Source organism: Parahoeflea halophila, from assembly GCF_900220985.1.
GTDB classification, from domain to species: domain Bacteria; phylum Pseudomonadota; class Alphaproteobacteria; order Rhizobiales; family Rhizobiaceae; genus Hoeflea; species Hoeflea halophila.
The window spans coordinates 1316114-1430606 of record NZ_OCPC01000001.1 but is presented as its reverse complement, the minus strand read 5'-3'; the positions used below and the strand labels follow the sequence as shown (position 1 = coordinate 1430606).

At 60.5% G+C, this 114493-nt stretch carries 102 protein-coding genes (2 of these 102 cut by a window edge); 52 read left to right on the top strand and 50 right to left on the bottom strand.

Features of this window, described 5'->3' with window-relative positions:
• The 5 genes in view from CRO46_RS06710 to CRO46_RS06690 are tightly spaced (at most 39 nt apart) and all read left to right on the top strand, a layout consistent with a single transcriptional unit that may run on beyond the window.
• Positions 1–704, top strand: the 3' portion of a protein-coding gene (locus CRO46_RS06710; protein ID WP_097106159.1) for an ABC transporter ATP-binding protein. It extends 421 nt beyond the left edge of the window; 704 of the gene's 1125 nt are visible here — the last part of the coding sequence; the start codon falls outside the window, past its left edge; the stop codon is at positions 702–704.
• 13 nt (positions 705–717) lie between these two features.
• Complete coding sequence (locus CRO46_RS06705; protein WP_097106577.1) at positions 718–1584, top strand: ABC transporter permease; 867 nt, start codon at positions 718–720, stop codon at positions 1582–1584.
• Positions 1584–2441 carry an ABC transporter permease gene (locus CRO46_RS06700; protein WP_097106158.1) on the top strand — a complete coding sequence of 286 codons (858 nt, stop codon included), beginning with the start codon at positions 1584–1586 and terminating at the stop codon, positions 2439–2441. The genes CRO46_RS06705 and CRO46_RS06700 overlap by 1 nt, the downstream gene beginning before the upstream one ends.
• Positions 2442–2480: 39 nt before the next feature.
• Positions 2481–4103: a GMC family oxidoreductase gene (locus tag CRO46_RS06695; protein WP_097106155.1), complete on the top strand. Its 1623-nt coding sequence runs from the start codon at positions 2481–2483 to the stop codon at positions 4101–4103.
• A 1-nt stretch (position 4104) separates the two neighbouring features.
• Entirely contained in the window at positions 4105–5409 is a 1305-nt protein-coding gene (locus CRO46_RS06690) for an NAD(P)/FAD-dependent oxidoreductase (protein ID WP_097106153.1), read from the top strand.
• 3 nt (positions 5410–5412) lie between these two features.
• Here CRO46_RS06690 and CRO46_RS06685 read toward each other — a convergent pair whose 3' ends face one another.
• The 5 genes from CRO46_RS06685 to CRO46_RS06665 are packed head-to-tail and all read right to left on the bottom strand — an operon-like array spanning position 5413 to position 10272.
• Positions 5413–6885 (bottom strand): aldo/keto reductase, encoded by a 1473-nt coding sequence (locus tag CRO46_RS06685; RefSeq protein ID WP_097106151.1) that lies wholly within the window; start codon positions 6883–6885, stop codon positions 5413–5415.
• A gap of 3 nt (positions 6886–6888) precedes the next feature.
• A complete protein-coding gene (locus tag CRO46_RS06680; protein WP_097106575.1) occupies positions 6889–7854 on the bottom strand; it encodes a branched-chain amino acid ABC transporter permease in 966 nt (321 codons plus the stop codon).
• A complete protein-coding gene (locus CRO46_RS06675) occupies positions 7851–8765 on the bottom strand; it encodes a branched-chain amino acid ABC transporter permease (RefSeq protein WP_097106149.1) in 915 nt (304 codons plus the stop codon). Before CRO46_RS06675 ends, CRO46_RS06680 begins: the two co-directional genes overlap by 4 nt.
• Positions 8762–9493: an ABC transporter ATP-binding protein gene (locus CRO46_RS06670; protein WP_097106148.1), complete on the bottom strand. Its 732-nt coding sequence runs from the start codon at positions 9491–9493 to the stop codon at positions 8762–8764. Before CRO46_RS06670 ends, CRO46_RS06675 begins: the two co-directional genes overlap by 4 nt.
• Entirely contained in the window at positions 9490–10272 is a 783-nt protein-coding gene (locus tag CRO46_RS06665; protein ID WP_097106146.1) for an ABC transporter ATP-binding protein, read from the bottom strand. The genes CRO46_RS06670 and CRO46_RS06665 overlap by 4 nt, the downstream gene beginning before the upstream one ends.
• 97 nt (positions 10273–10369) lie before the next feature.
• Between CRO46_RS06665 and CRO46_RS06660 the strand changes: the two genes are divergently transcribed.
• The 5 genes from CRO46_RS06660 (at position 10370) to CRO46_RS06640 (ending at position 14190) form a co-directional block, all read left to right on the top strand.
• On the top strand, positions 10370–11095 hold the full coding sequence (locus CRO46_RS06660) for a GntR family transcriptional regulator (protein WP_097106145.1): 726 nt from the start codon (positions 10370–10372) through the stop codon (positions 11093–11095).
• The gene (locus CRO46_RS06655; RefSeq protein WP_097106143.1) at positions 11092–11448 is read left to right on the top strand and encodes a TIGR04076 family protein; all 357 of its coding nucleotides are present in this window, start codon (positions 11092–11094) and stop codon (positions 11446–11448) included. Before CRO46_RS06660 ends, CRO46_RS06655 begins: the two co-directional genes overlap by 4 nt.
• A complete protein-coding gene (locus tag CRO46_RS06650) occupies positions 11435–12484 on the top strand; it encodes an aldo/keto reductase (RefSeq protein WP_097106141.1) in 1050 nt (349 codons plus the stop codon). The genes CRO46_RS06655 and CRO46_RS06650 overlap by 14 nt, the downstream gene beginning before the upstream one ends.
• A 4-nt stretch (positions 12485–12488) precedes the next feature.
• The gene (locus tag CRO46_RS06645; RefSeq protein WP_097106139.1) at positions 12489–12893 is read left to right on the top strand and encodes a hypothetical protein; all 405 of its coding nucleotides are present in this window, start codon (positions 12489–12491) and stop codon (positions 12891–12893) included.
• 70 nt (positions 12894–12963) lie between these two features.
• Entirely contained in the window at positions 12964–14190 is a 1227-nt protein-coding gene (locus tag CRO46_RS06640) for an ABC transporter substrate-binding protein (RefSeq protein WP_425479237.1), read from the top strand.
• An 86-nt stretch (positions 14191–14276) separates the two neighbouring features.
• Here CRO46_RS06640 and CRO46_RS06635 read toward each other — a convergent pair whose 3' ends face one another.
• Both CRO46_RS06635 and CRO46_RS06630 read right to left on the bottom strand, forming a co-directional pair.
• Positions 14277–14888, bottom strand: coding sequence for a hypothetical protein (locus CRO46_RS06635; protein ID WP_143438966.1), 612 nt, complete (start codon positions 14886–14888; stop codon positions 14277–14279).
• Between the two features lie 215 nt (positions 14889–15103).
• On the bottom strand, positions 15104–16015 hold the full coding sequence (locus tag CRO46_RS06630; protein WP_244577784.1) for a phosphotransferase family protein: 912 nt from the start codon (positions 16013–16015) through the stop codon (positions 15104–15106).
• Between the two features lie 100 nt (positions 16016–16115).
• Between CRO46_RS06630 and CRO46_RS06625 the strand changes: the two genes are divergently transcribed.
• On the top strand, positions 16116–16748 hold the full coding sequence (locus CRO46_RS06625; RefSeq protein ID WP_097106131.1) for a class I SAM-dependent DNA methyltransferase: 633 nt from the start codon (positions 16116–16118) through the stop codon (positions 16746–16748).
• 6 nt (positions 16749–16754) lie between these two features.
• Here the strand turns inward: CRO46_RS06625 and CRO46_RS06620 are convergent, their stop codons facing one another.
• From CRO46_RS06620 to CRO46_RS06600, 5 genes are all read right to left on the bottom strand, one after another.
• On the bottom strand, positions 16755–19196 hold the full coding sequence (locus CRO46_RS06620; protein ID WP_097106128.1) for a GcvT family protein: 2442 nt from the start codon (positions 19194–19196) through the stop codon (positions 16755–16757).
• Positions 19193–20089, bottom strand: coding sequence for a phosphotransferase (locus tag CRO46_RS06615; protein ID WP_097106126.1), 897 nt, complete (start codon positions 20087–20089; stop codon positions 19193–19195). The genes CRO46_RS06620 and CRO46_RS06615 overlap by 4 nt, the downstream gene beginning before the upstream one ends.
• 3 nt (positions 20090–20092) lie before the next feature.
• Positions 20093–22111 carry an ABC transporter permease gene (locus tag CRO46_RS06610; protein ID WP_097106573.1) on the bottom strand — a complete coding sequence of 673 codons (2019 nt, stop codon included), beginning with the start codon at positions 22109–22111 and terminating at the stop codon, positions 20093–20095.
• A gap of 8 nt (positions 22112–22119) precedes the next feature.
• Entirely contained in the window at positions 22120–23142 is a 1023-nt protein-coding gene (locus CRO46_RS06605; RefSeq protein WP_097106124.1) for a quaternary amine ABC transporter ATP-binding protein, read from the bottom strand.
• Positions 23143–23283: 141 nt separating this feature from the next.
• Positions 23284–24270, bottom strand: a complete 987-nt coding sequence (locus tag CRO46_RS06600) for an ABC transporter substrate-binding protein (protein WP_210421484.1) — start codon at positions 24268–24270, stop codon at positions 23284–23286.
• A 239-nt stretch (positions 24271–24509) separates the two neighbouring features.
• On the opposite strand from CRO46_RS06600, the gene CRO46_RS06595 reads away from it, so the two are divergent.
• Positions 24510–25304 carry a DeoR/GlpR family DNA-binding transcription regulator gene (locus CRO46_RS06595; protein WP_097106122.1) on the top strand — a complete coding sequence of 265 codons (795 nt, stop codon included), beginning with the start codon at positions 24510–24512 and terminating at the stop codon, positions 25302–25304.
• 38 nt (positions 25305–25342) lie between these two features.
• On the opposite strand, the gene CRO46_RS06590 is transcribed toward CRO46_RS06595, so the two are convergent.
• The 14 genes from CRO46_RS06590 to CRO46_RS06525 all read right to left on the bottom strand — a co-directional run bounded on the left by CRO46_RS06590 (position 25343) and on the right by CRO46_RS06525 (position 41782).
• Positions 25343–26575: a M24 family metallopeptidase gene (locus CRO46_RS06590; RefSeq protein WP_097106120.1), complete on the bottom strand. Its 1233-nt coding sequence runs from the start codon at positions 26573–26575 to the stop codon at positions 25343–25345.
• A 168-nt stretch (positions 26576–26743) separates the two neighbouring features.
• Complete coding sequence (locus tag CRO46_RS06585) at positions 26744–27598, bottom strand: ABC transporter permease (protein ID WP_097106118.1); 855 nt, start codon at positions 27596–27598, stop codon at positions 26744–26746.
• Positions 27599–27608: 10 nt separating this feature from the next.
• The gene (locus tag CRO46_RS06580; RefSeq protein ID WP_244577782.1) at positions 27609–28901 is read right to left on the bottom strand and encodes an ABC transporter permease; all 1293 of its coding nucleotides are present in this window, start codon (positions 28899–28901) and stop codon (positions 27609–27611) included.
• 72 nt (positions 28902–28973) lie between these two features.
• A complete protein-coding gene (locus CRO46_RS06575; protein WP_425479236.1) occupies positions 28974–29999 on the bottom strand; it encodes an extracellular solute-binding protein in 1026 nt (341 codons plus the stop codon).
• A gap of 190 nt (positions 30000–30189) precedes the next feature.
• Positions 30190–31284 carry an ABC transporter ATP-binding protein gene (locus CRO46_RS06570; protein ID WP_097106115.1) on the bottom strand — a complete coding sequence of 365 codons (1095 nt, stop codon included), beginning with the start codon at positions 31282–31284 and terminating at the stop codon, positions 30190–30192.
• A 358-nt stretch (positions 31285–31642) separates the two neighbouring features.
• On the bottom strand, positions 31643–32950 hold the full coding sequence (locus CRO46_RS06565; RefSeq protein ID WP_210421483.1) for an ABC transporter substrate-binding protein: 1308 nt from the start codon (positions 32948–32950) through the stop codon (positions 31643–31645).
• A gap of 345 nt (positions 32951–33295) precedes the next feature.
• Complete coding sequence (locus tag CRO46_RS06560; protein WP_097106113.1) at positions 33296–34468, bottom strand: carboxylate-amine ligase; 1173 nt, start codon at positions 34466–34468, stop codon at positions 33296–33298.
• Positions 34469–34575: 107 nt separating this feature from the next.
• Entirely contained in the window at positions 34576–35535 is a 960-nt protein-coding gene (locus CRO46_RS06555; protein ID WP_097106111.1) for a 2-hydroxyacid dehydrogenase, read from the bottom strand.
• Positions 35532–35732, bottom strand: coding sequence for a hypothetical protein (locus CRO46_RS06550; protein WP_097106109.1), 201 nt, complete (start codon positions 35730–35732; stop codon positions 35532–35534). Before CRO46_RS06550 ends, CRO46_RS06555 begins: the two co-directional genes overlap by 4 nt.
• Positions 35733–35753: 21 nt before the next feature.
• A complete protein-coding gene (locus tag CRO46_RS06545; protein WP_097106108.1) occupies positions 35754–37094 on the bottom strand; it encodes an amidase in 1341 nt (446 codons plus the stop codon).
• Positions 37091–38458: a TRAP transporter large permease gene (locus CRO46_RS06540; RefSeq protein WP_097106106.1), complete on the bottom strand. Its 1368-nt coding sequence runs from the start codon at positions 38456–38458 to the stop codon at positions 37091–37093. The genes CRO46_RS06545 and CRO46_RS06540 overlap by 4 nt, the downstream gene beginning before the upstream one ends.
• A 34-nt stretch (positions 38459–38492) precedes the next feature.
• Positions 38493–39080, bottom strand: a complete 588-nt coding sequence (locus tag CRO46_RS06535; RefSeq protein WP_244577781.1) for a TRAP transporter small permease subunit — start codon at positions 39078–39080, stop codon at positions 38493–38495.
• A 105-nt stretch (positions 39081–39185) separates the two neighbouring features.
• On the bottom strand, positions 39186–40277 hold the full coding sequence (locus tag CRO46_RS06530; RefSeq protein ID WP_097106102.1) for a TRAP transporter substrate-binding protein: 1092 nt from the start codon (positions 40275–40277) through the stop codon (positions 39186–39188).
• A 344-nt stretch (positions 40278–40621) separates the two neighbouring features.
• On the bottom strand, positions 40622–41782 hold the full coding sequence (locus tag CRO46_RS06525; RefSeq protein ID WP_097106100.1) for an acetate/propionate family kinase: 1161 nt from the start codon (positions 41780–41782) through the stop codon (positions 40622–40624).
• Positions 41783–42054: 272 nt separating this feature from the next.
• On the opposite strand from CRO46_RS06525, the gene CRO46_RS06520 reads away from it, so the two are divergent.
• The 6 genes from CRO46_RS06520 to CRO46_RS06495 all read left to right on the top strand — a co-directional run bounded on the left by CRO46_RS06520 (position 42055) and on the right by CRO46_RS06495 (position 48671).
• Positions 42055–43092, top strand: coding sequence for a BMP family protein (locus tag CRO46_RS06520; RefSeq protein ID WP_097106098.1), 1038 nt, complete (start codon positions 42055–42057; stop codon positions 43090–43092).
• Positions 43092–44642, top strand: coding sequence for an ABC transporter ATP-binding protein (locus CRO46_RS06515; protein WP_097106092.1), 1551 nt, complete (start codon positions 43092–43094; stop codon positions 44640–44642). Before CRO46_RS06520 ends, CRO46_RS06515 begins: the two co-directional genes overlap by 1 nt.
• Entirely contained in the window at positions 44632–45681 is a 1050-nt protein-coding gene (locus CRO46_RS06510; RefSeq protein ID WP_097106090.1) for an ABC transporter permease, read from the top strand. Before CRO46_RS06515 ends, CRO46_RS06510 begins: the two co-directional genes overlap by 11 nt.
• A 1-nt stretch (position 45682) precedes the next feature.
• On the top strand, positions 45683–46627 hold the full coding sequence (locus CRO46_RS06505) for an ABC transporter permease (RefSeq protein ID WP_097106087.1): 945 nt from the start codon (positions 45683–45685) through the stop codon (positions 46625–46627).
• Positions 46624–47913 (top strand): amidohydrolase family protein, encoded by a 1290-nt coding sequence (locus CRO46_RS06500; protein WP_097106084.1) that lies wholly within the window; start codon positions 46624–46626, stop codon positions 47911–47913. The genes CRO46_RS06505 and CRO46_RS06500 overlap by 4 nt, the downstream gene beginning before the upstream one ends.
• Before the next feature lie 116 nt (positions 47914–48029).
• Complete coding sequence (locus CRO46_RS06495) at positions 48030–48671, top strand: hypothetical protein (protein WP_097106082.1); 642 nt, start codon at positions 48030–48032, stop codon at positions 48669–48671.
• A 20-nt stretch (positions 48672–48691) separates the two neighbouring features.
• Here the strand turns inward: CRO46_RS06495 and lysS are convergent, their stop codons facing one another.
• Positions 48692–50188 carry a lysine--tRNA ligase gene (gene lysS, locus CRO46_RS06490; RefSeq protein ID WP_097106080.1) on the bottom strand — a complete coding sequence of 499 codons (1497 nt, stop codon included), beginning with the start codon at positions 50186–50188 and terminating at the stop codon, positions 48692–48694.
• A 4-nt stretch (positions 50189–50192) separates the two neighbouring features.
• Positions 50193–51665, bottom strand: a complete 1473-nt coding sequence (gltX, locus tag CRO46_RS06485) for a glutamate--tRNA ligase (RefSeq protein ID WP_097106567.1) — start codon at positions 51663–51665, stop codon at positions 50193–50195.
• 275 nt (positions 51666–51940) lie between these two features.
• On the opposite strand from gltX, the gene CRO46_RS06480 reads away from it, so the two are divergent.
• The 5 genes from CRO46_RS06480 (at position 51941) to CRO46_RS06460 (ending at position 58123) form a co-directional block, all read left to right on the top strand.
• On the top strand, positions 51941–52963 hold the full coding sequence (locus CRO46_RS06480; protein ID WP_097106077.1) for a LacI family DNA-binding transcriptional regulator: 1023 nt from the start codon (positions 51941–51943) through the stop codon (positions 52961–52963).
• A gap of 48 nt (positions 52964–53011) precedes the next feature.
• The gene (gene xylB, locus CRO46_RS06475; RefSeq protein ID WP_097106075.1) at positions 53012–54466 is read left to right on the top strand and encodes a xylulokinase; all 1455 of its coding nucleotides are present in this window, start codon (positions 53012–53014) and stop codon (positions 54464–54466) included.
• A complete protein-coding gene (gene xylA / locus CRO46_RS06470) occupies positions 54463–55776 on the top strand; it encodes a xylose isomerase (protein ID WP_097106074.1) in 1314 nt (437 codons plus the stop codon). The genes xylB and xylA overlap by 4 nt, the downstream gene beginning before the upstream one ends.
• 147 nt (positions 55777–55923) lie before the next feature.
• Complete coding sequence (pcaD, locus tag CRO46_RS06465; RefSeq protein WP_097106071.1) at positions 55924–56721, top strand: 3-oxoadipate enol-lactonase; 798 nt, start codon at positions 55924–55926, stop codon at positions 56719–56721.
• Positions 56722–56761: 40 nt separating this feature from the next.
• Positions 56762–58123, top strand: coding sequence for a GH1 family beta-glucosidase (locus tag CRO46_RS06460; protein ID WP_097106069.1), 1362 nt, complete (start codon positions 56762–56764; stop codon positions 58121–58123).
• A gap of 10 nt (positions 58124–58133) precedes the next feature.
• Here the strand turns inward: CRO46_RS06460 and CRO46_RS06455 are convergent, their stop codons facing one another.
• From CRO46_RS06455 to trhO, 3 genes are read right to left on the bottom strand one after another with little or no spacing between them, the layout of a single operon-like run.
• Complete coding sequence (locus CRO46_RS06455) at positions 58134–59138, bottom strand: 4-hydroxyproline epimerase (RefSeq protein WP_097106067.1); 1005 nt, start codon at positions 59136–59138, stop codon at positions 58134–58136.
• Between the two features lie 21 nt (positions 59139–59159).
• Entirely contained in the window at positions 59160–60404 is a 1245-nt protein-coding gene (locus CRO46_RS06450; protein WP_097106065.1) for an NAD(P)/FAD-dependent oxidoreductase, read from the bottom strand.
• Entirely contained in the window at positions 60401–61336 is a 936-nt protein-coding gene (gene trhO, locus CRO46_RS06445) for an oxygen-dependent tRNA uridine(34) hydroxylase TrhO (protein ID WP_210421482.1), read from the bottom strand. Before trhO ends, CRO46_RS06450 begins: the two co-directional genes overlap by 4 nt.
• 133 nt (positions 61337–61469) lie before the next feature.
• Here trhO and CRO46_RS06440 point away from each other — a divergent pair, with 133 nt between their 5' ends.
• The 7 genes from CRO46_RS06440 to CRO46_RS06410 all read left to right on the top strand — a co-directional run bounded on the left by CRO46_RS06440 (position 61470) and on the right by CRO46_RS06410 (position 69967).
• A complete protein-coding gene (locus tag CRO46_RS06440) occupies positions 61470–62108 on the top strand; it encodes a 2-dehydro-3-deoxy-phosphogluconate aldolase (RefSeq protein ID WP_097106060.1) in 639 nt (212 codons plus the stop codon).
• 193 nt (positions 62109–62301) lie between these two features.
• Positions 62302–63000: a tellurite resistance TerB family protein gene (locus CRO46_RS06435; protein ID WP_097106057.1), complete on the top strand. Its 699-nt coding sequence runs from the start codon at positions 62302–62304 to the stop codon at positions 62998–63000.
• Positions 63001–63062: 62 nt separating this feature from the next.
• Positions 63063–64859 (top strand): sensor histidine kinase, encoded by a 1797-nt coding sequence (locus tag CRO46_RS06430; protein WP_097106055.1) that lies wholly within the window; start codon positions 63063–63065, stop codon positions 64857–64859.
• A 66-nt stretch (positions 64860–64925) separates the two neighbouring features.
• Positions 64926–66284, top strand: coding sequence for a sigma-54-dependent transcriptional regulator (locus CRO46_RS06425; protein ID WP_244577780.1), 1359 nt, complete (start codon positions 64926–64928; stop codon positions 66282–66284).
• A gap of 296 nt (positions 66285–66580) precedes the next feature.
• Positions 66581–67576 carry a DctP family TRAP transporter solute-binding subunit gene (locus CRO46_RS06420; RefSeq protein ID WP_097106053.1) on the top strand — a complete coding sequence of 332 codons (996 nt, stop codon included), beginning with the start codon at positions 66581–66583 and terminating at the stop codon, positions 67574–67576.
• 87 nt (positions 67577–67663) lie between these two features.
• Entirely contained in the window at positions 67664–68344 is a 681-nt protein-coding gene (locus CRO46_RS06415) for a TRAP transporter small permease (protein WP_097106050.1), read from the top strand.
• 6 nt (positions 68345–68350) lie between these two features.
• Positions 68351–69967 carry a TRAP transporter large permease gene (locus CRO46_RS06410; RefSeq protein ID WP_097106049.1) on the top strand — a complete coding sequence of 539 codons (1617 nt, stop codon included), beginning with the start codon at positions 68351–68353 and terminating at the stop codon, positions 69965–69967.
• Between the two features lie 421 nt (positions 69968–70388).
• Here the strand turns inward: CRO46_RS06410 and CRO46_RS06405 are convergent, their stop codons facing one another.
• Positions 70389–71567 carry a pyridoxal phosphate-dependent aminotransferase gene (locus CRO46_RS06405; RefSeq protein WP_097106047.1) on the bottom strand — a complete coding sequence of 393 codons (1179 nt, stop codon included), beginning with the start codon at positions 71565–71567 and terminating at the stop codon, positions 70389–70391.
• A gap of 82 nt (positions 71568–71649) precedes the next feature.
• On the opposite strand from CRO46_RS06405, the gene CRO46_RS06400 reads away from it, so the two are divergent.
• The 3 genes from CRO46_RS06400 to CRO46_RS06390 all read left to right on the top strand — a co-directional run bounded on the left by CRO46_RS06400 (position 71650) and on the right by CRO46_RS06390 (position 73121).
• Positions 71650–72330, top strand: a complete 681-nt coding sequence (locus CRO46_RS06400) for a GNAT family N-acetyltransferase (protein WP_097106564.1) — start codon at positions 71650–71652, stop codon at positions 72328–72330.
• The gene (locus CRO46_RS06395) at positions 72327–72779 is read left to right on the top strand and encodes a GNAT family N-acetyltransferase (protein WP_179758969.1); all 453 of its coding nucleotides are present in this window, start codon (positions 72327–72329) and stop codon (positions 72777–72779) included. Before CRO46_RS06400 ends, CRO46_RS06395 begins: the two co-directional genes overlap by 4 nt.
• Before the next feature lie 117 nt (positions 72780–72896).
• Positions 72897–73121 (top strand): hypothetical protein, encoded by a 225-nt coding sequence (locus CRO46_RS06390; protein ID WP_097106043.1) that lies wholly within the window; start codon positions 72897–72899, stop codon positions 73119–73121.
• 4 nt (positions 73122–73125) lie between these two features.
• Here the strand turns inward: CRO46_RS06390 and CRO46_RS06385 are convergent, their stop codons facing one another.
• From CRO46_RS06385 to CRO46_RS06375, 3 genes are all read right to left on the bottom strand, one after another.
• Positions 73126–74166, bottom strand: coding sequence for a nickel/cobalt transporter (locus CRO46_RS06385; RefSeq protein WP_097106041.1), 1041 nt, complete (start codon positions 74164–74166; stop codon positions 73126–73128).
• Complete coding sequence (locus CRO46_RS06380; protein ID WP_425479220.1) at positions 74163–74822, bottom strand: DUF1007 family protein; 660 nt, start codon at positions 74820–74822, stop codon at positions 74163–74165. Before CRO46_RS06380 ends, CRO46_RS06385 begins: the two co-directional genes overlap by 4 nt.
• Before the next feature lie 93 nt (positions 74823–74915).
• The gene (locus CRO46_RS06375; protein WP_097106037.1) at positions 74916–75809 is read right to left on the bottom strand and encodes a LysR family transcriptional regulator; all 894 of its coding nucleotides are present in this window, start codon (positions 75807–75809) and stop codon (positions 74916–74918) included.
• A 551-nt stretch (positions 75810–76360) separates the two neighbouring features.
• Here CRO46_RS06375 and odc2 point away from each other — a divergent pair.
• Positions 76361–77494: an ornithine/lysine decarboxylase gene (gene odc2 / locus CRO46_RS06370; protein ID WP_097106034.1), complete on the top strand. Its 1134-nt coding sequence runs from the start codon at positions 76361–76363 to the stop codon at positions 77492–77494.
• Between the two features lie 168 nt (positions 77495–77662).
• On the opposite strand, the gene CRO46_RS06365 is transcribed toward odc2, so the two are convergent.
• From CRO46_RS06365 to CRO46_RS06355, 3 genes are all read right to left on the bottom strand, one after another.
• Positions 77663–77935 carry a hypothetical protein gene (locus CRO46_RS06365; protein ID WP_097106032.1) on the bottom strand — a complete coding sequence of 91 codons (273 nt, stop codon included), beginning with the start codon at positions 77933–77935 and terminating at the stop codon, positions 77663–77665.
• A gap of 269 nt (positions 77936–78204) precedes the next feature.
• Positions 78205–79821 (bottom strand): GMC family oxidoreductase, encoded by a 1617-nt coding sequence (locus CRO46_RS06360; RefSeq protein ID WP_097106031.1) that lies wholly within the window; start codon positions 79819–79821, stop codon positions 78205–78207.
• 43 nt (positions 79822–79864) lie between these two features.
• Positions 79865–80308: a sugar dehydrogenase complex small subunit gene (locus CRO46_RS06355; RefSeq protein ID WP_097106029.1), complete on the bottom strand. Its 444-nt coding sequence runs from the start codon at positions 80306–80308 to the stop codon at positions 79865–79867.
• A gap of 284 nt (positions 80309–80592) precedes the next feature.
• Here CRO46_RS06355 and CRO46_RS06350 point away from each other — a divergent pair, with 284 nt between their 5' ends.
• Positions 80593–81039 carry a glyoxalase superfamily protein gene (locus CRO46_RS06350; protein WP_097106027.1) on the top strand — a complete coding sequence of 149 codons (447 nt, stop codon included), beginning with the start codon at positions 80593–80595 and terminating at the stop codon, positions 81037–81039.
• A 12-nt stretch (positions 81040–81051) separates the two neighbouring features.
• On the opposite strand, the gene CRO46_RS06345 is transcribed toward CRO46_RS06350, so the two are convergent.
• From CRO46_RS06345 to CRO46_RS06330, 4 genes are all read right to left on the bottom strand, one after another.
• Entirely contained in the window at positions 81052–82041 is a 990-nt protein-coding gene (locus tag CRO46_RS06345; protein WP_097106025.1) for a WD40 repeat domain-containing protein, read from the bottom strand.
• 13 nt (positions 82042–82054) lie between these two features.
• On the bottom strand, positions 82055–83161 hold the full coding sequence (locus CRO46_RS06340; RefSeq protein ID WP_097106023.1) for a CobW family GTP-binding protein: 1107 nt from the start codon (positions 83159–83161) through the stop codon (positions 82055–82057).
• A gap of 55 nt (positions 83162–83216) precedes the next feature.
• Positions 83217–84191, bottom strand: a complete 975-nt coding sequence (locus tag CRO46_RS06335; protein ID WP_097106021.1) for an NAD(P)/FAD-dependent oxidoreductase — start codon at positions 84189–84191, stop codon at positions 83217–83219.
• A 123-nt stretch (positions 84192–84314) separates the two neighbouring features.
• Positions 84315–85058: a creatininase family protein gene (locus CRO46_RS06330; RefSeq protein WP_097106018.1), complete on the bottom strand. Its 744-nt coding sequence runs from the start codon at positions 85056–85058 to the stop codon at positions 84315–84317.
• A gap of 79 nt (positions 85059–85137) precedes the next feature.
• On the opposite strand from CRO46_RS06330, the gene CRO46_RS06325 reads away from it, so the two are divergent.
• From CRO46_RS06325 to CRO46_RS06315, 3 genes are all read left to right on the top strand, one after another.
• Positions 85138–85710 (top strand): MarR family winged helix-turn-helix transcriptional regulator, encoded by a 573-nt coding sequence (locus tag CRO46_RS06325; RefSeq protein WP_097106016.1) that lies wholly within the window; start codon positions 85138–85140, stop codon positions 85708–85710.
• A gap of 79 nt (positions 85711–85789) precedes the next feature.
• Positions 85790–86818: a LacI family DNA-binding transcriptional regulator gene (locus CRO46_RS06320; RefSeq protein ID WP_097106014.1), complete on the top strand. Its 1029-nt coding sequence runs from the start codon at positions 85790–85792 to the stop codon at positions 86816–86818.
• Positions 86815–87789, top strand: coding sequence for a 2-hydroxyacid dehydrogenase (locus CRO46_RS06315; RefSeq protein ID WP_097106012.1), 975 nt, complete (start codon positions 86815–86817; stop codon positions 87787–87789). Before CRO46_RS06320 ends, CRO46_RS06315 begins: the two co-directional genes overlap by 4 nt.
• A gap of 111 nt (positions 87790–87900) precedes the next feature.
• On the opposite strand, the gene CRO46_RS06310 is transcribed toward CRO46_RS06315, so the two are convergent.
• Positions 87901–88662 carry a gamma-glutamyl-gamma-aminobutyrate hydrolase family protein gene (locus CRO46_RS06310; protein WP_097106011.1) on the bottom strand — a complete coding sequence of 254 codons (762 nt, stop codon included), beginning with the start codon at positions 88660–88662 and terminating at the stop codon, positions 87901–87903.
• A 297-nt stretch (positions 88663–88959) separates the two neighbouring features.
• On the opposite strand from CRO46_RS06310, the gene CRO46_RS06305 reads away from it, so the two are divergent.
• Entirely contained in the window at positions 88960–90066 is a 1107-nt protein-coding gene (locus CRO46_RS06305; protein ID WP_097106009.1) for a TRAP transporter substrate-binding protein, read from the top strand.
• Positions 90067–90386: 320 nt separating this feature from the next.
• On the opposite strand, the gene CRO46_RS06300 is transcribed toward CRO46_RS06305, so the two are convergent.
• Together CRO46_RS06300 and CRO46_RS06295 are read right to left on the bottom strand one after the other, a co-directional pair.
• Positions 90387–92213 carry a TRAP transporter large permease gene (locus CRO46_RS06300; protein WP_097106008.1) on the bottom strand — a complete coding sequence of 609 codons (1827 nt, stop codon included), beginning with the start codon at positions 92211–92213 and terminating at the stop codon, positions 90387–90389.
• Positions 92206–92790 (bottom strand): TRAP transporter small permease subunit, encoded by a 585-nt coding sequence (locus tag CRO46_RS06295; protein ID WP_097106006.1) that lies wholly within the window; start codon positions 92788–92790, stop codon positions 92206–92208. Before CRO46_RS06295 ends, CRO46_RS06300 begins: the two co-directional genes overlap by 8 nt.
• Positions 92791–93019: 229 nt before the next feature.
• Here CRO46_RS06295 and CRO46_RS06290 point away from each other — a divergent pair, with 229 nt between their 5' ends.
• From CRO46_RS06290 to CRO46_RS06255, 8 genes are all read left to right on the top strand, one after another.
• Positions 93020–93790, top strand: a complete 771-nt coding sequence (locus CRO46_RS06290; protein ID WP_097106563.1) for an SDR family oxidoreductase — start codon at positions 93020–93022, stop codon at positions 93788–93790.
• Between the two features lie 195 nt (positions 93791–93985).
• The gene (locus CRO46_RS06285) at positions 93986–97468 is read left to right on the top strand and encodes an indolepyruvate ferredoxin oxidoreductase family protein (RefSeq protein WP_097106004.1); all 3483 of its coding nucleotides are present in this window, start codon (positions 93986–93988) and stop codon (positions 97466–97468) included.
• A gap of 159 nt (positions 97469–97627) precedes the next feature.
• A complete protein-coding gene (locus CRO46_RS06280; RefSeq protein WP_097106003.1) occupies positions 97628–99955 on the top strand; it encodes a putative bifunctional diguanylate cyclase/phosphodiesterase in 2328 nt (775 codons plus the stop codon).
• Between the two features lie 266 nt (positions 99956–100221).
• Entirely contained in the window at positions 100222–100911 is a 690-nt protein-coding gene (locus CRO46_RS06275) for an N-acyl amino acid synthase FeeM domain-containing protein (protein WP_097106001.1), read from the top strand.
• A gap of 147 nt (positions 100912–101058) precedes the next feature.
• Positions 101059–101283 (top strand): aa3-type cytochrome c oxidase subunit IV, encoded by a 225-nt coding sequence (locus tag CRO46_RS06270; protein ID WP_097105999.1) that lies wholly within the window; start codon positions 101059–101061, stop codon positions 101281–101283.
• Positions 101284–101364: 81 nt separating this feature from the next.
• Positions 101365–102516, top strand: a complete 1152-nt coding sequence (locus CRO46_RS06265) for a Re/Si-specific NAD(P)(+) transhydrogenase subunit alpha (protein WP_097105998.1) — start codon at positions 101365–101367, stop codon at positions 102514–102516.
• Positions 102516–102935, top strand: a complete 420-nt coding sequence (locus CRO46_RS06260; protein WP_097105997.1) for an NAD(P) transhydrogenase subunit alpha part 2 — start codon at positions 102516–102518, stop codon at positions 102933–102935. Before CRO46_RS06265 ends, CRO46_RS06260 begins: the two co-directional genes overlap by 1 nt.
• Positions 102936–102945: 10 nt before the next feature.
• Positions 102946–104343: an NAD(P)(+) transhydrogenase (Re/Si-specific) subunit beta gene (locus tag CRO46_RS06255; protein WP_097105995.1), complete on the top strand. Its 1398-nt coding sequence runs from the start codon at positions 102946–102948 to the stop codon at positions 104341–104343.
• A gap of 70 nt (positions 104344–104413) precedes the next feature.
• On the opposite strand, the gene CRO46_RS06250 is transcribed toward CRO46_RS06255, so the two are convergent.
• The 3 genes from CRO46_RS06250 to rpsU form a co-directional block, all read right to left on the bottom strand.
• Positions 104414–104953 carry a DUF992 domain-containing protein gene (locus CRO46_RS06250; RefSeq protein ID WP_244577778.1) on the bottom strand — a complete coding sequence of 180 codons (540 nt, stop codon included), beginning with the start codon at positions 104951–104953 and terminating at the stop codon, positions 104414–104416.
• 173 nt (positions 104954–105126) lie between these two features.
• On the bottom strand, positions 105127–105981 hold the full coding sequence (locus tag CRO46_RS06245; RefSeq protein WP_179758968.1) for a tetratricopeptide repeat protein: 855 nt from the start codon (positions 105979–105981) through the stop codon (positions 105127–105129).
• A 121-nt stretch (positions 105982–106102) separates the two neighbouring features.
• A complete protein-coding gene (gene rpsU, locus CRO46_RS06240) occupies positions 106103–106396 on the bottom strand; it encodes a 30S ribosomal protein S21 (RefSeq protein WP_342170797.1) in 294 nt (97 codons plus the stop codon).
• Positions 106397–106673: 277 nt separating this feature from the next.
• Here rpsU and CRO46_RS06235 point away from each other — a divergent pair, with 277 nt between their 5' ends.
• Genes CRO46_RS06235 through CRO46_RS06215 form a run of 5 tightly spaced genes read left to right on the top strand, consistent with a single transcriptional unit; the run spans position 106674 to position 112173 of the window.
• The gene (locus CRO46_RS06235) at positions 106674–107927 is read left to right on the top strand and encodes a sarcosine oxidase subunit beta (protein WP_097105993.1); all 1254 of its coding nucleotides are present in this window, start codon (positions 106674–106676) and stop codon (positions 107925–107927) included.
• An 11-nt stretch (positions 107928–107938) separates the two neighbouring features.
• Positions 107939–108295 carry a cupin domain-containing protein gene (locus CRO46_RS06230; protein ID WP_097105991.1) on the top strand — a complete coding sequence of 119 codons (357 nt, stop codon included), beginning with the start codon at positions 107939–107941 and terminating at the stop codon, positions 108293–108295.
• 14 nt (positions 108296–108309) lie between these two features.
• A complete protein-coding gene (locus tag CRO46_RS06225; RefSeq protein WP_097105989.1) occupies positions 108310–108633 on the top strand; it encodes a sarcosine oxidase subunit delta in 324 nt (107 codons plus the stop codon).
• Positions 108630–111626, top strand: a complete 2997-nt coding sequence (locus CRO46_RS06220; RefSeq protein WP_097105987.1) for a sarcosine oxidase subunit alpha — start codon at positions 108630–108632, stop codon at positions 111624–111626. Before CRO46_RS06225 ends, CRO46_RS06220 begins: the two co-directional genes overlap by 4 nt.
• The gene (locus CRO46_RS06215; RefSeq protein ID WP_097105986.1) at positions 111619–112173 is read left to right on the top strand and encodes a sarcosine oxidase subunit gamma; all 555 of its coding nucleotides are present in this window, start codon (positions 111619–111621) and stop codon (positions 112171–112173) included. Before CRO46_RS06220 ends, CRO46_RS06215 begins: the two co-directional genes overlap by 8 nt.
• Before the next feature lie 22 nt (positions 112174–112195).
• On the opposite strand, the gene CRO46_RS06210 is transcribed toward CRO46_RS06215, so the two are convergent.
• Together CRO46_RS06210 and glgX are read right to left on the bottom strand one after the other, a co-directional pair.
• Positions 112196–112657 carry a MaoC family dehydratase gene (locus tag CRO46_RS06210; protein ID WP_179758988.1) on the bottom strand — a complete coding sequence of 154 codons (462 nt, stop codon included), beginning with the start codon at positions 112655–112657 and terminating at the stop codon, positions 112196–112198.
• Positions 112658–112809: 152 nt separating this feature from the next.
• Positions 112810–114493 carry the 3' portion of a glycogen debranching protein GlgX gene (gene glgX, locus CRO46_RS06205; protein WP_097106559.1) on the bottom strand. 284 nt of this gene lie beyond the right edge of the window, so the window shows 1684 of its 1968 coding nt (coding positions 285–1968); the start codon falls outside the window, past its right edge — the gene reads right to left on this strand; it ends in the stop codon at positions 112810–112812.

The window sequence follows — 114493 nt, the reverse complement described above, 5'->3', positions numbered from 1 at the left end:
GCCAGTTGTCGGGCGGTCAGAAACAGCGCATTGCCATTGCCCGCTGCATGGTCCTCGACCCCGATGTGCTGCTGCTGGATGAGCCGCTTGGCGCGCTGGACCTGAAGCTGCGCGAAGCCATGAAAATCGAGCTCAAGCTGCTGCAGCACCAGTTCGATACAACCTTTGTCTACATCACTCACGATCAGTCGGAAGCACTTGTGATGTCAGATAATGTGGCGATCATGAACCAGGGCAAGTTTGTCCAGATCGGGACCCCCCAAGAGCTCTACCATAACCCGTCGGCTGCATTCGTGGCGGGTTTTGTCGGCGACACCAACCGCTGGGCAGGCAAGGTGACCCGTGTCGAGAACGGCGCTGTCGAAGTGGCCACCGAAGCAGGCCTCACCATGCGCGGTTCAGTGCGTGGTACGGGCACTCCTGCGGTGGGTGATACGGTGAGCGCATTTGTCCGGCCTGAATTCATTTCGGCGGAAAAGACCGGCGCTTCGGACAAGCCGGTCGATCCGGCGCACAATGTAATCAACGGCAAGGTCGACAGCATCCTGTTCAACGGTGCCAACAGCCGCGTTCTGGTCCGCGATGGTGCGGGCGAACTGATCGAGGCCGATGTTGTGCTGACCGGCAGCACTCAGGACCTGAAGCCCAAGGATAACGTTACGCTTTCATGGTCGCCTGAGCAGACCATGTGCTTCAAGGCGTGAGGGCGATCCGATGATGCAGAAGGATATCAAGCGGCTGTCGCTCATTCTGCTGTTCGCGCCGTTCGCGCTGTGGATCTTCCTCCTGATCGTGCTGCCGCATCTGGGGATGTTCTATATCTCGGTGCGGGAGAAGGTCGGGCCGCGGATGTATGAGTTCGGGCTCGGCAACTACATCAATTTCTTTGCAGAGCCGATCTACTGGAACACGCTGATCCGGACCGGATCAATGTCATTGCTGGTCACTGCGCTGGCGCTGCTGCTCGGGTTCCCGATCGCTTATTACATTGCCAAGATCGCCGGCAACCGCACCCGCGGCGCGCTGTTCCTCATGTGCCTGATCCCGCTTTGGGTCAGTGACCTGATCCGGGCGTTCGGCTGGATCCTGCTGCTGCGTGAAACCGGCATCATCTCCAGCAGCCTGCAGTGGGCGGGCGTGATCAACACGCCGATCGAATTTCTCTATAATGACGCAGCGGTGATCATGGGGCTGGTCTACACCGTGATCCTGTTCATGATCGTTCCGCTGGTCTCGACACTGGACGGCATGGACAATTCGATGATCGAGGCTGGCTACAATCTCGGCGGCAACGGCCCGACCGTGCTCAGGCGGATCATCATACCCTATGCCATGCCGGGGATCGTTTCGGGCTGCATCGTGGTGTTCATGCTGACGGCCGGCAGCTACCTGACGCCGATCCTTCTGGGCGGCAAGAACTCGAGCTGGTTTACCGAACAGATCTACGACCAGTTCATAACCCGCTATAACTGGGAATCGGGTGCTGCGTTCGGCTTCCTGCTGCTGGCCTTCACTTCGCTGGTGGTCTGGGGCGGACTGAAGCTGTCGGGTCAGACACTCAACTCCACGGTGGCGAAAAGCTGATGGCTATCAAACCCAACACCGCGTTCCTGACCAGCTACCGGATCTATGTGGCTGCGTTCTTTGTCTTCCTGGCGGCGCCGCTGGTGGCTGCCGGCATGTTCGCCTTCAACGACTCCTTGTTCCCGTCTCTGCCATGGCAAGGCTTCACGCTGGACTGGTTCTTCAACGACACCGAGCCCAAGCTTGGCATGTTTCATGACCGCAGGCTGCTGAGGGGGCTGTACTACTCCTTCGTCATCGCCAGCTTCGTTTCCTTGCTGTCGGTATTCGTCGGTACTTGCAACGCGTTCCTGTTTGTGCGCTGCAGGTTCCCCGCCAAGGACTTCTTCTACATCATGATGGTGCTGCCGCTGGTCATTCCCGGCGTCATCCTGGGTATCTCCATCCTGCTGCTGGCGAGCAACATCGCAAATGGCGCGGAGGAGGCTCTGTCGCTGGACCTTGATTTTCTGCGGCCCGGTCTCATCCTGGTGGTCTTGGGGCAGTTCTCCTTCATCACTACGATAACCTCGCTGGTCATCATCGCGCGACTGAAAAAATTCGATGAATCGATGGAGGAAGCGGCCTTCAATCTTGGAGCCAGCCGGGTGCGGGTGCTTCGCACGATCACCCTGCCATTCCTGTTTCCCGCCATGGCGGCGGCCGGCATCGTGGCGTTCCTGGTCTCGTTCGAGAACTTCAACACCACGCTGTTCCTGGTCGGTTCCGAAGCGCCGCTGACGATCACCATGTATGACCGGATGGTCAAGGTTGGCTCGACGCCCGTGCTCAACGCAGTCTCGTTTTTCCTGATGGTCGGTTCGGCGCTGCTGGCGCTGATTTCGATCCTGGTGAACCGCGACAAGCCGCAGACCTGAGTTCCCTGTCAAGCCTCCAACCTGAGAGTGACGCATCCCGTGCAAACCTATGATTTCGTGATTGTTGGTGCAGGGTCAGCCGGTTGCGTACTGGCCAACCGGCTGACCGAAAATGGCAGGTACTCCGTGCTGTTGCTGGAGGCGGGCGGCCATGACCGGAACTTCAAGATCTGGATGCCGATCGGTTACGGCATGGCGTTTTACGACAAGCGCATCAACTGGATGTACACGTCCGAACCGGACCCGGGCACGGAGAACCGCGTCAGCTACTGGCCGCGCGGCAAGGTGATTGGCGGCTCATCCTCGATCAATGCGATGGTCTACATCCGTGGCCATTCCGGCGATTTCGACGACTGGGAGGCAATGGGCAATCCCGGATGGGGATGGAGCAGCGTGCTGCCTTACTTCAAGAAGAGCGAGACCAGCGATCAGGGCGGCACCGAGTGGCGCGGCGACAGCGGCCCCCTGTATGTCACGACCATGGAGAGGGATCTGCACCCAACCTGCCAGAATTTCATTCGGGCCGGTGTGGAATGCGGGCTGACCTACACTGCGGATTTCAATGCCGCCAGCAATGAGGGCATCGGGCTCTACCAGAACACCGCCAAGGGCGGGTTCCGCATGTCGGCGGCGCGGGCCTATCTGCATCCGGCGAGAAAGAGGTCCAACCTGCGGGTTATCTCACGCGCGCATGCGACGCGGATCCTGTTCGACGGGACGCGTGCTGTGGGAGTGGAATATGTCCGCAACGGCCGCACCGAACAGGTTTACGCGGGCCGGGAAGTGATTGTTTCGGGTGGAGCCGTCAATTCGCCGCAACTGCTGATGCTGTCGGGCGTCGGGCCGGCGGACATGCTCAAGCGCCACGGTATCGAGATAGTTCACGAACAGGCCAATGTCGGCCAGCATCTGCAGGACCATTTGTGCATCGATCATACCTACAAGGCCAAGGTCAGGACGCTCAATGACGATCTGCGTCCGCTTTTCGGCAAGCTGCAGCACGGCCTGAACTATGTGCTCAGGCGCCGCGGCCCACTGTCGCTCGGCGTCAACCAGGCCGGTGGTTTCATCAAGACCCGGCCTGAACTTGAGCGCCCCAACATGCAGCTTTATTTCTCGCCGGTGAGCTACACCAAGGCACTGCCGGGAAAGCGGGCGCTGATGAGCCCGGACCCGTTCTCCGGCGTGATCATGGGCACCCAACCGACGCGACCGACGAGCCGTGGCCATCTCGACCTCAAGTCGGCCGACCCGTTTGATGCGCCGGCAATCCATCCGAATTATCTCTCGACCAACCACGATGTGGCCGAGCAGCTCGAGGGGGCTCGATTCATGCGCAGGCTTGCCCAGGCACCGGCCTTGGCCGAGATCCTGGACGAGGAAATCCGTCCCGGCCGGCAGGTGGAAACGGATGAGGAAATGATTGCGGACATCCGTGCACGGGCGGGAACGGTTTTTCATCCGGTCAGCACCTGCAGGATGGGCGACAATGCGGCCAATTCCGTGGTCAATTCCCGTCTGAAGGCGCATGGGCTCGAAAACCTGCGTGTCATCGATGCCTCGGTCTTTCCCACGGTGACATCGGGAAACACCAATGCACCGACAATCATGGTGGCGGAGAAGGGGGCCGACATGATCCTCTCCGACCACACCGGGGTCTGAGATGACAGATGACAGCGAGTGCTTCAGCGCAGACTTCAAGCCGGTGCCTTACTGGTGGGATGCGAGCCCGCGTCACCCCGACGATCTGAGCAAGCTGCCCGCAACCGCGGATGTGGCAATTATCGGGTCGGGCTATACCGGACTGCATGCGGCGGTGCAGACGGCGCGGTCGGGGCTCGAGACGGTTGTCGTCGACGCGGAGGCAGCAGGCTTCGGCTGCTCGACCCGCAATGGCGGGCAAATCTCGACCAGCGTCAAACCATCCTATTCCACGCTTTGCCAGCGCTATGGCGAAGCGCTGGCTGTGCGGATTCTCAGGGAAGGCCAGGCGTCGCTGCACCACGTTCGCGATTTCGTTGCCGAAGAAGCCATCGATTGCAGTTTCGACGAGGTGGGACGGTTCCATGGCGCGCATACCGCACGGCAGTATGACAAGCTGGTGCGGGAGGCCGAACACCGGCATCCCGGCTTTGAGACCGGGGCGTTCATGGTGCCGCGCGACAGGCTGCACAGCGAGCTGGGCACCGATGCCTATCATGGCGGGATCGTGTTTCCCCGGCATTCGAGCATCGATCCTGGCAAGTATCATGCGGGTCTGATCGGCGTGGCCAGAACCGCCGGTGCGAAGATCATCAGTCAGTGCCGGGTGAATGATCTCGAGCGCGGACCGCTTGGCTTCGAGCTTTCCACTGACAAGGGACGGATCCGTGCCGGCAAGGTGATCATCGCCACCAACGGCTATACCGGTCCGTTGACACCCTGGCAGCAGCGGCGGGTAATCCCGATCGGGTCCTATGTGATTGCGACCGAGGAGATACCGGCCGAGACCATGGACCGGTTGTTTCCGACCAACCGCATTCTCTCCGACACCAGAAAGCTGGTCTATTACTACCGGCCGTCACCGGACCGGAAGCGTATTCTGTTCGGCGGGCGGGTTTCTCTGCAGGAAACCGACCCGCGCAAGAGCGGGCCGAAGCTGCTGGCCGAACTGGTGCGGCTGTTTCCCGACCTCAAGGGCACACGGATCAGCCATTCCTGGGCTGGCATCGTGGCGTTTACCTTCGACACGCTGATGCATTGCGGCGAAGACAACAATCTCTTCTATGCCATGGGATACTGCGGTTCCGGTGTCGGCATGGCCGGGTATCTCGGCTCGAAACTCGGCAGGGCTGCCGCAGGCGTCGACACGGATCTCGGCGCCTTCAGCGAAATTCCGTTCAGAACACGGCCTTTCTACACGGGGAATCCGTGGTTCCTGGCGCCGTCCGTGGCCGCTTACCGGTTGCGGGACAGGTTCGGGATCTGAGTCCTAGCGGTCTTCAGACTTCTTGCTGACCACGGCTTCGGCCTCGATCTCGACGCGAAAGTCACCGATCAGATTGCCGACCAGAAACGTGGTGTTTGCCGGCGGATTGGTGGTGAAGCGCAGCCCGTGGGCACGGGCGGCCGCTTCCACATCCTCGTTCCCTCGCAGATACATGCGGGTGCGCAGGATGTCCTTCGGGTCACCGCCGAGGGCGCGGACCGAGGCGGCAATCTTGTCGAGAATATAGGTGGTCTGAGCACCGGCATCGTTGAGTGCGACCGTGCGGTCGACGCCGTGGGTGGCGGTGGTGCCGGACACGACAATCCTCTCGCCGTCCCGCAACGCACGGCAATAGCCGGCGATCGGCTCCCAAAGCGAACCTGAAAACACCCGCGCGCGGTCCGGATTGTCCGGATCGGTGACGGCCTCAAGTGCACTGGGCATGGCAGCAAGGTGATGGCTGAGATCGCCGGAGGCTGTGAGGAAGGGTGGCTGGCGGTATTCGTCGCCGCAATCGCCGGGGATCATGTTGGTGGCTGCGAAGGCCTGATCCAGCAAGGCATGGTCAGAGGCATCAAGTTCGAACTGAAACAGCCGCAGATTGTCGTCACGGTGCTGGTTTTCGCCAAGCCGCGCACCAACGATGACGCCTGCGACATGGGCATGCTCCAGTACCCAGCGGGTGGCTACATTGGAGATCGACACGCCGTGTTTCCTGGCGATCGCGTCGGCAGCGGCGAGGATGCCCTGATACCCGTTCCAGCCTCCGGCGGTCCGGATGAAGCGGAGATATTTCGAGCCGCTCCAGTCCTCGACCGCTTCAGGTTCGGGCTTGCCGAGCCAGCGCTCGGACAGGAAGCCGCCGCACAGGGTGCCGTAGGCGAGAAGCCGCACGCCGTGTGCCTTGCAGGTTTCAGCAAGGTGGCCGGCAGCACGGCGGTCGATGAGCGAGAACGAAACCTGGTTGGAGACGAGAGGAATGTCTTCGGCCAAAGCAAGGGCGAGATGAGCGGCGTCGAAATTGGTGACGCCGATCTGCCCGATCAGACCTTCGTCCTTGAGCCGCTTGAGCTCATGCAGGGCGTCGAGCCAGGCCGGATGCTCGAAGGTCCACCAGTGGAACTGGAGAAGATCGATCGTCTTGACGCCGAGCCGGTCGAGCCGCTCCTGGACCCCGGCGCGCACCACTTCCGGCGTCATCGGTCCGGGTTCCGGGCACCATTTGGTGAAGGCCTTCGGACGGGTGTCGCCCTGCCAGCTGCGCAGTAATTCGCCGGTGATCAGCTCAGCGCTGCCATAGTGATCGGCCATGTCAAACGTGTCGAAACCGGCTGCGGCATATTCGGCCAGGGCTTTTGCACCAGCCACGGGATCAAGCGTGCTGCCGTCCTTTTCCTGGTCGGCAACCTGCCAGAGGCCGGTGAGGATCCGGCTGATGGAGAGGCCGGGAGCAAGCTCGGTGCGGTCAGGTTTCATGTCTTAGGTGTCCTTGTTGCGGTGCCCGAGGTGGCGGGAAACGGAGCGGACCTCGGGCAAAATGCCCTGGGGCCGCCAAAGCAGGATGGCGCAGAGCATCACGCCGATTATGACGATCTGCAGCGAAGCCGCGCGGGCCTGCTGGTCGGCAGGGAAAATTTCGGAAATCAACGCTCCGGACAGGGCCCAGATGGCCCATACCAGCACCGCGCCGAGTATGGCGCCGCGGTTGTTGCCGGACCCGCCGACAATCAGCATGGCCCAGACCTGGAAGGTCATCATCGGCAGGTAATTGGCCGGCGCTATGAAGCCGATGAAATGTGCCTGAACGGCACCGGCCAGCGCCATGATCGCGCCGCCGAGCGCAAAGGCCTGGATGCGCAGCAGAACCGGGTTCTTGCCGAGCGCCTGGGCTGCGACCTCATCCTCGCGTACGGCCCTCAGCGCGCGGCCCCATGGGCTGCGCAACAGGTGCTCAAGCAGGACGTAGAGCACCAGCACGACGAGCGCCGTGAGCGCCAGATTGAGGACGTTGAAGGCAAAAGGCTCGCTCTGCAAGCCGGAGAACGGGCGCGGGATGAAGGCCATGCCGAAGGCGCCGCCAGTGAGGCTTTCGGTGTTCTGGAACACGAGCTGCAGCGCCACGGCGATGCCGAATGTGGTGATCGCGAGATAGTCGGAGCGCATCCTGAGGGTCAGAAGGCCCACGGCGAGTGCGAGCGCCGCGCCCGCCGCCATGGCTGCCAGCCAGCCCAGCGCGATGTGCAGGTCAAACCCGCCAATCCGCTCGGCAGCATCGGGGGTCGTCAGGGCGGCAGACACATAGGCGCCGAGACCGACAAAGCCGGCAATGCCGACATTGAAAAGGCCAGTCTGGCCCCATTGCACGTTCAGCCCAAGACAGATGACGGCGTAGGTCAGGGCAATGGTGAGGAAGAAGGCGGCGTAGGCGAGGAGCTCCATTCTCAGGCCTCCTTCCGGCCAAAGAGGCCCTGCGGCCGCAGCATCAGCACGATGACGAGGATGACAAAGGAAATAGCAGCGCGCCATTCCGCTCCGATGATCTGCACGGCAAATGCCTCGCTCAGACCGATGATCAATCCGCCGAGCATGGCGCCGGGGATAGAGCCGATGCCGCCGAGAATGGCAGCGGCGAACAGTGGAAGCAGCAGGTCGAAGCCCATGTAGGGGCGGATCTGAACCAGAAGACCCGCCATGACACCGGCGATGCAGGCCATGCCGGCGCCGATGATCCAGGTGACCCGGACAACCTTGGCGACATCGACGCCGTAGACGCCGGCAAGACCCGGGTTTTCAGAAACGGCCCGCATGGCGCGGCCCGTGGCGCTGTGGGTGACCAGCAGGTGAAGGCCCAGCACCATGAGCGCGGTAAGGCCAATGACCATAAGCTGGTCCGGCGTTGCGCGCATGCCGAGCCCCAGCGGTTTGGCAATCTGCAAGGCATTGGTGAAATAGACCGGCTTGGCGGTGAAGATGAATTCAAGCAGCGAGCGCAGCGCCATGGAGGCGCCAAAGCTTGCCATGACGATGATGATCGTGTCAGCGCCCCGGGCCCGCAGCTTCCGGAACAGAATCCGGTCGAGTCCGAGAGTGAGGGCGACCGTCAACGCCACGCCGCCGAGTACGGCAAGCGGCAGGCCCCAACCAAAGCTGAATGGATAGACCGGAGCGCCGAGCCCGGCTGCCAGCCCACCGAGAACGCCGGCCACGGTGAGTGTCAGGTAAGCGCCCCAGGCGAGAAAATCGCCATGGGTGAAATTGGCAAAGCGCAGAATGGAATAGGTGAGCGTCAGACCGATGGCACCCAGGCCGATGGTCGAACCGGCGATCAGTCCGTCGATGATGGCTTGCGGGTTCATCGGCCTGCCTCTGCTGCACGGTGGCCGAGGAACAGTTCGCCCAGAAACCTGCCGTCGTGAAGAACATCGGTGGGGCCGTCATGGGCCAGCTTGCCGTCCACCAGCACCAGCGCACGATGGGTGAGAGCCAGCGCTGCGCGGACATTCTGTTCCACCAGCACCAGCGTCACGCCGGTGTCGGAGATCCGCCGAAGCGTTTCGAACACCTGGCCCACGAGCTTGGGCGATAGGCCGGCCGAAGGTTCGTCGAGCATCAGGACCTCCGGCTCGGTAAGCAGCGCCCGTGCTGCGGCAAGCATCTGGCGTTGGCCGCCGGACAGAGCTCCGGCCAATTCGCGGGGGCGGGCGGCCAGATCGGGAAACATGTCGAGCATCGCCTCGATCCTGCGTGGGCGCTCCGGCTTGGGCAGCAATTGCGCTGCGATCTGCAGGTTCTCGATTATGGAGAGACGGGTGAAGATGTTCTCGGTCTGCGGCACGAAGCCCACGCCGTTGCGCGCAAGTAGATGCGAGGGCATGCCGGTGACCTCGGTCTCGCCGAGCTGCACCTGACCGCCGAAACAGGGCACCAGCCCGGCAATGGCCTTGATCATGGTGGATTTTCCGGCGCCGTTGGGACCAAGAATACAGACGGCTTCGCCCTTCGAGACGGTGAAGCTAACGCCCTTGACGATGGGCAGGTCGGGATCGTAGCCGGCCTGCAGATCCGATAGCGTCAGCGCGGTCATGCCGGCATGCCTTCGAGATAGACATCGATCACGTCAGCGCGCTTTGTCACTTCGGCCGGCGTCCCCTCGGCCAGCACCTTGCCTGCGGCCATGACCATGACGCGAGGGCAGAGGCGGCCAATCATTTCCATATTGTGTTCAATCAGCAATACCGCAATTCCAAGCTTGTTGATCGCGACAATGCGGTCGATGATCAGATCCAAAAGCGCCGGATTAACCCCGGCGGCAGGTTCATCGAGCAGGATGACCCTGGGTTCGGCCATTAGCACGCGCGCAAGCTCAAGCAGTTTTCTCTGGCCGCCCGAGAGCACGGCCGCGGGCTGATCCTCGAGGTGGGAAAGCGAGACGAAGTCGAGGATGTCGCGGGCGCGCACAGCATTGGCGCGTTCCTGCCGGGCAACGAGGCTTGCCGTGGCAAGCGCCGAGAACAGGCTTTCACCGCGCTGATTTTGCGCCGCTGTCATGACGTTTTCCAGAACCGTCATGCGCGGAAACGGGCGTGGGATCTGAAATGTGCGTCCGAGCCCGAGCTGAATGCGGGCTTCCGGGCGGGCCCGGGTCAAATCCGTGCCGGCCAGGCGAATGCTGCCCGAGTCGATCGGCAATGCGCCCGCCAGCAGATTGAACAGGGTCGACTTGCCGGCCCCGTTCGGACCGATGACGCCAAGAATTTCCGAAGCCGAAAGGCTGAGGGAAACATCGTTGACGACACAGAACCCACCGAAGGATTTGGTGATGCCGCGAGCCTCGAGGATGGAGGGGTGACTGGGGTCTGTCATTTACTCAACCAAAGTTGATCAACTATCATTTATCATTTACAGGATCATGTTTCAGGCCTAAAGTAAAGCTGCAAACGGAAGAAGGTGCCTTGTCAGAATGAACATTCAGACCAGCTCAAAGTTTGACGGGCCGGGGCTCGATCATCTCGCGCCGATTGGCCGGGAGACGGTTCAGGACCGGATCTACCGGCAACTTCGCGACGCGCTGATACAGGGCCGTTTCGATGCCGGGGAGATCTTCCTTGCAGGTGACGTAGCGCAGCGGATGTCGGTAAGTTCCATGCCGGTGCGCGAGGCGCTGGCGCGGCTGGTCTCGGAGCGCGCGCTCGAGGCAATGGCCAACCGGCGCGTGCGGGTGCCGCTGCTGACGCTGGAGCGGGCGCGTGACATCGCCCAGGCGCGTACCCTGATCGAGGCGGAGCTCGCGGCACGCGCACTTGCCAATCTGACCCATGCGGATATCGAGCGGCTGGAAGTGCTGACAGCCGAATACGAGGACACCAGCAAGGCGCAGGATGTCGCCACCCTTAACCACGCCTTCCATTTCAAGCTCTACGAGGCTGCAGGCTCGCCCGTGTTCATGCCAATTGTCGAAAGCCTGTGGATGCAAGCCGGGCCCTATGTGCGGGCGGCCGCAAAGTTGCACAGCCCGCTCACCGATACCGCGGCCACGTTGCATCATCGGGGTATTCTCGCTGCCATCAAGGCTGGTGACAGGGAACAGGTGTCGGCCGAACTGACTGCCGATATCAGCCAGTCCTTTGCCATTCTGGAGCGCGCAGATCCCGATTTCTGGGTGGCCGAAAACGGAGCTGCGTCATGAGCGCCGATGAAGGGTTTGAGTTGTGGGACCTGAAGGTCGAGGTGGTGGCTCCGGAAGGTGCCAAGATCTGGTGCGGAGCCAAGGTTGGGGACTATTTCGAACTGCGCGGTGAAATGCTGCATCTGCCGCCGGGACAGGGCATGTCGATCTATTCGCTGGCCTCGGTGCTGCCGCTGCTGGCGGCGAAACAGCGCCAGACCGACCCCAACGACTGGATGTCGACCGATGCGGAAATCGCCTGTCCGGACCCGCACTGCCCTTCGCGGCTGAAGATCACCCGCACGAAGCTCAGGCGGTTCAACCATTCAGAGACGACAGCGGTTCCGCTGGGAGACAACAATGCAGACATTTGACCTTGCGCCCGGGCACCGGATCTCGCGCGTCATCAAGGGCGGCTGGCAACTGGCGGGCGGGCACGGCGAAGTCGACAGGCAGGCCGGGATCGAGGACATGATCGCCTTTGCCGACGCCGGGATCACCACGTTCGATTGTGCCGACATCTACACCGGCGTGGAAGCGCTGATCGGTGCATTCCGAGATGAGTACGAACGGGTCCGGGGCGCTGAAGCGCTGAGCCGGATCAAGGTGCACACCAAATTCGTGCCGGATCTGGGCAGTCTTGCTACGCTGACGCGGACAGATGTGGCCGAAGGCATCGAAACCTCTCTCAAGCGTCTTGGGATGGAACAGCTGAACCTGGTTCAGTTCCACTGGTGGGACTATGAAATCGACCGCCAGGTCGAGGTGGCCAGCTGGTTGGCAGAGCTTCGCCAGGAGGGCAAGATCGCCAATATCGGCGGAACCAATTTCGACACCGAGCAAATGCTGCGGATCGTCGATGCCGGGGTGCCGCTGGTGTCCATGCAGGTGCAGTATTCGCTGATCGACGACCGACCATCGCGGTCGATGGTCGAGGCGGCACAAGCCCACGGGATCAGCCTGCTATGCTACGGTTCGGTCGGAGGCGGGTTGTTCTCCGAGCGCATGCTGGGACAAAAGGAACTGCAGCCGCCGTTCGAGAACCGCTCGCTGATCAAGTACAAGCTGATCGTCGACGAGTTCGGCGGGTGGGATCTGTTCCAGGAGCTTCTTGAAGTGCTTTCGGCGATCGCTGCGCACCATGACAGTGACATCGCGTCGATTGCCAGCCGTGCCGTGCTTGAACGCCCTGGTGTCGCCGCCGTGATCGTCGGCGCACGCAACCGCAACCACCTCGGGCGCAATCTGGCCATTCCTGGGATCACGCTTACCGCACAGGATTTTGCTGCCATTGATGCGGTGCTGGCGCGGGCCAACCCGGTGCCGGGTGATGTCTACACGCTCGAGCGGGACCGCAACGGCAAGCATGGCTCGGTGATGAAGTACAATCTGAACAAGGAAGGACACTGATCCCGTGGATCTGATAGCACGCGCCCAGGCAGAAGTCGTCAATCGCCACAAGTTTTTTGTCGAGTGGTTCACCGGGCGTGCGCCAGACGCTGAGCTGGCAGTGTCGCTGCGAGCCTTTGCACCCGACATGGTGATGATCGAGCCCGATGCCAACACCATTGGCACGGCGGAGATTGCCGCCATGATCACGGGTGCTCGCGGCAAGCGACCGGCGGATTTCGAGATCAGAGTGGAATTGATCGCAGCGCGTGAGCTCGCCCAGGGCATCGCGCTTGTGGTCTACGACGAACACCAGGTGATCGACGGGCAGAAAACTGCGCGCCGCTCCTCTGCCGTGTTCAGCGCTGACCCGGAGGCACCTGAGGGGGTGGTCTGGCGGCAGCTGCAGGAGACGTGGATTTCGACATAACGAAGCGGGCGAGAGAGGCCCCATAACAAGGAGAACGCGAATGAACATGATCAGAAAAACGGGCCTTGCCATGGCGATGCTGTGCGCTTCGGCGCTGAGCTCACAGGCCTGCGAGATTACCATAGGTGTGGTGATGGAACTGACCGGACCGGCGGGTGCCTATGGCCAGGCCGGAGCGAAATCAGTGGAAATGGCCTTCCGCGACATCAACGAGGCCGGCGGCGTGCTGGGCTGTGATCTGGTGACCGACACCCGTGACAGCCAGAGCCAGGGCAATGTGGCCGTCGACCAGGCGACGCAGCTCGTCAACGTCAAGCAGGTTCCCGTTGTCATCGGCGGCATTATCTCCTCGGTCTCGATCCCGATCCTGACCTCGGTGACGGCTGCAGCCGGCGTGGTTCAGGTATCACCGGCTTCTTCGAGCCCGACGCTGACGCAGCTCAGCCGTGACGGCAAGACCGATGGCTATTTCTTCCGCACCATCACCTCGGATGCACTGCAGGGAATTGCGGCAGCAAAATACGCCATCGATTCCGGGCTGAAGAAACTGGCCATCATTCACGTCAACAACGATTTCGGTCTCAATCTGATGCGCGAGTTTTCGGCCTCCTACGAAGCGCTCGGCGGCGAAATCACCTCGGCAACGCCCTACAACGAGAACCAGCCCAGCTACAGCGCAGAAGTGACCGCGGCGATGGAAGGCGAACCCGACGCGCTCTACCTGATCAGCTATCCGGTGGATGGGGCCACCGTTGCACGGGCCTGGATCAGCCAGGGCGGACCGCAGAAGTTCCTGCTCAATGACGGAATGAACTCGACCGATTTCATCGAGGCTGTCGGCGGACAATATCTTGAAGGTGCGTTCGGTACGTCGTCGGGCACCACCGAAACGGAGTCGACCAAGTATTTCTACGCGAATTACGAGGATTTTTCAGGCGGCATCGCGCCCTCCGCGCCTGCGGCCGACCGGTCCTATGATGCGGGTGCAATTGTCGGTCTGGCTGTTGCCAAGGCTGGCAAAGCCGAATCCGAAGCCATCCGCGATGCCATCCGGTCAGTCGTCGATCCGGAAGGTGAAGTGATCTATGCCGGACCGGAAGAGTTCAAGAAGGCGCTGGCGCTGATCAATGAAGGCAAGGCGATCAACTACCAGGGCGTGATCGGCAATGTGTCATTTGACAAGTATGGCGACATTTCCGGCCCGTTCCGGCTCTGGCAGATCAAGGATGGCGAAGTTGTCACCAATGGCCAGATGACGGCTGCCGACGTCGCCGACGTGAAGGCGTCGATGAAGTAGGGCGACCCACGGAGTAGCAGTCTGTCTTGAGGAAGGAAAAAGGGGCGCCGGTTTGCGGCGCCCCTTTTTGTGTTTCAATGTGGATCTTAGCGGCGCAGGAAGCGCGGCGTCAGCAGATTGACGTCGGTACCTTCGTCGCGATGGCTGCCGCCGAGGCTGGCGAACCACCATGCGGCTCCCGCACCCAGTGCTGCTGCTGCACCTGACGCAAAACCGTACACGACGGTAAGCGTTTGGGTGTATTCGACCACATTGGCGGGAACCTCCTCCGTAGTGCCGGCTTCAACCCCCAGACCCGCAAGTGCTGCACCGAAGGCAGCGACAGCAGCGACAGCTATGGTTGATACAGCCCAGACCGAAAGGCCGTGGATACCGTCGCGAAACTCGACTTCGGTCTTGGAAGCATCATTCCAGCGGCTGCGCATGCGGCCGGCAATGTAGCCGCCGGCAGCGGAGCTTGAAAAGGCCATCAGGAACAGCCACAGGCTTGCAACGAGGACCTGCCAGGACGGTTCGCCATTTGCCAGCATCGGATCTCCGAGCTCTAGGCCGGCGCTTCCGCCAAATTGTCCGAGAACGATGGATGTGGCGATAGCGATGACGCTACCTCCCCATACTGCACCCCATTCGAGATAGGACTGCCCCTGCGGCAGATTATCTGAATGAACCAGTGCAGTTTTTACCCCTGCCGGTTCCATGTTCTCACCGGAGACCAAGAAGCGAGAGGATGAACATGACCACGACCACCAGGCCGACCAGATAGATGATACCGTGCATTTGAAATCTCCTTGGACAACGAAGGGCAGCACCACGCGGTGGCCCATGCAGTCACAACGGCAATCCCCTGGTAAAGTTCCCGTGATCGGTTCTGCATCCTGAGACCGGCTGAGAGTGACCTGTCAGCACATCCGGGTCAGCCGGACTGCAATGTTTCAAGGCAGCTTGCGAATTGCTCTGTCGTCATGAGTTTCCGGCAGCGGGCGAAGCGGCCATCGGCATAGGCGCGGAAATCTTCGGCCGGATTGTGGTTGGCCAGCTGGATCAGCCCCCAGAGGGTCCAGAGCAGGTCGCACATCGCCTTGTAGATCACCATCCGCGCCCGATCGGAGGCATCCGGTTCGCCACCGAAATAGGCCTCGAGCAAGGCTTGGTCCTGGGCAGCGTCGAATTCGCCCTCGACGGACAGATCGCCGAGATCCCACATGGGATCATTCATGCCGGAATATTCCCAGTCGACGATGAAGATGCGGTCGCCGGTGTCGAGAAAATTCTCGCATAGCGGATCGCAGTGACAGGCAACCAAAGGGGCAGGGTTTTTTGCCAAGGCTGTCCTTACGGTCTCGGCTTCGCGAACCACATCGTAATAGCCTGCAGGCAAATCCACATCCTTGGTTGAAAGGATTGCGAGATACTCGTCGATCATCGAGAAAAGCTCGAATGTGAAGGGGAATTCGGCTCCGGACCTGTGCAGTCGGCGAAAGGCTTCGCCGGCGCGGCGGACGGCGCCGATATCACCACGAAATCCTTCCGGGGTCATGGTGAGGGCATCCTCGATAAAGCGGGTCGCCATGACCCCTGTGTCCGGATCTGCGTGGAGGACTTGAGGGCTGACGCCTGCCTCGGCGGCCGCACGGGCGGCAACGGCTTCGTGCGCCCGGTTGATGTATTCCTCGGTGCCGGCGCCGGGCAAGCGGACACAGGCGTCGCCGACGCGAAAGACCAGATTGGTGAGGCCGCCGAGTCGTTCGACCGGGCCTGTATAAGCTGCCAGCGAGGGGATGGCCTTGAGACTGGCGCGCAGCTGGGTTTCGGTATCATCGGTCACGGCAGAGCGCCTCCTCACTTCTTTTCCAGTCTCCGCACAGTTCCACAAAGTGGTTGAAAAGGCTATGGTAACGGACCACGGATCAACAGCGGAGCTTACCATGAATGTTGAAGACAAGACGGCTCGGCTGGGTGCTGTGTACCGGGCCGAGAGTGCCGATGATGTGGCGCGGGTCTATGATTCCTGGGCTGAAAACTATGATCAGGACATGTCGCTTGCCGGCTACCGGCATCCAGCCATTTCGCTGGCAATCCTGTCGCGGCACGTGCCGAAGGGTGCGGGACCGCTGCTTGATGCAGGCGCCGGCACAGGGCTGATCGGCGAATGGCTGGCGATCACCGGTTTTAACAGTGTCGAAGCGCTCGACATATCCTCCGGCATGCTGGCTGTGGCGGAACGCAAGGGCATCTACAATGGCCTGCACAAGGCGGCGCTCGGAGGCACGTTGCCGTTCAGCGACAACCAGTTCGCCGCCATCATCTCGGCAGGCGTCTTCACCTCCGGCCATGTCGGGGTCGAGGGGCTCGACGATCTGCTGCGGATCTGTGCGCCAGGCGGCACGATCGTGCTAACGGTCAAGGATGTGCTCTGGCAGTCGAGTTTCCGCGGACGGGTTGTTGAGCTGGAGGCTCAAGGCAGGCTGAAACTGGTGGACGACACCGGTCCCTATGTCTCGATGCCCGGCGAGGAGGGAACCACGCCGAGCCGCTGTATTGCGCTGAAAGTGAGCTGACGAAGATCAGGCTTTGACCTTTTCGTTGGACGGATCGAAGAACGGTTTCAGGCCGATTTTTGCCGGAACCCGGTCAAGCGCGATGACGAGTTCGTAGGTTCCGTCTTCGAGGAATTCCTTCGAGACGCCAGCCTCGTTGCGGACGTAGCCGTAGCCAACGCTCTTGCCGATGGTGTAGCCGAAACCACCCGATGTCAGATAGCCGACCGGTTCACCGTTGCGCAAAATGGTTTCGCGGCCGACCAGGACCGCATCGGGATCATCAATGACAAAGCCGGCGAAGCGTTTGGTCAGTGGCTTCTCCGCTATGGCCTTGAGGGCTGCTTCGCCGATGAAGCCGGTGTTGGAATTCTTCCGCACGGCCCAGCCGAGACCAGCTTCCTGCGGCGTGTCGTTGGGGGTGATGTCCGACCCCCAGGCCCTGTACCCTTTCTCAAGGCGCAGGGATTCCAGGGCCCGATAGCCGATGGGCCGGATGTCCCAGGACTGCCCTGCTGCCATCAAGGCATCGAAGACTTCGCCGATGTCTGCGATCGGGATGTGCAACTCCCATCCCAATTCGCCGACATAGGTGACGCGAAGCGCGCGCACGGTGCTGCCGGCGATGCCGATCTCGCGGACATGACCGAAGGGGAACGCCTCGTTGGAGACATCGGCCTCAGTCACCTTCTCCAGCACGTCACGGGCATGCGGGCCCATCAGCGACAGGGTGCCGTAGGCTTCGGTAATGTCCTCGACCTGTACATCCGCGCCCTCGGGGACATGCTCCCGGATCCAGGCCAGGTCGTGAGTGCGGAAACCGGTTCCGGTGACGACGTAGAATTTGTCATCGGCGATCCGCGCCACGGTCAGATCTGCTTCAATGCCGCCGCGGGTGTTGAGAAGTTGGGTATAGGTCAGGCGGCCGACCGGTTTGGTCACGTCATTGGCGCAGATGTGGCTCAGCGCCGCAAGTGCACCGGAACCGCTGATTTCGTATTTGGCAAAGGAGGACTGGTCGAAAACACCGACCTTCTCGCGCACATGACGGTGTTCTTCACCGACAGCGTCGAACCAGTTCTGTCGTCCCATGGTCGGGATGTCGGCCGCTTCCATGCCTTCGGGTGCGAACCAGTTGGGGCGCTCCCAGCCGAGCTTGGAGCCGAAGACGGCGCGGTGGGCCTTGAGCCGGTCATAGAGCGGGGAGACGATGCGGGGACGGCCGGATTCGTATTCGACATGGGGGAACCCGATGGCGTAATGCTTGCCATAAGCCTCGAGCGTACGGTCGTTGACCCATTGCCGGTCCCTGTGCATTTCGGAAAAGCGGCGGATATCGACGACCCAGAGATCGAGTGGCGCTTCGCCGTCGATTACCCATTGCGCAAGCACCCAGCCGGCGCCACCACCGGCGGCAATGCCGAAGGCATTGAAGCCCGCGCCGACAAACATGTTGGCGCATTCGGGTGCCGGGCCAAGGATGAAATTTCCGTCCGGGGTGAAGCTTTCCGGACCGTTAATCATTTGCCTGACGCCGACATTGCCCAGCGCCGGAACGCGCTCGATCGCCTGCATCATGTGCTGCTCGAAATGGTCGTAATCGTCGTCAAAAAGCTGGAACTCGAATTCGTTGGGCACATCGCCGGTGGTCCAGCCCTGCGGGTTGGGCTCGTAGCCACCAAAGGACAGGCCGCCAACCTCTTCCTTGAAATAGGTGCGGCGATCGGGGTCGCGTATGGTCGGGGCATCGCTCGACAACCCATCGATCTTCTCGGTGATGACATACTGGTGCTTGACCGGCTGCAATGGAACGTTGATGCCGGCCATCTCGCCGATCTGACGAGCCCATTGCCCGGCGCAATTGACGACCTTGTCACAAGCAATGTCGCCCTTGTCGGTCTTGACCGCGAGGATACGGCCATCCTTCATGTCAAAACCGTTGACCCGAACGTTCTCGAAAATTCTGGCGCCATGCATACGTGCGCCCTTTGCCAGCGACTGGGTGATGTCGGAGGGGCTGGCCTGACCGTCGCTGGGCAGCCAGCTGGCGCCGACGAGATCGTCAACCTGCATTAGTGGAAACTTGGCCTTCGCTTCCTGCGGCGAAAGCAGTTCCATGTCCATGCCAAAACTCTGGGCCGTGGTGGCGAGGCGCCGGTATTCGATCCAGCGGTCCTGATTGGTGGCAATGCGCAGGCAGCCGGACATCTTCCAGCCGGTCTCGAGGCCGGTCTCCTGGTCGAGCCGCTTGTAGAGATCGACCGAATATTTGAGCACCTTGGTGATCGAGGCGGAGGAGCGAAGCTGCCCGACAAGTCCCGCGGCGTGCCAGGTCGAGCCCGAAGTCAGCTTGCCCTGCTCGAGCAGTATGACATCGGCCTTGTGATCGCGCGCCAGATGGTAGGCTGTGGAGCAACCGATGATGCCGCCGCCGATGACGACGATTTGCGCTCTGTCTGGGAGGGTCATTGCGATGTCTTTCCGTAGGTCGAATGGTACTGGTCAAGCGCTGCTTCGAGGCGCTCGAGGTTTTCAGCGGTATAGGCCTGGTAATCTGCGCCCGGCGCGTCGAGATGGAGCTCGGAGACCAGGCTCCAGAGCGTTTCGCGCAGTAGCGAAGCGCATTGCATGGCGTGGAAGGAGCGGGTGAAGTCGGCGTCGGGGGCGGAACCCAGTGCGGCTTGAAGCAGGATCGAGGCTTCTGCTTCGTTCATCTCGGCGTTCGAGGCAGCACCGGCAATGTCGAACATGGCGGTGGAGAATCCGGCATACTCGAAATCGATCAGCCAGAGTTTTTGGCCGTCATCGAGGAAATTCGCGGGCAGCAGGTCATTGTGCCCGAAAATTATCGGCAACGGCTGTTGTGCGGCTTCCAAGCTTTCGGCGAGTCCGAGCCAGGCCGGCAGCCGGTCAGCCATCCGTGAGCCTCCGGCCCTCAGTGTGCGGGCGTAGTCGCGGATGACGTGAAACACCCAGAACATGAAGCCCGGACCTTCGATGTGGCGCGGCATGCTTGTGTGGAAATCGCGGATGAGGCGACCGATCCGTTCGGGATTGGCGCGGACATCGCCCGGCTCGAAGGTTTTCGCATCGAGGAATTGCGAAACCATGATGCCCGGCTCGACGTATTCCACCCGCGGGGCGAACCCCGCTTCGTGGGCTGCGCAGGCGGTCATGATCTCGCGCTTGCGGTCGACATGATGAAACGGGAAATCGCGGCCGAGCCGGACAACGTGGCGGCCGGTGGCGTCGGAAACGAGCCAGCTTTCGTTGCTCAGGCCGCCAGTCAGCGGCTCGATATCGATCTTGCCCGAGAAACAGGGCAGGGCGCGGATGTGATCAAGGGTGGCAAGGTCAGTCATGGCTTACTCCAGACCCAGGCGATGACGGGCGCGGCTGGCGCCGGCGGAAATCAGCCGGTCGGCAATGATGGCGATTGCGGCGATCGACAGTCCTGCAACCAGCCCGCGTCCAGTGTCGGCCTTGGTCAGCGCGATATAGACCTCCTGGCCAAGATCGCGGGTGCCGACGAGCGCCGTGATGACCAGCATCGACAGGGCGAACATGATGGTCTGGTTGAGCCCAAGCAGGATTTCAGGCAGTGCCAGCTTGAGGCGGACGCGGGTGAGGATCTGCCATTCGGTGCAGCCCATTGCGCGGCTGGCCTCGATCAGCTTCGGATCGACCTTGCGGATACCAAGCGCTGTGTAGCGGATCGCGGGTGCGATGGCGAAGGCGACAACAGCGATCATGGCGGTAAAATCCCCGACCCGGAACAGCATCACCGCGGGCATCAGGTAGACGAAGCTCGGCAACGTCTGCAGCGTGTCGATGGCGAGCTGGACCCACGACCAGAGCCGGTCGCGGGTGGCGGCGATTATTCCCACGGGGATTCCGATCAGTGAAGCGAACAGTGCAGAGATTCCGCAGAGATAGACGGTGATCATCGCCTTTTCCCATTGGCCGGTGGCGGCGATGAAAAGCGGCAGGCAGAGCGTGAGCAGACCCAGCCGCCAGCCGCCAAGCCTGTAACCGGCAAATCCGAGGAAGACGGTTACGCCAAGCCACGGCAGATCACCCAGGAAGCGCTTGAACGGGATCAGAACATTGATCAGCATCGCGTTCTTGATCGCTTCAAGCGTGTCGAAATAGTTGATGTTGATCCAGGCCACGACCTCGGACCAGAAGGTGCCGGTTGAGAGTTGCAGCGCTTCCGGATAGGTGCGGATACCCGGAATCACATATCCCAGAGCGGTGGTGGCTATGAGGAGTGCCAGTGCAGCGACCAGATAAGGGTGGCGGGCGACAAGACCGGAGGCTTGGGTGTCCGGCGACGGGGCGGAAAGCTTTTCTGCCGCGGCCTGGCTCAGACGGTCCATGGCAATGGCCAGCGCGACGATGGCAAATCCGGCTTCGAGACCTGCACCGAAATCGAGCCGGCGCAGGGCGGCGAGCACGTCGAAGCCAAGGCCGCCGGCGCCGATCATCGAGGCGATAATCACCATATTGAGCGAGAGCATGATGACCTGGTTCATACCGACCATCAGGCTTTCGCGCGCTGCAGGCACCATCACCCGCCAGGTCATCTGCCTTTCCGTGCAGCCGACCATGTGCCCGAGATCGGTGATTTCGGAAGGCACCGCACGCAGCGACAGGATGGAAATGCGGGTCATTGGCGGGGTGGCGAAGATCAGCGTGGCAATGACGGCTGCCGTCGGGCCGAAGCCGAACAGGAACAGCACCGGAACCAGATAGGCAAAGACGGGAATCGTCTGCATCAGGTCGAGAAGTGGCATGACCATCCGCTCGACCCAGTGCCAGCGCCAGGCGGCAACACCGAACAACAGGCCGAAGACAACACCCAAAGGGGCAGCGACGAGGATCGAGGCCAGCGTGATCATGGCACTGGTCCATTGGCCGAAGACGGCAAGGAACAGGAAACACCCGCCTGCAAGCAGAGAGAGGCGCATGCCGCCCAACCAATGGCCGAGCAACATCACCAAGCCGATCACAGCGATCCAGGGCAGCGGCGGCAACAGCTGGATGGCCGACGACCCGCTGCCTTCGAGAAAGCCGGTGGACAACAGGCTTGCGGCGAGAGTGTAGGGCACGTCGAGCACGGCAGAAATGAAGCGTGTCAGATCGGTAAAGCTGAACAGGCCGAAACTGGCCTCGTTGATCAGCCATTTCATCGCCGAACTGATCCATTTGGCGAGCTTGATCACATAGGCCTTCGGGTAGTCGAAGGCTGCGGGGAACAAGGGCTTGCCGTAGAGCCAGAACGTCACGAACACGGCGATGGCAACCAGCCAGGCGACAGGCAGCCTGGATGGCCGGCGTGACACCTGGGCCGTTTCGGGTTCCAACAATGGCGCGCCGGACATCGCCATGGTCAGCCCTGCAACATCAGGGAAACGACGGCTTCACGATCCAGCCGGCCGATGACCCGGCCGTCGTCGTCGGTCACACCGAGATGGGGCGCACCATCGAGAAACAGCGGTGCTGCTTCGGCGATGTTGGCTCTGGCCGAAATTCGGGCGCCGTTCTCCTCGTCGCCTTGGGCATCCTTCATCAGGCTGCGGGTGCGGATCACCTTGGCGCGGGCGACGTTCCTGGTGAATTCCGCCACATAGGAGGTCGCTGGTGTGAGCACGATCTCTTCCGGCGTGCCGGCCTGGACGATTTCGCCGTCCTTCATGATGGCGATCCTGTCGGCGAGCCGAATGGCCTCGTCGAAATCATGTGTGATGAAGACGATGGTCTTGTGCAGCTTTGTCTGCAGCCGCATGAACTCGTCCTGCATCTCGCGGCGGATCAGTGGATCGAGCGCCGAGAAAGGTTCGTCGAGAAACCAGATCTCCGGTTCGACGGCCAGCGAGCGGGCAATGCCGACGCGCTGCTGTTGGCCGCCTGAAAGCTGGCGCGGAAAGGCGCTCTCTTTGCCGGCGAGGCCGACGAGCTCGATCATTTCACGCGCCCGGGCCTCGCGTGCTGCGCGGTCCATGCCCTGTATATCGAGAGGAAAGGCGACATTGTCGAGCACCGTGAGATGCGGCAACAGCGCAAAATGCTGGAACACCATGCCCATCTGGTGGCGGCGGATTTCGATCATCCGCGATTGCGAAGCCTTGAGCAGGTTTTCGCCCTTGAACAGCACGTCGCCGCCGGTGGGTTCGATAAGCCGCGACATCAGCCGAACGAGGGTGGACTTGCCCGATCCGGACAGTCCCATGATGACGAAGATCTCACCCTCATGCACATCGAGATCGACCTGCCGCACCGCGCCGACCAGCCCGGCTGCAGCGATGGCATCCGTGTCCGGGTGTCCGTCGTGACTGACAAGAAATTCTTCGGCCTCGGCGCCGAACAGTTTCCAGACATTGCGGCAGACGAGCTTGGCTTCGGGAATGGTCATGGATTACTCGGTCGGGACTGCATGATGATCGTTTCCGGCTGAAGCGGCCCGGGGCCGGGATCCTTCATCCGGTCAGCATTCGGGCCCGAAGGCCCGATTGCAATTTCGTCCGGGCAGGCCCGAAGCCTGCAAGTGCCAGGATTATTTCTTGATCCAGCCGGACCAGCGGTCCTCGTTGGCGTTCATCCAGTCGGCAACGACTTCGGAGACGGTCTTGCCGTTCAGATCGACCTCGGTGATCATCTTGCCCATCTCGTCATTGTCGATGGTAAAGGCCTTGATCGCGTCATAGGCGCCGGGCCACTTTTCCTTCACGCCAGCCCAGCCGACTTTCCAGATTTCGCCAAACGGCTTGCCGCAGTCATAGGCCATGTCGGGATTGATGCCGGTTGACGCGTCATTGTAGCACTCGGACGAGTATTCCGGGAATTCGACCCAGGCGCCTTCATACTTGGCCGGGGCCCAGTGCGGTGCGTAGATCCAAAGCATGATCGGCGCCTTGCGCTGGTAGGCGCTTTCAAGTTCGGCAAAGAGCGCTGCATCGGTACCGGCATGGATGACCTCGAAAGGCAGCTCGAGCGCCTCGACGCGTTCGTCGTCAAAGCCACCCCAGGTGACGGGTCCGCCAAGATAGCGCCCCTTGGGTGCGGTTTCCGCCGTCGAGAAGGCTTCGGCGCAGGCCTCGTCTTTCAGCGCTTCCCAGTTTGGCAGGCCCGGGCATTGCTCGGTCATGTAAGACGGGTACCACCACTCTTCCTTGGCCTTCATGCCGGTGGGGCCGAAATTCTCCACCTTTCCGGTAGCCGTGGCTGCATCCATGGCTTCACGGCCTGTGGTTTCCCACATCTCCATCGCGACATGAAGATCGCCGGATTCAAGCCCTGCGAACTGGGCCAGGTAATCGGCCTGGACATATTCAATCGAGTAGCCGGCCTTCTTGAGCACTTCGCCCATGATTTCAGTGGTGATCAGCTGACCGGTCCAATCGTGGAGTGTCAGTTTGATCGGGTCTGTGGATTCCTGTGCTGCCACCGGAGCTGCAATGGCCATGCACGAAGCGCTCGAAATGACGAGTGCTGCGGTCAATTGCCTGAAGCTGCGGCCGGAAAAGAGATTGGCTGAATGCATGTCGAGCCTCCTGTTCACCCTGTTGTGTCCCACATTCCGGCGCCATCGCTGACAGCCCGACACGGCCGCCGGCAGCGCACCCGTGCGCGACTTGTTAACCTCTTGATCCCACACCACGGTTCCGGCCTTGTCAATCAATTCTGTGGTTTTTTATTGCTTTAGTGCCCGAAAGCTTGGTTTTGATTGATTGACAGGCGGTGATCGCCTAAAAATGAAGCAGAGCAAATAAGGCGTATTCGATGCTGTCCAAACGTCACACCGAGATCATGCGGATATTGGCTGATGAGGGCACAGTCACGATTTCAGGGCTCGCGGCACGGCTGGGGGTCTCGCTCGAAACCGTGCGCCGTGATGTGCGTCCGCTGACGGAAAACGGATCGGTGCTCAAGATCCACGGCGCGGTTGGACTTGCGGGCCAAGTGGGGGAAGCGCCGTTTCAGCGGCGCATGCGCGAGAATGCCGAGGCCAAGCGACGGATCGCGCGCGAGATGGCGCAGCTGATCCGTGATGGTGATTCCGTGATGCTGGATACGGGAACCACCACAAGCTTTGTGGCGCGCGAGCTGCTTGGGCATCGCAGGCTTACTGTCGTCACCAATTCCTCGGATATCGCCCGGACGCTGGCGACCGTGAACGGCAACAAGGTCTACATGGCCGGTGGTGAACTCCGAAGCGATTCAGGCGCAGCATTCGGGGTGTCGGCGATCGAGTTCATCGCCAAGTTCTCGGTCACCCACGCGATCATCTCTGCCGGTGCAATCGACGCCGGGGTAGGGGTGATGGATTTTGATCTGGAGGAGGCCGAATTTGCCCGGATGATGCTGTCACGCGGGGCGCAGAGCTTTGTGGTAACGGATCGTACAAAGTTCGGCCGCCGCGGTCTGGTGCAGGTGGCGGGATTTGAAGCTATCGATCACGTGGTGACCGATGAGCCGGTGTCCCCCGAGATCGCCGCTGCCTTCGCGGAGGCGGGTACTCGCCTGATCATCGGTGGCGCGCCTACTGCGACGAACCAACCTGTCGATGGTGAATGAAGCCACCCTTGGGTGGCTTCATGTTGCGGCTGGGTCGGTTAGCGCCGGATGATCATCTCTTCCGGACCGTAGGGGAAGTTGGTGATGTTTTCGGCCCCGGTTTCGGTGACGATAAAGATATCGTGCTCGCGGTAGCCGCCGGCGCCGGGCATGCCCTCCGGGATCATGATCATCGGCTCCATCGAGACGACCATGCCCGGCTCGAGCACGGTGTCGACATCCTCCCGAAGTTCCACCCCGGCTTCACGGCCATAGTAATGGGAGAGGACGCCGAAGGAGTGGCCATAGCCGAAGGATCTGTATTTCAGGAGATCCCAATTGCGGTACATGTCGTTGAGCTCAAGCGCGATGTCCGAGCATTTCATGCCTGGCCCGATCAAGTCGGAGCCGGCCTTCATCACCGCGCAGTTCTTCTGCCACAGATCGAGATGGGCGTCGGAGGCTTCTTCGCAGAACAGGGTACGTTCGATGGCCGTGTAGTAGCCAAAGATCATCGGGAAGCAGTTGAGCGAGAGAATGTCACCGCGGGCGACCTTCTTGTTGGTGACCGGGTTATGCGCCCCGTCGGTCATGATGCCTGACTGGAACCAGGTCCAGGTGTCCATCAGCTCGACAAAGGGAAAGCTCTTGCCGATCTCTCGCACCATGGCCTGTGTTGAGGCGAGCGCTACTTCGTATTCCGGCACGCCTTCGGCAATGGCTTCCATCACAGCACGGGCGCCGACATTGCATATCCGTGTGCCTTCGCGGATCAGCGCGTGCTCCTCGGCTGATTTCATCGTCCGCATCCACATCGAGGCTTCGGCGACATCAACGAACTCGACACCGGGGAAAGCATCGCCGAGCAGCTTCCGAAACTCCAGCGAAACATGGTCGAACTCGATGCCGACACGTCGGGCACCGGCCGGGATAAGAGATTTCAGCGCGGTGAAGAAATTGTCCCGGCGCCAGTCCGAGTAGATGATGTTGTCACCGTGGCTACGCCGCCATGGCTGGCCGCCATCTATCCCGGCAGAAACGGTTGTGGCGTTGTCCTGGGTGAGAACGAAGCCGTACTTGCGGCCGAAATAGCAGTAGAGAAAACCCGAATAGTAGCAGATGCCGTGATAGGAGGTGAAAACCGCCGCATCAATTTGATGAGCCGCGAGGTGGGCGCGCATGGCATTCTGGCGCCGGTCCATCTCCGATGCCGAGAACGGCGAATATTCCTTGTCACCATTCTTCCATTGGAAGACGTGCAGCATGTCGTCGGTGCTGGTGAGATTTTTCATTGTGAGGATCGCTTCAATTGGGCCTGATGGCCCGCGACCCTATTGCCGCGGACGTTGGCCTGGCCGGGAAGTGAAACCGGCCATCTCCTTATAGGCTTTCGGTGAAGCCCGGTCGCTCCCGCAATTGACATGGTCTTGCCGGTTCACGACGTGGTTCGCCGGTTCGGTTCAGCCCGGAGTAAGGCCCCTGAGGCGTTCCGAACGGCGTCTGAGCAGTTCGAGAACCGTAAGCAGGACGATGGAAATTGCCACCATCAAAGTCGCAACCGCGAGGATGGTTGGAGATATCTGCTCACGCAAGCCGGTGAACATCTGCCAGGGCAGGGTCTTCTGCGACGCAGAGCCGAGGAAGAGAACTACGACCACTTCATCGAACGAGGTGATGAACGCAAACAGGGCGCCCGAGACCACGCCCGGGATGATGAGCGGCATCTGCACCTTGAAGAATGTGCGCACCGGGTCGGCGCCCATCGAGGCCGAAGCGCGCGTCAGCGACCGGTCAAAGCCAACCAGCGTTGCTGTCACGGTGATGATGACGAAGGGTGTGCCGAGGGCCGCATGTGCCATGACGACACCCAGATAAGTGCCCTGGAGTCCGATACGGGAATAGAAGAAATACATGCCGGCCGCGGAGATGATCAGCGGCACGATCATCGGCGAAATCAGGATCGCCATGATTGCGGACTTGAAGGGCACATGGCTCTGGCTGAGGCCGATCGCTGCCAGTGTGCCAAAAGCGGTCGCCAGCAGGGTGGCGACGGGAGCAATGGTGATGGAATTGTACAGCGCCTGCTGCCAGTCGGGATTGGTGAAGAAGTCCTGATAGTGCTTGAACGAATAGCCTTCGGGATCAAGCGCAAGCATCTTGGGCGTGAAGGTGAAGAAATCCTCAGCGTTGAAGGACAACGGCACGATGACGATGATCGGGAAGATCAGGAAGAAAAAGATCAGGCCGCAGATTGCCCGGAATGTGTAGTGCCAAGCAATCTGGGTCTTGGATGCGTAGGGTGGTAGTGCAGACATGATGGCTCCCTCAACCCAGCTTCACATTGTCGATGCCGACGATCTTGTCGTAGAGGTAGAACAGCAGCATCACCAGCGCCAGCAGGATGGTTCCCAGCGCTGCGGCAAGGCCCCAGTTCAGCGATGACGAGATGTGGTAGGCGATCCGGTTCGAGATGAAGATACCGCTCGTGCCTCCGACCAGCTCCGGGGTGATGTAGTAGCCGATGGACAGGATGAAGACGAGGATCGCGCCGGCGCCGATGCCTGGCACGGTCTGCGGGAAATACACCCGCCAGAAGGCCGTCCAGTCGTTGGCGCCAAGGCTCTTGGCGGCGCGAACGTAATAGGGCGCGATGGTTTTCATCACCGAGAACAGCGGCAGGATCATGAACGGCAACAGGATGTGGGTCATGGCGATGATGGTGCCGGTCTGGTTGTTGATCATGACCAGCCGGTTGGCATCGTCGATCAGTCTGATCCAGACCAGGAAATCGTTGATCACCCCCTGTTGCTGCAACAGCACCTTCCAGGCCGATGTTCGCACCAGAAGCGACGTCCAGAAGGGCAGCAACACAAGTATCATCAGCATGTTGGAAGTCTTGAGCGGCAGATGCGCCAACAGATAGGCAATCGGAAAACCGAGCAGCAGGCAGGAGATCGTGATGGCGATCGACATGGTCAGGGTGCGGCCGAACAGCATGAGATAAACGCGCTCGTTTTCAGGCTTCAACTCAATGCCTTCGGACGTCCGTTCGGCATCCGCTGCACTGAGGAAATATCCTGCCGTGTAGGGTGCGGAAAATCTCCGGATCACACGCCAGGTCTCGAGATCTCCCCAGTCCTTGTCAGCGGCAATGAACTGGGCCTTGTAATCCCCCTCGTCCATGCGCTTGATTCTGCGTCCGGTCTTGCGGAACAGGCCGGACATGCCGGAACTCTCATAGTTCAGCCGTGAACCGAGCCTGGTATGGATGCGCTCGGCGACGGCTATCTGGAGATCGTCATGGAGCGCCTTGAAGACGGCTTCGTCGGGCAGTTGGTCGTATTCCGGGTCCCATTGCGCCAGGGCCTCTACTGTCCGCGGAATGGTGTCTTCGACAATGTTGTTTTCAACGGACCGGAACAGCATGTCAGCGATCGGTGCGACAAATGTCAGAAGGATAAAGAGCAGAAGCGGCGCAATCAGCAGGAAAGAGCGCAGCTTTTCGCGCCTGAGGGCTTTCGCGAGCCGCTGCTTCAAAGGGGTTCCATCAGCGGCACGCATGATCCCGTCATCGGGCATTGTTCCGTTTGACACATGGTCTTCGTTGGTGCTGCTCATGGAATACCTTCGCCTTGTACTTGAGGCTGGATGCGGCGGCGAACCGCCGCATCCGAGGGATTGGTTCGAGGCTTACTGCGCCAGCCAGGCCTGGAACTTGGCGTCCAGATCGTCGCGGTTGTCAGCCCACCATTCGTAATTGTAGAGGAAGGTGTTCTTCGCATTGGCCGGGTCGGTCGGCATGTGCGGACCCATCTCGATGCCGAGTTCGGCATGCTTGCCGACCAGCGGAGCCGACGACTGACGGGCCGGGCCGTAGGAGATGTACTTGGCCTGGTCGGCCAGACGCTGCGTGTCTGTTGCGAACTTGACGTAGTGCTTGGCCCGGTTCAGACGCTCTTCCGAAAGTCCTGTCGGGATTATCCAGCCGTCAAGGTCGAACACCTGGGCGTCCCACAGCATCTTGACTGGCTGGTCCTGCTCTTCGATGACCGAGAACAGGCGGCCATTGTAGGTCGAGCCCATGACCACTTCGCCGTCGGCAAGAAGCTGCGGCGTTTCCGCGCCAGCGGACCACCATACGACCTGGTCCTTGATGGTTGCGAGCTTGGCCAAGGCCTGCGCTACGCCTTCTTCAGTTTCCAGAACGTTGTAAACGTCGTCCTTGGCGACACCGTCACACAGTAGGGCCCATTCCAGATTGTTGATCGGGCGCTTCTCGAGCGAACGCTTGCCCGGGAAGTTCTCCAGATCGAACACGGCACAGATGTCGGTCGGCTCCTTGCCGTTCCATTCGGCTACATCCGAGCGATAGCCGAATGTGGTCGAATAGACGATCTGCGGAATGAAGCATTCGGAGACCAGCAGGTCGCCAAAATCTTCCGATGCGGGTGTGCCGTCCGGCGCAGCTGCAAGATCGCTATCCGGATCGATGACTTCCGCAAGACCTTCATCGCAGAGGCGGATCGCGTCGGAGGCGACAACGTCCACAACGTCCCAGGTGACGTTGCCGGCTTCGTTCATGGCGCGCAGCTTGGCAACGGCTTCGTTGGACGATTCGTCATTGACGATCTTGACGCCGGTCAGCGCCGAGTAGGGCTCGCTGTAAGCCTTGATCTGGGAATTGGAGTAGGCGCCGCCCCAGGAGACGATCGTCATTTCGTCGGCGCAGTTGTCACAGGGCTCCAGCTCCTCGGACGTAACCGGAACGGTGAATGCAACACTGGCGGCAGCCGCCATGAGCAAAGTTTTCATTTTCATCATGTTCTCCCTTTTGATGGAGGTCGGACAGGTTGTTACCCGTCACAACCATGCATGCCGGTCTGTGTCGGATCCGGCAAATCTGGATTCATTCGACGACGTCAAGCGCCTTGCAGTCGCCCGCAGCCCATCCGATCTGGACGATGTCGCCCTTGGCGATCTTCCTGCGTTCGCCGCGATTTCGGACCTTCACGACGAATTCCTTGTTGTCGGCCACATTCATCCGCACGCGGATGTGGTCGCCGAGATAGATCAGCTCTTCGATCTTGCCGTCGACCATGTTGTCCATCTGGTTTTCCGGCTGCAGTTCGACCCGCTCGGGTCGCAACGACAGGGTCGTCTTGCCGCCAACGCCGGTAATGTTGACCGGATCTGCCCTGAGCTTGATGCCTCCGGCCACTTCGACCGTGCATTCCGAACCACTGACTTCGGTGACTGTGCCGTTGAGTTTGTTGTTTTCGCCGATGAACTGCGCAACGAAGGAATTCTGCGGGCTTTCATAGAGCACATCGGGAGCCGACAGCTGCTGAATGACGCCGTCGTTGAACACCGCGACCCGGTCCGACATGGTCAGGGCTTCGGTCTGGTCGTGGGTCACATAAACAATCGTGACACCAAGATGCTCGTGGATATGCTTGATCTCGTACTGCATCTGCTCGCGCAACTGCTTGTCGAGCGCGCCCAGCGGCTCATCCATCAGCACGAGTTCCGGATCGAACACGAGCGCCCGCGCCACGGCGACGCGTTGCTGCTGGCCGCCGGAAAGCTGCGCCGGCCTGCGGGAGCCGAAGGTGCCAAGCTCGACCATGTCGAGCGCGCGATTGACCTTCGCCTCCTGCTCGGACTTGCTCATGCCACGTACCTGGAGCGGAAAGGCGAGGTTCTCGGCCACCGACATGTGCGGGAACAAAGCATAGTTCTGAAAAACCATGCCGATGCCGCGCTTGTGCGGCGGGACATTGTTGATCGGATTGTCGTTAAGATAGATTTCGCCGTGGGTGGCTGGTTCAAAACCGGCCAGCATCATCAGGCAGGTGGTTTTTCCGGAACCGGACGGCCCGAGCATTGTCAGGAACTCGCCTCGGGCGATATCGAGATTGAGGTTCTTTACGACGAGTGTTTCACCATCGTAACTCTTTTGCACGCTTTCATACCGTACGGCTGCGCCACGGTTTTCGCTCATGAGGTCCCCTGCCTGTTGCCGCCCTTCTTCGTGGATGGGCGTTGTCTTTAGGTCTGCCCCTATGAAAACGACTGTGACCACCGCTTGTAAAGACAAAAATGCCATTTTCGGGAGGATAATGCCAAAACGTTCGAAAGTTGCTCAAAACGCTGGGTGAAAAGACTATATGCCTGTCAGGCGGGGTGCCTTTCGGTCAATTGTCCTGTCTCATTCGCTGTCAACGACACGCCCGGTACGGCATGAAATGACCTTACCCGCTAGAATGTGGCAGGAGTGTCTTCACGCTGCTCGATGGTTGTCCTGTGCGCTGCTCGGCGTGACACCGTTCGAAACGGTCTTCCTGTTCGAAACGCAATACCTAATTGCCGTATCCGGCCCTTTTCATCTCGCGGGTGGTCAGCGCCTGAGCGTTGCGCAGGGCTTCGTCGATCGACATCTTCCCGGCCAGTGCGGCGGAGAATTGCTGGCCGACGGCTGTGGCAATGAGCTGAAATTCGGGGATGGAAACGAACTGAATTCCGACATACGGCACCTCGTCGACAGTGGGGTCCAGGGGGTTGGAGCCGTTGATGCTGTCAAGCGTCATTCTGGCAAAGGGAAGCTTGGCATATTCAGGATTTTGGTAAAGCGAAGTGCGCGTGCCTGGAGGTACATTGGCCCAGCCATGCTTCGCTGCGACAAGCGCATGATAATCCTTCGAAGTCGCCCATTCGATGAATTTCTTGGCGGCGTCGACCTTCGGCGAACTGGCCGGGATGGCAAGCGCCCAGGCCCAAAGCCAGTTGCTGCGCTTGCCCAGACCATTGTCCGGCGCAAGCGCAAAGCCGACCTTGTCGGCGACCCGGGATGTCGCAGGATCCGTGACAAAGGACGCCGCCACGGTTGCATCGATCCATATCCCGCACTTGCCGTCCTGGAAAAGGGCCAGGTTCTCGTTGAAGCCGTTTTGCGCGGCGCCGGGAGGGCCGGCTTCATTGAGTACGTCGATGTAGTAGGACAGCGTCTGCTTCCACTCCGGGGTGTCGAACTGCGCATTCCATTCCATGTCAAACCATCTTGCACCAAACGAGTTGGCTGTTGCAGTGAGCAAGGCAATATTTTCGCCCCAACCGGGCTTGCCGCGCAGACAAATACCGTTGATGCCGGCCTGCCGGTCAGTCATCGCACGGGCGGCCTCGCCTATGAACTCCCAGTCCGGTGTATGCGGCATGGTCAGGCCTGCCTCTTTCATCAAATCCGTCCGGTAGATCACCATGGAGGATTCACCGTAGAATGGGGCAGCATAGAGCTTGCCGTCGACGCTCAGCCCGTCACGAATGGGCGGAAGAAGATCCTCGATGTCGTAGGACGCTGGTAAATCTTCGAGCGATACCAGCCATCCCTGTTTGCCCCAGATCGGAACCTCGTAGGTGCCAATCGTCATGACGTCATATCGTCCACTGCCCGATGCGATGTCGCTGGTGACCTGGCGCCGGAGCGTGCTCTCGTCGAGCGTCACCCACTGCAGGTCTATGTCCGGGTTCATGCGCGTGAAGTCGCCCGTAAGCTTTTGCATGCGGATCATGTCGCCATTGTTGACGGTTGCGATGGTAAGTGTTTCCGCCGTGGCGGCGGCCGACCCGATCATCGACATTCCTGCGACCAGAAGTGCGTTGGCAAATCTCATTGCTGAATTCCTGTCCACTCGAAAGAGGCGTGTGCCTGTATACCCGCTAACGCACCAATGCTGTTTCCGTGATAAAGAGCCTGCCTTCCCCAAAACTTTGCCAAGCTACGCGATGCTTTCCATCAAATGTCCCTTTTTGTTGGCTGTTTAGCAAGGGCACATAAGCGGCGCTGCTCGACCCTTGCTCAATTTCCGTGGGTCCATGGCAGGTATTGCCGTTTGACCAGCAAGGCGGAGGATGGCCTCACCGAATGATTTCGAACGCCGGGGCGGTGCTCCGAACACAGTCTGTTCGTTGCAAAAAGGGGTTTGTCCGGCGCCAATTGACGGCTGATGGCGTGACTGTCAGGAGGAAGCCAGATTCTCAACGGATTTGGTGTGTTTTTCGAGACCCTCGGTAAACTCCGCAACCAGTGAGCGGACGACTTCCTTGTTGGCTTCCTTGGTGCTGGCACCCCCGGCCGTTGCGGTTTCGTGAACCGTGCGTTGCCGGTCAGCGCTGGTACCATTTTCGACGATCCGCCGGGCTGCCTGAACCTCGGCCCAACAGCCAAGCGCCTCTGCGTCCTCGCGCACCATCTCGATGATCTCCTCAAGAAGTTCGGCAAAGACAACAACCTCACCTCGCGCAAAATCAATCATTCCTTTCGAGATACCGTAGCGCTGGGCGCGCCAGCGATTCTCGCCGACCAGAAACCGGTCGTAGATGCGCCAGCGCTGATTGCTCAGCCGCAGCCGCCAAAGCATGTGCATGATGGACTGTGTCAGCGCGACAATGGCAAGCGCATCGTCCAGTCTCGGCGAGACATCGCAAATGCGCGCCTCCAGGGTCGGGAAGCGGGCGGACGGGCGAAGGTCCCACCAGATCTTGGAGCTGTCCTCGATCAGGCCGCTGTCGATGATGACCTGGACCGAGCGTTCATATTCCGACCACGAAGAGAACCGTGGCGGCAGGCCTGTTCTTGGCATGTTGTCGAAAACGGTCAGCCTGTAGGCGTTGAGCCCGGTATCATCGCCTTTCCAATAGGGCGACGAGGTCGACAAGGCGAGAAGATGAGGCAGGAAATAGGGAAACTGAGCCATCAGATCGATGCGGGTCTCGTCGTCATCGATGCCGACATGCACATGCATTCCGCAAATCAGCATGCGGCGGGCAACTCCACCAAGGTCGCGCTCAAGTGCGCGGTATCGCGGTTTGTCGGTAAAGTGCTGCTTGTGCCAGTCGGCGAAGGGATGGCAGGACACTGCAAGCGGCGCCAGGCCATGCCGGCCGGCGACCTCAGCGATAACGGTACGCAAACGCGCCAGATCAGCGCCAGCTTCGGCGACGGTCCTGCAGACCCCCGTACCGACTTCGATCTGGCATTGCAGAAATTCCGGACTGACTTGGTCTCCCAGCTCAGAGGCGCATTCCCGCATCAGGCTTTCCGGTGCGGCTGCGAGATCAAGGCTCTCACTGTCGACAAGCAAATACTCTTCTTCGACACCGAGGGTGAAGCTGGGTTGGCGGTAGCTCATGAATGGATTTGACCTTGAAAAGGCTGCGTGTGCAAGCCGGGTTGCAATCGGGGTTGCCTCTCAAACCCCGTATTAAGGTGAAGGTTCCATCTGCGAGGAAGGGTGGCCTACAGCAAATCTCGAGGCTGATCGCCGCGGAAAAACGCATCGAGATTGTCGAGCGCCCGGAAGCCCATGGCGTCGCGGGTGCGCCGCGTGGCGCTGCCGATATGGGGCAGCATGAAGATGTTGCGGTGCGCTGCGAAAGTTGGGTTCCCGCCCGGTTCGGTGGCAAAACAATCAAGACCGGCTGCAGCAAGGCGGCCACTGCTGAGCGCTTCAAGCAGTGCTGCTTCGTCTACCAGCGCGCCCCGCGCGGTGTTGACGAAGACAGCGCCTTCGGGCAGTTGCGCAAAGCGTTCGGCGTTCATCAGGCCTGTTGTCTCTGGCGTTGCCGGGCCATGCAGGGACAGGAAATCGGAAACCGGCAAAAGACTGTCGACCGAGCTGTGATAGGTCGCGCCGATTTCCTGGTCGGCGGGCAGGCGGGACCGATTGTAGTAATGGATTTCCATGTCAAAACCGCGCGCCTTGCGAGCGAATGCCTGACCGACCCGCCCCATGCCGACGATGCCAAGACGTGCGCCTGTTACCTGTTTGCCGACCATGAAGGACGGGCTCCAGAAATCCCACCGGCCCGAGCGGACCAGATGGTCTCCCTCTACGGCATGTCGTGCCGCACCGAGCATCAGCAGCATGGCGATTTCGGCTGTGGCGTCGGAGAGAACGTCGGGGGTGTTGGTGACGGCTATACCCCGGGCCTTCAGGGCGGGCAGATCGCAATGGTCGACGCCGACGGAATGGTTGGCGATGATCTTGAGGTGCGGATCGAGCCTTTCCACGATATCTGCGCTGAAGCGCTCTGAGTGGCAGGGGATGATCGCATCGACCTTTGCACTCATGGCCACGATCTCGTCGTCGCTGCTAAGACTGTCGTCGAGATTGATGATGGTGTCGTAGTCCCGTTTCGCCCGCTCAAGCGTCGCGTCGGATAGCTTGCGGGTGATCCACAGTTTCGGCCTGGTCATGGTTTGCGCCTGCGCACGCATTCATCCCAGAAGTCATAGATGGCCATTGCCAGCACGACAATGATGATCACCATGAACGGAAATCCGCCCCAGAATCCTGCAAAGCCGGTGGAGATGCTGTGCGACAGGCCTACCACGAAGATGACGAGCAGCGCGGTTCCGATGAAGCCGGCAATCAGTTTGACTGTGTAGGGCATGGTTTTCTCCTTTGCTGGCGTTCAAGCGGCTCCCTCGGCCAGTCTCGTCTGGAGCCAGCTAGCGGTTCTGAGAAGCCGGTCATCCTTTTCGGCCGGCCCGATCAGTTGCACGCCTATGGGCAGATCGTTGTCACCGACCAGCAGCGGCAGGGTGATCGTTGGAAGGCCCGCGAGCGTCCACAATGTGCAAAAGATTGGATCTCCGGTGCCCTGGTCAAAGAGCGGCGCTTCGCCGGCAGCGCTCGGCGCGACAATGGCGTCGAATTCGACAAAGAAATCGGCGAAGAACTTTTCCGCCGATGCCTTGACCGCCAGGGCGTCTTCGTACCGGGCCGTGCTGATCTTGCGGCCGCGCTCGACAACGGTTTGCAGCACCGGGCTTAGCTTACCCCAGTGTGCGTCGAAACTCTCGTTGAGATGCATGCAGATTTCGTACTCATGGATGGTGGCCTGTACCGAGACCAGCCCGGTCATGGTGTCGGCCGGCTGCAATCTCGAAACCCGTTTGCCAAGCGTTTCGGCCACCGCTTCCAGGCCCTCGCGGGCGTCGCCAGCCAGGCGGTCGTGAAAGGGCATGTCAAAGAAGGCAAAATCGGGGTCCACCGGGGCCGTTTCCGCAGCACCCCGGGCCATGGCGGGCCGGGGCCTTGGGACGCTTGCCGGGTCGGTCTGGTCGTAGCTGCTGATGGCATCGGTGAGCAGGGCGGCATCTTCGAGCGAACGGGCGAAGACGCCGACCTGGTCTAGCGAGGCCGAGGTCTGCAGGATGCCACGACGCGAGATGATGCCCCTGGTCGGCTTGAATCCATAGACACCGCAGAAGGAGGCAGGACGAATAACGGAACCGTTGGTCTGGGTGCCGATGGCCAGCGGCACGTGATGGGCTGCCACGGCTGCGGCGGATCCGCTGGACGAGCCACCAGGCGTGCGATCCGGATTGTGCGGATTGCGGGTGCGGCTGGGATTGAGGAACGCCAGCTCCGTCGTCACCGTTTTTCCCATGATCACAGCGCCGGCTTCCCGCAGCCGTTCAACGATGGCGGCATCGGCATCGGGCTGTCTGCCAGCAAAGATCGGGGTGCCCCGTTCGGTCGGCATGCCGGCGGTGTCGACGATGTCCTTGAGGCCGACAGGAACACCGTGCAGGGCGCCGATGGCAAAGCCTGAGCGACGGACCCGGTCCAGTTCGGCGGCCTGCTCCAGAGCCTGCTCGGGATCGAGATGAGACCATGCTCCGATCAAGGAGTCGCTCTGCTCGATCCGGGCAAGGCATGCCTTGACCAGATCGACGGAACTCAGCAGCCCTTGCCTGATCTGGCTGGCGGCCTGCCGGGCTGTCAGTGATGCAGGATCCTGTTTCACGGGACGTAGGTCCCGAAGAGATAGTCGGGGAACCAGAGTGCAATGCCGGGGAACTGGTACATGATTGCCATGGTCAGGATTACGATGCCGAGATAAGGCATGATGCCACGGAAGATCTCCATGAGTTCGATCTGCTTCTTGAGCACACCTTTGAGATAGTAGGCCGACATGGCCATGGGCGGGGTCAGGAACGAGGTTTGAAGATTGAGCGCCACCAGCATGGCGAAGAAGTAGGGATTGACCCCGAAAACCTCGAGCAGCGGCAGGAAGATCGGCACGAAGATGATCAGGATCTCCGACCATTCGAGCGGCCAGCCGAGCAGGAAAATGATGATCTGGGCCAGGATGAGGAATTGCCAGGGCTCAAGGTCCATGCCTCCGACCCAATGGGCGATGATGTCGTGGCCACCGAGATAGGAGAACACCGAGGCAAAGGTCCACGAACCGATGAAGAGCCAGCACACCATGGCTGTTGCCTTGGCGGTCAGAAAGACGCTCTCCTTGAGTTTCTTCCATGTCATCGACCGGTAGAGCAGCGCCAGAACGATGCCGCCTAGTGCGCCCATTGCGGCAGCCTCGGCAGGTGTCGCAAGCCCGCCGAGGATCGAACCCAGCACCAGCGCGATCAGGACCGTGAGCGGAACGAAGCTGACGAGCAGATTCCAGTAAATCTCGCGGGGCGGCGGGACGTCATCCATCTTGGGCTTCGGGGCCAGTCCGGGAGTGGCCCAGACCCTTGCCATGACATAGACAATATAGAGGCCCGCCAGCAGCAGGCCCGGAAACACCGCAGCCGCATACAGCCGCAGCGGCGACAGATCGGCGATCGCGGAGTAGACGATCAGCATGATGGACGGCGGAATAAGAATGCCGAGCGTTCCACCGGCGCAAATCACGCCCGAAGCAAAACTCTTGTTGTAGTTGGCGTTGGCCATGGCCGGGAAGGCCAGAAGGCCCATCAGGGTGACTACGGCACCAACGATGCCGGATGCGGTCGAGAAGACCGCGCAAGTGAGTAGGGCTGCAATCGCAAGGCTGCCCGGCAGGTTGCGCGCGGCCAAGTACAGCGAGAAGAACAGCTTGTCGACGATGTTGGCGCGTTCCACCACATATCCCATAAACAGGAACAGCGGGATGGCAACGAGGGTAGGGTTCTCCATCACCGAATAGGTGTTCTGATTGAGCAGATAGAAGATGTTGTTGTTGAAAATGTCGGTGAAGGTCTCGATCGGCTGACCCTGGTGATAGGCGTAGTAGCCAAAGGCGACACCCATGGCCAGGAGGGTGAAGGCGATCGGAAACCCCAGCAGGACCAGCACGATAAACAAGCCAAGCATCAGCAGGGCGACTTCGGGATTTGTCATCTCTCACTCTTTCTCACAGCGCCATGCCAAACCGCTAACTGCGTGGAACGACGGAACGAATCGTGTCCATATCCGCCTCCGTGAGCAGGTCTTCGGTTTCCTTCACATCCTCCAGCCTTTCCGGCCAGACACCGGTCCGCATAGCGATCACGCAACGGACAAGTTCCGCGGAGCCCTGAAGCATGAGCAATCCACCCGACACCGGAATCAGGGACTTGAAGAAATAGATCTGTATGCTCGCGGGGCTGTTGAAGCTTACTTCCTTGTAGCGCCAGCTATCGGCGGCGATTTCATAGCCGAACCACACCAATGCGAGGATGCCGGGGAAAAAGAAGAGGAAATACAGCACGAAATCCAGGGTGGCCTGCACCCTGACCGGAAACAGGCGGTAGACGACATCCGCCCTGACATGAGTATCCTGAGCCAGTGCGTAGGCGCCGCACATCAACAGCAGCGCGCCATACATCTGGATCATCATGTCAAACGCCCAGACGGTCGGCGCATTCAGGACGTAGCGGACGAATACCTCGTAGGAGACCGACAGCGTGAGGATCAGGATACACCAGCCGAATGCCCGTCCGACCCAGAGGCTCAGGCCTTCCACGGCGTGAACAAATCTCATCAATTACCCCTCCAGTATAGCCGGGACGTCTTTCGCCTGTTCCCGAGCGCCCGACGCCCGGTAACCACAAGGGTTCCCGGACCATTCGCTTGCCACACTCCCAGGTCAGCCGAAGTAATGCTTGTAGGCCTGCTGGTAGTTGGGCTGGTTGAGGTTCAGGTAGCCCATGACGTTCTTGGCGTAGGCCATCTGCGATTCCATCACCTTGGCGAAGAAGGGGTCTTCATCGGCGATCCGCTTGGTGACCACGTCCCAGGCTTCAAGCTGTGCTTCCATGACACTGTCGGGTGTGCGGAAGACGCTGACGCCATCCTGCTCCTGCAGTTTGACGAGGTCGTCGGCATAGCGCTTGGTGTTGCCCCAGTAGAAGCCGGAATTTTCTGCCATGGACGCGTTGCGGATGATCGCCTGATGCTCGGGCGACAGCGCGTTGAACTTGTCCTTGTTGAAGGTGACCTCGAAGCACTCCTGGCTCTGGTGGTAGGAGGCCAGATGATAGAACTTGGACACGTCCTGCATGCCGAAGTCGCGGTCGGACGTCGGGTTGTTGAACTCCGCCGCGTCGATCAGTCCGGATTTCATCGCCGGCTGGATTTCGCCGCCCGGCAGCTGCACCACGGACATGCCCATTTCGAGCAAGACGTCAGCGGCGAGACCAACGGTGCGATACTTCAAGCCATTCATCTGGCTCGCGTCGGTGATTTCTTCCTGGAACCAACCCAGCGGCTGGGCCGGCATCGGCGAGTTGAAGAACGACACGACGTTGAGGCGCAGATTGTCCATCAGCTCGTCGAACAGTTCCTGGCCGCCGCCGGCGTGGATCCAGCCCAGCATTTCCTGGCTCGACCAACCGAAGCAGGGGCCGGTGCCGAACAGCGACGCTGTCTTAGACTTGCCGTACCAGTAAGCAGGCACATAATGGGCGGCATCGAGCACGCCGCGGTGGACTGCGTCCTGCATCTGGCTGGTCTTGACAACCGCGTCGACCGACAAGACTTCGATCATCAGCGATCCGCCGGACATTTCGTTGACGCGGCTGGCAAATGACTGAGCGTTTTCGAGGAAGATACCGCCGCCCCATGCAGCCTGCATCTTGATTGTGGTGGGTGCGTTCTGAGCAATTGCCGGAGTAGCCAGAGCTGCGGCGCCAGCAATTGCGGAGCCACGCAGGAATTTTCTGCGGTTAAGAGTAGACATGCTTTCCTCCCAAGGAATGTATGCGGTTCCCTGTCCTTGATCGCCGACTCCGTGATGCTTCCGGTTGACCCGGAATTATTGACTTCAACTTTTTCGACGCGACAGATGTTTCATAGTGTCATTTGAATTCTTCTAAAACAAGTGCTGCGCGGGGTGAGTAGGGGTCAAGCGGTGCACCGAGCCTTGGCCATCGGTCTTATGTTTCCTTGGCCATAGCCGCTCCGCGAAGGGCAAATTGGGTCAGGAACGGCCCGGCGTCTTGGGGTGATGTCGAAAGAATCTCTGATGGCCAGATCAGACGTTCGGTCCTGCTGCGCGCTTGCCGGTACTTGGTAGAGGCCCGCTCAATCCAGCAAGCGGGCAGTTGCCTGCGCGATGATGCGCTCTTCATCGGCGGTCACGACAAAGGCATGCCGCTGGCTGCCGGCCGTGGTCAGGCGTTGGGCACGCGCGTCGTTGGCTCGTGGGTCAAGGCTGAAACCGAGCCATTCCAGTTTCTGCAAGGCCATGGCGCGGACCGGTGCGGCGTTTTCGCCAATGCCGCCGGAAAAGACGATGGCATCGACGCCGCCGAGGCTGGCGGCTGCCGCACCGATTTCCTGGACCAGGCGGTCGACGAACATTTCGACCGCGAAGGCGGCATCGGGCTTGTCGCTCGCCAGCAGCGTGCGCATGTCGCCCGACAGGCCTGATACGCCCGACAGGCCGCTGTGGTGATAGAGCAGCTTGCTGACAGCCGCGAGGTCGCCGCCATGCTGTTCGGCGAGCCAGAGTACCGCCCCGGGGTCCAGCCGCCCGGGGCGCTGACCCATCATCAGGCCGTCGAGCGGGGTGAAGCCCATCGATGTCCAGATACTCTCGCCATCGATCATGCCGCAGATCGAGCAACCATTGCCGAGATGGCACGCAATCACCCGTTTTCCCGACAGCCCGAGACCGGCCAGGCTGGCGGCGACATGCTCATAGGAAAGCCCGTGAAATCCGTAGCGGATCAGCCCGTTCTGGGCATAGCTGCGCGGCAGCGGCATTTCGCGCCTGACCACAGGGACATTTGCGTGGAATGCGGTGTCGAAACAGGCAATCTGCGGTACGCCAGGCAAGGCCTCGGTGGCGGCATCGATGCCGGCCAGATTGTGCGGCTGGTGTCCGGGCGCGAATGGCATGAGCTCTGCGATGCCGGCTCTAATTTCGGGATTCACCGTGACTGGGGCGCTGAACCGCTCGCCTCCGTGAACGATGCGGTGGCCGACACCGGTAATCGCTACGGCGCGCGGCAAGATGATGTCGTTGATCAGACGCGGCAGCACCTCGGCATGGCCTTGGTCAGCGCTGTCAAACTCCATGGTCTCGCCGTCCGAAGTCTTCAGCCGCGGGGTCTGGCCATGGCCGATCGCCTCGACCAGCCCGGAGAAGCTACGTTCGAAGTCAGATGTGAAGAGGGCAAACTTGATCGAAGACGAGCCGCAATTGAGCGCCAGCAGACCTGTGTGCGGAGTTTCACTCATCGGTCTGCGTCCTTTCCTTCTAGGTCCCTCGAATTGTCTCGTGCCTTCAGGCTCTTTCGTTGTGCCCGATTGCGCGGGGTGCGCAACCCAAAACCGTGGCTGGTCTGGTCAGTGCAACGAATTTGGTCTGATTTTTGTGCCAGCTGAGATGCAGCCTCTGAATTGTGCACAAGCAAGTACAAGTCGGTTGCCAAGGTTCGATGTGCGTTTTATCTTTTGGTCAAAAACGATGACGGGTGCAGCCAAAACAGTGTCAAACAGGAGCGTCAGCCATGACCAAATCAACGACGTCTAGCCATGCCCAGCTTTTCAAACGCCGCCAGATTCTTGCAGGGACCGCAGCCGGTGCCGCAGCGCTCGCCATGCCCGGTTTCATGGGCAGGGCCCGTGCCGAAGGGCCGCTGAAGGTGGCGGCGATCTACACCGTGCCGGTCGAACAGCAATGGGTGAGCCGCATTCACAAGGCCGCCAATGCAGCTGCCGCGCGCGGCGACATTGAGTATGTGTTTTCGGAAAATACTTCCAACAATGATTATGAGCGCGTCATGCGCGAATATTCCGAAGCCGGTCACGATCTGATCATTGGTGAAGTTTTCGCGGTCGAGGATGCTGCGCGTCAGGTGGCTGCCGACTATCCCGAAACTGCCTATCTGATGGGGTCGAGCTTCCTGCCGAAGGACGATGTTCCGAATTTTGCGGTGTTCGACAACTACATACAGGACGCATCATATCTGTCTGGCATTATTGCCGGCGCCATGACCAAGACGAACAACATGGGCATGGTCGGCGGATTTCCGATCCCTGAGGTCAACCGGCTGATGCATGCCTTCATGGCAGGCGTCAAGGAAACAGCACCCGAGACCAAGTTCCAGGTCGCCTTTATCGGCTCATGGTTCGACCCGCCGAAAGCCAAGGAAACCGCTTTTGCCCAGATCGATGGTGGCGCCGACATTCTCTACGCAGAGCGTTTCGGTGTGTCGGATGCTGCCAAGGAAAAAGGCGTTCTGGCGATCGGCAACGTGATCGACACCCAGGCTGACTATCCCGAGACCGTTGTGGCGTCGGCGCTATGGCATTTCGAGCCGACGCTTGATCACGCCATCGAAATGGTCAAGGCCGGAACCTTTAAGGCCGAAAATTATGGTGTCTATTCCTTCATGAAAGAAGGCGGCTGCTCGCTGGCACCGCTCGGCACATTCGAAGGCAAGGTTCCCGAAGCAGCGATGAAGCTGGTCAAGGAACGGGAAGCCGCGATCAAGGACGGCTCCTTCGTGGTCGAGATCAACGACGAAGAACCCAAGTCCAACTGATGAACGCTATACAAGACCCGGAGGCGGAGATCGTTCTTCGCCTTTCGGGCATCACCAAGAGATTTGGCGGACTGGTCGCCAATGATGCCGTTTCGCTGTCGCTGAAGCGCGGCGAAGTGGTGGCGCTGCTTGGCGAAAACGGCGCCGGCAAGACGACGTTGATGAACATTCTCTTCGGCCACTATACCGCGGACGAGGGAGAGATCGAGGTCTTCGGCAAGCCGCTGCCGACGGGTGATCCGAATGCAGCACTTGGCGCTGGCATCGGCATGGTGCACCAGCATTTCACGCTGGCCGACCAGATGACGGTGCTCGAGAATATCGTGCTGGGCACGCAATCGATCTGGTCACTCAATCTCGGCAAGGCACGGGCGCGTGCGAAGATCCGAGAGCTTGCGACCGACTACGGTCTCGAGGTCGATCCGGACCGTATTATCACGGAGCTGTCTGTCGGTGAGCGGCAGAGGGTCGAGATTCTCAAGGCGCTCTATCGCGAGGCGCGGATACTCATTCTCGACGAACCCACGGCCGTGCTGACGCCGATGGAGACCGAAGCTCTCTTTACCACGCTGAAAAAGCTGGTGGCGGCGGGGCTGTCTGTGATCTTCATTTCGCACAAGCTGGGTGAGGTACAATCGGTCTCGGATCGCGTCGTGGTGTTGCGCGGCGGAAAGCTTGCCGGCGAACGAACGACCTCTGAAACAACGCGGCGGGAACTTGCGGAACTGATGGTCGGCGGGCAGTTACCGGTCAACGAAATCGGGCCTTCGACACCGCGCGATGTTCTGTTCGAACTGCGCTCGGTGTCGACGCCGAGCCTGGGCGGGGCGGCACTCAGGCAGATTTCGCTGCAATTGCGTGGAGGCGAGATCACCGGGCTTGCGGGAATCTCCGGAAACGGCCAGGCGGCTCTGGCGGCCTTGATCGCGGGCACGCTGGAAGCGCGTGACGGGGACATTGTTGTGCACGGCGCGCCAGTTGAGCGATGGTCGCCGCGCGCTGCACTTGACCGCGGCCTGGGCCGTATTCCGGAGGACCGCCACGCCACCGGCATGATCGGTGATATGAGCGTGGCCGAGAACGTGATTTCGGAAGCATATCGCAGTCCCCGGTTTTCACGCTTCGGATTTCTCGACTGGAAGGCCGCCGCAGCTTTTGCCGATGAAATCATCAAGGCCTATGACGTCAAATGCCCGTCGCCGGAGGCGCGGGTGAGATTGCTGTCAGGCGGCAACATGCAGAAGCTCATTCTTGGTCGGGCGCTGGATGGTGACCCGGACATCATCCTGGCGAGCCAGCCGACGCGCGGGCTCGATGTCGGAGCGGTCGCCTATGTGCATGCGCGGTTGATCGAGGCGCGGGACCGGGGGGCTGCTGTGCTGCTGATCTCCGAGGATCTGGATGAAATCCAGACGCTGTCCGACCGGATCCTGGTTATCCATCGGGGGCAATTGTCCAAGCCATCGCTGCGGGGTGAGCGCAGCGTCATGGAACTGGGTGAATTGATGGCCGGACACGGCGTCGACGAAGGGGCTCCCCATGCGGCTTGAGCCGAGACCGTCATCCGCCGGGGCGGCGAAAATCCTGTGGCCGGCGGGGGCGATCCTGGCAACGGTCGTGTTGTCGTCGGTGCTGGTGATGATCGCCGGGGCCTCGCCCTTCACGGTGTTCTGGCTGGTTGCCAAAGGGGCTGCCGGATCCCAGTTCGCGCTTCTCGAGACGCTGACACGGGCAACTCCACTGATCTTTACCGGATTGGCCGTCGCTGTGGCCTTCCGGGCCAAGCTCTGGAACATCGGCGCCGAAGCCCAGCTTTATCTGGGGGCCGTGATGACGGTCGTGATCGGCACCGGTGCGGTAACACTGCCCTCGGCCGGCTTGATCCCTCTGATCATGGTTGCTGCGATGCTGACCGGGGCGCTGACGCTGCTTGGTCCAGCAATTCTGAAAACGAAATTCGGCGTCGATGAAGTGGTGACGACGCTGCTCTTGAACTTCATCGTGTTGCTGTTTGTCTCGATGCTGCTCGAAGGGCCGCTGAAGGATCCGATGGGCATGGGTTGGCCGCAGTCGAAACGCGTGGTTGCGGATGCGCAACTGCCGCGGCTGATCAAGGGCAAACGGCTACATTTCGGTTTCATCCTTGCCATTGCTTCGGCCATCGTGGTCTGGGTGATCATGAAAAAGACCACACTCGGCTACGAAATGCGGGCCGTCGGGCACAATGCCGAAGCAGCACGGTTTGCCGGCATCCCGGTCAACCGGGTGATTGCCAAGACCGCGCTGTTGTCGGGCGGTCTTGCGGCACTGGCCGGGTTCTCAGAAGTGACGGGGCTCAAGGGCAACCTGACGCTCGATCTGTCGCCGGGCTATGGGTATACCGGCATCGTGGTTGCGATGCTGGCCATGCTCAACCCGCTCGGCGTGATTGCTGCGGCGATCTTTGTTGCCGGCATCTTCGTCGGTGCCGACGCAATGAGCCGCAGCGCCAATGTGCCGAGCTATATCGCCGAGGTGATGGTGGCCACATCGCTTCTGACCATGGTCGCCGCCATCATGCTGATGCGCTACCGCGTGCGCTGGAGATGAGATGAGCGAAGCATTCGAAATCCTCTTCACCGCAAGCTTCTGGGTTGCAGCGATCCGCATCGCCTCGCCGCTCATCTTCGCCACCATGGGCGAGCTGATCTGCGAGCGCGCCGGCGTGCTCAATCTCGGGATCGAGGGCATCATGGTCGCCGGCGCGTTCTCGGGCTGGTTCACAGTCTATATGGGCGGAGATCTGTGGACGGGCGTTCTTGTCGCGGCACTGACCGGGGCGATGTTCGGGCTGTTGCACGGATTCCTTACAGTGCCGCTGGGGCTGTCGCAGCATGTGACCGGCATCGGGATCACGTTGCTGGCCGCGAGCCTGACCTATTTCACCTACCGGATCCTGCTGCCCGAAGTCTCGTCGCCGCCGAAGATTGAGCCGTTTCAGCCCGTCGTCGTTCCCGTGTTTTCGGATATTCCGGTGATCGGGCAAGCGCTGTTCAACCAGACGCCCCTGACATACCTTGCCTATCTTACCGTAGCCGCGGTGGCGTTCATCTTCTACCGGACACCGGTGGGCGTGGCCGTGCGGGCAGTGGGCGAAAACCCCGCGGCCGTCGAGGCGCAGGGCATCTCGGTGACGGCGGTGCGTATGGGTGCTGTGATGGCCGGCTCCGCACTGATGGCAATCGGTGGCGCGTTCCTGACCATGTCGGCCTTCAACTCGTTCTTCTTCGAGATGATCAACGGCCGTGGCTGGATCGCCATCGCGCTGGTGGTGTTCGGTTCCTGGCGGCCGGGCAAGGCGCTGATCGGCGCAATCCTGTTTGCGGCCTTCGATGCCTACCAGATACGGCTGCAGCAGATCACCGGCGGCGTCATTCCCTACCAGATTTTCCTGATGATGCCGTTCGTGCTGTCCATCGTGGCGCTGGTCGTGGTGGCCCGCCGCGCGACCTATCCGAAGGCGCTGATGGTTCCCTACCAGAAAGGCGAGAGATGAGTTTTGATACCTTGCTCAAGGGCGGCGTTCTGCCTGACGGGACGACTGCCGACATCGCCATTCAGGACGGGCGCATTGCGGCCATCTCTGCTGGTATTGACGCCGAGGCCGGCGAGATCATCGATGTCTCCGGCAATCTCATATCGCCGCCATTCGTCGATCCGCATTTTCACATGGATGCGACGCTGTCCTATGGCCAGCCGCGTATCAATGCCTCGGGCACCTTGCTGGAAGGGATCGGGTTGTGGGGCGAACTCAAGCCGCTGCTGACGCATGAGGCCGTCAAGGAGCGGGCGCTCGCCTATTGCGACTGGGCGGCGTCGATGGGGCTGCTTGCCATCCGCACCCATGTCGACGTCTGCGATGACCGGCTGCTGGCTGTTGAGGCGCTGCTGGAGGTGAAGCGGGAGATCTCGCACTATATTGACCTGCAACTGGTGGCCTTTCCGCAGGACGGTCTCTATCGCTCGCCAACGGCGCGCGAGAATACGGTTCGTGCGCTTGATATGGGCGTCGATGTGGTCGGCGGCATTCCGCATTTCGAGCGCACCATGGCTGATGGGCAGGCGTCGGTCACGGAACTCTGCGAAATCGCGGCAGAGCGCGGGCTGATGGTCGACATGCATTGCGACGAGACCGATGACCCACTGTCGCGGCACATCGAGCAACTGGCCTATGAGACCCAGCGGCTGGGACTGCAGGGCCGGGTGGCGGGGTCGCATCTGACCTCGATGCATTCGATGGACAATTACTATGTCTCCAAGCTGCTGCCGCTGATTGCCGAAGCGGAAGTGGCGGCAATTCCCAATCCGTTGATCAACATCACATTGCAGGGTCGCCACGATACCTATCCGAAGCGACGCGGCCAGACGCGGGTTCCCGAAATGCTCCAGCATGGTATCCGGGTCGGGTTCGGACAGGATTGCGTGCTCGATCCCTGGTATTCGCTGGGCACCGCAGACATGCTCGATGTTGCCTTCATGGGGCTGCACGTGGCGCAGATGACGAGCCCGTCTGACATGCGCCGATGCTACGAGATGGTGACGACGCAGAGTGCCGCAATCATGGGACTAGAGGATTATGGGCTCGAGGTGGGCAAGCGCGCCGATCTCGTCGTGCTCGACGCCGGAAACCCGATCGAGGCGATCCGCCTGCGGGCGGCGCGGCTGATGGTCATGGCGCGAGGCAAGGTCATCGCCCGGCGGGAGCGGTCGCCGATGCGGCTCGATATTCCGGGCCGGGAGGCCGACATCGACCGGCGCTTCAGCGTACCGGAACCGCGCTGAGCGGATCTTAATCGTCTGAACCAATCCGGTTCACCGGTTAAAGAACAGGGTTAATACTTACGTAAGTGCACTGGTCTACACTGCGCGCAGTTGTTCTGCGTCAAAGGTATCCGTTTATGGCCGAAGCCAAGCGTAAGCTTTCCCACATGTTCCGAATCTCGCGCAAGCTTGCCTTGCTGTCAGGTGGATTTCTGTTTGTGCTAGGGGCTTCCGGTACCGCTGCCCTGGTGTTCGCCCCGACCAATATTATCCCGGGCTACGAGGAAGAAACCCGCGGCCACTGCAGGACGGTCTACCAGTCGGAATTCCGGCGCGGCAAGGAAAAGCGGCTGATCGCGATTATCGCTGGTGACGATCTTGAGCCACGAGACCGTGTGAAGACCGGCTTGCGGGTTGCGCGTCACCTGTCGGAAACGGTGAACCCCGATCTCGTCATCGTCCAGATGGCCGATCATCGTGGCCCGACAACCCGGGCCGAACTTCGCGGTCCGGCGATCGGGGTTGAGATCGCCTATGCCCCGGTTCCCACCAAGTCGCTGGCCGTGGCACAGCCGTGGGAAGTCCGCTACGCCAACACCACTCCATCCAGCACCGGCTTTTACTTCGGCGAGCGTGTGAACATGCCGCAATCTGAAATCGAAGCCGTTGCGCTTGAGATCGATCGTGTCGCCGGATGTGATGGCGACCTGGCCGGTGAAGACGCCGAAATCGTTGCCGCCAATGGGCATGAAAAGCCGGCGAAAGCCGCCGGCCACTGATCATCTTGGGTGTTTTCGGCCTATTCGCTGCGGGTCTTGCGCGCCGGGAACAGGATCACGTCGCGGATTGACGGCGCATTGGTCAGCAGCATGATCAGGCGGTCGACACCTATACCCAGGCCACCAGCCGGCGGCATGCCCTGGTCGATGGCATCGAGGAACTCTTCATCAAGCTGCTTTTCCATCTCGCCGCGGGCGTGGGCCTGCTCGAGCTGTTCGACCATGCGCTTGCGCTGCTCTTCGGGGTCGTTGAGCTCGGAGAATGCATTGCCCAGTTCCCAGGCATTGCAATAGGTTTCAAAGCGTTCGACCAGGCGCGGTTCGCCAGGCACTTCCTTGGCGAATGGCGAAATGTCCTTCGGGAAGTGGGTGACATGGGAAGGCTGGATCAGCGTGGCTTCAACCTTCTCCTCGAAGATGAAGGCCAGGCATTCTCCCCAGGTCCAGTCGTCCTCGATCTCGAAGCCGGCGGCCTTTGCGGCGGAGCGGGCTTCCTCGTCGGTGGCAATCGCGCGGAAGTCGATGCCGGTCACCTCCTTGACCGCGTCGGGCATCGCGACCCGCTTGAACGGCCCCTTGAACGACAATTGCTTGTCGCCATAGGTGATCTCGGTGCTGCCATGGATCGACAGGGCGAGGCTTTCGAACAGGCGCTCAACCAAACCCATGATGTCTTCATAGTCGGCATAGGCCCAATAGCACTCGAGCATGGTAAACTCGGGATTGTGCCGGGTGGAGACACCTTCATTACGGAAGTTGCGGTTGATTTCGAATACCTTGTCGGTGAGCCCCGAGACCAGCGCCCGCTTGAGGTAGAGTTCCGGCGCGATGCGCAGATACATGTCGAGCTTGAGCGTGTTGTGGTGGGTCTTGAATGGCTCTGCACTGGCGCCGCCATAGACCGAGTGCAGCATCGGGGTCTCGATTTCCATGAAGCCATCATCTTCCATGAAACGGCGGATCCCGGAGATGATTTTCGAGCGCTGCTGGAAGCGGAGCTTGGAATCTTCATTGGTCAGGATGTCGAGATGGCGCTTGCGGTAGCGCTGCTCGATGTCTGACAGGCCGTGCCACTTTTCCGGCATTGGCAGCAGTGACTTGGTCAGCATGGTAATTTCATGGGCGTTGACGGTCAGTTCGCCCCGCTTGGTGCGGCGGACTTCTCCGGTCACGCCGATGATGTCACCCATATCGATGAGCGGCAGAAGATCACGGGCTTGCTGCGGCGTCGTGTCCTTGTGGCTGAAGATCTGCACCTTGCCAGAGGCGTCATGAATATCCATGAACATGCCGGAATTGCGCGAGGAATACACGCGGCCTGCAACGGTGATGATGTCCCCGGTCAGTGTGTCGGGCTCAATATCGGCATATTTTTCCGCGAGTTCCCGGTTGGTCATGGTGCGGTGGAAATGCGCCGGATAGACCTCCGCCACGGTCTCGCGCAACTTGGCAAGCTTCTGGGCGCGCACCTCGGTGACGTCGGACGAAAGGCCGGGTTCAGATGTTGTGTCGTTCATTGTCTTACCCGTTGTTTGCTTTGGCTGCTTCGACCCCGGCCTTGACCGCGAGTTCGGCCTGCTTGAGGCGCTGGCGCACGACCGAACGGCCAAGAATGGACATGGAATCAAACAGCGGCAATGATCGCGATGAACCGGACACGGCGATGAACATCGGCGCGAGGAGGTTTCTGAGCTTGATGTCGCTGCGCTCGGCGATGGCGCGAAGTTCGGCCTCGATGCTTTCGGCGTTCCATTCGAAGATCTTCTCGAGATCCGGCTGAACCGTCTGGAGGATCATCAGAACGTCCTCGAGCGGGACTTTCTTGATCCTGGAAAAGTCGTCTGCTGTCAGACCAAGGTCACCCTTGAGCAGGAAGCCGGTCAGATCCGGCAGATCGGACAGCTTGGTGATACGCGACTGGGCCAGTTTCATGCCTTCGCGAAAGCGTCCGTTTTCCTGTGCCCATGCCAGAACGCGGGAGACGAACTCTTCTTCGGAAAGGCTTTCCCGCAGCCAGCGGCCATTAAGCCAGTCAAGCTTCTGCAGATCGAAGATCGCGCCGGCCTTGTTCAGATTCTCCGGATCGAAATTGGCGACCAGTTGATCGATGGTTTGCAGTTCTTCGCCCTCGGCGATCTGGATGAAGAACAGACCGAGGAAGTTCATCAGTGCCTCGGGCAGGAAGCCGAGTGCGGCGTAGTACGAGATCGAGGTCGGGTTCTTGCGCTTCGACAACTTCGACTTGTCGGCATTGCGCATCAGCGACAGGTGCATGAACACCGGCGGCTCGAGCCCGAGATACTGGTAGATCAGAATATGTTTCGGAACCGAGGAGAGCCATTCCTCGCCGCGGGCCACGTGGGTAATCTTCATCAGGTGATCGTCGACCACGTTGGCCATATGGTAGGTCGGCATGCCGTCAGCCTTGAGCAGGACCTGCATGTCGACGGCTTCCCAGGGGATTTCAACTTCGCCGTAGACACCATCAACGAATTTGCAGGAGCCTTCCGCCGGAATCTTCATCCGCACCACGGAGGGCTCGCCGGCTGCCATGCGTGCGCTGACTTCCTCGGCCTTGAGGTTGAGACAATGGCCGTCATATTTCGGCGGTTTCCCGGCGGCGCGTTGGGCTGCGCGCATTTCGTTGAGCCGCTCTGGCGTGCAGAAGCATCGGAAGCCGTGGCCGTTCTCGACGATCTTCTCGACGTAGGGCGCGTAGAGCTCCTTGCGCTCGCTCTGGCGATAGGGGCCGTAGGGGCCGCCGATGTCGGGGCCTTCCGACCAGGACAGGCCGCACCATTTGAGCGCGTCGAGAACCTTCTGTTCAAATTCCGGCGTCGAGCGCGCGGCATCGGTGTCTTCGATGCGCAGAATGAACTCGCCACCGCTCTTCTTTGCGAAAAGATAGTTGAACAGCGCGATATAGGCGGTTCCGACATGCGGTTCGCCAGTCGGAGACGGTGCGATGCGCACCCGCGTTGCAGTGTTGGCCATTTTGTGTTCGCCCGCTTTCAGGTCCGGTTGATTGGTGCGCGCGGCGGCTTGGGCCGGCTGCGATCGCTGTCCGGTTTCGCTGCAGCCAGGCAAGGCGCGGCGGAGACCGGCAGGCGCTGCCTTAGGCCATATTGTGCCGGTTGCGTCAAGTACAAGGGGTTCCGTGAGGGGCATCGCCGGTTGAACGGTGCGGTATCGACAAATTCCGGCCACTCTCTTGGTTTCTGATTTACGTACCTCAGGAATTGCTCTAGAAGGCGCGGCAGGAGGAGATCGTGCGACCGACAGTACATGACATTGCGGCTGAGGCGGGGGTCAGTCTTGCGACTGTCGACCGGGTGCTCAATGGCCGCCCGGGCGTGCGTCAGCAAACCGTCGACAAGGTTGAGGCCGCAGTTGCAAGGCTTGGCTATGTGCGCGACGTCTCGGCTGCCAATCTTGCCAAAGGCCGTGTCTATCCGCTTGTGTTCGTGGTGCCTGAGGGCCCCAACAGTTTCATGCGTGGGCTGGAGGCCGAGATTCGTGCGGCGATGCAGCGCTCCCCGGCGGAGCGGACATCAATCACCATTGAAACCGTCCCGCCGTTCGATCCCGCCGCCATTGTCGCCGTGCTTGATAAGGTTGATGCCGCAAAAGTCACCGGCGTGGCGCTGGTTGCAACGGATACGCCTGAGGTCTCCGCTGGTGTCGACCGGTTGGTCGACAAGGGTATTCATGTCGCAACGCTGGTCTCGGACCTTCCGGGCTCGCGGCGAACGCATTTTTGCGGAATTGACAATCTGGCTGCCGGACGCACGGCGGCCGGTCTGATCGGGCGCTTTTGCGCGGGGCGGTCCGGCAAGGTGCTGGTCGTGGCGGGTTCCATGGCTCTCTCCGACCATATTGACCGCGCCTCAGGCTTTGCCGCGGTCATCACAAGCGAGGTTACCGGCCTTGAAATTGTCGGCCCGGTGGAAACTAATGATGACGCGGAGAGGGTGCGCCAGGCGGTCGACACGGCAATGGCAGCCAATCCGGATATCGTTGCAATCTACAATCTCGGCGCGGGCAACCGCGGATTGCTCGAGGCCCTGGCCGACGCGGACAGGGGCCGGTACGCCGTGGTTGTGCACGAGGTCACCGAAGTCTCCCGCAAGGGACTCGCGGAAGGGCTGTTCGATGCGGTGATCAATCAGGATTGCGGGCACGAGGTGCGCAGCGCGATCCGGGTGTTGAAGGCGCGCGCCGACGGCCTGATGCCGCTCAAAGCGCAGGAACGCATCCGTATCGACATTTTTCTCAAGGACAATCTGCCATGAGCCGTTGGCCGGGGCGCAGTCGCTCATTTCCCGAAAGGATCCGCCGCCATGTATCTCGGACTTGATCTCGGAACGTCATCGCTGAAAGCACTGCTGATCGATGACACGCAACGCATTCTGGGCTCCGCCAGTGCGCCGCTCACCGTTGAACGCCCGCATCACGGCTGGTCGGAACATGATCCAGACAGCTGGATTGCCGCAACGCGGAAGGCTCTGGCCGAACTGGCAAACACCCACGCTTCGGAGCTGGCAAAAATGCGCGGCATCGGGCTGTCGGGCCACATGCATGGGGCAACCACGATCGACAAGGACGGCAAGGTCATCCGTCCCTGTATCCTGTGGAATGATACGAGAAGTTATGAAGAAGCAGCGGAGCTCGATGCCGATCCGCAATTCCGGCGTCTGACCGGCAACATCGTGTTTCCGGGTTTTACCGCGCCGAAGCTGAAATGGATGGCCGCCGACGAGCCGGAAGCATTTTCGCGTGTAGCAAAGGTACTCTTGCCGAAGGATTACCTCCGGCTCTGGCTGAGCGGTGATGCCATTTCCGAGATGTCGGATTCTGCCGGAACCTCCTGGCTCGATGTCGGCAAGCGCGCCTGGGACGATGGTCTGCTGTCTGCCACCGGCCTGGAGCGGCGCCAGATGCCGGCGCTGGTCGAAGGCACCGAGCGGGCCGGCGCCTTGCGGGCGGAAGTGGCCTCCGAACTCGGCCTGCCTGCAGGTATCCCGATTGCCGGTGGTGCGGGGGACAATGCAGCGTCGGCCTGCGGCATGGGGACAGTGGGCGACGGGCATGCCTTTGCCTCGCTCGGCACCTCAGGGGTGCTGTTTGCCGCCAACAACCGCTATTTGCCCAATCCCGACAGTGCGGTACACGCGTTTTGCCATGCGCTGCCCGGCACATGGCACCAGATGGGTGTGATCCTGTCGGCAACGGATTCGCTCAACTGGCTGTCGAGAATTACCTCGACTAAGCCCTCCGCGCTGACCGCGGAGCTTGGCGACACATTGTTGGCGCCGGGACCGGAAGTGTTTCTGCCCTATCTCTCGGGCGAACGCACGCCGCACAACGACGCAGCCATTCGCGGCGGTTTCGCCGGTCTTGGCCATGAATCCGACCGGCCAGCACTGACCCGCGCGGTGCTGGGAGCTGTCTGTTTTGCCTTTCGGGACAGCCTGGCTGCTCTGGCCCAGACCGGCACGGTGCTGACACGCGTGACCGCCATTGGAGGTGGTTCGAAATCGGATTACTGGCTCGAAGCGCTTGCCACCGTGCTGGACCTGCCGGTCGATATTCCCGAGGGAGGCGATTTTGGCGCGGCATTCGGTGCCGCCCGGCTCGGGCTGATCGCGGCCGAAAACGCCGATCCGTTAGCGATCTGCACAGCGCCGAAAACTGAAACGACCATTCACCCCAATCGCGACCTCACAGGTGCCTTTGACGAGGCATACCACACCTATCGCGCGCTTTATCCCGCACTCAAAGGAGCCATGTCATGAGCACCGGATTTTTCAAAGATGTCACCAAAATCAAGTATGAAGGCCCGGACAGCACCAATCCGATGGCTTTCCGCCACTACAATGCTGGCGAGATCATCGGCGGCAAGCGCATGGAAGATCACCTGCGGTTCGCCGTCGCCTACTGGCATTCCTTTGCCTGGGAAGGCGGTGACCCGTTTGGCGGCCAGACTTTCGAGCGGCCGTGGTATCCCCAGAACTCGATGGAACTGGCAAAGCTGAAGGCCGACGTGGCATTTGAGATGTTCTCGATCCTGGGAGCGCCGTTCTACTGCTTCCACGATGCCGATGTCCGGCCGGAAGGCTCCAGCTTCGCCGAGAACACCCGCAACCTTCAAGAGATCGTCGACTATTTCGCCGGCAAGCAGGAAGCCACCGGCACCAAGTTGTTGTGGGGCACGGCCAATCTGTTTTCGAACCGGCGCTTCATGTCGGGTGCTGCAACCAATCCCGACCCGGACGTATTTGCCTACTCCGCCGCAACGGTGAAATCCTGCATGGACGCTACTCAGAAGCTCGGCGGCGCCAATTACGTGCTATGGGGCGGGCGCGAAGGTTACGAGACGCTGCTCAACACCGATCTGAAGCGTGAAGACCAACAGCTCGGCCGCTTCCTCAATCTGGTGGTCGAATACAAGCACAAGATTGGCTTCGAGGGCACGATCCTGATCGAGCCGAAGCCGCAGGAGCCGACCAAACACCAGTATGATTACGACGTGGCGACGGTCTACGGGTTCCTCAAACGGCATGGCTTGGAAAACGAGATCAAGGTCAATATCGAGCAGGGACACGCGATCCTGGCCGGGCATTCCTTCGAGCACGAGATCGAACTGGCTCAGGCGCTGGGCATTTTCGGCTCCATCGACATGAACCGCAATGACTACCAGTCGGGCTGGGACACGGACCAGTTTCCCAACAATGTGCCGGAAATGGCGCTGGCCTATTACGCCATCCTGAAGGGCGGCGGTTTTGCTACCGGCGGCACCAATTTCGATGCCAAGCTGCGGCGTCAGTCGCTTGATGCGGAAGACCTGCTCTACGCTCATATCGGCGGTATGGATACCTGCGCACGGGCTTTGAAGGCAGCGCACAAAATGGTCGAGGACGGTGTGCTGACGAGCTTCGTCGAAGATCGCTACAAGGGCTGGGGCGGCGCTGAAGCGAAGAAGATGCTCGACGGCACCTATTCGCTTTCCGACATCGCCGACTATGTCACAATGGCCGGCATCAACCCGCAGCCGAAATCCGGGCGTCAGGAGTATCTCGAGAACATCGTCAACCGCTATGTCTGACGGCTGACCAGCAGGTTCTGCTCCTGGGAAGGCGGTTCGATGTGCCGAATCGCCGTTCCTATCGAACAGTCTTTTGTTTGCGTGACAGTGGTTGCTGGCGTAAATCAGGCTTCCAATCTGAAAGATCATCCCGGAAGGAAGTCCGCCATGCAATTTGCCCGCCTGAACGGTGTCGTCATCCATCATCAGGTGATCGGTGCTGCGCCTGAAAAGCCCACGGTCGTTTTCGCCAATTCGCTGGGCACGGACTACCGGATCTGGCGTGACGTTATCGTGCGGATGGTCGGGGACTATTCCATCATCGCCTACGACAAGCGCGGTCATGGCCTGTCGGAATCAGGTGGCACCGAAATCACCATGGACGATCATATCGATGATCTGATTGCGCTGATCGAGCATTACCAAGCCAAGAACGTGATCCTTTGCGGACTATCTGTCGGTGGGATGATCGCGCAAGGGCTGGCGGCCAAGCGGCCTGACCTCGTGCGCGCGCTGATCCTGTGCGACACCGGCCACAAGATCGGCACGGCCGAAATGTGGGATGCCCGCATTTCGGCAATCAACGAGATGGGTATTGCCGGACTATCCGACGCCATTCTGGAACGCTGGTTCACCAAGGAGTATCGCAGCGCCGACAACGCCGAATTCACCGGCTACCGGCTGATGCTCGAGCGTACGCCTGTGGAGGGCTATGTCGGCACCTGTGCCGCAATCCGCGACACTGATTTCACCGACACAAGTTCCAAGCTGGTGATGCCAGCGATCTGCGTGGTCGGGACCGAAGATGGTTCTACTCCGCCCGCACTGGTGGGGGAACTGGCGCGGCTGATCCCGGGCGCGATGTATCAGGAGATACCCGGAGCGGCACATCTGCCGTGCATCGAAAAACCGATCGAACTCAGCGAAACCATCAAGGCGTTCATCGAGCGGCTTTCGACAAACTGAAACCCGGCCACCCCGGCAATATCAATTTCAATGGATCGCCATGAGCTCAAGCACTTCGCCTCAGACACTCGCCCGCCGCTTTCCGGAAGAGTTTCTTTTCGGCGTGGCGACCGCCTCCTACCAGATCGAGGGCGCGGCGCAGGCCGATGGCCGAAAGCCTTCAATCTGGGACGCGTTTTCGCACATGCCCGGACGCGTCAAGGGCGGCGACACTGGTGACGTTGCCTGCGACCACTACAACAGGTTGGAGGCCGACCTCGACATGATGGCGGACCTGGGAATGGAGGCCTACCGCTTTTCCATCGCCTGGCCGCGGCTCCTGCCTGATGGAACCGGCGCGATCAACGAGAAGGGGTTCGATTTCTACGACCGCCTCCTCGATGGGCTGAAAGCGCGCGGCATCAAGGCGTTTGCGACGCTTTACCATTGGGACCTGCCGCTGGCACTTGCGGGCCGCGGCGGGTGGACCGACCGGGATACGGCTGAGGCTTTCGCGAATTATGTAGGTATCGCGACGCGGCGGCTTGGCGACCGGATCGACACGGTCGTGACCTTCAACGAGCCCTGGTGCTCGGTCTATCTCGGCCATCTGATGGGCGTGCATGCGCCGGGCGAGCGTTCGATGCAGGCGGCGATGGCAGCCCTTCATGTCACAAACCTAGCGCATGGTCTCGCGGTGCAGGCGATCAGGGCCGAGCGGCCCGAGCTGCCTGTCGGCATTGTTCTCAACGCGATGAGCGTGATGGCGGCGAGCGACAGCGATGCGGACCGAAAGGCGGCAGAGCGCGCCAGTGATTTTCACAACGGCGTATTCTTCGAGCCGTTGTTTGCCGGCGCCTATCCGGACACCGTACTTGAAGCATGTCCGGATCTGGCCGGTCATATCAAGGATGGCGATCTCGAGGCGATCCACCAGCCGCTCGACTTCTGGGGGCTCAATTACTACACGCCGATGCGGGTGCGCGACGATGCATCAGCGGCGTTTCCGCATGTTGCCGCGGCGCCGGCTATCAGGCCGGAAAAAACCGATATCGGCTGGGAGATCGATCCTCGTGGGCTTTCTCATGTCGTCAAGGATCTCTATGGCCGTTACACGCTCCCGGACTTTTACATCACCGAGAACGGGGCTGCTGATAACACCGGGGTGGAAAACGGCGCTGTCAGCGACACGATGCGGCTGGAGTATCTGTCGACTCATCTGGCTGTTGCCGCCGATCTGGTCTCGGAGAGCTACCCGCTGAAGGGCTATTTCGCCTGGAGCCTTATGGATAATTTCGAGTGGGCCGAAGGCTATTCGCAACGGTTCGGCATCGTCCATGTGGACTATGAGACGCAGCAGCGCACCATCAAGCAGTCGGGACACTGGTATGCGTCCCTGATCGCCGCGCACAAGGCCGGCTGAGACAGGCCGATCACCGCACCACGAAACCGTGAGCGAAGGGGTCTTCCTCGTCGTCGATGGTGATGGTGTTCAGCCCGGTTTCCACCGCCCAGCCGGCGATCGAGGGTATGATGGCGGGTCTGCCCACGACCTCGGTAGCAGCTTCGACGCGGCCGTGAAACAACGAACCGATGATGCTCTCGTGGACGAAGTCATCACCCGGTGTGAGTTTACCCTTGGCGGCCCATTGGGCCATGCGGGCCGAGGTGCCGGTGCCGCAGGGTGAGCGGTCGATCGCCTTGTCGCCATAAAACACGGCATTGCGGGCATGGGCTTCCGCCGTGGTCGGAACACCGGTCCAGAGGATGTGGCTCAGACCGCGGATGTCAGGCTTCTCGGGATGAACGAATTCATGCTCGCTGTTGAGGCGCGCTCGCAGGACCGGGCTCATGCGCACCAGATCGGCAGCGGAGAAATCCGCCATGTCGGAGAAGTTTTCCTGTGCGTCGACAACGGCGTAGAAATTCCCGCCATAGGCAACATCAACGGTGATCTCGCCGAGGCCGTCGCAATGGGTCCTGATGCCGGTTGAGTGCAGGAAGGCCGGAACATTTGTCAGCCGCACTTCGGTGACCTTGCGGCCCTTCATTTGATACTGCGCGACGATGCGGCCGGCGGGGGTATCTATCGCGAGCGTGCCGGGGTCGCGGGGGCTGACCAGCCCGTTCTCGATCGCCATCGTTACGGTGCCGATGGTGCCATGGCCGCACATCGGCAGGCAGCCCGAGGTCTCGATGAACAGGAACGCGATGTCGCAATCATCCCGCGTCGAGGGGTAGAGTATGGTGCCGGACATCATGTCATGGCCGCGCGGCTCGAACATCAGCCCGGTACGGATCCAGTCATATTCAGCTAGGAAATGGGCGCGGCGCTCGAGCATGGTTGCGCCTTCAAGCTGCGGACCACCACCCGTGACAACGCGGACCGGGTTGCCGCAGGTGTGGCCGTCGATGCAGAAGAAGCGATTGCGCGCCATGGGGTACTCGTTGAAAAGGGGTTAGAAACGGTCGGGTCGGCAGGCCTGAATGTCAATACCCGGAGTACGGCCGCTTACGAGATCGGTGATCAGGCGTCCCATTGCTGCCGACTGTGTGAGCCCGAGATGGCCATTGCCAAAAGCCAGCAGGATGGAGGGGTCTTCGGGCAGGGTGCCGACCACGGGCAAGGTGTCGGGCAGCGAAGGACGGAAGCCCATCCACTCAACGCCGCCGGTGGTTTTCAGTCCGGGCAGGAAGCTTGCGGCCTTGTCGAGCATGGCTTTCGAGCGGGCAAAATTGGGTGGCAGATCGAGCCCGCCGAGTTCGACCGCGCCGCCAACCCGGACACCTGTTTCCAGCGGTGTCATGACAAAGCCGTGCTGGCCGAAGATCAGCTGGCGCTTGAGATCGAAGGCGCCAGCGGGCAAGGTGGTGTTGTAGCCGCGCTCGGTGTCGAGTGGGATCTTGAGCCGGGTGACAGGATTGATCAGCCGGGTCGACCAGGATCCGGTGCAGACGACAATCCGATCGGCGTGGCGTCTGGTGCCATCAGCGAGCCTTGCGGAGGGGCCGCTTTCACTGCGTTCCAGCCCGGCGACTTCGGCTTTCTCGAACCTCGCGCCGCAGCGTTCCGCGTGGGCCCAGAGTGCCTGTGCGAACGTCTGCGGCTCGGAGACGGTTTTCCAGCCGGGCACGAAGGTGCCAGCGACGAAACGGGGAGACAGCCCGGGTTGCAACTCCGCCAACCGGTTGCCACGGACATGCTCGAAGGCGATGCCGGCCTGCTCACGCTGCTGCCAGCCATGTTCCGTGCTCCTGAGCTCGGCCTCGCTTTCATAGAGCTCCAGCGAGCCGTCATGGCGCACCATGCCGGCAATGCCTGCGCGGTCGACCAGCGCCATCATTTCGTGTTCGGCAAGGCGCATCAGCGCGGTTTGCATGCTGATCGAGGCCTGCTGCCGGGATGGCAGGCTGGCTTTTGCGAACTGCCACAGCCACGGTGCCAGTTTCGGCAAATAGGACGGGCGGATCGAGAGTGGTCCAAGCGGGTCGAGCAACCATTTCGGCGCCCGAAGTAAAATCTTCGGCGAGGCCAGCGGCATGATGTCGGAAAATGCCAGTGCCGCAGCATTGCCCTTGCTGGTCTCCTGGGCCAGGCCCGAGCGGTCGATCACTGTAACCGAATGGCCGGCTTCGCTGAGCAGCGCCGCCGTGGCGATGCCGACCACACCCCCGCCAACAATGATGACGCTTTTCGAGCTCATGCTTCCTCGGAAACTGCGGCAGCGCGCGCGGCCAGCATCTGCTGGTGACGAATGCGGAAACGGGCCCGGTCCTCCTCGCTGCGGGTCTCGTAGCAATGCGGACAGGAGACACCGTCTTCGTACAATTCGGAGGCCTGCTCTTCCGGCGTCACCGGATTGCGGCAGGCGCGGCAGAGAATTTCATCGCTTTCGCGCAGACCGTGGGTGACGGCAACACGCTCGTCAAAGACAAAGCAGGATCCCTGCCACAGGCTTTCCTCTTCCGGCACATTCTCGAGGTATTTGAGAATCCCGCCCTTGAGATGGTAGACGTTTTCATAGCCCTTGGCGCGCATGAACGCGGTTGCCTTTTCGCAGCGGATGCCCCCGGTGCAGAACATGGCGATGGGCCGGGACTTGTCTGTAAGACCAGCTTCGTCGACCCAGCCGGGGAACTCGCGGAAGGTGTGGGTCTCGGGATTGACGGCGCCCTTGAAGGTGCCGATCCCGACCTCGTAATCATTGCGGGTGTCGATCACCACCGTCTCGGGATCGGAGATCAACGCGTTCCAGTCCTTCGGCTCGACATAGGCGCCGACGCCCTCGAGCGGGTCGATGTCGGGAACGCCCATGGTGACGATTTCCTTTTTCAGGCGCACCTTCATGCGCCGGAAGGGCATCTTGTGGGCGCTGCTTTCCTTGTGCTCCAGCGGTTCAAGGCCGGGGATGGTTCGAATATGGGCCAGCACCGCTTCAATCGCTTCACGGGTGCCGGCGATGGTTCCGTTGATGCCTTCGCGGGCGAGCAGCAAGGTGCCCCTGACGCCCTGTTCGTCGCACAATCGAGACAGCGGCGCTTGCAGTGCCTCATGCCCCGCAAGCTTGGCAAAATGATAGAGCGCAGCGACAACCACGGGCTGGTTCGGAGCAGGTGTTTTTGCAGGTGTCTTCATGCTTGCGGGCATAGCGCGTTCGTTCGTTCCAGGCAATCGGTCTGTGCCGGGCGGGCGCCCGGGCAGCATGGACAATGCCGGACCGAAAGGCTATTCGGAGCGCTCCTGTTGATGCCGCGAAAGGACTAGCGCCATGGGCGACAAAACCGAAGCCCTCACATCCATCCTCAAACTGCAGCCGGTGGTGCCGGTGCTTGTCATTCAGGATCTGGCCCATGCCGTGCCGCTGGCGCGGGCGCTTGTGGCGGGCGGCCTCAAGGCAATCGAGATCACCATGAGGACACCGGTTGCGCTGCAGGCAATCCGGGCGGTCGCCGACAAGGTGGAAGGCGCTGTGCCGGGCGCGGGAACCGTGCTCAATGCGGGCCAGTTTCACCAGGCTGTCGAGGCCGGATCGCAGTTCATCGTTTCGCCGGGCACCACGATTGAGTTGCTCGACGTCGCGCGCAAATCCTCGGTTCCGCTTTTGCCGGGTGCCGCAACCCCGAGTGAAGTGATGTCGCTGAAGGAAGAGGGCTACAAGGTTCTCAAGTTCTTCCCGGCCGAACAGGCCGGAGGTGCCGCCTATCTCAAGTCCCTGTCCTCGCCGCTGGCAGGCATGCAGTTCTGCCCGACTGGTGGCATTACTCCCGACAATGCGCGCGATTACCTGTCGCTGCCGAATGTGGTTTGCGTTGGCGGGTCTTGGGTAGCGCCGAAAGCGCTGGTGGAAGCCGGCGACTGGGATGGAATCACCCGGCTTGCGACCGAAGCCTCTCGCCTGGCGGCCTGATGCCGTCGCCAGGCGAGGAATCGCGCGCGAAGATGAACTGACAATGGTGCTCGGTTGATCTCAGGTCGGTTGCAAATGTTTCCGGGCGGCATTTGAAAGTGGATGTCTCGCTTCCTATCTCGAGCGTGAAGTGGCCTGACCGGTTGGCCGCACCAGAAAGACCCCGCTCCACGAAGACAAGGACCCCGTCACCATGTTTGATCCCAAAGCCCTGCTTGACCAGTTTCTCGGCTCCAGCATCCCGGGCACTGAAGGCACCATTCGTGACAAGGCCGGGCAAGCCACGAAGATGGCCAAGGACAACCCGCTTGCTGCTGGCGCAATCGTCGCCGTGCTCCTGGGAACCGGCACCGGGCGCGCCATTGGCGGATCTGCGCTGAAGCTTGGGGGCATGGCTGCCATCGCGGGCCTCGGCTATCAGGCTTGGAAGAATTACCAGGCCGGCAAGGCGCCGAATGACACAGGTGGGACGCAGGGTGCGGAACTGATTGCGCCGCCGTCCGATTCCGAGTTTTCGGCCGAACCTGAAGCCGTGAACGCAGACTTTGCGCTAGCCCTGATCCGGGTGATGATTGCTGCAGCGCGCGCCGATGGCCACGTGGACGACGTCGAGCGGGCGCGCATTCACGACAAGCTGGCCCTGTCGGGACTTGGCGCAGACGCGGTGGCATTCCTGGATGGCGAGCTGTCGAAGCCCGTCGACATGGACTCGATCATACGCGCTGCTTCAAGTGAGGCGCAGAAGGTGGAGATGTTCACCGCCGCACGGCTTGCAATTGAACCGGACAGCCGCGCGGAACGGGGCTTCCTCGATCTGCTCGCAGGGCGATTGGGGCTAGCGGACCCGCTGGTGGACCACATCGAAGCTACGGTGGCTGCGGCCAAGGTCTGAGGCCAAAGTCGGCTGTTCTCAAAATCTTTCCCTTTTGAGTTGAACGGAACTAAAGTCCGGCGATGCAGTCACGCGTTGCCATCGAGAAACAGTTTCGTCTGACCAGAATCGCTCTGTTTGTCGTCTGGGCTATCCTTTCGGCCGTTGTGGTGGCGTGGTCGGTCAGTGCCGCCAAGCAGCGTGCGCTGTCGGATGTGATGCAAAAGGCTGGCGAAACCCTTTCGGTGCAGACCGAAATCCTGTCGGGCGTGCTCGACAAATACCGTTTGCTGCCACCGTTGCTGTCTCGGCAATCATCGATCCGTGCCCTGTTCGTTCGTGATGTCGATGGAAATGCACAATCTGTCGATGCGCGCCGGACGGCGGAGGCCATCAGCGGCATGTCGGCGGCGAGGGACGTCGCGTTCTTCTTTCCGGACGGAGAACTGCTGGCAAATGCGCGTGGCTCATTTGCCGACCGTGCCGAAGGATTGCCCGAGCTGATCGAAGTCGCTTTGCAAGGCCGGCTCGGACGCGCGGCACTGTCAAACAGCCAAGGTGAGCGAACCTATGCGTTTTCCTCGGGCGTGCGCCGCGAAGGCAAATTTGTGGGTGTCGTTATCGTCTACGTGGATTTTTACCGGGTCGAGGTGGCTTGGGCCCTGTCGGCGCGCCGGATCTTTGTCACCGACAAGACGGGTACGGTTTTTCTGGCCAATGATCCGGACTGGCGGCTCAATCCGATTTCTCAACTGCATCAGCCTGGGGATGTCGATCGTTTTCTGATCAATGGCCGCTTCGAAGAGCGGATCGACCTCGTGCGGCGTTTGCCGGTCCTGGAGTGGGATTTGCACGTTCTGGCAGACCCGGCTCCGGTAGCGGCGGCACGGCTCAATGCTGCGGCGACTGCCTCGCTGGCTGCCTTGCTGCTGGGCGTGATTGCCTTCGTCGTACTTCGCCGCAATGAAGAGGCCGTCATCCGCGCGCGCTCCGACCGGGCGACGGCTCTGCGTCTCGAACGCGTCGTCAGGGACCGGACGCGGGCGCTTTCGATCACCAACCAGTCTCTGAGCCAGGAAGTCGAGGTTCGCCGCGAAGCGGAAGACCGCTTGCGCAAGACGCAGGACGAGCTGGTCCAGACCGCCAAGCTTGCGGCGCTGGGACAGATGTCGACGGCGTTGAGCCACGAGTACAATCAGCCGCTGGCGGCAATCCGGACCTATTCCGACAATGCACTCCGTTTCCTTGATCGCGGAGCCTCTTCGGAGGTGTCGGGAAACCTGGCTCGGATCAACGGCCTGGTGGATCGGATGGCGGAACTGTCGCGGACCCTGCTGTCATTTTCTCGCAAGCCCGGGGCCACCATAGGACCTGTTCCGCTGGGCACAGTTGTCGATGAGGCGCTGCTTCTGGCACGTCCCCGAGCCCGTGCTGCAGGCATTGCCTCGATCACGGTGGGCGAGGCCGTTTCCGGGCTTCATGTGGTCGGGGGACGGATCAGGCTCGGGCAGGTGTTTGTCAATCTTGTCAACAACGCCATCGATGCCTTGTCGGGGCAGCCCGATGCGCAGATTGGGATCGACGCGCGGCGGGAAGGTGACCGGGTCGTCGTCACTGTCATTGACAACGGTCCCGGAATCGAGCCCGAGTTGCTACCCAAAGTGTTCGAGCCCTTTTTCACCACCAAGGGGGTGGGGGACGGCATCGGGATAGGCCTCTCCATCGTCGACAATATCATCCGGGATTTTGGCGGTACGATCACGGTCTCGAACCGTGCCACGGGTGGCGCCTGCTTTACCGTGAATCTCAAGGCTGCCGAGCCAGGCGATGCGCAGGTCGCAGGAGAAACTGCGCCGAGATCGGAAGGGGCCGAGGTATGATGCTGGACAAGGCGTCAGCTTCATGGTTTCAGGCTGTGCAGTGATACCCAGGAAGGAAACCGGCTTTTGGACGACACTTCTTCGGCGCTGAGGCCGCAGGACCGGGTGGTCCACCTGGTCGACGATGACGCAGATCTTCGCCATGCACTCAAGCAGTCGCTGGAGCTTGAAGGCTTGAGCGTGATCTGCCACACCGACGCCGAAGACGTGGCCGACCTGCCGCTGCGCAGCCTCTACGGCGTCATCGTATCCGATATTCGCATGCCGGGCATGGATGGGCTGACGCTGATGCGCCGCATCCTGGGCGTCGATCCGACGCTCCCCGTTGTGCTGATCACCGGGCATGGCGATGTCCAGATGGCGGTGGAGGCGATGCGCGCCGGCGCCTATGATTTCATCGAGAAGCCGTTTGCCGCAAACCGTCTGTTTTCGGTGGTGGAGCGGGCGCTGGAGAAGCGCCGGCTGGTGCTCGAAAACCGCCTGCTGCGCAATGCGCTTGAAGGCAGTGACGATCTGTCATCCAGACTGGTTGGCCGCAACCCGGCAATCCAGCGGCTCAGGGCGCAGATCGCGGCGGTGGCCGATACCGATGCGGATGTTCTCATTACCGGCGAAACCGGGACCGGCAAGGAAGTCGTTGCCCGCGCGCTGCATGATTTCGGATCGCGCTCAAAGGGCAATTTTGTCGCCATCAATTGTGCGGCGCTGCCGGCCGACATTTTCGAATCCGAACTGTTCGGCCATGAGGCTGGCGCCTTCACCGGGGCGCAGAAACTCAGGATCGGCAAGCTTGAGCACGCCAATGGCGGCACGGTTTTTCTCGACGAAATTGAATCGATGCCGATCGACATGCAGGCCAAGCTGCTGCGGGCGATCGAGGGGCGGTCGATCGAACGGCTGGGATCGAACCGCCAGGTGGCGCTTGACGTCCGCTTCGTGGCGGCGACCAAGACGGACCTGATCAACAATCCTTCCTTCCGGACAGATCTCTATTACCGGCTCAACGTGATCACGCTGGAAATCCCGGTCTTGCGCGAGCGCCGAGATGACATTCCGTTGCTGTTCTTTCATTTGGCGCGCGAAGCCCGCGCCCGCTACCGCCGGGAAATTCCGGACGTCACCCCGCAGATCGAAGCGGGGCTGCTGGCACACGACTGGCCCGGCAATGTGCGGGAATTGCGCAACGTGGCCGACCGCTTCGTGCTGGGGATGTGGTCGGGCTTCGGCTCCGATCAAGGCGCGGGCCTTGAGACCGGCACCGGCCATCTGTCCGAGCGCGTGGATGCTTTTGAACGGGCGGTGATCGCAGCGGAGATCAAACGCAACGGCGGTGCACTGAAGCCGACCTATGAGAGCCTCGGGATCTCGCGCAAGGGCCTTTATGAGAAAATGCGCCGGTTGGGCCTCTCTTCCGAAAAGGAGTAACGGTGGGTCGTAGACGACCCATTGCTCATCTCCAGCGGGTTGCCTGACGCCCACCGGTTATCCGGCAAGGCTCCGTCCAGGCGCGGATCGGTGTCATTCGGGTGGTTTTTCAGCTATTCTGGCCAGCTAGGGCAACTCTGATCAATTGGCACGGGGATTGCTCCTGTTGCGGCGAATGCGATGGACGGGAGGACGTCGGTGGCAAGGCTTGGGGGGTAATCCGGCCTTTCCGCAGTCCTCCGGTTTGCGCTTCGCCTGACAAAGTCCGGGCATGTTGCCCCAGTGGAGGATATCTCATGAAGAAGCTACTTCTTGGCGCCGTTTCAGCCGCCGCCCTGCTTTTCACCGCAAATGCCGCATCGGCCAATTGCGATGATGGCGAAATGGTCATCAAGTTCAGCCACGTCGTGGCTGCGACCGGTCACCCCAAGGGCGATGCCGCCACGCTGCTGGCCGAGCGGGTCAACTCGGAAATGGACGGCAAGGCCTGCATGGAAGTGTTCGCCAACTCGACGCTGTTCGATGACGACAAGGTTCTCGAAGCGCTTTTGCTGGGTGATGTCCAGCTGGCAGCACCGTCACTTTCGAAGTTCGAAGCCTACACGCTCAAGTACCGCCTGTTTGACCTGCCGTTCCTGTTCTCGAGCCTCAAGGCCGTTGACAGCTTCACCCAGTCGGAAGCCGGCAAGGGCCTGCTGACCGTGATGGAAGATGTCGGTTATACCGGTCTTGGCTACTGGTCTTCGGGCCTGAAGCAGTTTTCGGCCAACAAGCCGCTCCTGACACCCTCCGATGCTGACGGCCTCAAGTTCCGTGTTCAGACCTCGGACGTTGCTGTGGCAATGATCGAAGCGATGGGCGGTTCGGCGCAGAAGCTGGCGTTCAAGGAAGTCTATGGCGCGCTGCAGACCGGCGTCGTCGACGGTCAGGAAAACTCCTGGTCGAACATCTACACGCAGAAGTTCTTCGAAGTGCAGGACGGCGTGACTGAAACCAACCACCAGCTGCTGGCCTATTTGCTTGTGACCTCGACCGAATGGCTCAACAGCCTCGACGAGGATTTTCGCGAGCAGTTCCTCAAGATCACGAATGAAGTGACGATCGAAGCCAATGCCTCGGTGGCCGCGAAGGAGGCCGAGAACCGCCAGAACATTCTCGATGCGGGCGGCACCATCCGCGAACTGGACGCCGAGCAGCGCAAGGCCTGGGTCGATGTGATGAAGCCGGTCTGGACCAAGTTCGAAGGCGATATCGGCACCGATCTGATCGACGCCGCAGTAGCCTCGAACTAGGCTGATCCATGTTGCACGGCGGATCCGGGGGTACCTTCCGGATCCGCTCATAGTTGTGCCGGGGGGATCCGGCAGCTGGGGGCCGCGATGAATATCTACTTGCCTTATCTCATCATGGGCGCGGTGATTGTGCTGTTCTTTTTGGCCGAACGCCGCAATCCGGAGGCTGTAACACGGTTTGAAGAGAACGCTCTCGCGGTGTTGCTGGCACTGATCACCTTAGTGTCGTTTACCCAGGTGATCGCGCGCTACGGCTTCAACAGCGGCTGGACCGGCGCTCTCGAATTTACCCGGATCCTGTTCGCCTGGATGATCCTGTTCGGCATGAGCTACGGTCTCAAGCAGGGCATGCATCTTGGCGTCGATGCGCTGCTCCGGCTGTTTCCCAAGCCGGTGTTCCGGTTTTTCGCGATTTTCGGTGCCGTCTGCGCCTTCCTCTATGCGGCGATTTTGATCGAGTCTTCATGGCTTGGAATATTCGGCGCAGACACGAGCGGCGGCGCGATGGTCTACTGGGCCAAGTTCTATCAGGTCGGTATTGGGCTCGATGATCTGCGCTATCCTGAATGGATGCAGGACACCTTCGGCCTCAAGGAGCGGGTGCAGCGCTGGATCGCCTATCTCATCCTCCCTATCGGGCTGGGCCTGTTCGCCTTCCGCGCTCTGCAGGCGGTCGTGGCGATCTGGCGCGGCGAGCGTGAAATGGTGATTGCAGGGCATGAGGCAGAAGACCTTGTTGCCGAAAACCGCAATGTGTTGAAGGACTGATCCGCGATGGAAACCGCAATCCTCTTCGTGCTCGTTCTCGGACTGTTGTTTGTCGGCGTGCCGGTGGCAGTCTCGCTGGGACTGTCGTCGATCATCCTGATCGCATTTTTTTCCAACGACTCGATGTCGTCAGTGGCGATCCAGCTGTTCACGGCGTCGCAAAACTACACGCTGCTGGCGATTCCATTCTTCGTGCTCGCCTCGGCCTTCATGTCGACGGGCGGGGTGGCCAAACGCATCATCCGGTTTGCCATTGCGACGGTGGGGCATTTCCGTGGTGGCCTGGCCATGGCCAGCGTGCTGGCGTGCATGCTGTTTGCCGCGCTGTCGGGGTCGTCGCCGGCGACCGTGGTCGCGATCGGTACCATTGCCATCGCCGGCATGCGGCAGGTTGGCTACTCGAAAGAGTTTGCAGCCGGCATCATCGCCAATGCGGGAACGCTCGGCATTCTCATTCCGCCTTCCATCGTCATGGTGGTCTATGCCGCTGCGACCGATGTGTCGGTCGGCCGCATGTTCCTGGCCGGCGTGATCCCCGGGATCGTCGCCGGCCTGATGCTGATGATCGCGATCTACATCGTGGCACGGATCAGGGGACTCCCCTCCGAACCCTGGCGCGGATTTGGCGAGATCGTTGCCGGCGGCAAGCAAGCCGGCTGGGGCCTGTTCCTGATCATCATCATCATCGGCGGTATCTACGGCGGTGTCTTCACGCCGACGGAAGCCGCTGCGGTGGCGGCCGTCTACTCGTTCTTCATCGCCATCTTCATCTATCGCGACATGGGACCGATGGCAGGCATCGCCTGGGTCAGCGACAAGGATTCCCGCAGTGCGCGGGCCGGGTTTTCCGGCGTCGTCTATGCGGTGGCGTTCTATTTCGTCTGGATGATCCTGTCGTTCTTCGCGACCAATGAGTCAGAGACAGTAACCTTTGCCGGCCGGTCCAATCTCGGGCTTGCGATCGCGGCCGTCATTCTGGTTGCCTATATAGCGTGGCGCGGCGACAAGGGCCTTGCGGGAGTTCCCGGTGCGGTCATGGCCGGGCTTCCGGTGTGGGGCCGCAACCTGTCGCTAATGGGCCGCAATTTCGGCCGCGCGTTCTTCAACGAAGACACCCGCAAGGTGATGGTGGACGCCTCGAAAACCACCATCATGCTGATGTTCATCATCGTCAATGCGCTGCTGTTTGCGCATGTGCTGACATCAGAACGGATTCCCGATGCCATTACCGACCTGATGCTCGGCTACGGCTTTACCTGGTTCACCTTTCTGATTGCGGTCAACATCCTGCTTCTGGTTGGCGGGCAGTTCATGGAACCGTCAGGCCTGCTTCTGATCGTGGCACCGGTGGTGTTTCCGATCGCCATGGAGCTTGGCGTCGACCCGGTGCACCTGGGTATTATCATGGTGGTCAACATGGAGATCGGCATGATCACGCCGCCGATCGGGCTCAACCTGTTCGTGACCTCCGGGATCACCGGGATGAGCCTGGTGCAGGTGGTCCGCGCCGCACTGCCCTTCGTGGCGGTGCTGTTCATGTTCCTCATCCTCGTGACCTATGTGCCGGGTCTGTCAACCTGGCTGCCCTACAGCCTCATGGGCCCCGAGATCGTGACCAGATAGGTATTTGGGGGCCTCAAAGAAAAACACCAAAACTCAAATTGACCGGGGCACGAAATTGCCCCGGTTTTTTTGTGATGCATAGTACGCTGCTGTCTTCCAACAGACGAATTGTAGCGGTCTATCTGCGCCTCATGGTTCGAGGCGTGGCTTGCACTGGCATTCGGTTTGGCCGGCGTCGCGCTCCTGACCAGAAGACTCTGAGCAGACGTATATCGCCGGGAGGTCGAGTTGGCGAACTCATGCCGTTTTGTGCAGCAACAGGTCAAATCAGACCGGTTAGCGTTAAGATCTGGTTAACTTTTCAGGCGCACCCTGATCATAAGACATGCCACTTCACTCCTCCCAAGAACGGCATGACGGATGAGGGCGGCGCAAGCCGCCCTTTTTCTGTGTAAGAGCTTCCTACTTGTCGAACGAGGTTTTAGACCCTGCTTTCGGCCAGAAAATCCCCAACCCGTGCGATGGCGTTCTCAATGTTCTCGTCGGAGTTGGCGCAGGATACGCGTATGTAGCCTTCGCCAAGGACGCCGAAATCAGGGCCGCCGATCAGAGCCACACCGGTTTCCTCAAGCAGCGCACTGGCGAGCTTCTTGGCTTTCCAGCCGGTGTCCGAAATGTTGGGAAAAGCGTAGAACGCGCCCTTGGGCACAATGCAGGACACGCCGGGCAATTCATTGAGCAGGTCGGTGACCAGCCGGCGGCGGCGGTCGAAGGCGGCGAGCATATCGGTGACCGCATCCTGCGGACCATCGATGGCGGCAATGCCGGCGAATTGCGACGGGGCGTTGACGCAGGACCAGCAGTTGACCGCGAGCTTTCGGACATATCCGATCAGGCTGTCGGGCCAGATCGACCAGCCCATGCGCCAGCCGGTCATGGCCCAGGTCTTGGACCAGCCATTGAGCACGATCAGCCGGTTCCGGATTTCCGGATAGGTCAGAAGTGACGTGTGTTCTTCGCCGTCATAGGTCATCACGTCGTAGATCTCATCGGACATGATGACGACCTGCGGGTGATCGGCCAGTCCGGCAACGAGCTTGTCGATTTCGGCTTTGGGGGTGACGCCGCCAGTCGGATTGGCCGGCGAATTGAGGATCAGCAGCCGTGTCTGCGGCGTGATCAGTGCCAGGGTTTCTTGGGCGGAGAAGGCAAAACCGTTTTCCTCGCGCATCGGCACGGGAACCGGGTTGGCGCCGACATGTTCGATCATGGAGCGGTAGATAGGAAAACCCGGGTCGGGATAAAGGATGTCGACGCTTGGCTCGCCAAGCATGCGGATGGCGGCATACATGGTGGGCTTGCCACCGGGCATGATCATGATGCTGTCGGGCGATACCTCCATCCCGGTCATGGAAAGGGTTCTGCGGCAGACGGCTTCGCGGGTCTGCAGCAGGCCGTTGGCCGGAGTGTAGCCGTGATGTCCGTCGCGCAGGGCTTTTACGGCGGCCTCGACAATGTGGTCAGGGGTTTTGAAATCCGGTTGCCCGATGCCGAGATTGATGATGTCGCGGCCCTGGTTGGCGAGCTCGGTGGCGCGCGCGAGCACGGCGAAGGCGTTCTCCTCGCCAATCCGGTCAAAGGCTGCAACTGGATGGATCATCTGATTTTTCCTCGCGGCGGTGGTTGTCTTGTGCGGTCAACTCATGTCCTATCCCGGCGCGAAATTCAATTCTGGTGAGCAAATGCGTGATTTGAGCGAATGGACGGGGCGACCGGCGCCGCAGGGTTTTTCTGCGACGGGACGATATGTGATGATCGAACCATATCAACGCGCGGTGCACGAAAATTCATTGTGGAATGCGCTGGGCGGCGCCGGCGTCAGCAAGCTCATCCGCTACTTTCCGAATGGCCCCTATGAAACCTCATCAGAGTTTTGCGACTGGCTGGATCAGGCCCAGCAGGAACAAGGCAGTGTAACCTGCGTCTTCCGCAGCCGGGTTAGCGGCGACATCGTCGGCATGGCAACGCTGATGCGGCCGGATCCGGCAAATGGCGTTGTCGAGGTCGGCGCGGTGGCCCACGGTGTCGCGATGAAGCGTTCGCCGATGTCGACGGAGGCGCATTACCTGATGGCGCGGCATGTATTCGAGGAGCTCGATTACCGCCGCTACGAGTGGAAATGCCACAATGAGAACGGGCCCTCCAAGATCACTGCCACACGCCTCGGGTTTCAGTTCGAGGGTGTCTTCCGGCAGCACATCGTCTCCAAGGGAAGCAATCGGGACACCGCCTGGTTTTCGATGATCGACGGGGAATGGCCGATGCTGAAACAGGCTTTCGAGGCCTGGCTCGATCCAGCGAACTTCGAGCGCGACGGCCGCCAGAAAAGGCGCCTGGAAGAATTGAGGGACGCGCGAGCATGATGGGGCTGCGGCGCGCTTCGGCCGCTGAGCGCGGGCGTGTGGAGAAGTTCCAGCGGGCAGCCTATGCGCGCACGGAAGCGACGGTCGGTGCACAGGCGATCCCGCTGGAGTGGGACTATGGCCAGATCCTTGAACAGTGCGAGGTCTGGCTTGATGAAAGCGGCGGCGCGCTCAGAGGGGTGCTGATCCTGCGGGTTCTCGATGAGGCGCTGTTTCTGGAATCGATTGCCACGGCGCCCGACGCTGCAGGATCAGGCCGCGGCCGCGTGCTGCTTGAGGCCACGTTCCAGCGGGCGCGGAAACTCGGCAAGACACGGGTCGGATTGATCGCCAATGGTCTCAATCCTGCACTTTCCTGGTACCGACGAATGGGGTTTCTGATCGACCGTGAAGTAGAGCAGCCCGGACGCCGGGTCATTCACATGTCCGCGGATGTGCCGGAGGTTTGAGGCTGATTAAGCAGCGGACGTGGTGGCCGCCGGATTGCCGTCGAGGTGCCGGGGTGTTGCAGTGACCGCGAAAAGGCTTATCTGGTGCCTAAACGCCGATTGCAAAGGACAACGCTCATGAGCGAACCGACCTCTTCAAACCGCTCTTCCGCGATTGCCGCGGCGGTCATTCTCGGGATGACCGGGCTCGTGTTCTATTTCATGCCGGCGATGATGATGTCGCTGTCGGAGATCTCACCATGGCTGTCCTATGCCCTGGCGTCGATTTTCGTCTTGGCATTTTTTGCGGTGTTCTGGCTGCGCGGCAGGAGCCGGCGCAAGCCTGGAGATACGCCCGAATAGGCGATCACGCCTGCAGTGAAGCCGCGAGCAGTAGCAGTCCGAGTGCGAACACCATCGCGGCACCCAGAATTTCGATGACAGTGCCGACGGCGCCTCCCATGGAAGCTCCGGCCAAACGGACAGCCGCACCCTTGGCCATGACCGCAAGCGTCGCCAGGGCAGACACCGTGATTGCGGTACCCAGCGCCATGGCGAAGGCAGAAACGATGCCGGCCATCCAGAGCCCGTTCAGCATCGAGAATGTAAGTACGATGAGCGCGCCGGAACAGGGCCTCAACCCCACAGCAACCACTGCGGCCCAGGCTTCGCGGACACTGAAATCCTGCCCGGATATCAACCTGGGGTCCGGCGCATGGGCGTGACCGCAGGTTGAACAGACCTCTCCCGCGGCGTGATCATGATGGTGGTGTTCATGCCCATGATGGTGATGGTGGCCATGGTGGTGATGGTGTTCGCCATGCGCATGGGCGGTCTGGACGGCCATGCCGCTTAATGCTGCCGGGGCGGGGCGCAGGGAAAGCAGCTTGCGGCTGAGCAGCCAGAGGCCGAAAGCTGCTATCAAGCCATAACTCGCCACTTCCATGAAATGGGTGGCCTCCGTCATGGAGACCGAGAGTCCTCGCAGCAGGTAATAGGCAGCGCCGACAACCGTGATTGCCGTGAGTGCCTGCAGCATGGACGAGAAAAGGGCCAGAACCACACCGCGTTTGAGCGCCACTTCATTGGCGATCATGTAGGAGGATATCACCGCCTTGCCATGGCCGGGACCAGCGGCGTGAAACACGCCGTAAAGGAATGAAAGGCTGACCAGCCCCCACATCTGCCAGGGATCGGTGGGCATGGCTTTGAGTGCGCCGGTCAAGGCGCGGTAGAATGCCTGCTGCTGCTGGTTGATCCAGTTGAGGGTGGAGCCGCCAAATCCCGTCGGCGAGATCGCCGGTTCGGCTGAACCGATGCCGAGGGAGGATTGCGCATGGGCTGCGCTTGCTGCCACGGTGAGGATTATGGCTGCTGCTGCAAGCCGGCGAGCAGTCCTGGCCGTCATAGGCATTCCAGCTCCAGCCGGGTGGCAAGCAGCTTCGACAGGTCACCACTTCCCGTGGTTTCGAAAAAGGCTTCTGTCAGCGATGCCTGGTTCTGGGCGATGATCTCGTCGGCGTCCGGCCGCACGACGGTGTTGGTGCAGCGTGTTGCCGACCCGCCGGTCACCATCATGTCCTCGTCATTGATGAAGTCGAGCGCCGCATACATGGTTGGATCAAACACACCGACAGCGATCTTGCCGTCGAGAACAAGTTCCTGGTCGGGGACGACCGCAAAGAACATCAGCAGCTGTCCGTCCTGGTAGTCGACATTGATGGTCTGGGGCAGTGAAATGCCGACGTCTTTTCCGTTGGCGGTGACGCTGACATAGTAATCGAATTCGGCAAGCGACTGGGTGACCATCTCGCTGATCTTGGCGAGTTCGGCGGTGTCCAGGACAAGATCGGAATTCTCGTCAAAATCCAGAACGACGCTCGAGGAAAAGACCTCATCGAAGCGCCAGACATTGCGAAACTCGATGACATGGCCGTCGGCGGAGGTTTCGATCTCGAGACGGGCTTCGGCAAAAACGTGGGGATGAGCGGATGCGGTGGTGGGCAGGATCAGGCCTGCCAGGAAAGCCAAAACTCGAAGTCGCCTGATCATGTCAATTTTCATTATTTGCCGCTCCGCCTGCTTTGTCCGCCGGGGCTGCTTTACACTGAATATGGACCAAATTTCGACACTGGAGTAATTGTGTTCCCATTGACGTCACTGGGCCGTCTTGAACCACTGGTTCAGGTAGTCGACAAATGCGCGGACTTTTGCCGGAAGATAACGGCGATGCGGGTAAATTGCGTAAATGCCGCGATCCGTCGTCGAAAACTCCTCGAGAATTGGTACAAGCGTGCCGCCCGGCTGGCGTTCCCGGAAAATGAAGTCCGGCAGGACTGCCACACCAAGTCCGGCCTCGGCCGCCCGCATTGCCGTCAGAGGGCTGTTGACCTCGAGCCTGCCATGCACGGTGACACCGAGAGCTGTTCCGTCCTTCCCCTCAAAACGCCAGTTGTTGAGAAACCGGCCATTGGTGTCGACGACACAAGGGATGTCGGCGAGCTGTGATGGGTGCGTTATCGGGCCGTGTTGTTGAAGAAACTCCGGCGAGGCGCAGGCCACCAAACCGAAAGCCGAGAGCTTGCGGGCAATCAGGCCGGAATCCTCAAGCTTGGTGATGCGGATGGCCACGTCATAGCCTTCCTCGACAAGGTCGACGAAGCGGTCGTCGGAAATGATCTCTAGCGTGATATCTGGGTGCGCAGCGGCAAAATCGATGAGTGAACGGCCAATGGCCGCATCGGCGAATGTGCGGGGAGCCGAGACCCGGATCCGACCCTTTAGATCGGTCGCACCCTCTCGGACCAGGTCCGCAAGATTGTCGATCTCTTTGAGAATATCAGAGGCGGTGCGGTAATAGATGTGTCCTGCTTCGGTCAAGGAGAACTGTCGCGTCGTGCGGTTGAGCAGCAACGCGCCGAGGTCGTCCTCGAGTTCGCGGACATATTTTGATAACAGCGCCTTGGAACGGCCGACCTTCCGGCCGGCAGCCGAAAAACCTTCCGCCTCGACCACATCGATGAAGGCGCGAATCCGGGTCAATGTATCCATCTGCGGCAGGTCCTTCGGTTCGCGCCGGTCTGCTCAGGACTGCGGCACTGTCTTCTTCGTTCGAACGATTACGTGATATTCGTTCAAGATTGGTGTTTTTCAAGCCCGGATGAAGAAATCACTTGATTGCGACAGGCGAAAATCCTAGATCGATTCTGCCCAAAGTCGCACGTGCCTGTGGGTGTCCGCCGACCCTCGAATGGTGAGGAATCGGTAAGGTACCTGGAACTAACCCCTCCAGTCGTTTTTCCGGCCAACCGGTGGAGCGAGGACATCTTGAAGCAACGACGGTGCGGGCCTTTCTGGTGTCTGCCGGCTTTCCAACAGCCGGGGTTACTGAAGAGGCACACCTTCATTGCCGGAAGTGCGGTCGGGTTCTCCAACCAATCCAAGGCAGACTAAACGGATCATAGCCCCAGCAAGGCGTGGTCCATGAATGCATCAAGCGTTCACACAGCCTTCCGGTTCCTCCAACGGCCGGAGCGGGGACGTGACCGTACGATGCTCTGTCTGAATTTGGCCCCGATACCGGGCCTGGAACGGAGCACCCGATGACGACTGCACGCATTCTTGACTTCATCCGCACCCGACGCCCTGATGGCCCTTGCCTGGTGGTTGATCTCGATGTGGTGCGCGACAATTTCCAGTCGTTCAGCAAGGCGCTGCCCGACAGCGCGATCTTCTATGCGGTGAAGGCCAATCCGGCACCGGAAATCCTGCGGTTGCTGGCCAATCTTGGCTCCAATTTCGATTGCGCATCGGTCGCCGAAATCGAAATGGCTATGAAGGCCGGCGCCACGGCTCACCGCGTGTCCTATGGCAACACCATCAAGAAAGAACGCGATATCGCCCGCGCCCATGCGCTGGGCGTTTCGCTGTTTGCCGTCGACAGCCACGAGGAAGTGGAGAAGATCGCCCGTGCCGCGCCCGGCGCACGCGTGTTCTGCCGCGTTTTGACCGACGGCGAAGGCGCCGAGTGGCCGCTGTCGCGCAAATTCGGCTGTGTGCCGCAGATGGCGGTCGATGTGCTTGTCTATGCCCACCAGCTGGGCCTGACATCGCATGGCGTGTCGTTCCATGTCGGGTCGCAGATGACCAATCCCGAGGCCTGGGACTCGGCGCTCGGCGACGCGAAACGCGTTTTTGACAAGCTGGCGCAGCAGGGCATCCATCTCAAGATGGTCAATATGGGTGGCGGTTTCCCGACCCGCTACCTCAAGGATATCCCGACCGCCCAGGTCTACGGCCAGGCGATCTATGCATCCTTGCGCAAGCATTTCGGCAACCAGCTTCCTGAAACCATCATCGAACCGGGCCGTGGAATGGTCGGCAATGCCGGTGCGATCAAGGCCGAAGTGGTGTTGGTGTCACGCAAATCCGACGAGGAAGATGTGCGCTGGGTGTTCCTTGATATCGGCAAGTTCGGTGGCTTGGCTGAAACCATGGACGAAGCGATCCGCTATTCGATCGTCACTGCCCGCGACGGCGACGCGATGGAGCCCTGTGTGCTCGCCGGTCCCACCTGCGATTCCGCAGATGTGCTTTACGAGAAGACGCCCTACCCGATGCCGGTTTCGCTGACCATCGGCGACGAGGTGCTGATCGAAGGCACCGGCGCCTACACGTCCACCTATTCGTCGGTGGCCTTCAACGGCTTGGAACCTCTCCGATCCTACGTGATCTGAACGGACAGGACATTTGAACCATGCCTGCCGCGTGTGCTGCGTGCCGGCGGCAGGTGCTTTGGGTCAGGTGGACCAAAGGGTGGCCGAAGGTTACCGCGTGCGCTTAGTCCGGGACATGAGGCAGCCTGCCCGCAACCAGACTGGTGCTGAAGCGCCTCTGCAATGTCCTCAGTAGCCCTCGGGGGGCTCGTCGCTGGTGATTGTAATGTTGCCTTTTTTGCACTTGTAGACCCGCTTCGGGACGTTGCTTTCCGTGCCATAGACCTCGAATGCTGTGGTGCACTCGGGTTTGGCCTGACTGCCAGTATCCTCAAAGCTGACCGATGGGCCGGTCTGTTGCACCACCCCCGGAAGGTTGCTGAAGTCCAGATCCTGTGCAATCGCGTAATTGAAGCTCGATGCCAGAACGAACGCGGCGGTTATCAAACGTGCATGCATCATCGGCTCACCCCTTTGCGATATTCGGCAGGGACCAGCATAGGTGAAAACGGGCAGACGCTCCACGGCTCATTACGTAGCGATAGTTTCTTATGCGTACCGCGGGCGAACTTGGGTGTGCTGCAGCCAGGCGTATCTGAAGGCGTAGTGATGGCTCTTTTTGGACAAAGCTATCAGCGAGGTACTTGCCGCCAAGATCTCGCGATTTGCCGTGCGTGCCATCCCCTTGAAGCTCGCCTTGCCGATCGCTCCGCAACCAAACGCCCTTGTGGCTATCTGACGGATGCGGCGATTGCATCAACCGACCGCAAGCTGAGGGCGGCAATGGTCAGTGTCGGATTGGCTGTGGCGGATGTCGGGAATGTACCCGACCCAAGCAAGAAAAGATTCGGATGGTCGAAACTGCGCAAATCCGAGTCGACGACTGCACTCCTGGCGTCCTCTCCCATCCTTACCGTGCCGATGATGTGCCCCGCGCCCTGGATGTCGGGCGAGTGCTTGATGTTCGTCGCCCCGAGAGCCTTGAAGATCTCATCGTGTGCCGCCTGGGCAGCCTCAAGGCCGCTGCGTGTGTAGTCGTCGAAGTCGAAATGGATGCGAGGCAGCGGAACGCCATTGGCGTCGCGCTTGTCAGGGTCGAGTGTCACGCGGTTTTCAGCATCGGGAGATTGCTCGACCAGCGACGCGAGCCTGATCTGGCGAGAAGTCGCGTCCTTGATGGCCGCATTCAGTTCTTCCCCGCGAAGTCCCTTTGCGGCAAGTTCGGCGGCGGTGCTCGCAGGCGCGCCTGTGGGCCAGCTGTGGCCGTCATTGCCAATCTCGATGCGAAAGGCACCGCGCTGCTTGCGAAAATCCCCGTCACGGAGATTCTCAATTCCAGCGGTCGAAAGCGGGCCGCGGTAGGGCCATACGGGTTCGGCTGCTTCGGCCCAGCTCAGCCGGGTCGGGTGATCCATCAGGTTGCGGCCGACCTGATCGGAACTGTTGGCGACACCGTTGGGTGCGTTGTCCTGCGCTGAGTTGAGCAGCAAGCGCGGGGTCTCCAGTGCGTGCGCGGCGACGATCACAACCTTGCCGGAAGCGGTTCCTTTGCTGCCGTCGGCACGGCGGAAATCCACGGAAGTGATCATCCCGTCCGCGCCAACATTGAGTTTTGTCGCGGTGGTTTGCTCATAAACCTTTGCTCCCGCCTGCTCGGCAAGCGCGACGTGAACGGTGGCATCGTACTTGGCCTGGATCGGGCAAATCGGGATGCAGGAATTGTTGCCGCAGCATTCGGGCCGCTCCTGCCGGTAGACCGAATTGCGGCCCTGAGGAGTGCCCTTTACTTCATATCGGGTTCCGTTCAATGCCGCGAGGAAGTGTTTATCCAGATAGGTCATCGGAATTTCCGGCATCGGATAATCGCCTGACCGTGGAGAGCCAAGATCTTCTGCGGAGTTGCCCGCAACACCGATCTCGTTTTCGGCAGCAAGGTAGAATGGCTCAAGATCGTCGTAGCCAATTGGCCAGTCAACGCCGTGCCCGTACAAGGTTTTTAGTTTGAAGTCCGACGGCAGATTTCGCAGCGTCGTCCCGAGCCAGTGCCAAGTGGTTCCGCCAACCACCTTGATGTAGGTAGATTTGAACAGTTCGGGACCCTGCTGCTGATAGAATTCTTCGATCCGGTGCGACAGCGGGTGCGAGGCCTCCGGGTCGTTGGGATAGGCTGATTCCGGCACCTTGATCTTGGCACTCCAGAACCGCTCGACTGATTCGTAGCGGTCAATTCGCTTGCCGGTTTCCAGAAACGCAACGCTCAGTCCCTTTGCTGCGAGCTTGGCTCCGGCGATGGCTCCCGCGACGCCGGTACCGACGATCAGTATGTCTGCGCTTATATCATCCGCCATGTGCCGGTTCCCGGAAATCAAAAATCATGAGATGGAGAAACGCTCAGGTGGCTGGAGGGTCAGCCCAGTATCCCATCGCCCCACCGCAGTAGCCCATGGGCTTGGTGTAACTCATTGCTGGCCACATCAGCGCGTCAGTGTAGGTGACGACCTCCTCGCTCTCAGGGTCAGGAGACACACCGGTGTACCAGGCTGCGACGACTTCATTTGCCAATTGCTGGTGATCTCCGCCAGCGGCAAGCGAGGCAAGATCATCGCCCTTTCCTGCCGCCTCGAAAGCTTTCAGGAATTGCGACGCATACTCGGCATCAAGGTCCTCATTGCCAGTCAATGTCTGAGAAAGGGTAAGGAATGTTTCGACGTCAATTGTCGCGGCATAGGCGCTTCCCGGCCAGCCGGCAACAGTCGCAAGAGCCAAGGTGCCGCCCCCAACCAGGACGAAGCGCCGTGTGGTGCAAAACGGTTGGGACGGAGCCCGCTGGGCCATGGTGTTTCCTCCTGTTGTCTATCCTAACGCTAACTGGCTGGATTGGTTCCCGTATTTCATCTGCGAGCTCTTTGCGCGACACACCATGCGGGGAAGCCATCGCAGATTTGACAATGGGCCTAAACGTCCCTATGTGAGCGCTCCGGGTCTGGAGCCCCGGCCGTCCGCAGGCGTTGAGCCATGGTGAAGTCTCCAGCTTACGAGCAGTCACCTTTTTGATGACATGCCAGATGGTGGAATGCGGGCACCCCTCGAATACGGCATGTCATGACAGGAGAACTGCCATGCGTGACCCCACGCCCTTGCCAAATCTGACGACATTGAAAGACCAGGCCAAACGCCTGCGAACCCGACTGCAAACCGGCGGCGAAACCGTCGGGCACTCCAAAGCGCTGGAGCTCGTCGCCGCGCAATACGGGTTTAATGACTGGAACACGCTGCATGCCGCGCTTGGCAACCGGAAGGGGCCGGAAAGCCTTGCGCCAGGGGCCCGGGTAACCGGAGCCTATCTCGGGCAACCCTTCTCGGCCCGGGTGGTGGGCATCCAGGCGATCACATCCTCGCCGGGAAACTTCCGGGTGTCGCTGGATCTCGATGAGGCGGTCGATGTTGTAACTTTTGACAGCTTCTCGGCGTTCCGCAAGAGAGTGAATGGCGTGATCGGCAAGGATGGCACCAGCCCCGCTCGCACGTCCAACGGCCGTTCGCAGCTGGAATTGTCCTGGTCTTGACCGGGGCAGCCGTCAGCCGGCTATGTCGACAACACCACAGTCGCCTGCTTGCGAACCGAACGCGAGCAGGCGGCCTGGCTTGTTCCAGGCCATGGCAGTGATCGGCCCCTTGCCGGGGCGGCGCAAAAGCGCTTCCTTGCTGTCGGCGATCCGGACCGCCAGCACCATACCGTCGCCGAAGCCGATGGCGACCAGATCCTCGGTCGGGTGACAGGCGACGCAGGTCACCATAGCGTCGGCGCGTTGTCCCAGTTCCAGCGGGGCCTTGCCCATCGGGCCGTCCTTGGCCGAGAACGGCCAGACGATGGCTGAAGGTGCGCCTGACGAGGCAAGCCACTTGCCCTTGCTGGACCAAGAGAGGGACTTCACCTTGGCTGGATAGCCGGTCATGCGCATGTGGCGCTGTTCGGCCCCGGGCTTGCCGTCGAGTTTCCAGCCATGCAGCGCGTTTTCCTGCATGGATGTGACCAGAAAGCGGCCATCGGGACTGAAGGTGACCTGGTTGTGGGCGCCCTTCCATTCAAAATCGAGCGCAGGCGCGCTGCCGTGCACGAAGGTGAGGGAGACGCCGTTGTAGCGCGCCATGGCAAGCCGCAGGCCCTTGGGGGCGAAGGCGAGACCTTCGATGGTCCGGGCTTCTTCAAAGGACTTTTCGGTTCCGTCACTCAGCAGCACGGTTGCAGCCTTGCCATCGGCGAAAGCCACGGCACCTTGCGGACCCGCTGCAACGACACTTACCCATTTGCGGGCCGGGCCGCGGAGCGTGCTCTCGCTTCCATCCGCATTGAGCCGCATGACCTTGCCGTCTTCGCCGCCCGTGACAAGCCCATGCCCATCCCAGGTCCGAGCTGTGGCAAGCAGCCCGTCATGGAGTTCATGGTGATGGGTTCCGTGGTCAAGGCGGACCACTTGCCCCGAAGCCAGCGCGAACACCGGCACTTCACCCAGAAACTCGGTTGCAAGGCAATGGTCGTCGAGATCAATCGGCGCAACTGTCGGCATGATCGTCGTTCCCTCAGGCCTGGCAGGCCAGGAAGGTGCGTTCGAGTTTCTCGCGGTCGAGGTCGCGGCCGATGAAGACGAGGCGGCTCTCGCGCTTCTCGTCCTCCTTCCAGGCCCGCTGATGGTCGCCTTCGACAATCATGTGCACGCCCTGGATCACATAGCGATCGGCATCGTCTTCGAACGCAAGGATACCCTTGAGGCGGAGAATGTTGGGGCCTTCCATCTGGGTGATCTTCTCGATCCAGGGAAAGAAGCGCTTGGGGTTGAGTGGACCAGCGCGCAGGGAGATCGACTTGACGGTGAGATCATGGATGTCGGCTGGTGCTGAATGGTCTTGGTGTGCATGGCCATGGTGATCATGATCATGATCATGATCATGATCGTGCCCGTGGTGATGATGCTCATGATCGTGGTCGCAATCGGGGCCGCAGGCATGGTCTGGATGACCGTGATCAAGGAAATGCGGATCGTTGTCGAGCGCACGGCTGAGATCAAAGGCCCCGCGGTCGAGCACGGCATCAAGGGGGACTGCGGCGCGCTCGGTGCGGTGGATGCGTGCTGACGGGTTGATCGCGCGCACGGTGCGTTCAACGGCCTCGAGCTCTTCCGGGGTGACCAGATCGGTCTTGTTCAGGACCACGACATCGGCAAAGGCGATCTGGTCCTCGGCCTCGCGGCTGTCCTTGAGGCGAGCGGGCAGATGCCGTGCATCGACGAGCGCGACCACCGCATCGAGCCTGGTCTTGGCGCGTACATCGTCATCCATGAAGAAGGTCTGGGCGACAGGGACCGGGTCGGCCAGGCCGGTGGTTTCGACGATGATGGCGTCAAACCGGCCGGGACGGCGCATCAGGCCTTCGACGACGCGGATCAGGTCGCCGCGCACGGTGCAGCAGACGCAGCCATTGTTCATCTCGTAGATTTCCTCGTCGGACTCGACGATCAGATCATTGTCGATGCCGATCTCGCCGAATTCGTTGACGATCACGGCGTAGCGCTTGCCGTGCGGCTCAGAAAGGATGCGGTTGAGCAGGGTGGTCTTGCCGGCGCCAAGATAGCCGGTCAGGACGGTGACGGGGATGGGAGCCACAGGGGTGGAAACGGGCGCTTCGCTCATCGGATCTCTCTGTCAGGAAGGTGTGTTTGACCCCCATATAGGCGTTTCGCCGAGCTTATGCCACTCGCAAGGAGATGATGTGATGGGCCAGAGCTTCGCCGGATTGGTGCGCGGCCTCCGCCCGGCCGCCGATGCACCAGTCACCACAGGCAAACAGGGTGTTCTGTGCGTTGCCGAGAAACGGTTGATCGAGCGGCTGTTCCACCAGCGCGTAGAGCCAGCGATGAACCTCGCAATGGATCGGATCGGGAAGGAAGTTACCCAATCCGGTCTGGCGCCGCATGGCCTCAAGCATCGCTGTTCTGACCGCATCTCGCCCGGCTTCGAGCTGTTGCCGGCTCCATTGCGGCGTTGCATGCAGGATGAAGGTTTCGCCGGTCCGGTCCGGTTTCGAGCCATTGCGTGCAATCAGCGCAAGCGTGTCGCCATCCTGCCCGCGAATCAGATCCGGAACATCAGCCAGGGTGCGGTCAAATGCCAGCATGGCAGACCAGCAGGGGGCCATGCGGACATTGCGTAGTTGCTCAAATGCCGGGTCAAGCGGTTCGAGCAGATCAAGCGCCTGGGGAGACGGGATGGCTGCAACCACCCGCGAAGCACGGTAAACCGGCGCCCGACCATCGTCCGCCTCAGTGTGCACGATAAGTTCCTCGTCCTGCCTGGCAATGCCAATCACCCTTGTTTGATAGGTGATGTCGAGGCCCTTGGCGAGGCTCTTGCCAATGGCGGACATGCCGGGTCTGCCGACCCACCATGTGTGAGCGCTGTCCTTGCCGACCGGATCCCAGGCAGCCAGATCGGCACTGCGCGAAAGTACGTCGAGAAGGCCGGAAAAACTTGCAGTCCGGTTGGTCAGATATTGAGCGCCGTGATCGAAGCTCCCGGCGTCGCTGCGGCGGGTCGACAGCCTTCCTCCGGCGGACCTCGATTTCTCGATAACGGTCACCTTGCGGGAATTGTTGGAAAGTTCCCGCGCCAGCGTCAGCCCGGCGAGGCCAGTGCCTATCACGAGGATGTCGGTTTCAATCATGCTGAGGTCCTGACGGTCTGCTTTGGCGAAGGGGTCGGTTCAGCAACTAGAGCTTTCTCAAGCAATTCAAGCACGCGGCAGTCGGGTGTAATCCGGTTCAGACGATCTGATAGGGCAGGCTGCTCAGCTCAACTCATCGACGTCGAAAGCCGCCATGTCGGCAAGCAGCTCGGTCAGTCCGCGCAGGGAATGGGCAAGAATTGCTTCGCCCTTGGCGGCTGATGCCTGGCTGGCCTTTCCGGCCGCACCCTGTGAGTTTAGATCGGACATTTTCCAGCCAAAGGCATGCGGACCGTAGGCGCGCAGATGGGTGAAGCGGCGCGCGTACCCCGCCTGCCGCGAGGGGAAGTCCTGAAGAGCGTCCATGCGAACCAGATCGGGACGTATGGCCAGCATCACCGAGGTTTCGATGTCGCCGGCGTGAATGTCGAAGATTTTGTCTTCGGGAGCCACCAGATCGGCCGGAACACCAAACCGGGTCCAGCTGGTGGCCACGGCTAGCATGTTGAAACGGACGCGGGCCTCGGTCGCGACAATCGTCAGCAGGGGCGAGTTTCCGCCGTGGGCATTGAGAAGCATCAGGCGGCGGATGCCGCGGCCGGCGCAGTCCGATGCAATGCCAATCCAGCGGTTCACCGCTTCCTCGAAGCCCAGGCTTCGCGTACCTGACACATCCATGTGCTCGATCGAATAACCGACCGGTTCGACGGGCAGCAGTTCGGTGGCGATACCGGAAGGAGCGGCCGCGCTGAGCCGCTGCGCAACTTCCCCGGCAATCAGCGCATCGGTCTCGAAGGGAAGATGCGGGCCGTGCTGCTCGTGCGCCCCGAGGGGAAGGACGGCAATGGGGACGGGTTGGGTTGGCATAGGGTGGTTATTCCGCGCGGGCCTGAGTAGAGTTTGAACCGTAGGGTGATGGGCCGAAGGCCGCAAGAAGGAGCTGCCCATGTCCGGCAAAAAGAACAACAAGTCGAAAAAGACCAGGAAGGCCGAACAGGCAGAAGCTCTGCTGATGATCACCCAGACAGCGCGCAATGCGAGAACGGCACTCTCGCGCCATCTTCTGGATCTCGGGCTGTATGCCGGGCAGGATGGTGTCATGCTGGCGCTCGATGCAAGGGACGGGCAGACGCCGGGTGCGATTGCCACGTCGCTCGGGGTCAAGGCTCCGACCGTGACCAAGACCATCGGCCGGCTAGCCGCGCAAGGGTTCCTGCGACGCGAGGGGTCTCGTGATGACGGGCGGATGATGCTGGTGTTCCTGACCGAGGCAGGGCGGGACCAGATCAAGTCAATCCGCAAATCCCAGCGCAAGGCTGAGAAGGCTGCTTTTGCCGGCTTGAAAAAGAAACAGGTTGGTGAACTTCTGGCGCTTCTTTCCACGGTGGACGCCAATATCTGCGCGTCGCTGAACGCAGATGTCGCCCCGGCAAGCTCCCCAAAAACCGCAACCGGCGACGGCCAGAAGGCGGACCCGCATTCGTCTTCCGAAGATGTTTCCACAATCGGCGCAGACTGATTGCCAGTCCGGTTTAAACCTTTTAGTTTGTTGAAATGGTTGACACGGAGCGCAGTGCTCCGGCGGAGGGGACCGGAATTTGGCGCAAAAGATTAAACTCTCGACTATTGCCGAGGCGTTGGGCCTTTCAACAGCAACCGTTTCCCTTGCATTGCGTGACAGCCCCCTGGTGGCGGATGTCACGCGCGACCGGATCAAGGAAAAAGCCATCGAGCTTGGCTATATCTACAATCGCCGCGCTGCTTCGCTCCGGACCTCGCGGTCGGGTATCGTCGGCGTTGTGGTCCACGACATCATGAACCCGTTCTATGCCGAAATCCTCAAGGCAATCGAAACCGAGCTCGATCGCAGCCGACAGACCTTCATTCTTTCCAATCACTATGATTCGGTCGACAAGCAGCGGAATTTCATCGAGACATTGCTGCAGCTCGGTGGTGACGGGGTGATCATGTCGCCGGCCATCGGAACGCCGGCCTCCGACATTCGCCTTGCCGAAGACAATGGTATGCCGGCGATCCTGATCGCCCGCTCGGTGCCGGAAATCGACGTTCCGACCTTTCGCGGCGATGACGCCTATGGCACCGCTCTGGCCACCAATCACTTGATCAGCCTTGGCCACACCCGTATTGCCATGATTGGTGGCACCGACCACACTTCGACGGGGCGGGACCGTTATGCGGGCTATGCCGATGCGCTCAAGAAGGCCGGTATCGAGGTGGATCCGGCACTCCGAATTCCAGGGCCGAGAACAAAGCAAAGCGGTTTTGAGGCGGCGGTGAACTTTCTCGCCAATCCGCTGAAGCCGACTGCGGCGGTGTGCTGGAATGATCTCGTGGCCATTGGCCTGATGAACGGTATTGCACGTGCAGGGCTTGTGCCCGGGAAGGATATTTCAGTGACTGGATATGACGATCTGGAAGAAGCGGCAATAGCCACTCCTGCCTTGACGACTGTCTGGAACGGACAGTCGGAGGTCGGCCGTTTCGCGGCGCGGGCCTTGCTCGACAAGCTCAACGGCTCGAGCGAGGCGGACGGGCTGCACCTGATCAAGCCTGAAATGCGGATCAGGCAATCGACGATGCCGCTCAACCCGGGAGCTGGCCGATGAGTGCTGACCGCGCCGTGGTGCTCCTCGCCGGGAAAGTGCACCCCCGGGTTCGCGAACGCGTCGAAGCGGAATTCGATGCCCTGTCCATCGACGCAGCTGATGCCGGGCTGTTGAGTGATGAGACCCGGAACCGGATCCGCGGGGTAGCTGCTGCAACGAGGATCTCTGCGGAGTTCATCGATTCCCTGCCAAATCTCGAGGTGATTGCCAATTTCGGCGTGGGGTACGACGCTGTCGATGCCGCCCATGCCGCGACGCGCAAGGTCATGGTCACCAATACGCCGGATGTGCTCTCCGATGAGGTTGCCGATACCACTGTCGGATTGTTGCTCAATACCGTGCGCGAACTGCCGAAAGCCGAGGCCTATTTGCGCGCCGGGCGCTGGGTCACGGAGGGAGCCTACCCGCTGACCTCGCTGACCCTGAGAGGACGCACCATCGGCATCTTCGGGCTCGGGCGGATCGGTCTGGAGATTGCCCGCCGGCTGGAGGCCTTTGGGTTATCTATTCATTATCACACCCGGACGAAGCGGTCCGACGTCGCCTATACCTGGCATGAAAAACTGATCGATATGGCACGGGCGGTGGATACGCTCGTGGTCATCGTGCCGGGCGGTGCTGCGACGGAAAATGCCGTGAACGCTGATGTGCTTGCCGCGCTCGGCGAGCAAGGCGTTCTGATCAGTGTCGGGCGCGGCTCCACGATCGACGAACCGGCGCTGATCTCTGCCCTAGCAGACCGCACCATTGCCGCCGCCGGGCTCGATGTGTTTGCGGATGAGCCCAATGTGCCGCAAGCGCTCCTGGACCTGCCCAATGCGTGTCTGTTGCCGCATGTGGCTTCGGCCTCGGTGTCCACCCGCAATGGCATGGCCGACCTGGTGGTGGACAATTTGAGAGAGTGGCTTGCAGGCCGTCCGGCGATCACCCCGGTTCCCGAGTGCGCCAGCTTCGATCGCGAAGCGGGCTGAGCGCAACCGAGGCGCAAGGTTCTCGGTCTGACGCTCATCAAGAGTGTCGACAGACGAAAGTCCGGTCAGAGATGGGCCGGGCTTGCACGAGCCGTGATCGCAGTGGTTGGCCTATTCCGCAGCGGCGGGCTGGATGTGGCGCGCGCGAACGGCATCGCCGAAGGCGGCAAAGATCCTGTCGGAGATCACGTCGTTGCCGACCCAGTATTCGGGATGCCATTGCACGCCGAGGGCAAAGCCGGGTGCGTCAGTCACGCTGACGGCTTCAATGGTCCCGTCCTCAGCCACCGCTTCAACTGCAAGACGGGGCGCCAGTGTTGAAATCGCCTGGCGGTGCAGCGAATTGACGCTTACCTCGCCATTGCCGACGATGGCCGCAAGACAGCTGCCTTCCCTGACCTTGATCGTGTGCCGGATTGCGAATGCCTCATCGCGGTCAGGCGTCTCCGGCTTGCGATGGTCCATTCGTCCGGGCAGGTCCTGGATTTCGGTCGCCAGCGAACCGCCAAGCGCGACGTTGAGTTCCTGGATGCCACGGCAGATGGCGAGCAGCGGGATGCCGCGCTCAATGGTGCGGCGGATGAGCGCCAAGGAAAGCTGGTCGCGGGCGGGATCGAAGGGGCCGTGATGCTCGGTCTCGTCCTCGCCATAAAGGGAGGGATGCACGTTGGTTCGCGAGCCGCTGATCAGCACGCCGTCGACCCGGTCGAGCACCATGTCGATATCAGCGCCCTCAGACAGGGCCGGCACGATCAGCGGGAGGACACCTGAGCCTCTGACGGCAGCCATGATGTACTGGTCCGGAGATGCATGCCACGTGTAGCCTTCGAATTCGCGGATATCTGCCGGTATGGCAACAAGTCCACTGTGCATCGTCCAAATTCCTTGATCTGAGCCGCCGAAAGCGGCGATATACGATCTTTCGTTCTTGCGTTTAACAAGGATTTTGTCAATTCCGCGAGCCCAAGATCGGCTGGTTGATACTAGGATTGTTTTTACCCGAATTTGCGTGGTTTCTAACTGGCAAGAAAAATTGACCAATCGGCCTGAAATTGCCGTCTTGCGCTTGAAAGGCCCTTCGCAACATGGTTAGGTCAGACGCATGTCGTTGGGGTGTTATTGGTGAGCGAATCCCTTGCCTCGCGGCGTTAATCCAACTGGGAGGTTTTTATGGATCGTCGTTCCTTCATTAAAAAGGCTGGGGTAGCCGGTGCAGGTGCTGCAGCCGCAACAACGCTGGCTGCGCCGGCCATCGCGCAGACAATGCCGAAAGTAACGTGGCGTCTGTCCTCGGGTTTCCCGAAGGCGCTTGACACGATTTATGGTGCAGCTGAAGTTTTTGCACAGGCGGTCTCTGAGGCAACCGATGGCAATTTCGAGATACAGGCCTATGCGTCCGGCGAGATCGTTGGCGCGCTCGAAGGTGCGGACGCCGTTCGCGACGGCACCATCGAAATGGCGCACACCGCGTCCTACTACTTCTTCGGCAAGGACCCGACCTGGGCTTTCGGCACGGGTGTTCCGTTCGGCCTTAACCAGCGCATGACCAATGGCTGGCTGTACGAAGGCGGCGGACTCGACCTGCTCAACGAATTTTATGCCGGCAACAACATGATTGCATTCCCGGCCGGTAACACCGGTGCCCAGATGGGCGGCTGGTTCCGCAAAGAAATCAACACCGTCGCCGACATGCAGGGCCTCAAGATGCGCATCGGCGGCTTCGGCGGCCGGATCATCCAGGAAGTCGGCGTTGTACCGCAGAACATTCCTGGTGGCGACATCTATGCGGCGCTTGAAAAGGGCACCATCGACGCGGCAGAATTTGTCGGTCCCTACGATGACTCCAAGCTCGGCTTCAACAAGGTTGCTCCCTACTTCTACTACCCTGGTTGGTGGGAAGGCGGCGTGACGCTGATGAACCTGATCAACCTGGACAAGTGGAATGAACTTCCCAAGGCCTATCAGGGCGTTATCAAGTCGGCTTCGGCCTACGCCAACAGCGTGATGATGGCGCGTTACGATACGCTCAACCCACCGGCTCTGAAGAAGCTTGTTTCGGAAGGCACCAAGCTTCGTCCGTACAGCCTCGAGATCCTGGAAGCCTGCTTCAACGCAGCCAACAAGGTCTATGCCGAAATCGGTGCGGAGAATGCGGCGTTCAAGAAGCTGCATGATTCCTACATGGGCTACCGCGGCGACGGCTACCTCTGGTTCCAGCTGGCCGAGTACAACATGGACACCTTCATGATGATCCAGCAGCGCGGCGGCAAGCTCTAAGCCTCGCTTCCAGACCTGACTTTCGAAGCCCCGGTGCCGCAAGGTTCCGGGGCTTTTTTGTGTGTGGGGTCGGTTGGTTGCAGCGGTCAACAGGGACTGCCGTGGACTGGCCTGAAACATTTTGTCTTGGCACGGGATCGCCGATGTGTGTGATGCTGTCCTCACCGCCTCATGCCGTTCAGCCTATCGTGGTTGAGGCGTGGGTCTGGTTGCAGCCGGCGCTCGCTTCATTATCCGACCGGGTATTCGCCGGCAGCAAGGCACGAAAAAACCCGGCGGTTGGTCTCCGCCGGGTTTGGTGAATTCGATCCCAGAAAGATTCAGTCGAAATTGGGAAGGCCAGACGCTCCACCCGGGGCGGGAAGCCCTCCTGGGGCAGGCTGCGCGTTGTCGCCTGCCGGTTCCGCCGGCTCGCCAATGCTCGGCATGTCCGGCATGCCGTTGCCGGGTTCACCCAGGCTTGGCGACCCGGGCAGGCTGAGGCCACCATCGAGGCTCATTCCCGAGCCGGGCAGGCCAAACCCGCCGCCACCGATATTGTTGATCTCCTGATTGATGTCGCCCTGATCCATGATCACCGGAGGTGTCTTGTAATGGGTGACCAGCCCCGGGAAGGCAATCAGAATGCCGAGCATGGCAATCTGGATGACGATAAAGGGCAGGGTCCCGGTGTAGATCGACCTCGTCGAGATCGGTTCGATCATCCTGTCGGTGGCCGCGTCGTGCCAGGCTTTGATCGGGGCCACCGATCGCAGGTAGAACAGGGCAAAGCCGAAGGGCGGCGTCAGGAAGCTGGCTTGCAGGTTGAACCCGAGCAGCACGCCGAACCAGATCAGGTCGATGCCAAGCTTTTCCGCCACCGGCGCCAGCAAGGGAACCATGATAAAGGCGATCTCGAAGAAATCGAGGAAGCAGCCGAGGATGAAGATCACGATCGAGACGGTGATAAGGAAACCGGTTTCCCCGCCCGGCAGTGCGAGCAGAAGCTCTTCGACCCAGCGGTCACCGGAGATGCCATAGAAGGTCAGGGCGAAAACGCGCGCACCGATCAGGATGAACATCACGAAGGTTGCCAGTTTCGCGGTCGAATCCAGCGCCTGCAGCAATGTCTTCTTGTCCAGACGGCCTTTCATCATCGCCATGATCAATGCGCCGGTCGCACCCATGGCGCCGCCCTCGGTCGGCGTGGCAATGCCAAGGAAGATGGTGCCGAGAACCAGGAAGATCAGCGCCAACGGCGGAATCAGCACGATCACCACCTGCTCGGCCATTTTCGACAGGTAGCCAAGCTTCATCTTGCGGTTGATCAATGCAAAACCGTAGGGAATGAGCGTGGCGACCAGGGCGGACCAGACTACCCGCGTCTCATAGCGCAGATCATCGAAGACAAAGTGGTCGCAGACAAAAAACAGAGCTATTGCCAGCCCGATGATCAGGAACAGCGACCTGCCGCCATTGCCGAGTGGCCGGGCCTCCGGCGGCAAGGCTGGCACCCATTGCGGCTTGAACAGGGTAATGGCGAAAATGTAGGCGCAATACATACCGACGATGATCAGGGCAGGGAAGAACGCGCCGACGTACATATCGCCCACGGACCGGCCGAGCTGGTCGGCCATGACGATGAGGACGAGAGAGGGCGGGATGATCTGTGCCAGCGTTCCCGACGCGGCGATGGTGCCAGCTGCGAGACCGGGGTGGTAGTTGTAACGCATCATGATCGGCAGCGAGATCAGGCCCATGGCGATGACCGAGGCCGCGACGACGCCGGTGGTGGCGGCAAGCAGCGCACCCACGACGATCACGGCAAAAGCGAGGCCGCCACGCATGGTGCCGAACAACTGGCCAATGGTGTCGAGAAGATCCTCGGCCATGCGCGAGCGTTCCAGGATCAACCCCATGAAGGTGAAGAATGGAATGGCCAGCAGCGTGTCATTGCGCATGATGTCGAAGACGCGATTCATGTTGGCTTGCGCCAGCGGCCAAAACAGGCGAATCTCCGGGGAAATGTCGCTCAGTTCAACGCCGACCATGAAGAAGTACATGCCACCGGCAGCCAGGGTGAAGGCGACAGGGTAACCGAGCAAAAGCATCCCCATAACGGTGATGAACATGATCGGTGCGAGATTGTGGGCAATAACATCAAGCATCGGGGCGGCCCTTCATATCGGCTGCAGCTTCGACCTGCGGCGGCATCGAGTGATCGTGTCCGACTTCTTCTTCCATGACGCCCCGGATGATGGCGGTGCGCTTGATGATTTCGGAAATGGCCTGTGCCGTCAGCAAGATGAAGCCCACAAGGATGCTTGCCTTTGCCGGCCAGATGATCAAGCCCCCGGCGTTGCTGGACATTTCCCCGGACTCAAACGAGCGCCAGAAGAACGGCCAGGCGAGGTAGGTCATCATCAGGCAGAAGGGGAGCAGGAACATGACATGGCCAAACAGGTCGATCCAGTCACGGGTGCGCTTTGAAAGATTGCCGGCGACGACGTCAATGCGGACATGCTCGTTCTTACGCAAGGTATAGCCTGCGGCGAGCATAAAGACCGCACCGAACAGATACCACTGAACTTCGAGCCAGGCATTCGACGACATGTCGAACATCTTGCGGATGGTTGCGTTTCCGGCGCTAATCAGTACGGCCGCCAGCACAAGCCAGGACACGTTACGCCCGATGAACTCATTGACCCGGTCAATGACCCGGCTCAATGCCAATAGACTTCCCATATTGCCCTCCTGGTCTCTTCACCTCCGTTGCAAAGGAGCGTGATCAACCATTGTTCCCTTTTTCACCATCCATAGCATGTGCATGGTGTTGCTCCAGCCCATATCAGGAAAGACACATACAATGCAACGAGTGGTGCATTTTTTTGACCAGTTACCTCACGACCACCTGTGGCGCCGGCCGGTAAGTGGGGCTATACCGTTTGTTGCGGACAGGAAAAAGGGGGCAGTGGTGCACAGGAGCGAGTTGTTCGACGTTTCAGACGAGATTGTGCTCGTGACGGGCGGCGGCACCGGGCTCGGCCTCGCGATGGCGCAGGCGCTGGCTCTCAACGGGGCAAGGATTGCACTTGCCGGCAACGACCCGGCGAGCCTGGAGGCCGCGGTCGACAAGATCGCAGCGGCTGGAGGGGAGGCGGTCTGCGTCGATCTCGACGTGCGTAGCGACAGCTCGATTTCCGTGGCTTTCGACCAGGTCGAGGCGAAGCTCGGGCCGGTCAGTGTACTGGTCAACAACGCAGGTGTGGCTCATCGAGACAAAGCAACCCAGCTCACTCGGGACAGGCTTCGCGAGGTGATGTCTGTCAATGTCGATGGTGTCTACATGGTCGCGCAGGAGACCGCCCGCCGGTTGATCCGTGACAGTCGCGGCGGATCGATTATCAATGTATCCAGCGTGCTGTCGGATATTCCGATGCGTCAGGTCTCGGCCTATAGTGCCTCGAAGGCGGCGGTCAGCCAGATTACACGCAGTCTGGCGCTGGAGTGGGCCAAGCACGGGATAAGGGTCAATGAAATCCGGCCCGGTTGGTTCAAGACTGATCTGACCGCACCGTTCCTGAAAGGCCCCGGGGCCGGGGTGATGGCCGGTCAGAACCCAATGGGGCGGCTCGGGGACGTTCATGATCTAGACGGCGCGGTCCTGCTGCTGGCGTCCAAAGCCGGCGCTTTCATGACCGGAAGCTCGCTTTACATCGACGGCGGCCATTCCATTGGCCGATGAAATTTTCGGCAATTCGGCGGCTGGCGACAGATAGTTTCGTTTGCAGCCACGAGCCAAGCATCTGATTGCGCAGTCAGGTGTGGCTGATGAATTCGATTGACCACTGCGCCGTCTGGCTCAAGTATCAGTCGGCCGTCCATGGCGGGGTTTGGGAGCGGCTCCGCGATCAGCCGGAACAGTTTGAGGAGACTGTAAATGACACTGCATGATGTTTCGCTCGACGACAAATACGACCTGAGCAAGAACAGGATCTTCGTGACCGGATCGCAAGCTGTCGTCCGGCTCATGATGATGCAGCATGAGCGGGACCGTCTAGCAGGTCTGAACACGGCGGGCTTCGTTTCCGGGTATCGCGGCTCACCACTCGGGGGCCTGGATCAGCAGATCATGCGCGCCCAACGCTCGTTGAACAAGCACAACATCGTGTTTCAGCCCGGGCTGAACGAAGAGCTTGCGGCGACAGCCTGCTGGGGAACGCAGCAAACGGGCCTGGACGGAACCGGCAAATATGATGGCGTCTTCTCGCTCTGGTACGGCAAGGGGCCAGGCGTGGACCGTTCCGGTGATGTGTTTCGTCACGCCAACCTGGCCGGCTCGTCCAAGCATGGCGGCGTGCTGGCGCTGATGGGCGACGACCACACTGCCGAAAGCTCAACCAACGCGCACCAGACCGAGTTCAATTTCGTTGACACCATGATTCCGATCCTCAACCCGGCCGGCGTGCAGGAGATGATCGACTATGGCCTGCACGGGTTTGCGATGTCTCGCTTCGCGGGAACCTGGGCGGCGCTCAAATGCGTCAAGGACAACGTGGAATCGACGGCATCGGTGGAGGCCGGGCTGGACCGGCTCAAGATCATACTCCCGGACTTCACCATGCCGCCCGGGGGCCTCAACATCCGCGCCAACGACCTGGATTTCCTCGGCCAGGAAATGCGTCTGCACGAATTCAAGCGCGATGCCGCCAGCGCCTATATCCGGGCCAATGGCCTCAACCGGATTGTCTATTCGGGCGGCGCCAACGCCAGAATCGGTATTCTGACGGTAGGCAAGAACTATCTCGACGTGCGCCAGGCGCTGGATGACCTGGGAATCGACGAAGCACGCGCCAACCAGATCGGGGTCCGGCTTTACAAGGTCGCCTGCCCGTGGCCGTTCGATCTGGCCGACATGACCGAGTTCGTCGAGGGCCTGGATATGGTCATCGTGGTCGAGGAAAAGCGCTCGTTGCTCGAGAGCCAGCTGCGCGAAGCGCTCTATGGAACGGCCCGCCAGCCCATGGTTGTCGGCAAGCGCGACGAACGCGGCGAGTGGCTGTTTCCGGTCAAGGGTGCGCTCGATCCCAACGATATTGCCGTTGCGGTCGGTGAGCGTGTGCTCAAGGTCGTTGGGTATTCGGAAGACATCGACGCCAGGGTCAAGCGCATCCGCCAGTTCCAGAGCATGCTTGCGAGCGTATCGGACGTGGCGTCGCGGACGCCCTATTTCTGCTCCGGATGCCCGCACAATTCCTCGACAAAGGTTCCCGAGGGATCAGTGGCTGCTGCAGGGATCGGTTGTCACTTCATGTCTCTGTGGATGGACCGCGACACCTCCGGTTTCACGCAGATGGGAGGCGAGGGCGCGCAATGGATCGGTCAGGCGCCGTTCAGCAACCGAAAGCACATTTTCCAGAATCTCGGCGACGGCACTTACAATCATTCGGGCGTGCTGGCCTTGCGCTTCGCCATCGCTTCCGGCGCCAACATCACCTACAAGATCCTCTACAATGATGCCGTTGCGATGACAGGCGGCCAGACCCATGAGGGTGGCCTGACGGTGGACGCAATTGCGCGACAAGTGCGTGCGGAAGGCGTGGCGCGGATTGCCCTGGTCAGTGACGAGCCGGACAGATACCCGGCGGGGACAGCCTGGCCGTCGATGATGAGTGTTCATCACCGTTCGGAAATGGACGCCGTGCAGCGCGAACTGCGCGACATTCCCGGCGTGACTGTGCTGATCTACGATCAGACCTGTGCCGCCGAGAAGCGCCGGCGCCGCAAGCGCGGTACCTTTCCGGACCCGGACAAGAGGGTCATCATCAATGAACTGGTTTGCGAGGGCTGCGGAGATTGCGGCGTCAAGTCGAATTGTGTCTCGATCCAGCCGGTCGAAACCGAATTCGGCCGCAAACGCAAGATCGATCAGTCCAGCTGCAACAAGGACTTTTCCTGCACCGACGGATTCTGTCCGTCTTTTGTGACCGTGCACGGGGCACGCGTCCGCAAGGCGGACACGTCGGCGTTGAGGTCGGCGCTGGATCCGCTGGAGGGATTGCCGGAACCGCAAATCGCCTCCCTCGAGCATGGATGGGCATCGATCATTGACGGTGTCGGCGGCACCGGCGTTGTCACCATCGGCGCCATACTCGGAATGGCGGCACATATCGAGGGCAAAGGCTGCGGCATGATCGACATGGCCGGCCTGGCACAGAAAGGCGGGGCGGTGTTTTCGCATGTGCGGATTGCGCGCACACCGGCAGAGATCCAGGCCATCCGGATTTCGGCCGGCAAGGCCGATCTGATCCTGGGCTGCGACCTGGTGGTTTCGGGATCCCGCAAGGTGCTGACGTCGGTTCGTGAAGGTGAGACTTCATTCCTGGTCAATACCAGCGAAGTGATGCCCGGCGATTTTACCCGTAATGCTGATTTTTCCTTGCCGACCGAGCGGTTGAAGCGCGCGATTGTCAAAGCCGCAGGCGCTGAGAAAACCAGCTTCTTCAATGCCACGATGGCCGCCACGCGGCTGTTCGGCAATGCGATTGCCGCCAACATGTTCATGCTTGGCATGGCGTCTCAGAAGGGTGCCTTGCCGCTTTCGCCGGCTTCGGTCGAGGAGGCCATCCGGCTCAATGGCCAGTCGGTGAAAATGAACATCGAAGCGTTTCGCTGGGGTCGAAAGGCGGCCCATGATCCGAAGTCTGTTGAGGCGCTAATGTCTGACCAGCGGGCCGAGTCAGACTCAACAGCGGAAGAAACAGTGGCAGACATTATCGGGCGCCGCGCCGAGTTCCTGGAGGACTACCAGAACAAGGCGTGGGCCGCGCAGTACCGTGCCACTCTGCAGCCGCTGGTCGAAGCCGAAGAGCGGGCAACGGGCAGAACAGGCCCGGTGTCCGAAGCCGCTGCGCGATCGCTTTTCAAACTGATGGCAATCAAGGATGAATACGAGGTGGCGCGCCTATACAGCGACGGCAGCTTTAAGCGGCAGCTCGGCAAGCAGTTCGAAAGCTATGACAGGCTCGAGTACCACATGGCGCCGCCAGTCTTGGGGCGGAAGGACAGCAAGGGTCATCCCGCAAAGACGACATTTGGCCACGGATTGGCCGCAGTGTTTCCGGTGCTGGCCGCACTCAAGGTGATACGCGGTACGGCACTGGACGTTTTCGGCTACAGTGCGGAGCGGCGCTTGGAGCGCCGGATCCTGGCGGACTTTATTGACGAAATCGACCAGATGACTGGCGTGCTCAGAAGAGACAATGCCGCCCAGGTGGCTGAGTTTCTCTCCTATCCCGCAAAAGTGAAAGGGTACGGTCACGTGAAGAAGAGAAACTACGAAGAAGTCTGTCCGCAGAAGGAAGCAGAGAAGCATTCAATTCTGACGGGTGTGCCAGCTGTTCAGTCTGTTGCCGCCGAATGATTCTGTCTGCTTGCCTGGCAATTGCTGATTGCCGAATTGTTAACCACGATCTTTGAATCGGTAGTTCGTTGGGACTTCGGCTCAAATCCTGACTTGGATAAATGTGTTCTTAATCTCCGTCTGGTAGCTTACCTGCACAGATTCAGGGATTAAGTGTTCATGCCATCCGCAGTCAGCACATCATTCGCAGACGAAGTACGTTTGTCCTTTGTAGCCTCGCTTTACAACAAGCGGGGCACATTGGCTGCCGGCATGGTGGCGCATCTTGTGACGACTTTGGCAATCTATCTGCGAATTGATGACCCCTTCTATCTCTATGCAGGCGTTGCACTTTTTGCGACCTGGGCTTTGCGGACCCTGGACATGCTGGCCTTTGACAGGCTGGAGAAATCCGCCTTCACGCTTGCAGATACCTTGCACTGGGAGAAGCGCTATGTCGCCGGTTCCCTGGTGGCGGCGTTTCTGCTCGGAACCGTCTGCGGCCATGCGCTGGTTATGGCGCAGGATGCCTTTGCCGTCCTGGCGGCGATATCCGTGACGATCGCGACAATGATTTCCGTGGTCGGGCGCAATTTCGGTTCCAAGCTCAATGTGGACATGATCATTCTCGCCGCATGCCTGCCGATGATGGCCGGCTTTATGATGGCGCGTGATCCCTTCATGATGGTTCTGGCGGTGCTTCTGTTGCCGTTGTTCCTGACCACGCGATCATTGGCGAACGGCGTTCGGGATTTCCTGTTCAACTCGGTGACGGCTGAGCGGAAGACCTCGGAGCTCGCTGAGCGATTCGATACCGCGCTCAACAATATGTCGCATGGTCTGTTCATGCTGGATGGAGAAGGGCGGATCGAGGTTGCCAACCGGAAGGCGCGGGAATTCTTCAGCGTCGACCGCAACACTGATCTGACCGGCCGCGCCCTCAAGGCGGCGCTGCGGCTTGGTACCCGGAACGGGGTTATCGCGAAGGAAAACTTTGCGCAGATCAGCGAGCATCTTGATAGCTTGGTCAGCGGCCGCGATGACCGGGCGCTGGTTCGTTTTGACAAGAACAGCTGGCTCGAATTCAGTGCACGGTACCGCGGTGAAAAGGGTGTGGTTCTGATATTTGAAGATGTGTCGGAACGAATCCAGTCGGAAAAGCGCATCCTGCACATGGCGCGCTATGACAACCTGACCAACCTGCCCAACCGGTCGTGGTTCAAGGAGGTCGTGGGTCTCAAGATAGCGAGTGCGCAACCTGACCAGAACATGGCGCTTGCGGTTCTCGACCTAGATGATTTCAAGCACGTCAATGACAGCATGGGCCACGTCAACGGTGACAAGCTGCTGTGCGCGATCGCCAACAGGCTTGGATCACTTTCGCGCCAGAAGTTCGTCGTGTCACGCTTCGGTGGCGACGAGTTCGTCTTGTTCCTTCCGAATGTGGGAGACGTCGAAGATCTTCACGCCACCATGGATCACCTGATAGACACGCTGCGTGGCACTTACATCATTGATGGCCACAAGCTGTTCGTCAGCCTGTCGGGCGGTGTCGTGATGTCGAAAGCCGCGGACTTGCAGCTCGAAGAGATGCACATCCAGGCGGACTTGGCGCTTTACGAGGCCAAGCGGCGCGACAAGAACCGCTGGACCCTGTTCGAAGCCTCCATGGACCAGCGGTATACGGAACGGCAGAGCATGAAGGCCGCGCTGCGTGAAGCCATCCGCACCCACTCGATGGATCTGTTCTACCAGCCGATGTTCAACCCGCAGGGTACCCGCATCGTTGGTGCAGAAGCCCTCTCGCGCTGGATCCATCCGGAGCTTGGTCCGGTCTCGCCGGCGGTCTACATCCCGCTCGCAGAGGAAATGGGAATTATCAGCGAACTGACGTGCTGTGTGATCGAGCGCGCCGTTCAGGATGCAAGGAACTGGCCCGACGACCTGCAAGTCTCGGTCAATCTATCTGCGCATGATCTCAATGACCGGGCGATTGTCTCGGTGATTGCCGACGCGCTTGACCGGTCCAACCTGGCGCCCGGACGGCTCCAGCTTGAGATAACCGAAAGCGGCCTGATGAATGACCTGAAGACCGCCCGTGAGATCCTTACGGAACTGAGGTCGATGGGCATGTCCATTGCCATCGACGATTTCGGTACGGGTTATTCAAGCCTTAGCTACCTCGACATGCTGCCGCTCAACAAGGTCAAGATCGACCGCTCCTTCGTCAGGGACCTGACGAAGGTCCCCAAGAAGCTGAAGCTGCTGCGTGGTGTCGTCCACCTGGCGCGTGAGCTTGGGCTTGAAGTGGTTGTCGAGGGCGTGGAAACGGAAGATCAGCTGGTCATGATCAGCGACAACAATTGCGCCGATATCATCCAGGGTTACATTTTCGGCACGCCCATGCCGTATGGCGCCTTCATCGAGCTGGCAAACAAGCTGTCGCAGAACCCGTGCGGGCTGACTGTCGTTGGTCAATCAGGCCAGACACGCAATTCCGGCAGCTGAAGTAACGTCATTTCCCGGGTAGCAAGGCCCTTCTTCATCCAAACCTGATTGCAAATTCTTCCCGGCTCTTTTTTATAGGGTCGTTGTTTTTACGATCAAATTTCACGGCCTGTTAACCCTAATAAGTAGTTAAACAGGTTCTGATGACCCGTAGAGATTGATTAAGAAAATTTTAACGATAAGCTTTCTTCGTCGATCACGATGGAGACTTGTCATCAATGAGCAACGCTGCCCAAGCTAAAGTTTCGGGGTTCAGTGCAGGTGTAATGCGTTTTCTCGAAAGCATTGAGTACCGCCGCGTTGACAATGCTGACGATCTCGAAGACGTCGCGCGAATCCGCTACAAGGCGTTCACGATGGTCGGGCTGGCGCCGCAGAACGGTTCGCTATTGATCGATGATCTTGATTTCAAACCCAATGCCCATGTGATGGGGATCTTTTTTGATGAACAGCTGGTCTCCACCATTCGTGTTCATCATGTGACCCCGGCTGAGCGGGACAGTGTTGCCGTCTCGCATTTTCCTGACATCATGAACCCGCTGCTTGACGCGGGGCAGACTTTCATCGATCCGGTCAGATTTGCGGCCGACCCGGACATCATGCGGGAATATCCGGCGCTGCCATATCTGACATTGCGGGTCGCGACGATGGCGACGGACTATTTCAAGACCGATTATTGCCTTTCGGTGATCAAGCCGAACCACCGGGCGTTCTACAAGCGGGTTTTCAATTCGCATCCGCTCGTTGAGCCGAGATACTTTGAGAAATACGACAGCAATATCGAGCTGCACGCATCAAACGCACATGTCGAATTGCAGAAAATCTATGACCGCTTTCCCTTCTTCAATTCACAGCTTTGCGAGCGGCGCCTGATGTTTGCGCCTCGCCAGGAATTGCTGATGCCACCGCTGACCATCCGCCCGACGGCACGATACGCGCTGCAGCAAGCGAGCTGAGTTTCGCCAAGCTCTGCACGGTCCAAAAGATTGTGCCTTTTCTCCTTGCTGCGGTGCCCCTCAACCGTGCTGTGACCCGATGTCCATTGCACATTGGCCGGGGTTTGTGTAATCCGTCCATGAATTTGCCAAATGGGGAGCTATCAGATGGCTGAACAGATGAACGGTCCTGTCGAAACCGGGGCTGCTATGGATTACGCCGAGCACGAAAAAACCTACAACTTGTTTCTTGCCGGAGCCAAGTACGGGACCATCCACATCGCGGCCCTGCTGATTGCCATGGCGATCTATTTCTTCACCGGCGCCGGCGCGATCACCAGCATTCTGGCATTTATCGTTCTGAGCATCGGCGGCGTGCTTCTCGCTCGTTGAGCCCTTTTGCTGCGCGTTGGTGCGGGTCATTGAGGAACCGTGCTGGCGTGTTTCATTCTGTTTGCCAGGGGAGGGGCTCTCATGGGCGCCACAGTATTCGTAGCCAAAGAGTCAGATTCGCTTGAATCGCGTGTCGCCGCATCGCCGGAGACCGTGAAAAAGATGACAGCACTTGGACTTGATGTCATCGTCCAGAAAGGCGCCGGGGAGAAATCGCGGATCGCCGATGCAGATTTTGCTGCTGCGGGTGCGAAAGCCGGAACCGCAGCCGATGCCAAGAAGGCGGATGTGGTGCTGCGGGTGCGGCGTCCTTCCGAGACCGAGATTAAATCGCTGAAATCAGGTGCCATCGTGCTTGCGCAGATGGACCCATACAGCAATGAACAAGCTCTCGCAGCGCTTGCCAAGGCCGGCGTGACCAGCTTTGCCATGGAGCTGATGCCACGGATTACGCGGGCGCAGTCGATGGACGTGCTGTCGTCGCAGGCGAACCTTGCCGGCTATCAGGCAGTCATCGAAGGTGCCCATGTGTTCGATCGCGCCATGCCGATGATGATGACGGCTGCAGGAACGGTGCCGGCCGCCAAGGTGTTCGTCATGGGTGCCGGTGTTGCCGGCCTGCAGGCGATTGCCACGGCGCGCCGCCTGGGGGCTGCGGTCTCGGCGACCGATGTCCGCCCGGCTGCAAAGGAGCAGGTTGCCTCCCTTGGCGCCAAGTTCATCGCGGTGGAAGACGACGAGTTCAAGGCGGCCGAGACCTCCGGCGGCTACGCCAAGGAGATGTCGAAGGAATACCAGGCCAAGCAGGCGGCACTGGTGGCCGATCACATTTCCAAGCAGGACATTGTGATCACCACGGCGCTTATCCCGGGCCGGCCAGCGCCGAAACTGATTTCCCGCGACATGCTCAAGAGCATGCGACTTGGCTCCGTTGCGGTCGACCTGGCGGTTGAGCGTGGCGGCAACATCGAAGGCTCAAAGGCCGGCGAAACCGTCATAGTCGACGGGGTTACGGTGATCGGCATCCTGAACATGCCAGGCAAGATCGCGGCAAGTGCCTCACTGCTTTACGCCAAGAACCTCCTGACCTTCCTCGACACCATGATCGACAAGGAAGCCAAGACCGTTTCGGTCAACATGGAGGACGAACTGGTCAAGGCTACCGCGCTGACCCATGGTGGCGCAGTCGTTCACCCCGCCTTCGGCGGTGAAACCAGCAAGGGAGCAGCATGATGTCAGAGTCCCTACTCGATACCGCTCTTGATAATCTCGAGCAGGCCGTCATCGCTGTCCGTACGGCGGCCGAAACAGCCGGTCCGGCAGGTGATGGCGTGGCGGCTGCCGTCCATGCTGCAAGCGGCGGGGCGATCGATCCGTTCGTCTTCCGGCTTGCGATCTTCGTGCTTGCGATCTTTGTCGGCTATTATGTGGTCTGGTCGGTGACACCAGCCCTGCACACGCCGCTGATGGCGGTCACCAACGCGATTTCCTCGGTGATCGTGGTGGGCGCGCTGCTTGCGGTCGGTGCTTCGCTGTCTGGCTGGGCCACAGGCTTCGGCTTCGTCGCTCTGGTGCTGGCTTCGGTGAATATCTTCGGCGGCTTCCTCGTCACCCAGCGGATGCTGGCCATGTACAAGAAAAAAGAGAAGTGAGGGCCGGCTGATGTCAGAGAATTTTGCCGCATTCGCCTACCTCGTTTCAGGCGTTCTTTTCATCATGGCGCTGAGGGGCCTGTCGCATCCAACCACCAGCCGGCAGGGCAATGCCTACGGCATGGCCGGCATGGCGATTGCGATTGTCACCACGCTGCTGCTTGCCAAACCGTCCTTCGGCGGGTTTGCGATGATTGTTGCGGGTCTTGCCATCGGCGGAGGCGCTGGCGCCTACATCGCCCGCAAGATCCCGATGACGTCAATGCCGCAGCTGGTTGCCGGTTTTCACAGCCTTGTCGGTATGGCGGCTGTTCTGGTGGCTGCCGCAGCACTCTATGCGCCGCACGCCTTTGACATTGGTGAGGTGGGTGCCATTCACGCCCAGGCGCTCATCGAGATGTCGCTCGGTGTTGCCATCGGCGCGATCACTTTCACCGGTTCGATCATCGCCTTCCTGAAGCTTGATGGCCGGATGTCGGGCAAGCCGATCATGCTGCCGATGCGCCATGCCATCAACGCTGCCCTCCTGATCGGCATCATCTTGCTGATCGCCGTGCTCGTCGCATCGGAAAGCTACACGGTGTTCTGGCTGATCGTGGTGCTGTCGCTGGTGCTCGGCGTGCTGCTGATCGTTCCGATCGGCGGCGCCGACATGCCGGTGGTGGTTTCGATGCTCAATTCCTATTCGGGTTGGGCGGCAGCCGGCATCGGCTTTACCCTTGGCAACTTGGCCCTGATCATAACCGGCGCCCTGGTTGGTTCGTCGGGCGCGATCCTGTCCTACATCATGTGCAAGGGCATGAACCGTTCGTTCATCTCGGTCATCCTTGGCGGTTTTGGCGGCGAGGAAGCAGCTGCCGGTGGCGATGATATCGATCGCAGCGTCAAGCTCGGTTCGGCCGATGATGCGGCCTTCCTGATGGCCAACGCATCGAAGGTGATCATTGTGCCGGGTTACGGCATGGCCGTCGCCCAGGCACAGCACGCCACACGGGAGCTGGCTGACAGTCTCAAGGAGCAGGGTGTCGAGGTCAAATACGCCATCCATCCGGTGGCAGGCCGCATGCCTGGTCACATGAACGTGCTGCTGGCAGAAGCCAATGTGCCGTATGACGAGGTGTTCGAGCTTGAGGACATCAACTCTGAATTCGCTCAGGCTGACGTGGCCTACGTGATCGGTGCCAACGACGTGACGAACCCGGCCGCGCGCGACGACAAGTCGTCCCCGATCTACGGCATGCCGATCCTGGATGTCGACAAGGCGCGTACCTGCCTGTTCGTCAAGCGCTCGCTCGGCTCCGGCTATGCCGGTATCGACAACACGCTGTTCTACAAGGACAGTACGATGATGCTGCTCGGCGATGCGAAGAAAATGACCGACGATATCGTCAAGGCCATGGAACACTGATCCCGATCAGTCTCGAATGCAGAAAGGCCCGGAAATTTTCCGGGCCTTTTGTTTGCGAGCTCTGTCGCGATCAGTTTGCGGCGGAGCGGAGCTGAAGTTCTGCTATGCCCACAGCAACGTTCACACCTTCCTGAGCCTGGACGCTGACAGGCTGGAGCGAGAAAGTGTCGTCAGATCCACCGACGAGGACATTCACGCCTGCGCCAGCTGCTGCCGATGCCTCCGCGGAGACACCGCGGTAATCACCGGCAAGCGAACCGATGGTGTATTCGTAATCGGTAGTGGGCGCGAGCACGACCCATTCAATGACAGTCGCACCGGTCACGCCAACATCCACACCGAACTTGTTGATGACGCCGAAATAGGCTTCCGTGGCCGCATTCTGGTTGGCAGGCGTGTATTCGCATGACAGGTCCTTGGATGAGCCGAAGATGAAGCCGGTCCCGCCTTCGACGACGCATTCAAGCAGGCCGAGCTCCACGCTGTCGGCCTTGGCAGGAACGGTTGTTGCACCAATAGCGACGGTGGCCAGAAGTGCTGCTGCAGCTGTAATTTTTGTTTTCCCGATCATTTTGAACTCACTTTCTTGCTTGTTGATCCGGCACGACAACGTGCTGCTCCGTCAATGGTTCCTCTGCGCCATGCGTAGTTCCGGCCAAGCGGACGGGCGCAACTGAGCCGCGCCCGGACAGAGGTTTTCAACGTGATCCGACAGGAAGGTGGCGGGTACCGGGAAGGTGGGAAAGCCGTGCCGGCGCTGCATGCAGCTGCGGCGCCGGGCGATCAGCGAACGCGGGCCAGCCCGTCAATGGCAGGACGGTACTTGGGGTCAAGTTGCGTTGCACGGGCATAGGACTTTGCCGCGCGGGCCTTTTCGCCACGCCGCTCATAGATCAGTGCCTGGTTGGCCCAGGATTCGGCTATGCGCTGATCAAGTTCGATGGCCCGGTTGAAATCTGCGAAGGCGTTTTCGTCGTCGTTGAGAGCAACGTAGGAAATTCCCCGGCCGTTGTAGGGCTCGGGTGAGTTTGGTGCCAGCGAGATCGCGGCGGAAAAATCCTCGATCGCCTGTGGATGCTGATTGTTGAGCTGCTTGATCAGGCCGCGATTATGGTAGGCGCGCGGGTCGGTGGTCTGTAGGTTGATGGCGCGATTGAAATCATTCATCGCCTCAGCGGTCCGGCCGGCCTGGCGATAGAGATTGCCGCGGCCGATATAGGCGACATCATAGCGCGGGTTAATCCTGAGCGCCTGATTGTAGTCGTTTGCGGCCTCGGCCAAATTGCCCATCGACCTCTGAATGAGGGCGCGGTTGGCATAGGCCTGGTAAAAGGACGGGTTGAGCTGGATGGCGCGGTTGAAGTCATCAAGCGCATCGCTGTACTTGCCGGCCTTGCCGTAGGCCGAGCCCCGAACATTGTAGCCTTCGGGATCGCTGGGGTTGCGGCGGATGACGTCCGTCAGCGAGGCAATGTTTTCTTCCGTGCCCTGTGATGCGTCGATGGAGATCGTGTCGACCGGCGTTGTGGTGTTGCAGCCCGACAGCCCCAGGCTCAGAGCCGACACAGCAGCCAGCATCAAAAAACGAGGATTGAATGTGCCCCGTTGTTTCGCTTCCATGGCTGAAATCGACCGCATCGCTATTGCCCCACCTGTTTTACCGGGAACAACCCGGACAACCACACTGAAAAAGGCGGAGACGAATATTCGTCTCCGCCTCTCATTCATGCAACCCCAAAAGGGCGAAAAAACGGCTTGCTCAGCGAGCAGGTGCAGCCGAACGGCCGCCGCCGATAAGGCCTTCGCGCTGAGCCCGCTTGCGGGCCAGCTTGCGGACGCGCCGAACAGCTTCTGCCTTCTCGCGAGCACGCTTCTGCGACGGCTTCTCGTAAAAATCACGCATCTTCATTTCACGGAAGATGCCTTCACGCTGCATCTTCTTCTTGAGAGCGCGGAGCGCCTGATCGACATTGTTATCGCGGACAAGTACCTGCACGTTGATCCCGTTCCTTCGAGTTTTCGGTTGGCTTAAGCAACCCTGGCAAACAAAAATTCCGTTCGTTCGGCCGTGGGCGTTACGATTGGGGTGGCAGATAACAGCTTCCAGGGCCGAAGTCCAGTCCCCGCCAGCTTGACAACGGGCGCTGCCGCGTATTTTTCGTGGGTGTTCGAACCATGCCGGGATCCGGCTTCGCATGAAGACCGGTGGTGCGACAAACCATACTGCGACATTCATCATGCTCAGGAAGTCGCAAAAGAGCCGATGCGGAGCAGACGAATTTGCTCTTGCTGGACGGACGCCCTTCTAACCTGTTTGGAGCCAGACAGCCATGCGCAAGTACTCTGCTTTTGCCGTTGCCCGCGAGGCGATGCGTGGTCACAAGGGCTGGCCTGCGCAATGGACCTCGCCCGAGCCGCGCAAGTCCTATGACGTAATCATCGTCGGCGCAGGCGGGCACGGGCTGGGGACAGCCTATTACCTGGCCAAGGAGCACGGCATCACCAATATCGCGGTGATCGAAAAGGGCTGGCTCGGCGGTGGCAATACCGGCCGCAACACCACCATCATCCGCTCCAACTATCTCTACGATGAAAGCGCGGGCCTTTACGATCATGCGCTCAAGCTCTGGGATGGGCTGTCGCAGGATCTCAATTACAATGTGATGTACTCGGCGCGCGGCGTGATGATGCTGTCGCACAATGTGCATGACACCCAGGTCTTCAAGAGGCATATCCACGCCAACCGGCTCAACGGCGTCGACAATGAGTGGCTGACACCCGAACAGGCGAAAGACTACTGCCCGCCGCTCAACATCCTCAAATCGGCCCGCTATCCGGTGGTCGGTGCGGCCTTGCAGCGTCGCGGCGGCACCGCCCGTCACGACGCCGTGGCCTGGGGCTACGCCCGCGCGGCATCGGACATGGGTGTTCACATCATCCAGAATTGCGAGGTGACCGGGGTTCGCCGCGCCGATGATGGATCTGTTTCCGGCGTCGAGACCAGCCGCGGTTTCATCGGAGCCAGGAAAGTCGGTGTGGTGGCCGCCGGACACACATCGGTGATCATGGAAATGGCCGGTGTGCGGATGCCGCTCGAAAGCTACCCGCTGCAGGCGTTGGTCTCCGAGCCTGTCAAGCCGGTATTTCCCTGCGTGGTAATGTCAAACACAGTGCATGCCTATATCTCGCAATCGGACAAGGGCGAGCTGGTGATCGGTGCCGGCACCGATCAATACACCTCCTATTCCCAGACCGGCGGGTTGCATATTCTCAGTCACACGCTCGATGCGATCTGTGAAATGTTCCCGATCTTCACACGGATGAAGATGCTGCGCTCCTGGGGCGGCATTGTAGACGTGACGCCGGACCGGTCGCCGATCCTGTCGAAGACCCCGGTCAAGGGGCTCTATGTCAATTGCGGCTGGGGCACAGGCGGATTCAAGGCGACACCGGGATCGGCCCATGTCTTCGCGCACACGATCGCGCGCGACGAGCCGCACAAGATCAATGCGCCATTCACGCTGGAGCGCTTCCAGACCGGCCGCCTGATTGACGAGGCGGCGGCTGCGGCCGTTGCGCATTGAGGCTTGGGCATATGAGCGAACGCGCCATCAATCTGGCTGAGAAGCTGTCGGCTTTTACCGAACTCTGGTCGCCGAAGATCGTAGCCGGTTTCAATGGTAACGATGTCATGGTGGTCAAGGTGAACGGCGAGTTCAACTGGCACTCCCATCCCGACACCGATGACTTTTTCCTCGTGCTGTCGGGCCGATTGACGATCCAGATGCGTGAAGGCGATGTCGTGCTGGGACCGGGCGAAATGTATGTGGTGCCGAAGGGTGTCGAGCATTGCCCGCGTGCCGACGTGGAAACCCATCTCGTCATCATCGAGCCTGCCGGGACTCCCAACACCGGTGATCCCGAAACCGCCGTGACCAAAACCAAGATCTGACCAAGGACCAAGCGATGCTTCTGATCCATTGTCCCTACTGCCAGGAAGAACGGCCCGAGCTCGAATTCCGCAACGCGGGCGAAGCACATATCGAACGGCCGAAAGACATCGCCGCAATCAGTGACGAAGAGTTCGAGAAATTCTTCTTCATCAGGAGCAACCCGAAAGGTGTCGCCTATGAGCGCTGGCGCCACATTCACGGTTGTGCCAGGTTCTTCAACGCGGTGCGCGATACGGTCAGCGACCGCTTCGTGACCACTTACAAGGCCGGTGAACCGCGGGTCGAGGTGGTGCGTGGCGAGGACGGTGCCTTGCAGGTCAAGGGAGCAGCACAATGAGCGGCGCAAACCGGATCAAGGGCAAGGGCAGGCTGACGCCGGCCAGGACCGTGCGCTTCAGTTTCGACAACCAGGTCCTGACCGCTGTCGAGGGCGATACGCTGGCTTCGGCGCTGCTTGCCAATGGCGTCCACCTGACCGGACGGTCGTTCAAGTATCACCGGCCGCGCGGCATGCTGTCTGCGGGACCGGAAGAGCCCAATGCGCTTATGGATGTCGGCCGCGATGCAGTGCGGCGAACGCCGAACATCCGGGCGACGGTGCAGGAAGTCTATGACGGCATGCGGGCCCGCTCGCAGAACCGCTGGCCATCGCTGGCCTTCGATGTCGGCGGGCTCAACAATTTGGCTTCCCCGTTCTTTGCGGCGGGGTTCTACTACAAGACCTTCATGTGGCCGAAAGCTGCCTGGAAGAAGATCTACGAGCCCGTGATCCGCGCGGCAGCGGGCCTCGGCGTCGCGCCGACCGAGCCCGATCCGGATCATTACGCCAACCATTTCGCCCATTGCGACGTGCTGGTAATCGGCGGCGGCGCGGCGGGGCTTTCGGCAGCGCTTGCCGCGGCCCATGCGGGCGCTGAAGTGATCCTGTGTGACGAGCAGGCCGAAACCGGTGGCGCGTTCCATCATGAAACAGATGCAAAGGTGGATGGCCGCCCGGGCTGGGAGTGGGCGCAGGCGGTGACAGCCGAACTTCGGGCAATGGACAATGTCCGGGTGCTGACCCGGACAACAGCATTCGGATACCAGGCACAAAACCATGTCGGGCTGGTTGAGCGGGTCACCGAGCACCTCGCCAACCCGGACCCGTCGCTGCCGCGGGAGCGGCTCTGGCAGGTCCGTGCCAAACGGGTTGTCATTGCCACCGGTGCGATCGAACGGCACATGGTCTTTGCCAACAACGACCGGCCCGGCATCATGCTGGCATCGGCTGCGCGAACCTATCTCAATCACTTCGGTGTCGCGGTCGGTGCCAAGGTCGGTGTCTACACCGCCTGCGATTCGGCCTGGAATGCTGCTTTCGATCTCAAGCAGGCGGGCGTTTCGGTTCCGGCGATTGTCGACGTGCGTCCCGATCCGGACCCTGAACTCGTCGCCCGGGCAAAGGAACTAGGCATCGAGGTTTTTGCAGGTCAGGCAGTGCTCGACACGTCGGGCAAGCTCAGAGTCAAGTCGATGAAGGTCGGCAAATCGTCAGGTGGATCGACGCGGGACATCTCAATCGACGCGTTGATCATGTCGGCGGGATGGACGCCGTCGGTGCACATGTATTCCCAGTCACGCGGCAAGGTGGTCTGGGATGAGGCAAGCCAGCGCTTTCTGCCCGGCCGCAATGTGCAGGATTGTGTGAGCGTCGGCGCCTGCAATGGTGTCGATGATCTGCGCGAGGCTGTTGCTGACGCGGCAAAGGCCGGCCACGACGCAGCAATCGCGGCTGGTATTTCAGCCGGCGCCGCCTGGACTGCACCTGAAGCGGAAACCGGAACGTCCTGGGCCGGTAGCATGATGGGGTCGGCGGCTGGCGCCGGTACCAACACGACGGTGAAGGCCTTTGTCGACTTCCAGAACGATGTGACGGCCAAAGACATACGGCTAGCCGTGCGCGAGGGCATGCATTCGATCGAGCATGTCAAGCGGTTCACCACCAACGGAATGGCAACGGATCAGGGCAAGACCTCGAACATTCACGGTCTTGCGATTGCTGCCGAGATGCTCGACAAGCCCTTGCCGCAGGTCGGACTGACCACCTTCCGCTCGCCCTACACGCCGGTCACCTTCGGTGCGATCGTCAATCATTCGCGCGGCGACCTATTTGATCCGACACGGCGCACGCCGATGCACGGCTGGGAAGAAGCCCATGGTGCAGTGTTCGAGGATGTCGGACAGTGGAAACGCGCCTGGTATTACCCGCGTGCGGGAGAAGACATGCATGAAGCGGTCAACCGCGAGTGCCGGACTGTGCGCGAGGTGGCCGGCATGTTCGACGCCTCGACGCTCGGCAAGATCGAGGTGGTGGGCCCGGATGCGGCGCGGTTTCTCAACCTGATGTACACCAATGGCTGGGACAAGCTGCAGCCGGGCCGCTGCAAATACGGCATCATGCTGCGTGAGGACGGCTTCATCTATGATGATGGCGTCGTCGGCCGCCTGGCGGAAGACCGTTTTCATGTGACCACCACCACTGGCGGGGCGCCGCGGGTGATGCATCACATGGAAGACTATCTGCAGACCGAGTTTCCTGACCTGAAGGTCTGGCTGACTTCGACAACCGAGCAGTGGGCAGTGATCGCCGTGCAAGGGCCTAAGGCGCGCGAGATCATTGCGCCGCTGGTCGAAGGCATCGATCTTTCCAATGATGCCATGCCGCATATGAGCGTGCGTGAGGGCAAGATCTGCGGGGTCCCGACGCGGCTGTTCCGGATGTCGTTCACCGGCGAGGCCGGCTACGAGGTCAATGTGCCTGCCGATTACGGTGAGGCGGTGTGGAAGGCGCTGTGGGAACGGGCCGAGCCACTTGGCGCCTGTGCCTATGGCACCGAGACCATGCATGTGTTGCGCGCCGAAAAGGGCTACATCATCGTAGGACAAGACACCGATGGCACGGTAACCCCGGATGATGCGGGTCTGAACTGGGCGGTGGCCAGGAAGAAGTCCGATTTCGTCGGTATCCGCGGCATGAAACGACCGGATCTGGTGGCAAGCGGCCGCAAGCAACTGGTCGGATTGACCACCAAGGACCCGAACATTGTTCTCGAGGAAGGCGCGCAGATCGTTGCCGATCCGAACCAGACCGTTCCCATGAAGATGATCGGTCACGTGACATCCGCCTACTGGTCGGAAAATTGCGGCCGGTCGATTGCCATGGGCCTGGTGATTGACGGGCGGTCGATCAACGGCAAGACGCTTTACGTGCCGATGCCTGACAAGACCATCGAAGTGGAAGTCACGGACACCGTGTTTGTCGACAAGGAAGGAGTGCGCCTGAATGGCTGATATCGCTCACGCCACCCGTACCGAAGCGCTTGCCGGACGTGCCGGCGGCGCAGCCGGTGTCACCCTGACGCCGGCAAGGCCGGCCAACCGCGTTTCTCTGCGAGCCGGTTCAGGCGAAGCCAAGTCCCTGTCCGATGCGTTGGGTCACGAACTGCCCTTGTCTCCGAAAACATCGGTGAGCAACGGGAAGGGCCGTATCGCCGCCTGGCTTGGCCCGGACGAATGGCTGATCATCGATGAGACGGGTGATCCGCTCGAGGAGCTCGGCAAGGCCGAGGTTCTGCATTCCGCCGTCGATGTTTCCCACCGCAACACGGCTATCCTGGTTTCCGGCACAGGTGCGCGTGCGACGCTGGAATGCGGCTGTCCGCAGAACCTGAGTGACAGGGTCTTTCCGGTAGGGTCAGCCACGCGCACGGTGATGGGCAAGATCGAGGTGGTGATCCTGCGGACCGGCGAAAACGACTACCGGGTGGAATGCTGGCGTTCTTTCTCGGACTACTCTTTCGCCTTGCTGAGCGAAGCTGCAAAGGACTGCCTGGCTTAGGAATGCGGGCCCTTCCAAGGGCTCAGGCTTCCACCCAGTCCTTCGGGTCGAACTGGATGATGGTCAACCACGTGGCTGTCATCGCAGGCTTCTTGCCGCCTTCGATTTCAATGGTGACTTCATAGGTGGTCATCATTCTGCCGGGGCCGCGAAGCCGTGCGTCCTTCAGGAAAAACCGGCCGCGGATACGTCCATCCACCGGCACCGGGGCCATGAAGCGGATCTTGTTGAAGCCGTAATTGATGCCGAAATGGTCTTCCTTCACCTGCGGAACCGCATCGGTGTGCATCGCCGAAAGCATGGAGAGCGTCAGAAAACCGTGCGCAATCGTGCCTCCGAAGGGGGTTTCTGCGGCGCGCTCCGGGTCGACATGGATGAACTGGTGATCGTCGGTCGCATCGGCGAAGACGTCGATCCGCGATTGCGGTACGTCGATCCACTTGGACACGCCGAGCTCGGTGCCGACGAGATCCTTGATCTCCATGACTGAAATCACTCGCTGCACGTCAATCTCCCCCTTGAAACTGTTTTGACCGTGCACTCCATAAAGCGATATGCCAGCCGATGCATCAACTTAATGGTGTCAGTCTCGAACCGGCAGCGCCCGTCCGGTTGCCGCTGGTCCTGAAGGTAGCATCATCCAGGCAATTCCTGCCAGCAGACCACTGAGCGCGGCGGCACCGGCTTTTCGATCGACGCCCCGGGGCTGGCCGGGTACCAGAGCCGCTTCGAGGCAGGCAGCACGCAGCGCACGGCTTCGTGGCTGCGGTTGAAAACGACTGTCAGGCGTTTGCCAGGCGGCCCCAGCACCATCATGAAGTTGCCGCGGCGGGGATCTTCCCAGTCGGCCGGTGTCATTGGCTGGCCGTCACAGCCCAGCCATGAGACCTGATTCGGATTGGTGGATCCGTCGCCATCGGAGAGAAACGCAACCCGGTCGAACAAGCTCGAGGTCTTTCTCAGTTCTGCCCATGCACGGGTGAAGTCGAGGCGACCCTGGTTGAGGTCGTGCCAGTTGCGCCAGGTGATGGCATTGTCCTGCGCATAGGCGTTGTTGTTGCCTTGCTGGCTGTGCCCGAATTCATCGCCGGCCGTCATCAGGATGGAACCGCGGCTGGCAAACAGGGTGGCAATCAGCGCCCGTGCATCGGCCTCCCGGCTTGCGAGGATGTCCGGGTCATCGCTTGGCCCTTCCACGCCATTGTTCCACGAGTAATTGGCGTTGTGACCGTCGCGGTTTTCCTCGCCATTGGCTTCGTTGTGCTTGTCCTGAAAACAAACAAGGTCTGCCAGCGGAAATCCGTCATGGGCGGCGACGAAGTTTATGCTGCGGGTTCTTGTCGCCCAGTTGCGCGCAAAGATATCGGACGAGCCCGAAAGCCGTGTCGCAAGTGCACCGGTCATGGCGTCGTCGCCACGCCAGTAACGGCGGATGTCGTCGCGGGCATGGTCGTTCCATTCAAGCCAGGGGGGACCGAAATTGCCGAGCTGGTAGCCGCCGGGGCCGATGTCCCATGGCTCGGCGATCAGCAACCGGTCATGAAGAACCGGATCATCGACGATCAGCTCCAGCAGTTTGGCGTCAGGGGAGAAGCCGTTTATATCGCGACCGAGGATTGGTGCGAGGTCGAAGCGGAAACCGTCAATCCCAGCCTGTGTCACGAAGTGGCGCATGGTTCTGAGCACCAGTTCCTGAACCTCCGGACGATCACAGGCCAGCGTGTTGCCGCAGCCGGTGTCATTGACCAGCATGCCCGGGGTATGGGCGTCGTGGCGATAATAGGTTGCATTGCCCAGTCCGCGAAGCGACAGGGTCGGGCCTTCGTTGTCGCTTTCGCCGGTGTGGTTGAACACCACATCGAGAAGAACGCCGATGCCGGCAGCATGCAGCGCCTCCACGGCCTGGCGCAGATCGGCGGTGCCGCCGGGGGCTACCCGCGGGTCAAGCGCCATCATGGTCACGGGATTGTAACCCCAGGCATTGGTCAGCCCGAGCGGCGGCAGGTGACGCTCGTCGATCCAGGCTGCAATCGGCATCAGTTCGACGGCGCTGACATGCAATTTGCTGAGATGCTCGATGATGGCGGGATGGGCCAGCGCGCGTAAAGTGCCGCGATCTTCCTCGGGCACATCCGGGTGTAGCTGTGTGAACGCCTTCACCGGGATTTCATAGATCAGGCCGCCCGGGTCAAAGCGAGGTCGACCGGGATTGAGTGGTGTCAGAGGGGCTTCCAGAATGGCCTTCGGGACAATACCTTGGGTATCTGTGCCGAGTTCGCCGAGCCGGGAATCGTAGGTAAACGGCCGGTCGAGGCGGATC

What these genes read in the sequence shown, in the direction of transcription:
- CRO46_RS06705 (WP_097106577.1), top strand. Translation starts at nt 718, where the DNA reads ATGCAGAAGGATATCAAGCGGCTGTCGCTCATTCTGCTGTTCGCGCCG.
- CRO46_RS06700 (WP_097106158.1), top strand. Translation starts at nt 1,584, where the DNA reads ATGGCTATCAAACCCAACACCGCGTTCCTGACCAGCTACCGGATCTAT.
- CRO46_RS06690 (WP_097106153.1), top strand. Translation starts at nt 4,105, where the DNA reads ATGACAGATGACAGCGAGTGCTTCAGCGCAGACTTCAAGCCGGTGCCT.
- CRO46_RS06685 (WP_097106151.1), bottom strand. Translation starts at nt 6,885, where the DNA reads ATGAAACCTGACCGCACCGAGCTTGCTCCCGGCCTCTCCATCAGCCGG.
- CRO46_RS06675 (WP_097106149.1), bottom strand. Translation starts at nt 8,765, where the DNA reads ATGAACCCGCAAGCCATCATCGACGGACTGATCGCCGGTTCGACCATC.
- CRO46_RS06670 (WP_097106148.1), bottom strand. Translation starts at nt 9,493, where the DNA reads ATGACCGCGCTGACGCTATCGGATCTGCAGGCCGGCTACGATCCCGAC.
- CRO46_RS06665 (WP_097106146.1), bottom strand. Translation starts at nt 10,272, where the DNA reads ATGACAGACCCCAGTCACCCCTCCATCCTCGAGGCTCGCGGCATCACC.
- CRO46_RS06660 (WP_097106145.1), top strand. Translation starts at nt 10,370, where the DNA reads ATGAACATTCAGACCAGCTCAAAGTTTGACGGGCCGGGGCTCGATCAT.
- CRO46_RS06655 (WP_097106143.1), top strand. Translation starts at nt 11,092, where the DNA reads ATGAGCGCCGATGAAGGGTTTGAGTTGTGGGACCTGAAGGTCGAGGTG.
- CRO46_RS06650 (WP_097106141.1), top strand. Translation starts at nt 11,435, where the DNA reads ATGCAGACATTTGACCTTGCGCCCGGGCACCGGATCTCGCGCGTCATC.
- CRO46_RS06640 (WP_425479237.1), top strand. Translation starts at nt 12,964, where the DNA reads ATGGCGATGCTGTGCGCTTCGGCGCTGAGCTCACAGGCCTGCGAGATT.
- CRO46_RS06635 (WP_143438966.1), bottom strand. Translation starts at nt 14,888, where the DNA reads ATGGAACCGGCAGGGGTAAAAACTGCACTGGTTCATTCAGATAATCTG.
- CRO46_RS06625 (WP_097106131.1), top strand. Translation starts at nt 16,116, where the DNA reads ATGAATGTTGAAGACAAGACGGCTCGGCTGGGTGCTGTGTACCGGGCC.
- CRO46_RS06620 (WP_097106128.1), bottom strand. Translation starts at nt 19,196, where the DNA reads ATGACCCTCCCAGACAGAGCGCAAATCGTCGTCATCGGCGGCGGCATC.
- CRO46_RS06615 (WP_097106126.1), bottom strand. Translation starts at nt 20,089, where the DNA reads ATGACTGACCTTGCCACCCTTGATCACATCCGCGCCCTGCCCTGTTTC.
- CRO46_RS06610 (WP_097106573.1), bottom strand. Translation starts at nt 22,111, where the DNA reads ATGTCCGGCGCGCCATTGTTGGAACCCGAAACGGCCCAGGTGTCACGC.
- CRO46_RS06605 (WP_097106124.1), bottom strand. Translation starts at nt 23,142, where the DNA reads ATGACCATTCCCGAAGCCAAGCTCGTCTGCCGCAATGTCTGGAAACTG.
- CRO46_RS06600 (WP_210421484.1), bottom strand. Translation starts at nt 24,270, where the DNA reads ATGCATTCAGCCAATCTCTTTTCCGGCCGCAGCTTCAGGCAATTGACC.
- CRO46_RS06595 (WP_097106122.1), top strand. Translation starts at nt 24,510, where the DNA reads ATGCTGTCCAAACGTCACACCGAGATCATGCGGATATTGGCTGATGAG.
- CRO46_RS06590 (WP_097106120.1), bottom strand. Translation starts at nt 26,575, where the DNA reads ATGAAAAATCTCACCAGCACCGACGACATGCTGCACGTCTTCCAATGG.
- CRO46_RS06585 (WP_097106118.1), bottom strand. Translation starts at nt 27,598, where the DNA reads ATGTCTGCACTACCACCCTACGCATCCAAGACCCAGATTGCTTGGCAC.
- CRO46_RS06580 (WP_244577782.1), bottom strand. Translation starts at nt 28,901, where the DNA reads ATGAGCAGCACCAACGAAGACCATGTGTCAAACGGAACAATGCCCGAT.
- CRO46_RS06575 (WP_425479236.1), bottom strand. Translation starts at nt 29,999, where the DNA reads ATGACGATCGTCTCCTGGGGCGGCGCCTACTCCAATTCCCAGATCAAG.
- CRO46_RS06570 (WP_097106115.1), bottom strand. Translation starts at nt 31,284, where the DNA reads ATGAGCGAAAACCGTGGCGCAGCCGTACGGTATGAAAGCGTGCAAAAG.
- CRO46_RS06565 (WP_210421483.1), bottom strand. Translation starts at nt 32,950, where the DNA reads ATGAGATTTGCCAACGCACTTCTGGTCGCAGGAATGTCGATGATCGGG.
- CRO46_RS06560 (WP_097106113.1), bottom strand. Translation starts at nt 34,468, where the DNA reads ATGAGCTACCGCCAACCCAGCTTCACCCTCGGTGTCGAAGAAGAGTAT.
- CRO46_RS06555 (WP_097106111.1), bottom strand. Translation starts at nt 35,535, where the DNA reads ATGACCAGGCCGAAACTGTGGATCACCCGCAAGCTATCCGACGCGACG.
- CRO46_RS06550 (WP_097106109.1), bottom strand. Translation starts at nt 35,732, where the DNA reads ATGCCCTACACAGTCAAACTGATTGCCGGCTTCATCGGAACCGCGCTG.
- CRO46_RS06540 (WP_097106106.1), bottom strand. Translation starts at nt 38,458, where the DNA reads ATGACAAATCCCGAAGTCGCCCTGCTGATGCTTGGCTTGTTTATCGTG.
- CRO46_RS06535 (WP_244577781.1), bottom strand. Translation starts at nt 39,080, where the DNA reads ATGAGATTTGTTCACGCCGTGGAAGGCCTGAGCCTCTGGGTCGGACGG.
- CRO46_RS06530 (WP_097106102.1), bottom strand. Translation starts at nt 40,277, where the DNA reads ATGTCTACTCTTAACCGCAGAAAATTCCTGCGTGGCTCCGCAATTGCT.
- CRO46_RS06525 (WP_097106100.1), bottom strand. Translation starts at nt 41,782, where the DNA reads ATGAGTGAAACTCCGCACACAGGTCTGCTGGCGCTCAATTGCGGCTCG.
- CRO46_RS06520 (WP_097106098.1), top strand. Translation starts at nt 42,055, where the DNA reads ATGACCAAATCAACGACGTCTAGCCATGCCCAGCTTTTCAAACGCCGC.
- CRO46_RS06515 (WP_097106092.1), top strand. Translation starts at nt 43,092, where the DNA reads ATGAACGCTATACAAGACCCGGAGGCGGAGATCGTTCTTCGCCTTTCG.
- CRO46_RS06510 (WP_097106090.1), top strand. Translation starts at nt 44,632, where the DNA reads ATGCGGCTTGAGCCGAGACCGTCATCCGCCGGGGCGGCGAAAATCCTG.
- CRO46_RS06505 (WP_097106087.1), top strand. Translation starts at nt 45,683, where the DNA reads ATGAGCGAAGCATTCGAAATCCTCTTCACCGCAAGCTTCTGGGTTGCA.
- CRO46_RS06500 (WP_097106084.1), top strand. Translation starts at nt 46,624, where the DNA reads ATGAGTTTTGATACCTTGCTCAAGGGCGGCGTTCTGCCTGACGGGACG.
- CRO46_RS06495 (WP_097106082.1), top strand. Translation starts at nt 48,030, where the DNA reads ATGGCCGAAGCCAAGCGTAAGCTTTCCCACATGTTCCGAATCTCGCGC.
- lysS (WP_097106080.1), bottom strand. Translation starts at nt 50,188, where the DNA reads ATGAACGACACAACATCTGAACCCGGCCTTTCGTCCGACGTCACCGAG.
- gltX (WP_097106567.1), bottom strand. Translation starts at nt 51,665, where the DNA reads ATGGCCAACACTGCAACGCGGGTGCGCATCGCACCGTCTCCGACTGGC.
- xylB (WP_097106075.1), top strand. Translation starts at nt 53,012, where the DNA reads ATGTATCTCGGACTTGATCTCGGAACGTCATCGCTGAAAGCACTGCTG.
- xylA (WP_097106074.1), top strand. Translation starts at nt 54,463, where the DNA reads ATGAGCACCGGATTTTTCAAAGATGTCACCAAAATCAAGTATGAAGGC.
- pcaD (WP_097106071.1), top strand. Translation starts at nt 55,924, where the DNA reads ATGCAATTTGCCCGCCTGAACGGTGTCGTCATCCATCATCAGGTGATC.
- CRO46_RS06460 (WP_097106069.1), top strand. Translation starts at nt 56,762, where the DNA reads ATGAGCTCAAGCACTTCGCCTCAGACACTCGCCCGCCGCTTTCCGGAA.
- CRO46_RS06455 (WP_097106067.1), bottom strand. Translation starts at nt 59,138, where the DNA reads ATGGCGCGCAATCGCTTCTTCTGCATCGACGGCCACACCTGCGGCAAC.
- CRO46_RS06450 (WP_097106065.1), bottom strand. Translation starts at nt 60,404, where the DNA reads ATGAGCTCGAAAAGCGTCATCATTGTTGGCGGGGGTGTGGTCGGCATC.
- trhO (WP_210421482.1), bottom strand. Translation starts at nt 61,336, where the DNA reads ATGAAGACACCTGCAAAAACACCTGCTCCGAACCAGCCCGTGGTTGTC.
- CRO46_RS06440 (WP_097106060.1), top strand. Translation starts at nt 61,470, where the DNA reads ATGGGCGACAAAACCGAAGCCCTCACATCCATCCTCAAACTGCAGCCG.
- CRO46_RS06435 (WP_097106057.1), top strand. Translation starts at nt 62,302, where the DNA reads ATGTTTGATCCCAAAGCCCTGCTTGACCAGTTTCTCGGCTCCAGCATC.
- CRO46_RS06430 (WP_097106055.1), top strand. Translation starts at nt 63,063, where the DNA reads ATGCAGTCACGCGTTGCCATCGAGAAACAGTTTCGTCTGACCAGAATC.
- CRO46_RS06420 (WP_097106053.1), top strand. Translation starts at nt 66,581, where the DNA reads ATGAAGAAGCTACTTCTTGGCGCCGTTTCAGCCGCCGCCCTGCTTTTC.
- CRO46_RS06415 (WP_097106050.1), top strand. Translation starts at nt 67,664, where the DNA reads ATGAATATCTACTTGCCTTATCTCATCATGGGCGCGGTGATTGTGCTG.
- CRO46_RS06410 (WP_097106049.1), top strand. Translation starts at nt 68,351, where the DNA reads ATGGAAACCGCAATCCTCTTCGTGCTCGTTCTCGGACTGTTGTTTGTC.
- CRO46_RS06405 (WP_097106047.1), bottom strand. Translation starts at nt 71,567, where the DNA reads ATGATCCATCCAGTTGCAGCCTTTGACCGGATTGGCGAGGAGAACGCC.
- CRO46_RS06400 (WP_097106564.1), top strand. Translation starts at nt 71,650, where the DNA reads ATGCGTGATTTGAGCGAATGGACGGGGCGACCGGCGCCGCAGGGTTTT.
- CRO46_RS06395 (WP_179758969.1), top strand. Translation starts at nt 72,327, where the DNA reads ATGATGGGGCTGCGGCGCGCTTCGGCCGCTGAGCGCGGGCGTGTGGAG.
- CRO46_RS06390 (WP_097106043.1), top strand. Translation starts at nt 72,897, where the DNA reads ATGAGCGAACCGACCTCTTCAAACCGCTCTTCCGCGATTGCCGCGGCG.
- CRO46_RS06385 (WP_097106041.1), bottom strand. Translation starts at nt 74,166, where the DNA reads ATGACGGCCAGGACTGCTCGCCGGCTTGCAGCAGCAGCCATAATCCTC.
- CRO46_RS06380 (WP_425479220.1), bottom strand. Translation starts at nt 74,822, where the DNA reads ATGAAAATTGACATGATCAGGCGACTTCGAGTTTTGGCTTTCCTGGCA.
- CRO46_RS06375 (WP_097106037.1), bottom strand. Translation starts at nt 75,809, where the DNA reads ATGGATACATTGACCCGGATTCGCGCCTTCATCGATGTGGTCGAGGCG.
- odc2 (WP_097106034.1), top strand. Translation starts at nt 76,361, where the DNA reads ATGACGACTGCACGCATTCTTGACTTCATCCGCACCCGACGCCCTGAT.
- CRO46_RS06365 (WP_097106032.1), bottom strand. Translation starts at nt 77,935, where the DNA reads ATGATGCATGCACGTTTGATAACCGCCGCGTTCGTTCTGGCATCGAGC.
- CRO46_RS06360 (WP_097106031.1), bottom strand. Translation starts at nt 79,821, where the DNA reads ATGGCGGATGATATAAGCGCAGACATACTGATCGTCGGTACCGGCGTC.
- CRO46_RS06355 (WP_097106029.1), bottom strand. Translation starts at nt 80,308, where the DNA reads ATGGCCCAGCGGGCTCCGTCCCAACCGTTTTGCACCACACGGCGCTTC.
- CRO46_RS06350 (WP_097106027.1), top strand. Translation starts at nt 80,593, where the DNA reads ATGCGTGACCCCACGCCCTTGCCAAATCTGACGACATTGAAAGACCAG.
- CRO46_RS06345 (WP_097106025.1), bottom strand. Translation starts at nt 82,041, where the DNA reads ATGCCGACAGTTGCGCCGATTGATCTCGACGACCATTGCCTTGCAACC.
- CRO46_RS06340 (WP_097106023.1), bottom strand. Translation starts at nt 83,161, where the DNA reads ATGAGCGAAGCGCCCGTTTCCACCCCTGTGGCTCCCATCCCCGTCACC.
- CRO46_RS06335 (WP_097106021.1), bottom strand. Translation starts at nt 84,191, where the DNA reads ATGATTGAAACCGACATCCTCGTGATAGGCACTGGCCTCGCCGGGCTG.
- CRO46_RS06330 (WP_097106018.1), bottom strand. Translation starts at nt 85,058, where the DNA reads ATGCCAACCCAACCCGTCCCCATTGCCGTCCTTCCCCTCGGGGCGCAC.
- CRO46_RS06325 (WP_097106016.1), top strand. Translation starts at nt 85,138, where the DNA reads ATGTCCGGCAAAAAGAACAACAAGTCGAAAAAGACCAGGAAGGCCGAA.
- CRO46_RS06315 (WP_097106012.1), top strand. Translation starts at nt 86,815, where the DNA reads ATGAGTGCTGACCGCGCCGTGGTGCTCCTCGCCGGGAAAGTGCACCCC.
- CRO46_RS06310 (WP_097106011.1), bottom strand. Translation starts at nt 88,662, where the DNA reads ATGCACAGTGGACTTGTTGCCATACCGGCAGATATCCGCGAATTCGAA.
- CRO46_RS06305 (WP_097106009.1), top strand. Translation starts at nt 88,960, where the DNA reads ATGGATCGTCGTTCCTTCATTAAAAAGGCTGGGGTAGCCGGTGCAGGT.
- CRO46_RS06300 (WP_097106008.1), bottom strand. Translation starts at nt 92,213, where the DNA reads ATGCTTGATGTTATTGCCCACAATCTCGCACCGATCATGTTCATCACC.
- CRO46_RS06295 (WP_097106006.1), bottom strand. Translation starts at nt 92,790, where the DNA reads ATGGGAAGTCTATTGGCATTGAGCCGGGTCATTGACCGGGTCAATGAG.
- CRO46_RS06285 (WP_097106004.1), top strand. Translation starts at nt 93,986, where the DNA reads ATGACACTGCATGATGTTTCGCTCGACGACAAATACGACCTGAGCAAG.
- CRO46_RS06280 (WP_097106003.1), top strand. Translation starts at nt 97,628, where the DNA reads ATGCCATCCGCAGTCAGCACATCATTCGCAGACGAAGTACGTTTGTCC.
- CRO46_RS06275 (WP_097106001.1), top strand. Translation starts at nt 100,222, where the DNA reads ATGCGTTTTCTCGAAAGCATTGAGTACCGCCGCGTTGACAATGCTGAC.
- CRO46_RS06270 (WP_097105999.1), top strand. Translation starts at nt 101,059, where the DNA reads ATGGCTGAACAGATGAACGGTCCTGTCGAAACCGGGGCTGCTATGGAT.
- CRO46_RS06265 (WP_097105998.1), top strand. Translation starts at nt 101,365, where the DNA reads ATGGGCGCCACAGTATTCGTAGCCAAAGAGTCAGATTCGCTTGAATCG.
- CRO46_RS06260 (WP_097105997.1), top strand. Translation starts at nt 102,516, where the DNA reads ATGTCAGAGTCCCTACTCGATACCGCTCTTGATAATCTCGAGCAGGCC.
- CRO46_RS06255 (WP_097105995.1), top strand. Translation starts at nt 102,946, where the DNA reads ATGTCAGAGAATTTTGCCGCATTCGCCTACCTCGTTTCAGGCGTTCTT.
- CRO46_RS06245 (WP_179758968.1), bottom strand. Translation starts at nt 105,981, where the DNA reads ATGCGGTCGATTTCAGCCATGGAAGCGAAACAACGGGGCACATTCAAT.
- CRO46_RS06235 (WP_097105993.1), top strand. Translation starts at nt 106,674, where the DNA reads ATGCGCAAGTACTCTGCTTTTGCCGTTGCCCGCGAGGCGATGCGTGGT.
- CRO46_RS06230 (WP_097105991.1), top strand. Translation starts at nt 107,939, where the DNA reads ATGAGCGAACGCGCCATCAATCTGGCTGAGAAGCTGTCGGCTTTTACC.
- CRO46_RS06225 (WP_097105989.1), top strand. Translation starts at nt 108,310, where the DNA reads ATGCTTCTGATCCATTGTCCCTACTGCCAGGAAGAACGGCCCGAGCTC.
- CRO46_RS06220 (WP_097105987.1), top strand. Translation starts at nt 108,630, where the DNA reads ATGAGCGGCGCAAACCGGATCAAGGGCAAGGGCAGGCTGACGCCGGCC.
- CRO46_RS06215 (WP_097105986.1), top strand. Translation starts at nt 111,619, where the DNA reads ATGGCTGATATCGCTCACGCCACCCGTACCGAAGCGCTTGCCGGACGT.
- CRO46_RS06210 (WP_179758988.1), bottom strand. Translation starts at nt 112,657, where the DNA reads ATGGAGATCAAGGATCTCGTCGGCACCGAGCTCGGCGTGTCCAAGTGG.